This is a genomic window from Methylocaldum szegediense, assembly GCF_949769195.1.
Taxonomy (GTDB): Bacteria; Pseudomonadota; Gammaproteobacteria; order Methylococcales; family Methylococcaceae; genus Methylocaldum; species Methylocaldum szegediense.
Genome location: NZ_OX458333.1, coordinates 115,343 through 230,685 on the forward strand (window position 1 = coordinate 115,343; position 115,343 = coordinate 230,685).

Below are 115,343 nucleotides of genomic sequence, written 5' to 3' on the forward strand. Positions count from 1 at the left end.
GGCGTGTGCTGGCCGATCTGAGCCTGGTGCGGCCCCCGGCTCAGCGTGCTCCGGGGGCGGGTCACGGACCTCCGCTCAGCCGTGAAAGGCTGGCCGATATCGACGGCGACTGGCTGTTCATCGGCAACTACACGCCCGATCCGAATGGCGTGGCTGCGCTGCGCGGGGAGCCTGCTTTCGCCGGATTGCGGGCGGCACAGCGTGGCCATGTGCGCGAAGTCGATGCGACGTTGTGGACCATGATCGGCGGTCCTCTGGCGGCGAAAGCCGTGCTGGACGACGTCGAGAGGGCCATGCTTGGCGCAACTTTGGAACCATGAAGCTGAAAAACTGTAGTTGAGTTTCCGAAATGACCGCAATGCCCCATCAGCCGCTGCATTCCATCACCTTAACCCCGCGCCTAGAGGAAAGGAGGCGAAACTCCCTTGTCCCTCTGAGAGAAGCGTTGGGGATGAGGGCCTGGCGCTTTTCAGGTGGTATCCGACTGCCCGATTTAGCATGAAGAAAGCCGTACCCCTATCGACCTTGCCCGGCTACGTTCTGCTACTCGTGCTGACAGCGATGCTGAGCCTTGCTTCTGTAAGCATGGGGGCGGGCAGTGTCGGTTTGGAGGAAAGCGTCGACTGGCTGCTGGGCGGCATGCACAGCAGTGATGCGCAAGTCGATCTTGTGCTTGGTGAACTGCGTCTGCCGCGAGTGTTGAAGGCGCTGGCGTTGGGTGCGGCACTCGGCGCAGCGGGGGTGTTGTTGCAGGCAGTGACGCGCAATCCGCTGGCCGAGACCGGCTTGTTGGGCGTCAATAGCGGCGCAGCCCTGGCTGTGGCGCTAGGTATCGCTCTGGCCGGGGGGCTGACGCCGGGCTTGCAAATCTCCTGGGCTCTCGGCGGGGCGTTGACCGGCAGTGCCTTAGCGTTGATTCTCGCGCACGCAGGCCGGGGCCATGCCTCGCCGCTGCGCCTGGTGCTGGCAGGGCTCGCGATCGGCGCTACCTGCCAAAGCCTGACCGCCTGGCTGTCGCTGGCGAGCAGCGCTAATCTCGACCAGTTCCGATTCTGGGTGCTCGGCTCGCTGACCCATCCGCACGCCGGCCTGCTCGTGCCGGGCTTGGCTCTGATCGGGATCGGTCTCACGTTGGCGGTCCTGTTGGTCCGCCCCTTGTCGGCGCTGACCCTGGGTGACGATTTGGCTCGCGCTCTCGGCCATCGGCCAGGACCGATCCGGGCGCTGACGGTCATGACCGTCGCGCTTCTGGCCGGAACTGCAGTCGCGCTGGCCGGCCCCATCGCGTTTCTCGGCCTAATAGCACCCTATTGCGCTCGTGCGCTCGCCGGCGTCACGATCGGCGAGCAGCTCGCCTTCGCGATTCCGATCGGCGCCGCGTTGCTGCTGCTCGCGGATCTCGCCGCCCGATTGATCGTCGCGCCTTACGAGGCGCCCATGAGCGCGGTGCTGGCACTGGTCGGCGCGCCGTTGCTGATCTGGATCGTGCATCGCGACGCCACTTTGGCGCTGAGCCGCACCGGAGCGGAATGCTGATGAGCTGGACGCTCCGGATTGGTTTGGTCCCCGCATTGGCATTGTTGGCCCTTGCAGCGCTGGCTGCGGGTTCCCCTTGGTTGTCGCCGGGGCAGTTGCTGGCGTGTCTCGACGGTAGCGGCCCACCCTGGTTGAGCACTCTGGTTTTCCAAATTCGGCTACCACGGCTGTGCGCAGCGCTGGTGGTCGGCTCCGCACTCGGATGCGCCGGCGCCTTGTTGCAGGCGCTCGCGCGCAACCGTTTGGCGAGTCCCGATCTGCTCGGTGTTAACGACGGCGCATTGCTGGCGCTGGCCGTCACCTTGGTGGTGAGCCCCGCCGGACTGGTCGGTCCGTGGTGGTGCGCTTTGATCGGTGCTTTGACGACTGCGTTGTTCACGCTGCTGGCCGCCGGCGGCGTCGGCACCCAGGGCTATCGTGTGCTGGTCGTCGGACTAGGAGTCGCTAGCCTGTTGCGGGCCGGTTTCGATATCGCCATGGCGACTCTGCCGATCTTCCATGCCGGCGGGATGTACGCCTTCAGCGTTGGCAGTTTGACCGGCCGGACCTGGCCGCTGCTGACGATCGCAGCCCTCGTGCTCGGTTTATTGTTGGCGGCAACGTTCCCTCTGACTCGAAGCCTGACATTGCTCGGCTTGCACGATGACAGCATCCGCAGTCTCGGTGTGCGTCTCGAACATTTGCGCCTTGCCATCCTGCTGCTCGCCGCCGCGCTCGCCGGACTCGCCGTTAGCGTGTCGGGGCCGGTGGGGTTTGTTGCCATCGCCGCTCCGATCTTTGCACGCCGGCTATCGGTGGATGGATCGGCGCCGTTCTGGAGTGCTGCCGTAATCGGCGCGGCCCTGGTCATCGCCGCCGATCTGCTTGGACGGGTGCTCGCACCGCCGGTCGAAATCCCGGCCGGAGTCGTGACCGGGTTACTGGGCGGGCCTTTTCTGCTGTGGCTGCTATTGCGGCCTTCGCCTTACGGAGTTAGCTGATGCTGGACCTGCGCGTCGAGAACCTAAGCGCTGGCTACGGCGCGAAAACTGTGCTGAAGGATTTCAGCGTGCACATTCCGCCCGGGCGCATCACAGCGATCGTCGGAGCGAACGGGTGCGGCAAGAGCACCCTGTTGCGTTGCCTGGCCGGCCTTCATCGCCCAGCGTCGGGTCGGGTGTGGTTAGGGAATGAAGAACTGCGCGCGCTTTCGGCCGCGGCCCTTTCGCGACGCATCGGTTTCCTGCCCCAGTTTCCGCAAGCCCCGGCCGGTTTACGCGTGGCATCGCTGGTCGCGCTGGGCCGCCATCCTCATCGAGGGCTGCTGGGCCGCTGGTCATCCGAAGACGAGGAGGCGGTACAAGAGGCTCTGCAGCTTACCGATCTGATGGAACTCGCGCAGCGGCCCTTAGACACGCTATCCGGCGGGCAGCGTCAGCGCGCCTGGCTGGCGATGATGTTGGCGCAATCGACGCCGGTTCTGCTTCTCGACGAACCGGGCAGCATGCTCGACCCTGGCCACCAACTGGAATTGTTGGCTTTGCTCCGTGCCTTGGCCGATACCGGCCGCACCGTCGTGGTGGTGCTGCACGACCTCATCGCCGCCCGCCATGCCGATTGGCTGGTGGCGTTGGACCGAGGCGAACTCGCTGCCTGCGGCACGCCCGAGGAGGTGCTCACGGAAGACGTGCTGCGCCGGCTGTATGGCATCGATAGCCACATCCTGCGTGCGCCCGACGATCGCCCCGTCGCCGTGCCCTTGCGCGCGCTGAATGCACCCGCGCCCATGCCGCGCCCCTTGCCGTACAGCATCGAAGCGAAAGCGAAGCGGGCCGCCAAACTGCCCGCGACCGCGGAATCTGTGCCGGCGAAAGAGCGCCGTCTCGTGCTCCTGCTCGCGGCGCTGCAATTCACCCATCTCCTCGATTACATGGTGCTGATGCCGCTGGGCGCGGAAGTGATGCGCGCCTTCGACATCGGCCCGGCGCGGTTCGGATCGCTGGTCGGCGTCTATACGCTCGCGTCGGCGCTGGCGAGCCTGGTTGGGGGCCGACTGCTGGATCGCAGCGACCGCAAGCGAACCGTGCTAATGCTGTACGCCGGTTTTATCGTTGCCACCCTGGCCTGCGCCACGGCGGCAGGCTTCGAGTCGCTGCTCGCCGCTCGCGCTTTGGCCGGGGGCTGCGCCGGGCTGATCAACGCCGCGGTGATGGCAATCATCGCCGACGGCATCGAGCCAGCGCGGCGCGGCCGGGCCATCGGCACCGTGATGTCGGCCTTCGGTCTCTGCGCCGTCATCGGAGTGCCCTCAGGACTCTGGCTGGCTTCGCTGGGCGGCTGGCGGATACCGTTTTTCGCGGTTGCGGTGCTGTCCGCCTCGTTATGGATCGGCCTTCGGTTCGGGCTGCCGCGCTCGCCGGCCAGCGTGGTCGCCACGCGTGCTCGGCTTACCGATAGTTCGCTTGCCCTGGGCTGGCTGCTGAGCTTCGGTATCGTTTTCGCCGGCTTTCTCATCGTGCCGTATCTCGGTGCGCATCTGAACGGTACGCTGGGCGTCGCGCTGCGTGACATGTCCTGGATTTATCTCTGTGCAGGACTCGCGACCTTCTTGGCGGCACGCTGGATAGGCCGCGCCGCCGACCGGTTCGGTGCGGCACGCGTGCTCGCGCTGCTGATGCTGGCGAGTATCGTTCCGCATCTCTGGCTTACCCAGCTTCAACCAGGGCCGCTAGTGCAAACCGCGCTGGTGTTCATGCTGTTCATGGTACTGACTTCTACTCGCGCCATCCCGGCCTCGGCTTGGCTCATCAGCCGCGTCCCGCCGCCCTTGCGCGGCCGTTACATGGCGATCAACACGGCCAGCACCGACGCGGCCTCAGGACTCGCCGCCTGGAGCGCGGGACTGATCACCAGCATTGACGCCACCGGCGCCCTACAGCACTTCGAGCGGGCCGGCTGGCTCGCTGCCGGTGTTACGCTACTGACCCTGGGTTTGTTGGGATGGCTACAACTGCGGTCCACCCCGAAGCTCGCAACCGAGTCGTAGCCCGCATGGAGCGAAGCGGAATGCGGGGAACATCTTCGATGGTCCCGGATTTCACTCCGTTTCATCCGGGCTACCCCGTGCGGATCGGCTCGCAATCGTCGAGCACCGACCAGAATCCGTTGGTCTAGCCGCGAAATGAAACCATGCCTTCATCCTTATCGCATTTTTCCGAATGCCCTTTGAGTCCGGGCGTCGCCCTGGTCACTGGAGCCGCTCGTGGTATCGGTGCGGCAGTTGCCTCGGCGCTGACGGCCCGTGGGCTAACCGTGGCCGCCGTTGACATCGACGGTGCTTCCTTAAGCGATACATGCGCCTCGCACGATAACTTGCATCCTTTCGTGCTCGACCTGCGTGACGCAGCGGCCGTCACGGAAACGGTCGAGCGCGTGGAACGGGAGCTCGGCACCATCGACTACCTGGTTAACGTCGCCGGTGTGCTGTACATCGGCGGAGCGATCGATGTCGACGACGAAGATTGGATGCAGAGCTTCGCAGTCAACACCCACGGCGTGTTCTTTCTCACCCGCACGGTGGCACGGCGCATGCGCGAGCGGCGGCGTGGCGCGATCGTGACCGTGAGTTCCAACGCGGCCTCGACCCCACGCATGGACATGGCTGCTTATGCCGCCTCCAAGGCCGCCACCGCCCAATACATCCGCTGCCTGGCGCTGGAACTCGCGGAATACGGCATTCGCTGCAATCTAGTCTCGCCTGGATCGACCGACACCGAGATGCAGCGCCGCTATTGGCGCGACGGCGCCGGCAGCGCCGAGGAGATCATCAGGGGATCTCTGGAAAAACACCGGCTCGGCATCCCGCTGCGCAAGCTGGCGCAACCCGAGGATATCGCCCAAGCCGTACTGTTCCTGCTGTCCGACGCTGCTGGACATATCACGATGCAGAATCTCGTAGTTGATGGCGGGGCGACTTTGGGGTGAAAGCGTGTTTTGAAAGGAGGTTGGGCGCAACGCTGTGAAACTTGGGAGAGCCGGGGTGCCGATCGCCTCGGATCCCGCGAAGTACCACCGGGCTACGCCGGCTGGAAACAGTGGAGCCAGGTGGACACCAAGGTCCGTAGCCTGCTAGCTCTGGGGACGAGCAAGCGTCGGGCGTTCCTGACAGAAATCAGCAGCATAGAATCGTCAGAAACGATCTTGGACAGCCGGAAGCTGGCCCGCAGGGTGGACTCCAAGGATGGAGTCCCTAATAGCGATTGTTATCTGTCGTGGACTCTGGCGCCCAAACCGGGATGACCCGCTTATAGCTGAAAACCCAAGCGCTGATCTCGATCCGTGATCTGTGGGTGACGGCCCATGGTTATACCTGATATCGTCGTGTGCCCCCTTATCCGAAACCGCTTGGGTAGTAGCGGACCAGCATGCTGTGGTGGTGTGGAAACTGGGGGTTAGAAACCCCGGTTATCCGATTGGGCCGTTTCCTTGTCAAGAAGGTAATAACCATGCCGAGATAGCCACTAGAATCAGAATTATTGAAACCGTCTTTTCCGTCTTACTTGCGGAAATGACAGCTATTCTTAGCTGTGTCGCGACAATGACGAGCAAGAGCAGGAGTGTAAATATCGTTCTATCACCAAAGCCGTCATCAGGCGGTAAGGGCGAAATTGATGGATCCATTTCTTGCATCCATGCGTACTTATTACTCGGCATAGCAATAAAGATAAGAAGTCCATAAGCAAATAGGAGGTACGAGAAAATTCTTCCCATAACTTTCATTGGAACCCCCTGGTTATTTGAGAAGCTTTGTAAATCGGGGCCAGAACTTAACAATGAAATCCCCATAGCTCGTGTTCTTTTTGATGTCATCGAGCGATAAGCCGATGCCCCGGTTGTATCTCGCACCAACTATCCGTACGTGCTCCATGGCCAGAAGTGGAGGGTTCTTTTGCAACCCGTCATGATCAAGGAGCTGCCGCAGGTGGCGGGCAACAACCTCAATGTTGAAGACATCTTTTTGAAGGCAACGTGCTAAGTTTCTAAGCTGTGCAGTTGACATCTCCGAAGGATTCAGCCCCATGGTCGCAGCCGCAGTGCGGAGTTGTATGCTGACCGATCCAAAAGATGTCTTTGCAGGGTTGCTTGTGATGGTCAGGTTTCTATCGACCCAAGTGGGACCACTCCAGTCAAATGATCGAACCTCAAAAGCCACACGGTCAATAAAGTTTGGATCTCCGCCCACCTCTATCCAGCAGACGCCTGCGAGCAACTCTGGCGGCATTTTGTATCGCGTCGCAGCCGCCCTGATGAGCATCCTGTTGTGGTGAACCCATGCGTCTTTGAATCTCTGTATGTACGTAATACCACCACCGAAGCGCGGTGGTAGTAACTTCCACGCAAACAAATCCATGAGCCCCCAAGTGGGTGAGTGGTTTGACTCCTTACACGAAAAGTCTGTCATGTCGAATTTCTATTTCTTATGCCCGACAGGTAATTAAACGGTTTCTGTTTACATTCGTTACGGTTTCAAAGGACATTTTCTGCCTTGCTAGCCAAAGGCAAGTAGCCAGGATAGAACGTAGTAGAGTCCGCGCGCGAGTAGTTCGATAGAGCAGGTTAGCTCAGCGTAACCCGCCTTACGAGGCGCAATCCTCACTCCAAATCCCACGCCCGAATATCCATCGGAGCCGCCCATTCCAAGAAATACCGTCCCAACTGAAGGAAGCGGTAAAAGCTTGAATTTGGCCAATCGGCGGTGCGTCGTACCCAGCCATGTTTAACCGGGTTGTAGTGGACGTGGGCTTCGAGGTCGTTTTGATCCCGTATGGCATGTTCCCAAAACCGCCGCTGCCAGATGCCACATTCGCGTTTTATCTGTCTTCGGGGCGATAGCCATTTCCCCTGACTCAATAGCACGCGCGAAAGCCGATTTGATCATTTGCTAACCGGCTCTATGTGCAAACGTCTGCATTCAGCAGCGAGACGCTGTAGACGCGGCATCTGCTGCTACTTGTTATGCTCGTCCTTGATTCCGTATCCAATCGACGACATACTCTTTGCCGATAGGGCTGTACCGGCTTAGGTGTGGAATGCCAGCAACAAATACTTCGCCCCACGGCATTTGTGTTTTGAATCCCTTTAGTGACCAATTACCGTGCCCAGATGGCGCGTAACGTTGGTTTCCTCCGTGTCGGGCATGAATATATCCATAGGGTGAAAAACCCGAGTTACCAAATGTGAGTATGAGGCGCGGTCGGACGATGCTAAGGAGTGCTTCATGCACCGGCCAGCACTTGTGGGCGTGCTCAATCGAAACACCGCTGGCGTCCTTGCTTTGCATGAATATGAGGTTGCTTGAGAGAACTTCTCGGGGATCAAATCCAATATTGCGGAAAAGCCATACAACCCGCTTTTGGAGCGGGGCTTCGCCCGGCTCATACGAGCGACCATCATTTTCCCACGCTTCATCTAAATACGCGTTTTCCTCTTGACTCAGTATCCTGTCTAGGCGTTCCCGAAGAGACGGGCCGCCACAACCGCCGGGGTTTAGACCCAAAAAGTAAATTTCGCCCGGACGAATAGTTTCGTGGCTACTATACAAAAACGCTCCTGGATTCCCCAATTGACCTTCTAATGCCTGGGCTGCGATTTCAGGAATGTCGTGTTTCGTTATTGATCTCATTGGTAAAACCACGGGTTCTGTTTTTTATCCGTTACGATTTTTCCTCACGTCCCTTGACGCACAAGAATCCTTGATTTCACGGCCGTACCTTGAGTCCATGTCCCCATCCCGCAAGATAGGCGATTTAGACGCCCTAAGGACGTAGGGGATTAGCGTAGTCGCGTAACCCGCCTTCCGCGTTGCGCGGCGAGTTACAGTGGAATACCACTAAATCTGTCCTATCGTGCTTGAGTGCTGAAGGTAAGGATAGTAAACATTTGCCCGGCCATGATTGCTTCTAATCTTCTCCATGGCGTATCCGCAGAAAGTGTCGTTCAAGATTTTCCGCAATGGAGACAGCCGATTCCCCAGCGTCTGGAGTCGAGCACTGTTTATCAAGTTGGGTGAGCGTAGGATGACGCCATGGGTGCTAATGCAAAGCGCCATTGAGGATGGGCATCTTTTCCTGAGAATACTGCTGGGAAAAAATGGGAGTCCCTTCCCCGACGATGCAACTGAACAAAAAATGGGAATCCCTCCCGATTACAAACGGTGACTCCGGGAGCAGCGCTGGAGCCACCTTTCCCCCAATGCAGGTGGAGAGGCGAAATGGAACGCTCTCGCTAGCCTAGCTGGGCGTTTAGGCCCGGCATTCAAGTCGCCAAGTCGACGACCGGCGCTCGGGGGCGGTCCAGCGCTCGCGCGAGGAAGCCGGCGATCCGTTGCCAGTGAATTCGGAGCGTCACGTCGTCGTAGTTTTCCGGTCGGCCATCGAGGTCGAGGATGATCGCATCGCCGCGGGCCATGAAGACCGCTGCCAGGTCTTCCACTGGCCCGGCGGCTAGGGTCCGGGTGTAGGCACGGCAAGGGCCGAACCGGCTCGGCGGTTCGAAAGGCATGATGTTGATCTCGGTGCCGAGCAGGCCGTGGGGATAGCCGGCTCTTTCGAGGTCGAACTCCAGATGCTCGAAGCGGTAGCGCTGGTATCGGCGCAGCCGCGGCATGTCCCGGCGCACGGCTTCTGCGATGGCGGCCAACGAAAGCCTTTCTGCATTCGGCACGGGCAGCGGCATCACGTTCATCACACTGCATGGCGTGCGCGCTACCGTTCCGCTGTGCCGCATCATGTTGGTCATGCCCAGTACCACGTCGCGGCCATGACCGTGCACAGCGAGAAATGCGGCGAATCCGGCGATCAGGAGTTCCGGCCAGGTTAGGTTGAGTTCCTGCGCGCAAGCCTTGAGACGAGCGACGGTCGGGGCGGGTAATTCGCTGCCGATGCGCCGGCCGCGGCCTATGCCGGCGGCCGGGTGCGGGCATAAGGATTTGGGCGACAGTCCCGCCAGCGTATTGAGCCAAAATTGCCGATCGGTTTCCCGATCCGGCGACTCCTGGTAAGCCCGGTCGGCTTCCACCACCGGACCGAGATCGCCGAACACGGCCGGCGGCGCGGTCTCGCCCGCCACCAGCGCGCCGTAATGCGCGGCGACGCGGCGCGTAATGAGTTGAAAGCCGTAGCCGTCCAACAGCAGGTGATGGGCTCGGTGCAGCCAGACATGGCGATCCGGGGCGCGGCGGTAGAGACGGTGGTCGTAGAGGTACCCCGTTTCGGGATCGAAAGGCCGCACCAGTTGTGCCGATAGCTCGGCGGTGAAATCGCTGTCGGAGTGCCTTTCGACGATTTGGACCGCGAGAGCGGGGAGGCGCGGTGCGATGCGCTGCTGCTCGTAGCCGCCTTCGTGCTTGACGATGCGAAGGTGCAGGGACGTCGCTTCGCGCAAGGTCGCGTGCACCGCCTGTTCGAACAGGACGGGATCGAACGGGCCTTCCAGCTCCGTGCATTCCGCGGCGTAGAAGACACTGTCGTCGCCGGCGAGTTGCTGCCCGAGAAGTACGCCGAGTTGAGCCTGGGTCAGCGGCCAGGCGCCGCCCATGGCCGTCATGCCGCTGCCCGGGCTGTGCCCGGTGCGGAGTTGAGGAGAATATGCCAGGCCGCCAGCGTCGGTATTGTCACCAGGTCGGAGAATTCCGCGTGCCAGCCGCGCTGCCGCCAGCGTTCCATCAGCATCATGAGATTCACCGAATCCAGTCCCATGAGCAGCAGATCGTCGTGATCGCCAAGTAGGCTGGGTTCGATTCCCATTTGCTCGGCGATCTCACCCCTGAGCGATTCCAGGGCGAGTTCCTCGCCGGTCAGTGCCTGAACGGCGTCCTCGGTCCCGCAAACCCGCGCGCAACGGCCGGCGGCATAGCGCAGCGCCTGTTGGTGATCCTCGCACGAGAAATCGGCGATAGCGTCGCCGATCAGAAAGGGCCGTATGTCGAGCATGAAGGCTTCCGCCGCCGTCATCAGGCAGCCGATGTGGGCGTACACGCCGCAAATCAGCAACTGGTCACGGCCCATTGCGCGGAGCCGCGCCTCCAGGTCGGAGCGCTTGAACGCGCTGTAGCGCCATTTGGTCAGCACAGTATCGCCGGGCTGCGGCGCGACCGCATCCACGATGCGCGTCGATTCGGGACGGTCGGGAATGCCTTCGCCCCAGAAGTCGTTCAGTAAGGCCCGGTCTTCGGGCGCCTGTCCGCCGGGTTGCGCAGTGTAAAGCACCGGAACGCCGGCTGTTCGGGCTGCGGCGATTAGTCGGGCGCAATGCTCCAGAAGCTCCGGAATGGGTGGCTGTGCGGGATCGTAGAAATCCAGGAAGTATTGCTGGAGATCGTGCACCAAAAGAGCGGCGCGCGTCGGCTCGATCCGCCAGGCGACCTTGCCTTCGGGGAACGAGCGCGGCATCTCATACGGGGCGATGCGGGGAATGCTCACGGCGTGCTCCTCTTCGTGGCGCCGGCCATGAGTCGCAGCTGGTTCTTGGCGACCTTGCCGGGCGCGGTGAGTGGAAGATGATCGACGAATTCGAATCGGTCAGGAATCTTGTGCATGGCCAGGCCGCAACGGTCGCGCAGATGCAGCTTGAGATCCAGCGCGAGCCTTGCCGGCAGCTCCGTCGCGGTCCCGGTCAGTTCGATGAAAGCGCAGCTGCGTTCGCCGAGCCAAGGGTCTGGCACCGAAACCAGCGCGGCGTTGCGGACCAGCGGATGGCTGAGCAGATACCGCTCGACTTCCTCAGCGGCAATCTTTTCGCCTGCCCGGTTGATCTGGTCCTTGGCCCGTCCCATCACTTGAAGATTACCGTCGGGGCGTCGCCGCACGAGATCGCCGGTACGGTAGAAGCCGTCCTCGGTAAAGGCACGCCGGTTGTACTCGTCGGCGCGCCAGTAGCCGCGGATCGTGTAGGGGCCTCGGGTCAGGAGATGCCCGGTCTCGCCCTCGGGCACGTCGCGATCCTGGTCGTCGACGATGCGGATTTCGTCGCCGGGCGAGATTGGCCGGCCCTGGGTTTCCACGATGACGGTTTCGGCGTCGTCCAGGCGCGTGTAGCTGACCAGGCCTTCCGCCATGCCGAACACTTGTTGCAGCGCGCAGCCGAAGGTCGGCCGTACCCGTCGCGCCACCTCGGGAGCCAGGCTGGCGCCGCCCACTTGCACCAGGCGGAGGCTTTCCAGGGCCGGGCGCTCGCCGCGCGCTGCTTCCAGCCATACCAACAGCAGCGCGGGAACCAGCGCCACGTGGGTGACCGATTCGGCGGTGATGATCGCGAAGGCGGCGGCGGGATCGGGCCGCCGCAGTAACACGATGCGGCCGCCGGCGTGCAGCGTGCCGAGGGTACCCGGCGAGCTCAGCGGAAAGTTATGGGCCACCGGCAGCGCCGCCAGAAAAACGGTATCGGCGTCGAAGCCGCAGATGTCGACGCTGGCGCGCACGCTGTAAAGATAATCGTCGTGAGTGCGGGGAATCAGCTTAGGCGTACCGGTGCTGCCGCCCGAAAGCTGCAACAGGGCGATCGCGCCGGCATCGGGGTCGGGCAGCGCTCGCGGCTCGGCGTACAAGCTGTCCAGCGGCGTGAACTCAGCGGCTTCGCCTACCACGATGACATGGCGTAAGCTCGGCGCCAGAGCGAGGACTTGGCGCGCGAGATTTCGGTAATCGTAGCCCTCGTGACGGTCGGCAATGACGTAAGCAGACGCCTCCGCCGTTTCGCAGAACGCGCTGATTTCGGCGCGCCTGTGGCCCGGAAGGGCCATCACAGGGATCAAGCCGAGCCGGAAGCAGGCGAAGCAGACCGTGAAGAACTCCGCGATGTTTGGTAATTGCACGACCACTCGTTCGCCCGGTTCGAGACCTAGGGCGAAGAGGCCCGCAGCCAGGCGATCCGCGAGCCTATCCAGTTCCCGATACGACCAGCGTCGCTCGCCACAGACCAAGGCCGTCCGCTCGCCGTGACGCTCCCCAAGTTCGCGTAGGAAGGCGCCGAGTGTTTGACCGCGCCACCAGCCGCGGTCGCGGTATTCGCGGGCCAGATCCTCCGGCCAGGGTGTGAAATCGGCACCGCTCATGCGCTCCCTCCCGTCAGTGCATCGAGCAGAGTACGGAACTTGGCTGCGGTTTCCGCGACTTCGAGCCAGGGATCGGAGTCCTGCACGATGCCGGCGCCGGCGTAGAGGCGAGCGCAGGGGCCTTCGACTTCCGCGCAGCGTATCGTTACCGCCCATTCGCCGTCGCCCTCGGCGTCGCACCAGCCGACCAGCCCGGTGAAGAAACCGCGGGAGAAGGATTCGAGCCTCTCAATCGCCGCCCGCGCCAGGGCTCGCGGTTCGCCGCAGACCGCCGGGGTCGGATGCAACGCCCGCGCCAGTTCGATCGATGTCGCGGCGGGGTCGCGCAGTTCGCCCCGAACCCGCGTCGAGAGATGCCACAATCTGGCCGTGCTGATCAGCTCGGGCGCAGGCGGGCAGTCGATGATCCGGCAGTACGGCCGTAGGGCGTCTATCACTGCTTCCACTACCAGCGCATGTTCGTGGCGGTCCTTGGCGGAGCGGAGCAGCGCTTCCGCGCGCGCACGGTCGACGGCCGGATCGGCACTGCGCGGCGCGGTACCGGCGATAGGATTGGCGAGTACTCTCGCGCCGGTGCGTCTGACCAGGAGTTCCGGGCTGGCGCCGATCAGGCGGCGCGGCGTGAGGTCGCGTAATGTAGGTGGCAGATTGACGGCGAAGGTATAGCCGGTCGGATTACGGTAAGCGAGGTTGTGTAACAGCCGAGCCTGGTCGATGTCGCACTCGCCGACGACTTCGAGCGTTCTCGACAGCACCACTTTTTTCAGAGCCGTTTCCTGCATGAGTGTGAGCGCTTCCCGTACACTTGCGGCATAAACGTCCGCCGGTGGAAATTCCTGAGCCGTACAGCCGCTCAGCGCGCGCTCTATCGTCGCTGGTGGGGCGTGCCGCCGCCGACCAGCGCGTTCCAGCCGTTCCGGGATATAGAGTATCGGCGCTGCTTCGGGATCGAACGGCAGCGCTCCTACTGCGACCGGCCGTTGCACGCCCCGTTCTTGAGCTTGCCCAAACATGCGGGTCAGAGCCTCATCCAGGGGTGTGCTGGGTTGAATCGACAGGTTCGCCAGGATTCCCCGCCCCAGCCAGGTGGAGCTGGGAGTAGCGAAAAAGAAGCTGGATTCTATGCCGTAGGCGCGCAACAGGGCGTCTGCGGATAAGGTTTCTGTTGAGCCTTGATCATCGTGTGCGGAGAGATAGGGCCGTGTCTCGTAATGCATAGGCACCTCAGAACTCGATGCGGGTGGAAACCACGAAACTGCGTCCTGGGCTTTTGAGCGGGACGATGAAGCTGGCCGAAGAACCGGCGGTGAAACGGTCCACATAGTCGGTATCGCTCAGGTTGTTGACCTCGGCGCGCACGGTGAGCCCGCGATAGAACCTGGGCTGCCACTGTGCGAAAAAGTTGTAGGTCTGATAGCCAGGCAGATCGAGAAAGCCGGAATCTTTGGGGTACTCGTACTGCATCGCGATTTCGGAGCTCATGCCGACCTTGACGCCGATTTCCGGCCAGGCGTACGCGCCGTGCAGCTTGATGATCTCGCCGACCGGCGAGCCCAGATAGAAGGCTGTCGTGTCGAGCGGGCTGCGGTCGAATTCCACCTCCGTCTGGGTGTAGTGCGCTCCGAACTCGGCATTTTCGATTTGAAAACCCGCGCCGAGGTTGAAGCCCTCGGTCTTGAGCGCAGGGCCGTTGACGCGTCTGAATACGCCCGGGCCTTCCTCGTACCACGGCGTGTTCTGGATGCGGGTCGAGAACACCTCGCCTTCCACCCAGAATCCCGCGATGGTGTAGTTCAGGCCGACCTTGGCGTTGGTCGAGCGCATCGGGTCGAGGTCGTCGGAATACGAGGAGTAAGGCATAGTGTGGAAGAGGGCAGCCTCGGAAAGCGGAATGCCGCCGAAGACATAGGAGTACCCGCCTTTCAGGGTCAGTCCTGGAGCCACGGCGAGGCTTAACGAAACGTTTGGGCTGACGCCGGTGTTCTCGAAACGTTTCCGGTCGACCGATTCGAGTTCGTGGGAATCAACGCGCAGACCCGTGGACAGCGTCACCCAATCCAAGGGCTGGCTGCGCAATTGCGCGAAACCGCCCAAGTTGGTGGACGTTTCGACGAACAAGGCATCCCGGAAGTTGTCGGTGGTCGCGCGGTCGTGGTAATAGTCGATGCCCGCCGTGAGTTCACCTAGGGGCGTCCTGAACCGGTTTAGGGCGGTCATACCGAAACTCTCGATGGCGGAATTGAAATAGCCGGGACGGAAACCGCCGGTAGGGCTCGGACGGGAAAGCGAGGTGTCGTTGTAATAAAACCGGATTTCCGGGTCGTAGAACTCGTCCGGCCTACGGGTGCTGTATTTGAGATTGGCGGTGGTGCGCTTGAATATGTTCTCGGTATAGATCGCCTGTCCGCGAGCCGAGGAGAAGTTTGCCCGGAAGGGGCGGATGCCGTCGTCCACCATGTGCTGGGCCGAGGCTTCGATACGATGCCCGCCCTCGACTGTGTAGGCCACCTTACCCAGTGCGCTGATCTGGTTGGCACCGGTGCCTCGTACCCGTTCGCCGTCGCCGGCATCGTAATCCTTACCTTCGACATGCGAGGCATAGCCCAGCACCTCGAAGCCGTGGCCGCGGGCGTAGGCCGCGCCGGTCTCGGTGAAGGCGCTGAGATTGCTGGCGAAACTGCCGCCGAGAAAAGCCCCGAAATTGCGACCGGGGGGCAGAAAATCGTCGACATCCCGAGTTTCGTAGCGCAGCGAACCGCCGAGCGTTCCCGGGCCGGCATCGGCCGCCGCGACGCCAGTGTCGACGCCCACCGCCTTCAATATATTGGGATCGATCAACAGATTGGCGTTGTGGTGCCAGATATTGTTCGCCTGCCGCGCCCCGTCGATCTGCACGTTAAGGTTGGTTTCCTCGATGCCGTTGACGTAGACCTTCTGCGAAAATGCGGTCGGCCCGCCAACGCCCACCGAGACGTTCTTCTCGAACACGTCTTTGATCGAGGTGGAGGGTGTATCCTCGACTTCTATGACGTTGTCCGGCACTGCCGTGCCCGAGACATTGACGGTGCCCAACACCACGGCATCGTCGGCCGCCGGCTTTTCGGCTTCGGCCCGTACGCTGCCGGCTGCCGCGAGCAATACCGCCAGCGGGATCGAGACAGCCGGCGCGGCGGCGATCGAATTCTTCATATGTATCCCCCCAAATGAGAATGATTTGTATTCGCATGAAGTTAGCGATATTATCCGCTCCAATGCCAATCGCCACGTTTGCGGCAGATGCAAATTTCTTTGTCAGCCGTTCGGGTTGTGATTCGATGCGATCCAAGGAGAGTCTTTGTGGAATCAGCCGATGAATAGAGAACTGACGATTTCACGGCGCACCGTGGAGTGCGCGGAGCTTTCGAGGCCGGGGCTGGATACGCCGGCCGGAGCGGAGGGCGTGGTTGGGCTGGGCGGCGTTCCCGTCGTCACCGGCCGAGTGCGGGAACTGCGGGTGCGTCCGGGCCTGGCGGTATACACTGCCGACGTGCGTGACGAGCAGAATCTGGAGGTCAGGGGCACGTTGCAACCGGGGTTGCTGCTGGTGTTGCCGCTCGCCGGCCAAGCCGACGTGTCCTACGGGGGATGTTGCTTTCAATTGGGTCATCAAGGTAGCGTCGATGCACGTTCGCGCCGCGAAGGACTGGCCCTCGCGCTGACCCGGCCGGAAGGGTTTGCCCGGCGGTTGCGGCGCGGCGCATGCCGGCGTGTGGTGAGCCTCATGCTCACCAGCCAATGGCTCGCGGAGAACGAGGAAGCGCTTTCCGCCCATCCCAGTCTGATCCGGTTTCGCGCCACGCATCTGGCCGCGCGGTATTGGCGTCTGACCCCGCGCCTTTTGGCCTTGGCCACGGATCTGATCGAATTGCACTTAGGCATGGCGCCACTGATGCGTCTTTATCTGGAAAGTCGTTGCTTGGAAATCATCGCCGAAGGACTCGGTGCGCTCTCCGGCCACGAACCGATGGCGGCTTGCGCCATGCGGCCAAGGGAGCGCCGGCGCCTAGCGAAGTTCCGCGAATTCCTGGACAGTGGCGAGGGCGATGGTTTGTCGCTGCAAGCCCTGGCTGATCGCATCGGCATGAGCCCCAGTACCTTGCAGCGTTACTTCCGTGCCTATACCGGCATGAGTGTCTTTGCTTACCAGCGGCGGCGGTTGCTGGACGCTGCGCGTATCGCGTTGGAACGCGAAGGGATCAGCGTGAACGAGGCCGCGCACCGAGCCGGTTATACCAGTGCCGCCAACTTCGCCACGGCATTCCGACGGCAGTTCGGGATCGCGCCGAGCCAACTGCGTCGGCGGAGCTGAGACGGGTCTGGGTGTGGTTCGGGCTTGGCTCGCGCTTCCAAACGTTTACGCGGATGACGCCGCCGAGCTCCCTGTGGACTAAGTGCAGTTCGTTGCCTTACTCTGATCCGGCGTCTACTGGAAACAGTGGATGTCGGTTTGACGTTGCCAACGCTTCGACCTAAGAACCGCAGTTGGATTTCGGAAATATCCGCATTGCCCTGTCAGCCGCCGCATTCCCTCACCCCAATCCCTCTCCCAGAGGGGGAGCGGCTAAACTTCTTCTCCCTCTGGGAGACGGGCTGGGGATAAGGGTTTGGCGCTTTTCAGGGGGAATCCAGCTGCTGGATATAGGTTCAATCCATAGAGGAGTACTTCATGCCATACCAGGAATCCACATCGGATCTGTCGAAAGAAACCCTCGACATGCACCGGGCCATTGAATCACTGAAGGAAGAACTGGAAGCCGTCGACTGGTACAACCAGCGGGTCGATGCCTGCAAGGATCCCGAATTGAAAGCCCTATTGGCCCACAACCGGGACGAGGAGAAGGAGCATGCCGCCATGCTTCTCGAATGGATTCGCCGGAAAGACCCCACCTTTTCCAAAGAGCTCCGCGACTACCTGTTCACGGATAAGCCTTTGGCACACGAATAACGGTCGTTGCGCGAGTTCTCGACGGTACTCGGTTCGGGGGTGCGGACATCGCTCGCTACCCTCGGCCGATCGCCAGACGAATGAGTGGTCGGATAGAGCCAGCTTCCTTGTCGGCATTTGGCGTGGACGATCAAAACTTCAGGATAGTGTTTGCAAAGACCGCGTTGTATTCGTAGTCGCCAAACTTCCTGGTGGAGTTACGGTGTCCCTTCTCGTAGACGATATTCAACTCACCGTGATCGGAAAAGTTGTAGGAAGCCGATAATCGGCCGATTAAGATTGTATCTTCGTCAGTCTTTGCATCGGGGCGCAACTTCGGGTCGCCGGCGTACTGCCACTCTTCCCAGCTAAATGTCGCTTGCAAGTCGATTTTGGGCGTTACCGACCAAGTGGGAGTGATGCTGACGCCTCTGGTGATGACATAGCTGGCCGTAATGTCCGAGGTTTTGTTCAACAAGTCTCCCCAACCGGACAATGTAATTGTGGTTTTCCCCGTCGGGGTCCATTGGTAATTGAACCGCCAGGCTTCGCCCTCATAATCTCGTTGTGAAAATTGCTTGTGCTTTCGAATGCGATAGCCTACGCGCCCCTCTACCAGCGATTTTCCGGTTATCTGCCATTTGTAGAGTGCGCTCAATTCATGTTCTTGGTACTGGTTATCGATCAGCGCAGACAAAATCCGCTCCCGATTCGGCAGGCGAGCATCGGTGTGCGTGTATTGAATGCCGATCGTATTCTCGTCGGGAGATTTGTAGTGCAGTCCGATAATACCGGTATTACTTTTTAAATCGAGAAATTGACGCTCGGCTGCACCATGCTCGCTATTCAGCCATCGGTATTGTCCGTTCAATCTCCAGCGTGGATTGAACTTGTAATTGATATCGACCAAAGCTGAATTGTCCGTAATGAGATCCTTTCCGAAAAAGTCCGTGTTCGTAAAACGTCCCAAGTACTGCCTGTAGTCATAGCCGAGTATCCCGCCGAGAGACGTTCCCAATTGCCATTTCCACGCCCCTTTTGCCACGGCTGATACATGGTTCAGGTTATCGTGGTTGACGAACCGATTGTCGTCGACCTTACCCTCGATAAAGAATTCCTGACGGCTCACCGGAATATAGGTTTTGAGACCTGCGGAAAGCCGATTGATCAAGTCCCAGCGCTTCGAATCGTCTATCGGTGCGTTCGGATTCGTCTCGCGTGGGCGGCGGAAGAGATTGTCGTCGTAGGTCAGTGTCTCGGATATGTAAGGCTGAAAAGTGTCAGTCGGATCGGCGACGCCGAAAGAGGCTTCCGTCCAGACCAAAAACGTCAGGGAAATAATCGTTTCGGCTTTGGGCTTATACATGACCCGCCAATGCTTGCGGCTTGAACACTTTCAAATGCTTGCGCAAAGCTTTTGTGTCAGCCAATGCGTTGGGACTTGCCGTATCGTCGAATCCCGAACACCGTTAGCCCGGTCAACAGCGAGGCACCTACTCCGACAACCATGCCATAGACGGCTGCCGCGCGCGGCGTTAGATTCCGGAAAATGCTGTCCAGCCTCGCACAGCTTGCTTCCGCCGCCGTTTCCATTTCGTCGGACGATGCTCTGGCCAATCGACCGCCATATACGAAGTACCCATGTGCGGGATCGCCGGGATCCAGGTTGAGTGCATGCAAGCCTAAATACGAGTAATTGAAGGAGCCTCCTCGTAGCCCCCGCGTCCACTCGTCACAGCGCCAACATTTCCCCCGGCCTTGGCTACGCCAGTCTTCGATCCATTCCCAAACGTTCCCCGCCATACCCTGCACCCCGAAGAAACTCGCTGCATACGGATAGTCGTTGACTCTCGCGACGTACCACGGCTCCCCAATGCCGAGTTGGGTCGTTTGGTAATTGGCAGTGTTGCGATCACCCGGCGGCGCAGAATTGTTCGGTGCGTTGTCGGTCATCAACGGGTAATCCCAATACTTCCTGACGCCGGGCTTTAAAGGGTCAAAATAGGCTGCCTTGTACCATTCGTCGTTGCTCGGGATCCAATACCTTGCCCCCGGATTTCTTCTGTCCGGGAGCTTTGAAAACTCGACGATGGCTCCAGGTGTGGTCGGGAACGAGCGGGTGTCGTAAGCGCCGTGCGAGTCGTTTCCTTCCGTCGTTCCGAGCTCAGACCGTCCGGTTCTAGGATTCCCGTAGTGATACCAATTAGCCATTCGGGCCAGCATGTACCATGACAAATAAGTCACCGGGCGTTCTTCCCAGCCAGGTTTCGCGGAATAGACGAACTCGTCGCCATTCTTCCGTCTGACGATGCCGCCCACGACCCCCGACTGCATGTCTTCATGGAACAATCGAAACGGGTCGGATTTCGAAGCAACGGCGTTCAAGAAATCCGCATATTGGCGATTGGTAATTTCGTACTTACCGATCTCGAATGAATAGGGCACGCACCCGTGACCATAGAGAGGATCTTTGTCATTACCCGGGTATCCCACTTTCACGAATACCATGTCGGTTTCGTTGTGTCCGTTATCGTGGACGTCCGGAACCGCCGTGGCCGCAGGTAAGATGGCCTTTTTGGAAGGTCCAACGGGATCAGGATTCATAAGCGGACGAGGAGTCGCAGTCCCGACTGGATCGATTGCTTGGGGGGTACGGGCAACTCTGAATCCGAAGGTGGCGAGCTTTTGGTCTGGCATCTCGCTGTCGCGGTAGGTTCTGCGCAGTGCTGACTCGTACATGACCAGAGACCCGCCGAGTGCCATGCGCCCCGAGCCGTTTCGATCTTCTACCCACTCCATGGCGTTTCCGGCTTGGTCGAACGTTCCGAAAGAACTGCCCGATCCGGAATAAGAACCCACTTCGGTGAGATGCGGAAACGGGGCTGCCCATCGTTCAGAATAGAAATTGGCACTATTGAACCGATCCGTTGGCGCTGATGCCGAAGGTTTTTTGTCGGAGCCGGTTGCGAACTCCCAATAGTCTTGGCGAGCGTAATCGTAGAATCCAGCCTTGATCCACTCGTTGCAGTTGGGTATCCAATAGAGCGCGTTCACGTTTCGCCTAATATTCGCGCTGTTGCCCAGACGCTCGAGTTCCGAGGTGTCGTAGGCCCCGACAGTGGCATTACCCTCCGTGGTGCCCAAAACGGAGTGCCCCGAGTTCGGCCTTCCGAAGTGCAGCCAATTTGCGTATCGAATGGCATCGAACCAAGATACGAAAGTGACAGGCAAGCGCGCATACCCCGGCTTCACGCTATAGTGGATCTGGCCGTCGCGCACCTCCGCCCGTATCCCACCGAAAAAGTGTTGCTCCATCAATTCGGAGTAAAGTCCTTTTGAATCGCCGTAGCGTGCGACAGCATTCAGAAATTCGGCATATTGCTCGTTAGTGACCTCGTATCTGGAAATTTCGAACGGATAGTCCACTTTTCCGCAGCCCGTCTTTGGGTCGGGCGGATTGCCGGGGTGATCGACCAGGACGAACCCGGTGGAATCATCTCCGACGGGATTACAGACACCGTCGTTAGCGTTCAGCAGACCAGTCAGCGACACGACAACCATGACGTAGCGCGTTTTGGTGGTCCTCCTAGAGGTGCCGTGAGCGTGGGAAGCGTTGCTCTCGCTACCATTTCGGAAAGATTTGCAAATTGCGTTACGGCTATTCACAGCTGCAGACTTCAGCGAAAGAGGAGCGGCAAGATGTCGTGGATCCGCTTTGCACGAAAATAAGACCGCGCTACCGCGCGGTTTTCGGATTCCGCAGTATGGCCTGTGGCCGCAGAATTCAGGCCGTCGAGGATTGCGGACGCGAATCCGCATTCGTCCTGGCTGATTCGGAAGCAACGCCTAACTTCATCGGGAAGGCCTGCCAAGCCTTGGGGCGTACAAACCAATTCGGCAGGGGAAAACAGCATTTCCACCGATTTGATGTTGACCCCGCTGCCTGCAAAGACAGGGTTGATCAGCACCTGTGCATCCCGCAATACCGTAACGGCGTCCCGCGGATTTTCGATCAGTGTGACTTCAGGCCGCGCGGCCAGTGCGGCTCTGATTCGGTCGGAAGGCTGGCTACCTGCGATGAACAGGCGTAGGCCCGGGCACGCATCGAGTAGCAGGGGTGCCACCTTCTCCAGAAACCAAACCAAGCCCTGGACGTTATTGGGCATAAACAGGTTTCCGAGATAGCCGACGTCGAATTGGGGCGGATCTTTTCGCGGTGCACTGAGGCGTTTCGCAAAAGATTCATCCACCAACGGCGGTAGCCAATGTCCGGATGTAAACCCGTGCTTCTCCCAGTATCTGAGGTCATCGACGGAGATATCGAAGAACGCGGAACTCTCCCTGAGAATTCCGTGTTCATAACGGCGCAGGTTGAATACGCTGAGTGTCCACTGGAACTTCTCTCGTGTCGTTCGGGCGAGTCTGGCTTGGTCCAGTGTGTACCGATGTTCGATGTTGTGAGAGCGGTAGAACAGCGGCAGCTTCAGCTCGTGGGCCAGACGGCGGGCCACCTCGCCGCCGTAGAGGGCATCCAGCCAGACTGCCTGGCTGCCGAATGTCCGCTGCGCTTCCAATAGGGAATGAAACTCGGCGGCTCTCAAGTTGCGGGAAGCGACTCGCCAAGGCAGCCGCCACAGTCGTCCGGCTCGCTTGATGCGCGAAGACCAGGTTTGTTCAAACGGAAAGACATACAAACCCTCCACGACCTCCCGCACTTTGTCCAGGTGGTCCGGTTGCGGCGCGCCAGCGGCTCCGCCGCCCCAGCAGACGAGCTGGATGCGGACACCGGCCGATTTCAAGGCGCAGAGCCGACGCCACACATCCACCAAACCGCCATGGCTGGGAGGGAAGGGCAACTCGTTGCAGATCATCGTGATACGCATCGGTTGGTCCTTATCTTGCGCGGCCTGTTTTCCGTGCGGATGCCTGTGACGATCCGAGCGGGTGAAACACCAGCTTGAATTTGGTTCCCGTTGCCATGCCCTCAAGGTAGATGCCCCGCCGGGTGTAGGGCCGTACGGAATCGGGCACCGTGCCTACAAACGCGCGCTGCAGCTCAGCGCCGAAGACCGTTAGGGCAAACCGGCGGCCACCGCAGTCGAGCGTGCTACTCCAAGTGCCGGACGCCACATAGGCGGTCCAGTCCTTCCAATGGCGAAAAGCTGTCGCTTTAGGCAATGATGCCCCTTCGGCTTTAGAAGGGCTGTCGGCGGTCACCGCACAGGGCGTGTTCAGGACCACGCCGATCGCCTGCGGCGTGTCCGATCCAGTGGTCACCCCGACCTCATCGATAAACTCGCCGCCTTCGACAGCGAGACGCCGCGTTGCCGTCACCCCGGGACGATAGCTCGGATGGGACACCGTCGCGGACGAGCCGTCCGGAGCGATCTCGTCGAGCTGTCCCTCGGATGGCCATGGGGTTTGCCCATCGCCGTTGACCAGCGGCACGTTGTGCGCCGGCGCCCGGCTGAAATAGTCTTTGTGCAGCGGCGAGCCGTAGCCGACCGTGCCGGCGTCTCTGAGAATCCAGGTATCGCCGTATTGGAGTTCATAGGTGAGAGCTTCCTGCTGGGCATGAAAGCGGGCTTTCTGGCCATAGCGCAGCAGGGCGTGCCAGCCATTCTTCACGACTTGAACCGCGTCGAGGCCCGGTACAGGGCCCGATACCGCCTCGGGTAAAGGAGGCACCGAGTCGACGGCCTTGGGCGGATCGAGCAGGTTATCCCAGCTCAGTTGGTTCTCGGCCTCTTTGAGCCCGATCCAGGTCGGCAACACCCGGCGGGAGGCCGCCCACAGCCGGCGATTCGGCGCCTTGCGGTTGGGCGGCGAATCGTTGAGGGTGGGGGCGTCTTCGTCGGCAAAGCGCACCGTCATGGGGGCGATCATCAGATTTTGCGTGATCCAGAGTTCTCGGGCGAAGTCGGCCAGGCGGCCGCGCAACGAGGCGCCGACCAGCAGTTCTACCATGGCTTGGACCACGTAATCCTGATAAGACAGGGAGTGCTCGTACCAGAACCAATCGGGTGACACGCCGGTCTCGAGGAGCGAGCGAAGACCGAAAGGTGAGTGCTTGCCGAAAGCGATCAGCTCGGTTTGGTCGAACTCGAGTCCGATCAAGGTTACGGCCGCGGCATGCCAGACGGCGATGTTGTGAACCTCGCGCGAGGAGGCCATCAGGTTGGCGGCGAGGGGCAGGAACAATCCGTCGCGCCAATGGTTGACGCGAGCCGCCGGAACATGGGGTTTCAGCAGCCGGACGGTTTCGATCAACACCAGGGCTCGGGTGGCTTCGTCCAGGCTCTGATTCATCAATTGGGCGCGGCCGTTCCAAGTTTGCAAAGGGAAGCCGTGGTAGGCATCGGCGTAGAAATCGAGCTGCGAAGCAGCCCAATCGAAGTAGCGGTTATCGCCGGTCAGGCGGAACAGCCGGGCGGCGTCGAGCACGCGATCGATGTTGTAGATCCGGTTATGGGCGATCCAGGCCGCGCGTAGCTTTTCAGAGCCCGGTTCGTCAGGCGGGATCGGCTGGTCGGGAGTCCAGTGAAGAAAGGCACCCGTCTTTGTATTCACGTAATTGTGCAGCCAGCCTGCCGCCCATTCCGGGTGGTCGCGGGGTGTGCTCATCCACTTCGCAATCCGACCGGTTTGCTCCTTCAACCAAGCGTTCCAGCGCGGGTCGCGAGCCACGCGCCGGCGGGCCGCATCCCAGTCCTCGCGGGCGGCACGGGCCGGTGCATAGTCGTCGTCACCCGCCTTCAAGGCCTTAAAGGCGGCTTTGACCGTGTCGTCACTGGGCAGGTCTGGGGCTTTTGACGCTGGTTGAGTTTTGCCCGCGGCGATTGCTTCGACGAATGCTCCTGTCAGCAAAAAGGCACGCCAGCTCCATGATCGCAGCGTTCTCATCGTTGTCCTCTTGTCGTCATGGATGGAAAAACGCGACATCGGATGAGGCGTTAGGACTTACTTCCTTCGCCAGGAAGGGCTCGATGTTGAGCAAGGCGAGTTGTTCGACCCTAGGCCAAGAATCCGAGACACGGGTAGCGAGGACCTCGCGTGAGGAAACCAGTTCGCCGAGCAGCGATGCCAGGCGAGAGGAATCGAGAATCGACTCGGGGGCCACCGCCAGATGTCCGGGAAGTTCGAAATGTCGGAAAAGTCCTTCGAATTTGCCTTGATACGTGACGGCGGCGACGGGCACACCCTGGCCGAGCGCCGCGACCGCCAAATGCATCCGTCCGGTGAAAACAGCGTCCGTCAGAGAGGCGATGGCTTTCAGTTCTTTTGCGGAGAAATGATTCTTCCAGTAGCGGATCCGTTCGCCCAATTCGTCCTGAAGTTGTTCGAAAATCGGGCCAAGCATGGCTTCATCGCCTAGCGGGCCACCGCGAAAATCGTGCGAAATGAGCAGAAAGGTCACATCATTCCGCGCCGCAACTTCACGCAATCCCCCGACCGCGGCACGGACCATCGCCGAACGCTGGGATTCATCGCCTTCCTTGATCAGCATCGGGTGGAGATTGAAACCCACCACGGTATGGCCTTTCGCCCGTTGTGACTCGGCCCATAGACGAACGGCTTCCACTCGTTCGCTGAGCCAGGGGCGTAGCAGGAAGGCGGCATCGGCGACCAGCCTCGAATTCGCTTGCGATATGCGTCCAAAGCGTTCGAGAGAAACTTCGTCCCGGACGGACACGACGAAACGCTGATCGAGCGAGCGCAGGCAGCGGCGCAACCGAGAGGACGGTCTGTCGTTGAACGAGAATCCTAAAGTCGCGCTTCGTTTTCCGAGCCGCGCAGCCATGTCGCCGACCACCCAAAGGCGCAGAGCAGTCAGCGGAGAGTAGTATCCGTCCATCACGTCGCCGCCGACGATCACCAGTCCTTCATAGTGAGACATGGTCTGGATTAGCCGGCGCAGGGACCACTTGGGATTGGCCCAGACCGGTTCCAGGTGCACGCCAAGATTTGCCAGCGTCTCGGGAACTTTGTCACGGTAGGTCAGCAGCCCGAATCGGCAGGTGGGATTGAATTCACGGATGCGCTCGACGAACGCCGTAATCATCGCCTCGTCACCTTTAGAGCCGGCAACCGTATCCGGATCGCAGGGAGCGATCAGAATCGAGTTACAGGATTCGTTCGGATGCGGGTGGGGCGGATTGGCCAATTGCTCCTTTTCGCGCTGCCATTCCTTATACAGCATTGGCACCCGCAAGAACTCTCTCAGGAGAGCGCGAACCCCTTTTGCTTGAACGTTCTTGATCCTAATGGGCTTTTGGGGCTTATCGGAACTTAGTTCCATCATCCACGCCTCATTGATTTGACGGTTTGTATGGACTCGATTAGATAGCGGCGGCCAAGAAGAGCAATTCCTACGGCATAAACCGTGACTCCGACGGTAAGCTTCACGGCGAGATCCGCCACCTGATTCAGGCCGAGATCTGAAAGTGCGAGGCTGAACGCCTGGAGGGCGAAAAACATCATCGCCGCTGAAAAGGCAAATGGAAGGACACACCGCAGGATTCTGCGGACGGAGACGCCGAGGTACCTTCTGCCCAGAAAGAAACTCACGGGCGTCGCAACGAGTTGCGCCAGCACGTAGGCCTTTACGGTGATCTCCAAGGCTTGCCCTTTGGTTGCCACCAGGGCGGCGACGGCACCCGCCGCCTTGACGATCGCGATCGTCAGAGCGGTACCAGACCGGCCGATGGCGTTCAGTCCCGATGCGTTGTAGTACTGGAGCGTCTGAACAGCCCCTAGAAGGGCGAGCGGTTTCAGAATGTCTGCGCTGTCGGCCCATTTGGCGCCGAATGCGGTCACGCAAAGTTCCGGGGCGACCGCGGAAACGAGGACGAAACATGGCATCGCGAAAGCAGCGGTCGCGGTCATCGCGCGGTAATACGCCTGGGCCAGCCGTTCTCGCTCCCCAGCGATCCGCGAGAAGCCCGAATGGGCCACGTCCATGACCACCGAGCTGAGGAGCTGCATCATGATGGTATAGATGCGGGAACCGACGGCATAGAAGCCGAGCGTGGTGGTGCCGAGCCACGCGCCGATGGCCAGTTCGATGGCACGGGTATTGGCGAAATCCAGCAGGCGCATGCCGAGGATATTGCTTCCATAGCGGAGGAGTTGGCCGAACCCGACGAAACTGAATTTCAGTCCGGGCTTCCAGACGGGCTTGAGCCAGAGTAGGATCAGGCTGACCGATGAGCTGGTCAGAAATTGACCGACTAGACTCCAGACGCCGAAACCGGCAAGCGCCAGCCCAATGCCTACCACGCCGCCAACGACGGTCGAGACTAAGATTCTGACTGCCAGCCAGCGATACTGGAAATTTCGCCGAAGCAGCGCTTGCTGGCAGAACCCGAGAGAACTCAGGAGTATTCCCAGGCAAGAGACTCGCAAGATTTCGGTCAGGCGCTCGGTGCCCATTACCGAGGCGATGATCGGAGCTGCTAGCCAGGTTGTTGTAACCAAAAGGGCGGCTACGAGAAAGTTGGCGACGAAGACCGTATTTAACTCTCGCGGCCCTATGGCTGGACGTTGCACGACCGCGTCGGCGAGCCCCTGTTCGGCAATGATCTCGATAAAAGCCAGCACCGCGATGGCGGCGGCGAATACACCGAAGTCATCCGGCGACAGAATGCGAGCAAGCAGGAAGAATACGGCGATGGTCGCCAAGCGTCCGCCCCAATTGCGGACGGCCGACCAGATCAAACCCGATAGAACCTGATTGCCCAGCGATGTCGTAGTGCTGCTCATGGGTTCCACCTAGCGCGCCAAGGCGGCATCCAAACGCACGAAAAACGCGTCGCTGGAAAAGCGCGCCACGTAGCGGCGGGCATTTTCGCGAAGACGTTCACGCAATTGTGAATCGCCGCCCCATTGCAGAACCGTTGCTGCGAAATCGACCGGGTCGTCGCAAACTTCGATAGGGCTATCGTCGTCTGGGGGAAACCCTGCGGCTCCAACGCTGGTCGTGATACAGGGCAGGCCGAACGCGAAGTAATCCAGCATTTTGATCTTCAGGCCACTCCCGGCACGCACGGGATTGATGGCGAACAGCGCGTTGGCGGCTAGTTCCGAGAGGTCTTGAACACGACCATGCAGAACCACGCCCGGAATGCCGGGCGTGAAAGCGAGACACACCTCGCCCGCCACGTCCAGGATGAGATCCTTCCGCACCTCGCGCACTCGCGGCCAAACATGCTCCAAGAACCAGCGGAGTCCGTCCACGTTGTGCGGTGCTTGGCTGCCTAGATACAGAATGCGGGACTCGGCGCCGGGTGCAGGTTTTAGCGGCTTGGCGTCGACGGGCGCCGGGAGAGCGACGATCTTCGCTATCGGCATCAGTTCTCTGAGATCGCTGGCATCCTCGTCGCTGATCGCGAGCAGCAGGTCGAAGGCTCCGAGAATGGTCTGCTCCTGTTCCGGGCTTACCGGGGGAACGGCGGTCATCCCTCGCTCCGCTAGAGACCGGCAGCGCTTATGGAACACATCGTGGGCGATCAGCAGCGTGCGGGCGCGGTTCGGTAAGCAGCTCAGGATCCGCGCCCGGAAAATGGTGTCGACGAAGACATAATCGGGATCGAGTCGGGAGAAGATCGGTGTCAATCGGCGCAGATCTGCCTCATTCAGGTAGCGCCCGATATAGACGGTTTTGCTCTGCGAAGCGCCGCGCCAGCTCGCCAAGCGTCGCGCCCATGTGCCGCCGACGGTGTCGAGTAGCCAGCGGTACACCGATCGAACCAGCGTTCTGGGATGTGCGGCCAGGTGCCAGTCTCCCAGGCGTATCGTGCCGGGCACATGAATCTGGACTTTCGTGCAGCCCAATCGTCGCCGGGGGCGGAAAATCGGTGCCGGGAGCCGCGGTCCGCTGATCACCAGGTGTGCGTTGAAGTTCCGCGCCTCCAGGTATCTCACAAAAGCGTGGTTGTAAGTGGAATACCCGTTCAGCCCGGGAACCGGCAAATCCTCGCACAGAAGAACCGCGACTGGACGGAGTCGTTCGGGCTTCGGCGCACTCATTTCAATTCCCATTGCAGCAGCAGCTTGCGTTGGACCGGCAGGAAATTGTCGTCGGATATCGCCGTGATGACGGTGATCCCGTTTTCGTCGCGATGGGCGGCGATGCCTTCCATGTTGTCGATCTGGTGAAAGAGCCGATTGGCTTCCAGAATCACGGCGCCGTCTAGAACGGCCCCGGGATGTATGTTGGCTGCCGGGATGCGGCGGAGACGCATTTTGAAGCCGCCGAGCAGCGACAACCGGCGTTCGAGCAGGAGCAAGTCGCCTTCCGGAAGAAAAGCGGCGTCGCTGATGTCGTAACTGTCGGTCAGGCGAACTTTGAGTTCCAGTGCCGGCCCGTCCTGCAGAATCCAGGCCGGAGCCAGGTCACGCCCAGTTTTGTCCCGTTCGGCGATAGCGAGAAGTGCGCCGGCGAAATCGTGTCCAGTGGGAAACGCAGCCAAGGCTTCCAAACCTCGGCCTTTGGGTAGCTTCACGATGTCCTGGGGCACTGGCAAGAGCAGGCCGGGGCGCCGGAGCAAGTTGGATATCGGCCGGAAAACGGCCACCCCGTTGCGATGCCCTTCGAAACCCAGGTAAGCGGCCTCGTCGGTCAGCTCGAGAGACTCGATGTCGCCTTTACCGTTTTCTCGGAGCGGTTTCCCTTCGGGCCCCAGAACCGACGCCATGACCACGTCGGCGATGCCTTTCGGACGGCCCTGGTCGTACAAGAGGCGGCCTTGTACCCAATAGCCCGCATCAGTGACCGCAGTAAACCCGTGACCTCGATCCGTCATCCGCAAGCCGGATATTCCGCCGAAGTGCGGGGCGTCGGATTCGAACACCAGGCCGCCCCGAAAGACCAGTGGCGACGCTGCGTTTTCCGCAATCCCGAACCTTGAAAACTCGGCGATCGGGTGCGCTTCGACCGGGATAGGCGTGAGACCGGGCAAAGCTACCCTGGGCTTGAACCTTAAAAAGCCGACCCAGACGACGGCGGCGGCCAATACCGAGGCCGCTGCAGCCGCCATCCACCATCGCCGTTGTCGTGCGGCGCTTCGCCCGGTCCGGGGCGAAGCCTGCGTCGGACGGCGCACATCGCGCAACCGGTCGCCGCTCGTCACGAGGTCTGTCACTGGCGCTTCGAACCGTTTTCTCATAGCCTTCCTCACGAGCGCGCCGGTTGGCTGTAGCGGGCCGACTGGGCCAGTCGCAGAGCCCGTGAAAAGGCCGGCCAGGCCAGTTCACGCCGCAGTAGCAGATAGATGCCCACCAACACTTTGCGCATCGCTTGCAGGGCGACCCCACGGCTCAAAGCTGCGCTACGCGCCAGCGCGTATAGGCTGCCGGCATAGTAATGTCCGATCAGCCAACGATGGGGGTCACGGTGCCCGACCAGAGGGGCATCGAACCAAACAGCTCTCTCCCCAGCGGAGACATAGGCGCGTAAGGCGTAATCGAGGTCTTCTCCGCCGTTGATGGGAGCTCCGACACCCAAAGACTCGTCGAAATACCCCGTTTGAGCGACCCGAGAAGCCCGCATAAACAGCGTGTTGGATGAGGCATTGGCAACGAACGCCCGGGTACTCGCCGGTCGTGGGGTGCGTAGCTCCAAAGGCAGGGAGGGAAGCACCGAAGGCGAGGATGAATACTTGCATATCGCGAGATCGAGCGAGGCGTCTTGCGCGAACAAAGCGAGCATGGTTTCCAGCGTGCCCTCCGGATACCAGGCGTCGTCATCGGGAAAAGCAACCATCAACGAGCGCTCGAACAGGCGGTCTTTGTGCGCCAAGTCGAAGAGGAGATTCCGCGCTTTAGAGAGCGAAACCCGGTCGGGAATGGTCGTTACCCGGATATAGTCCGGCAGGGCAGGCAGCGGCTGGCCCGGTGTGTGTCGCTGCAGCAACAGATATTGAACGACCCGAAGTCCGGACTTCGTTATGGCGCGCTCCACGCTACGGACCATGCGCTCCAATTCGTCTTGGCGTCCGCCCGCGCTGTCGCTGGTGGTGAAGAGCAGGGCGTCTACCTCGGCGTAACGCCCGTGATCGGTCGCGGGAAGTGCATTCATGAGCGCTCTTCCCGGATGGCGGCCGGTTGGCCGGAACGGTGTGTTCCCCTGGTACTGCGCAGCAGTGCGCGATCATAAGCGGCCAGAAGCGCAGTAACTTGATCCTGCCAGTGAAAATGCAGCCGGGCGCGCTCCCGGGCGCGCTCGGCGTAGATTCGGCGCAGGGATTCGTCTTTGAGCAGGTCGCTTATTGCGGATGCCAGCCCCACGGGCGTGTGGTCGGGTGCGTAGCGGGCGGCATCGCCGAGAAGACGTTTGGTCTCCCCCAGTTCGAAGGCAACGATGGGCAGCCCCAAGGTCGCGTATTCGAACACCTTACACATGCTGATCTTGTCGTTGTATGTGTCGAAAGGATCGGGAATGACGCCGATATCGAAGCTGGACAGCGCAGCCAAGAGCGTTTCCCCAGACAGGAAACCCGTGAATTGGCAGATATCGGCCACGCCCAAGGATTCAGCTAGGGCTTTCAGCGCCGCGAGTTCCGGACCGGCGCCCACGAATGTGCAGGTGAAGCGCGGCAATCCGGATTGGCTGCGCAGCATCGCGACGGCGCGAATCAGATTGTCCACTCCGTCCTGAGCACCCATGACCCCTACGTAGCCGACGTTGATCGCGTCGTCCGCTCGGGCTGTCGGAATCCGCTTGAACTTGGTTAGGTCGGGAAAGCCGTACACGGTGAAAACATCGTCCGGATGCATGCCGCCTCGTGTTATCGCCAGTTCCCTAAACGTCTCGTTGGCCGAGATGACCACGTCCGCGAACAGGAACGTGAGTTTTTCGAACAGCCTCAGCAGGGCATGCATGGGGCCGCGCTTCTTGAATTTGGATTCGTAGAGCTCGGGACAGATATCGTGATGATCGAAGATCAGCGGTCGGCCGAGCGCTTTGTACGGCAGGGCGACCAGGAACAAAAGATCGGGCGGATTGGCGATGTGGATGATATCGAAGCCGTGGCGCCGAAACGCCTTGAAGGCCAAGCGCGTTTCGTGGAACAGCGCGGCGCCGTATTCCAACAGGAAACCGAGTGCGCCACTGGCTTCAAGGGGCAGGGGATGACGGTAGATCCGGATCCCGTCGAACACGATCTCCCGTTCGGGATGTCTTTCGGTGGCGGGACAGATGACGGTGACGTCCCAGCCGGCGTCGCGCAGTGCGCACGCTTCTTGCCACGCTCTCCGATCTAAGGGCACCGGAAGGTTTTCGACAATCATCAGACAATTCGGCATGCGTATCCCCCTGTAAATCTCGTTGCTTCACGCTCCCGCAGGCGGGGCAGTTCGTGGTTGTCAATCGAAACCGTATTCCGCCATGAGGCGCTCTTGTCGTTCGTCGGCCCCTTCCAGTCGCCCATAGGGGCCCGCAACCACAATGCCCGACTTGATGACGCGGGCCGGATTGCCGGCGACCACGGATCGCGGCGGCACGTCGCGTGTAACCACGGAGCCGGCTCCGACGATGCTCTCATCCCCAATCGTGACGCCGGGCAGGATGATGCTTCTGGCGCCGATGAAACATCGACGTCCGATGCGGGTGTGGGTGTGAAAGCCGCGGGTTAGGTCGTGCGCTAGGATGGCGACGCCAAAAGCGATGTAAGACTCCTCGCCCACGTGGATGCCTTTGGGATTGGTCAGATCGAATTTGGTCGACAGCGAAAATTGGCTGGATGGATGAATATCCATGCGAAAGACCTTCACCAGCCAAAGGCGCTTCAATTCGACTAAGCACAATCGGACCCATCTGAGTTTGCCGAGATTCATCTTTGATGCTTCTCCAGAATGCTTGCTTTTTGAGGTGAAACCTTGGCGATGTTTTGGGTCAGATCCTGTGCCGGGGTTCGAGGGCGGGTTCGACTGTTCGAAACGGCAGAGGACTGCACGATTCGCGGGATGGCGAAACCGGCTCTCGGCGGTCGCAGGAACCGACGAAGGCAACCACGAGTACCATGAAGATTTGAGGAACACTGAACGTGTTGTCGGTCGACGAATAAGCAAAGAAAGCCAGGACGGCCAGCAGAAACGCCCACCTTTTCGTCATCATGGGGTGGCATAACAGGTTCACTAACATGGCGATGAAGGCGCAGCCCATGAGCGCCGAGCCGACATAGCCGAGCTCCAAGGTAAAGCGAAGGTATTCGTTGTGCGCAGCGACGGTGTGTGTCGTCTCGGATGCTCTCGCGGACAGGATATCCATCTGGTGTCCCAAGCCTACGCCGAAATAGGGAAACCGCTGTATGTAGGTTTTCAGCTCGTTCCAAATGATGTCGCGACCGCTCATCGCCTCGGACGACAGGCGGGTCATCAGTTGGTCTCCCATGACGTAGAAAAGCGCAGCTATCGCGACGCAGCCGTAAAGGACCATCAGGATCCTGAATACCGCGGATCGGCTTTCAATGAACAGCATCGTGCCGGTCACGCCGAGCGCCAGCGCCGACGGCATGCGGGAAGCCGTGAGCATAGTGATACCTGCATTGACGAGGGCGAGCAGGAGATAACGCGAACGCTGCTGAAGCGCGAGGTAACTGGCCGCGACGGCACCGGTAACGCCGGCTCCCCCGAGAAATGCCGGTCCCATGTTGCCGGCAAGTCGGCGGGTGCCAAGATAGTCCGTCATCCAGAGACGATTGATGCCAACCGCTTCGTAAATCGTTCCAAGCAACACCGAGACCGGCGGAGTGAAGGCGGCGATCAGCAGGATGAGTTCCCGGTCCCGCTGTTCCGGTAAAGCCGTGAAAAAAAGCAGAAACGCGCTGAGGCTCACTAGGCTTCGCGAATATCGGTCCCAGGAAAAGGCGTCAAACTCGCTGAGAAGACCGCAAACGAAGCTGACCAGGATGATGAAGCCCATCAGCACGAGGTTGGCCGGAATGCGCTTGCGGGTGAGCGCGAAAACCAGTCCTGCAATGATGAGAAACAATTTCTCGATAGGATTGGCGTTGGCTAGACCTAGCAATCGTTCCAGGTTGAGGATCAACACCAGTTGCGCGACTAGAAACGCGCATCTAAACGCCATGTTCGACACCCCTCCAATCCGGCGTTCGGCGCGATCGATCTTCAAAATTCATTGAGAACCGCGCCCACGATTCGGCAGCCGACGGCGGTCAGCATTTGCCGGAAAAAATCAGCATCGGAAAAACGGGTTACGTGCTTTCTCGCGATCAGCAAACAGGCACCGGCACGGGCGGCGACGGTTTGTGCATCGCTGGAAGCGACACCGGCGGGGGTATCGAGCAGTATGATGTCGTAGGCCGATACGAGATCCCTCAACAAGACATCAAATGTGCCTCGGCTTAGCAATTCCGATGGGTTGGGCGGAAGCGTACCGGCCGGAAGCACCGAGAGATCGGCGAATTCCTCGATCCGACGAATACACTCGGCGCCGCCGCGGCCTACCAAAAGATCGGACAAGCCCAGACCCGTGCGGCCGAGTGCGAAGATTTCGTGCTGGCATGGACGGCGTAAATCCGCGTCTATCAACAGTGTTCGCTGACCCAATTGGGAAAATACGACGGCCAGATTCGATGCCGCATAGCTGCGTCCTTCGCCGCGACCGGGGCTGGTCACCGCCAGAATCTTGTTTCCTTCGCTGTGCCAGCGCAGCATCAACTGGCTACGTATGGCGCGGAAGACCTCCATTTGAGCGCTGAACGGCTGATAAGCGGCAATCAGCTTGGCGCTGAAATTTCCCTGTCCCGGCTTCAGATAGCGGTAATCGAATTGTTCCGAGATCGCCCGGCGAATGTCTTCCTCGGAAATCAGTCCGAGCTGTAGAGCCGCCTCGCCGAAGCGCAGACCGGTTTCCCTCTGAAGGTGCAGCACGCGTTCGGCGTCGAGCGCCGAAAGTCTCCCCGATTCCCGGAGAATGTGTCCGATGCGGCGATCGGTGTTGACAAATTCAGGTTTGATCCTGATCGGTTGAGCTTGTGTCATGAAACATCTCGCAGGAAAGTGGAAGGTGGATGTCCCGCTCCGGGGCATTCGTGGGAAATGGCGGAAAAGTAGCGCACGATGTCGACCATCGGGATGTGAATAGTGTCATGGCCGGTTCAAGTCGATGACCTGGCGAAGACCGGCCACCAACGCGAACGGCGCAACTCCGCATCAGTCAATATACCCATGAAAGGGAGTCCGAGTGCGACGCTCAAGTCTTCTGGCGAACGCACGCGCCGATCGAACCACTCGAGTGCCAAAACCAAACTGACCGCTAGTACGATGCCTAGGAAACCGGCTACAGCAACATTCAGCACAACTCTGGGCTTCGACGGACGCAGCGGAGGTTTCGCAGGATTCAAAATCGCGACATTGGTGTGGCTGGCTTCGCTTTCGAGCCGGGTTTGGTTAAAGCGCGCCAAAGCGGCTGTATAAGCCTGCCGCGCATGCTCGACCTCCCCGGTCAACACCGACAGCTCATCCCGCTGTTTGTTGAGCTCGAGTATTTTCGCTTTTTGTTCGGCGACTGCCGTTTTGAGTTCGTTTTCGCGGCTGCGGGCGATCTCAACCGCGGTGTTCAGGCTTTGGATGATCGTTTTTACTTCAGCCGCCAGCTTGCGTTTGAGGCTGCCTGCTTCCGCTAGGGCTTGTTGGTAAAGCGGATGGTTGGTGTCGTACTTCTGCCCGATCTCGGCGAGCTTGGCTTCGGTCAATGTCAGTTTTGTCTTTAGATCTTGGACTACCGAGTTGCTCAGCACTTCAGGGAGCGTTTCCGGCAAGAAGGATCGGCCGGCCGTTTCCAATTGGCTGCGGCGGGACATCAGGTCGTAAGTATTCGCCTGGGCGACCACCAACTGTTTGGAGAGATCTTCCAATCGGCTGTTTTCCACATCCAAATGTTGCTCAACCGAGACGATGCCTTTTTCTTGCTGATAACGGGACAGATTGGCCTGGGCATTCTCCAGCTTTTCGCGTAAGCCTCTGATTTGTTGTTCGAACCAGGCGGCGTTCTGGCGCGCCGGTTCGGTTCTGAGTTCCAGATTGGTTGCGATGTAACTCTCCGCGAACGCGTTGGACACCGTAGCGGCGAAGTTCGGATCGCTATCCGAGAAACTGACGTTTATGACGCTGCTTTCACGCGAGGGCAGGACATCGAGTTTTTTAAGCAGCCGACCGGCTAGCCAGTCGCGTATGTCGCCCGCTCCGTCGGTTTCCTGTTCGAAGCGCTCCTTCATGTCTGGCAGGTCGGCCAATTTGAGCTTGTCCACCACCTTCAGCGCCACGTTATGGCTGCCGATGATGTTGACCTGGGTTGCCATATATCCCGGCATCAGCTGTGCCGGAACAGCGATGCCCGTGATTGGGTCCACGCCCTTGTAATCGACGACCAGAGCGGTCGTGGCCGTATAGGCTTTTGGCAGCATCAAGCTGACGGCAAGCGCCATGAGGGCGGCAGCCAAGGGCGTGACGACGAGCACCCGCAACCGTGCCCTAAGGATTTGCAGGAACTGCTGTAAATTCATAGCGACTCACTCGTCTCCCTGAAAATGCTTCCTCGAAAAGAAAACCGTGCCGGCGTTTGAAGGAAGAACTGTCAAAACCATCGCTCGCCGACATAGATCACATCGTCTTTCTGGACCAGTTCGTCCAACTCCGCGTCTATCGTGGTCAAACGGTCCTCTGGTGACCGCCGTTTGATCGTGATGCTGCGCAGACTGCCGCGAGGCGTTACACCCCCTCCCAAGGAAATCGCTTGAGCGACGGTCATGTTCCGTTCCAGCCGATATGCCCCGGGGCGCTGCACTTCCCCGTGGATGTAAAACACTGGAGCACGCGGCACGAATATGACATCACCTGCTTCGGCCACAATGTCCTCAGTGGCTTTCCCCTCCTCGAGCAGTTCTTTGAGGTTCAGCTCTTCGCGGTAGGTTTTTCCGTTCCGGACCCGCGTCACGATCGTGCGGTCGTCACCCTGCGGATTTACCCCTCCCGCCAAAGCGATCAACTGAGTCACTGTGGTTGCGGTATCCAGGGCGTAACGGCCGGGATTGTTCACGAAACCCAATACGGCTACTTCGTGGCTACGGTATTCCTGCACCGCGATATTCACCTGAGGGTCGCGTACATATCCTTGGTCAGAAAGGAGACGCTCGATCAAATTTTCGGCTTCGCCAACAGATAAGCCGCCAACTTCGATTTCCCCGAGCAGCGGAAACGAGATTTTTCCGCTGTCTGAGATGCGGGTTTCGGTGGCAAGGTCCTCGTTGCCATAAACCGTAATACGGATAAGGTCGTTAGGACCGAGTAAATAGTCGGCCCGCGAAGTCGACAGCATCAGCAAAGCGACAGCGCCGAAAAAGAACTGTGAGCAGATACCGAGAGGTGTGCGCATGTCTTGTTAAATAAAGTTCAAATCACGGTAATGAGTTATATCGATAAATGGAATAGCCTTTGCACTTCTCAATAAGCGGTGTCTTGCTTTAGGAAAACACCTGCGGTTCTCAAAATGATCCAGAGATCTAGAGATAGTGACCAATTCCGCAAATAATCGAGATCTAATTCGATGCGCGATTTCATCTTCTGTAAGGTATCGGTTTCTCCACGAAAGCCGTTGACCTGCGCCCAACCGGTTATGCCAGGCTTTACCTTGTGTCGGATCATGTAACCCTTGATCTGCGTGCGATACAGTTCATTATGAGCAACCGCGTGCGGGCGTGGCCCGACAATACTCATGCGCCCTTGCAATACGTTAATGAATTGCGGCAATTCGTCGAGTGAAGTCCTGCGTAAAAATCGGCCGAAACGGGTGATCCGGTTATCGTCCTTGCTCGCTTGTCGAATATTGTTTCCGTCTTCACAAACCGTCATCGTCCGAAATTTGTAGACCTTGATCTCCTCTCCATCGAGACCGTAACGGCGCTGCTTAAAAATCACTGGACCGGGCGAACTCAATTTGACGCCAATGGCGATCGCCAGCATCAAAGGAGAAATTAAAATCAGAATGAGAGACGATAAAACAATATCCACGATGCGTTTCGTGACACGGTTTATACCGTGAAAAGGAGACTCACATACTGCGACCACCGGAATCCCGTTTATATTCCCGAACCGGGCTTGAATGAGGTCAAACACAAAAATATCGGGAACAAAGTAAATAGATGCTGTGGTATCCCTGAGCCTATCGAGAAGATCGACAATTCGCGGCTGAGCCATCATTGGAAGCGCAATGTAGATCAGATGAATCGATTGCGTTCGAACAAAATCTGCCACAGCGCTCATTTTTCCTAGTAAGTTAAGGCCGCTTATTCCGAGGCGTTGAGGACTTCTATCGTCGAAAAAACCAACAAAATCGATTCCCAGATAAGGTACCGATTCGAACTGCTTTGCGAGTTTGAGGCCGAGCTCATTCACACCGACGATGATAGCCCTGCGTTGAGCGCCTTTCTTCGATACAGCGGACCGTAACAGATATTGGGCAAGGACTTGGACCGTGACGAGTACTAACGGCGTAGCTAAAAACCAAGTGAACAGCAGCTTTCTGGGGAATTCATGGGACATTTTGGCGGCATAGCCCAATATGGCTAAGAATCCGAACAAAAACGTCCAACGGGCAAAAATGCTGCCGAACGAACGTAGAAGACTCGATTTGAAGTCAGGCTGTAGATCTATCTCGTCAAAAATCAGAGAGGCGATCAAAAAGGTTATCACCAATAACAAGAAATACTGCTTTTCGATCTTCAACCCATAGAAATGAGTCGTCAGGATAAAGCACAGGACGATCACTATCGGATTCAAGAGACTCTTAACGAGTAGAACCGATGGCCTGTCGATCGCTTGCAACTCTCATCCTCCGTAGATTGTTTACCGTTTTGTAAGTGAACAAGAAACTAACGTTTGGATTATCGCCTTACCACGTATGGTATAGGCCGGTCTCGCCGCGCACGGATATAGCCGTTATGGGCAGAAAGCAAAAGTTCGCGACTCGTCGATGTTAATGGGAAGATAAATAAATGGGCTCAGCTTTCTTGTTACTGCGAAAGATTTGCAATCCGATCAGCGTAATTCCAACCAAGATCATAAACCAGGTTTCGTCCTCCGACGCGGAAGAAGCATATTGGGCGTATGTGGGTTCCCTTAGGCGGCCTTTGAGCCCCTCAAGGGTGAAAAGGGTCGGCAGGGCATTCTGGATTTCGCGGAAACTTGCTTGCGATTCTTGAGCAAACAAGTTGTTTGAAGATCCATTGGTCGAGACGTTAAAGGCAGCCATAAAAGCTGTCCTACCGACAGATGGGATGCCGCTACTGCTCTTAGTCAGGTCGAAGAAGGAATGCTCGGTATATTCGGTATATAGTGCTTTATCGGAATGCGGTATATAGGGAGCAGGCTTAATGAAAAAGTAGCTGCTTTCCTTGCCATGATGAGATGTGTCAAAAGGTGAGACGTTATCGTCGAAAGCCTCGGCGAGTGGCCCATGTGACCAGACAAGCAGTAGTGACAATATCGTTCCGGAGAATATATTGGCGAGATGTTGCTTTTTCATGTTTAACTCCCATTCGGACGCATTCTTAAAAAAAGACTACGCTGTGTTTTCCTGTTCAATGCAATATCTGTCGGCCAAGTGAAAATGTGTGGCACTTAGGAAAAGCCTTAGTGAGTATTGGAGCCAGGCACATCGTTCGAAACGAGTTCGGCGGGCGGACGCGTTTTGAGCGAAGTATTGACGGTACTTTCTATATCATCGAAATATTCGATCGTCGCAGCGTTCCGGAGCCGTCTCAGTTCGCTGTTTATCAAAGCAATTCGGCGCTGATTGATCAGAAACGCCTCGATTCGGGGAGCGGCTTCATCTGGGTCTAGGGGTGCCTCTTTGGTATTCAATAATTGCAGCACCAGAAAATCTTTGCCCGATTTAAACCATGCAATATCACCTTTCTTCAGGCGATCGAATTCGTCCAGACGACCTAAGGGTAACTCCTCCGCGGCACGGACGACCGTTTGCGACGTATGGGGAATAGCCTGATCTTGTAGCCATCTGGAAAGAGCATCGAATTCGATGGGGTGCTTGAGACGCGTCTCGATGACGTCCTGGCTTTCCGGCGTGAAAGGGATGGCTATTTCGCGGAACTCGTAGATCTTGCGCTTCTCGAACAGCAGAGGATGCGATTTGTAAAAAGCGCTGATCTCATTGATGTCCGGTTTGGAAACCTTCTGCCCAATATGGTCTAGATAGGCTTGTGCGAGGACCTGACGTTGAGCCATGGCCGCGGTAAGCGTGACTTGAGGGTCGCGGTCCAACTGCTTTTCGATGGCTTGCTGCGAGAGAAGCTCTTGGGTGACTAGGTCGTCAAGGCTCTTTTCTAAACTTCTGGTTTGAGAATCGGCGCTAGTATCCGAATGCGCGACGAAAACGTCGAGTTGAGCGGCGGAAATGGGATCTCCGTTGACACGGGCGACAATGCGGGCCGCGCCGTCGGATGCGGTCTGTCCCTCGCACCCCATCAGCGTTGCCAGCATGGCGTACGCGCTCAGGGGCAACGATTTCAACCAAAGTTTTCTCTCCATAATTCTCCGTGACGTCAAAGGTCCTGAAACAAAATCCCGCAACGTCGATATGCTTGCTTGTTGCAAATTGATATTAAGCAAAACCCAGACCATTGACAGTCACGGCGCGGTGTCCAAAACAGTGCGACTGCGTAGAACGACTCTCGATTACCGCGTACGCCGCTGATTCCGCGGCTCACGCCAGGGAGAAGGCGCGTCGTTTGGCTTTGTGAATTCACGAAGGTAGCCTGTGGCGACACGGTGGATGGCGTCGCTGTTGTCCGAAAATGCTGTGCGCCTGCGTTGGATTTGGTGCAATACGATCACTTCTGGAACACGCGAAGTCGCTGGCAGGCGACAGGAGGCGAGTACCTGTAGCAACCGTGGAACATGCGCGAATCGGTCGGTTTATCGGACTGGAATGTTTTCGTCTCGTGTCAACCGTTGTCCGTGCGAAGCGCATGTTTCACTGGGGTTGGGACGATTCAAGCGATCCCTACATCCGTGTTGAGGATGTGCTAGCGCGGGCTTGGTCAGCGCTTTTTGGCAACGGTTATAAACGTCGTTCGGGTCCGGAGCGGGGAGAAGGCTTGATGTGTCACACTTTTGCGACAGTAGCGGGGGCGTCAGCGGAAGGTTCGCAGTGCAGGTGCGACCGCCAGTAGTTTGCAGTTCGAATACGGGCTATTTCCGTGTATTCATCTTAGCTTACCTCCGCGTCTTCAAGGCATCGCAGAAGAGAAGAGTGCCCGGGGATGCTGTGGCACCTTATGAATATTGGGAGGATTTCGGAAAGGGGGGTTGCCGAATGGCGATAGAGCGTTCAGCTCTGTGGATGTCCCATGAAAATCATAAACAGGGGCGGGTAGTGCCTTGGCCGTCCAAATGTATGGTGCGCAAATTGATCACTTGTTCGGAGGCGATCCGCGGCCTCTCGTTTCGACCGGCTTTCTTTCAGGGGCGGAACGCATCTGTCAAGCTGTGGCTTTGGGTTCGGACGCCGGCTCGTACCCGCTATGGAACGAAGGTCGTCCTGACACGAGCAATCGTGTCGCAGCGTGGTTATTGGCTCAACACATCTCGTGCGCGGCGGCTAAGACCACTCTCGAAAGTCTTTCGGCATACGCATACTGCAGGGAAATTCTACCCAATCGGGCGAATTTTTGAGTCCCCACATGATGAAATTAGTGCCGATTGGCATTTGCTGGATAGGAGCGAACTGAATTTACCACCGGTACACGGAACGGGCGAATGACTTCTCCCCGTCACAGGATATAGAAATCTAGGCTTTTTCTCCTTCCTGCGGACGTCGAAGACGTATGCCGAGTTCGCGGAGTTGGGCGTCTGCGACCATGGCCGGCGCGTCGATCATCGGACACCAGGCTGACTGCGTCTTGGGGAAGGCCATGACCTCACGGATAGATGTAGCTCCGCACATCAGCATGACTAACCGGTCCAGACCGAAGGCAATGCCGCCATGCGGTGGGGCACCATAGCGGAGGGCATTGAGCAGGAAACCGAATTTCTGCTGGGCTTCCTCTTCGCTTATTCCAAGCAGCTTGAATACGGCACTCTGCATGTCGGTACGGTGTATACGTATAGACCCGCCGCCGATTTCGGTACCGTTCAGCACCATGTCATAGGCGCGAGAAAGGGCACGGCCGGGATCGGACTGAAGCTCCTCGAGACTGCATTTCGGCGCGGTAAACGGGTGGTGCAGGGCGACCCAGCGGGCTTCCTTCTCGTCCCATTCGAACATTGGAAAATCGACAACCCATAAAGGTTTCCAGCCTTTGTCCACGAGTCCGCGGTCCAGACCCAGTTTAAGACGCAGGGCGCCCAGCGCTTCATTGACGATCTTGGCTTTGTCGGCGCCGAAGAAAATGATGTCGCCCGTCTCGGCTTCGACCCTATCCACAATACCGTGCACGGCTTCGTTGGGGAGAAACTTGACAATGGGCGATTGCAGTCCTTCGAGTCCTGCGCTGCGGTCGACGACTTTAATGTAGGCCAAGCCTTTGGCGCCATATATCGCGACATATTGGGTCAGATCGTCAATCTCCTTGCGGGATAAAGTCGCTCCGCCAGGAAGCTTGAGCGCCACGACCCTTCCCTCGGGATCGTTGGCTGGGCCGGCGAACACCTTGAACTCCGCGTGCTTGACCAAATCCGCAATATCGACGAGCTCCAGGGGAACGCGGAGATCCGGCTTATCCGAACCATAGCGTTGCATGGCTTCCGCATAGGTTAAGCGCGGGAAGGGGTTAGGCAGCTCGACCTTCAGAACTTCAGCGAACAGCTGCCGGATCATGTCTTCCATCAGATACATGATCTGGTTTTCGTCCATGAACGATGTTTCGATATCGAGCTGCGTGAATTCCGGCTGGCGGTCGGCACGAAGATCTTCGTCGCGGAAGCATCGGACTACCTGGTAATAACGATCCATACCGGAAATCATCAGCAGCTGTTTGTACAGCTGCGGGGATTGCGGCAGGGCAAAGAAATGATTCGGATGTGTCCGGCTAGGGACCAGGTAGTCCCGCGCTCCTTCCGGGGTCGCTTTGGTCAGAAAAGGTGTCTCGATTTCGTAGAAGCCGTGATGGTCGAGAAATTGCCTGAGAAAACGCACGACATCGCGTCGCATCTTTATGCGATGCTGCATCACGGGACGCCTAAGATCGATGTAGCGGTAACGTAGTCGGGTTTCCTCGCTGACTTCGACCTCGCTTTCCAGCGGAAACGGCGGTGTTTCGGCTTTGTTGAGAATTTCGAGGTGTGTAGCCAGAACCTCGATTTTGCCCGTCGGCAGATTCGGGTTTTCCGTTCCCTGTGGGCGACGGCGCACCTTGCCGTGCACTTTGAGCACATATTCGCTGCGGACCGTTTCCGCCAGCGCGAACGCGTCCGGATGATCGGGATCGAATACGACCTGGACCAGGCCTTCCCGATCACGAAGATCGATAAAGATCACGCCGCCGTGGTCCCGGCGGCGATGAACCCAGCCACAGAGGTCCACCTCCTGATCCAAATGGCTTTCCGTCAATTCTCCACATCTGTGGCTACGCATTGCTAGATCTCTAAACTCAAACAACAAAAAACAACAATATTACGGTTGTAGCCGTCGATGTACAAGTTTATGAGGCCGTCTCCGCAGTCGACTTTTGGGTTTCCTTCTTGGACGACGACTCTGACTTGCTTTCTGAAGAATCACCGGCGAGGTTCTTTTTCTTGTCTTTCGAAGTCTTGAAGTCGGTCTCGTACCAACCGCCGCCTTTTAGCCGGAACCCGGCGGCTGATACCAACTTATTCAACTCAGGAACGCCGCAGGCCGGGCATTCTTTCAAAGGAGCATCGGTGATCTTCTGGATAGCTTCGAACTCATGGCCGCAAGATTTGCATTGGTATTCGTAAATAGGCATGTAAGACTCCTCATGGGGCTGAAACTGGCGGTTGTAATATGAGGCTGCGGGACGACTTTTCAAGGACAACGTTCTCTGGCCGCGAAAACGGTCGTCAACGACTTCGGAGCGTCAGGTAATTGGACTGAATACCGCTAATACTGGAATGAGACGCCTTTTTGGAAAATTATGCGACGGGCGGTTAATCCGCGTGGTCACCCGGTGGCGGTATTTCGATGTCCGGTGAGCTAGAGTCGTCCGGCTCACCGGCGATGACGTAGGAAGCTGAGGCCCATTCGCCCAGATCGATCAATTTGCATTGCTCACTGCAGAATGGCTTGAATCGATTAGCTTCGTTCCACACTACCGGCTTTCGACAGCGGGGACATTTAACAATTTTGTATGAAAGTGCGTCCGACAAATTTGCTCGTCACAATAAGCAGCACGTCAACTCGAAGGTGACATCTTCCTGGCACTGGGTCGGGCGTTCGACAGTGTCAGGGATCATGAAGCGTACGGTGAATCTATGCTTGCCTCCACTGATTTCGGCGAAATACGGTTGCGAACGCTTTACTGCAACACGAAGGAGTTGAAACGGCAAAGTGTGGTCCAAGCTTTTCTGAAAAAAGCCGCCAATCGCACGTTCCTCGGTCGGGGTGGCGCTGGTCCTTATGAAATTCAGCAAAATATCGATCGCCGAGCGGATTAGCCGGAACGGTTCCAGCCAATTCTCCAGATCGTGCCGACGCGTGTGATCGTCAAGCTTTAGCCAGTAGTGGAAGGCTGGCAAGTCAAACGAGCAGGTTCCGCCGGGGATGGTGCTGCGCTGGGAGATGCTCTTGAATAGCTCGTTTTCCATCAACGAGAGGCCGAGCTTGCCGGGGGTCGCATAAAGCTCTTTGCTCAATTTATCGAGCTTGGTCAAAACCTTATCCAGCTTGGCATGATCGATATCCTGGTTGTGCGCCATGCGCGTAAGTACCGCCGCGTGGCGATCCAACTCCTTTAAGGTCTCAGATTTCAGATCGTTCCGGCTGAACAGTGTCAAGATGTCTAGTAGAGTTGAGATGACCGCTCGACTGTCCCAAACTGAATCACCGGCCATGAAATGGTCGAGTTGCTGAAAAAGCTGCTCCAACCTCATGAAGACGCGTATGCGCTCATTCAGCGGGAACTCGTAGATGATGGGGTCATTCAAGGCGGGAGTTTCGGCAGTCGATTGCATAATGAATAATCCGATCCAGGATTTATAAAAATGGTGTCCGTTAGCGGACACCATTTTCGTTTATCCGGCCGATTAGTCAATACTACCGTTTGCGTTTGCTCCTGTGTAAAAATTGTTTAGATTGGCGCACGGCTGAGAGCCAGATAGCGTCGGTGCAACTCGTCGACGCGGTCCGATAGGGAGGACTCATCGGCAACGTTTTCGATCACGTCGTCAGCAGCCGCCAAACGCTCGGCACGGCTCGACTGGGAGGCGATAATTTTTTGAATTTGCGCATCGCTCAGCCCGTCGCGAAGCTTAACGCGCTGCCGTTGTACGTCTTCAGGACAATCAACGACCAATAACCGGTCCACAATGTGCTTTTGACCGGTCTCCAGCAGCAAGGGGACGACCACGATGCAATAAGGTCCCGCAAGCGTGGCTATTCGGCGGCTAATTTCGGAATAAACCAGGGGATGCAACAGATCCTCGAGCCAGCGCTTTTGTTCCGGATCGGAAAAAACGATGTCTCGCAGCTTTCCCCGGTCAAGAGTACCGTCTTTTAAAACCGTAGTCCCGAAATGCCGTTTGATGGCCTCGAATGCCGGCTGACCCGGCTCCACCAGTTCGCGAGCAATGACGTCGGCATCCAGGATTGGAACGCCGCGCGCTGCAAACAGTTTGGCAACCGTGCTCTTACCGCAGCCGATTCCACCGGTCAAGCCGACGACGAGCATGGGATTTAGCCGGAAATTCCCGCAAAATTGAGATAAGCGGCGTTGATGTCATCGCCCCACATCAAGGCAATCCAGCCTGCGATAGCCAAATAGGGACCGAACGGTATGGGAATGCTGCGGTCGCGTCTGAAAACCGCGACCATCGTCGTCCCAATCACGGCGCCGACCAGGGAGGACAGAAGCACTACAACCGGTAGCAGGCTCCATCCCAACCAGGCACCCAGCATGGCGAGCAATTTGAAATCGCCGTATCCCATTCCTTCTTTCCCGGTTGCTAGCCGGAACACATGATACACCAGCCAGAGGCTGAGGTAGCCGAAGATGGCCCCGAGTATACTCGAAGCGCTGTCGGTGAATATGTTGAACACATTGAGAAACAGTCCTGTCCAGAGGACGGGTAGGGTAATCGCATCGGGAAGCAGTTGGCGATCGAAATCAATGAAACTCAAGCATATCAAACTCCAGCTGAGGATCAGCGCGGATGCAGTTTGCCATGTGAAGCCGAAATGCCAGGCGACGGCTATGGAGATCAAAGCGGTCAGCGCCTCGATGGCCGGGTAGCGAAACGGAATCGGGGTTCGGCACCCCTTGCATCGTCTTTTGAGAAGCAGGTAACTTACGATGGGAATGTTTTCCCACGCCCGGATAGGCCGATCGCAACGAGGGCACCGAGACCCTGGAACGAGCAGGTTGTAAGGCTGATCAGGTTCCGGTTCGGGTTCAAGGTCGAGAAAGGCCCGACACTCTCGCCGCCAATTCCTTTCCAGCATGATCGGCAACCGGTGAATGACCACATTCAGGAAGCTGCCGACCATCAGCCCGAGAACGCCGACGACGGTCAGGAATAAAGCCGGATTTTCGGCCAGCAACCGAACGAATGAATCCAACTCCGAAATTCCTCGGTTAGACCACGGAGCCGAGCTTGAAAATCGGCAGGTACATGGCGATCACCAAACCGCCAACAATGACACCCAAGAACGCCATGATCATGGGTTCGAGCAGGCTGCTGAGCGAATCGACGGCGTTGTCCACTTCCTCTTCGTAGAAATCGGCGACTTTCGCCAACATGCTATCGAGGGAGCCGGATTCCTCGCCGATGGCAACCATCTGTATGACCATATTCGGGAACAGATTGGCCTGACGCATGCAGAGCTGAAGCTGGTGCCCGGTGGCGACTTCGTCACGCATTTTGAGAACCGCATTGGAATAGATGATATTACCGGTTGCGCCTGCCACCGATCTTAGCGCCTCAACCAAAGGCACGCCGGCCGCCGACATGGTTGCCAGCGTTCGGGCGAAGCGGGAAATTGCTGCCTTGTGCACAATAGTGCCGATCGCGGGTATATGGAGCAACAGTCGATCCAGGGCTTGATTGAACGCCGGAGATCGCTGTTTGAGCTTCACGAATACGATGCCGATAACGATGAGGACCCCTAATACGATATACCAAGATGACTGCAGAAAGCGTGACAGCTCGATGACCATTTGTGTGAACGCCGGAAGATCAGCGCCAAAACCTTTGAACAATTCCTCGAAGGTTGGTACGACGAAGATCAGCAGAATGGCCGTTACAATGCAGGCGACGACGATGACGGCCGTCGGATAAGTCAAGGCTTTCTTGATCTTGGCTTTGAGTGATTCGGTCTTTTCCTTGTATTCGGCGATCTTGTGCAACAGGGTTTCGAGAACGCCGGCCTGTTCGCCGGCATGTACCAGATTACAGAACAGCTCGTCGAAATAGACGGGATGTTTACCCAAAGCCTCGGCTAGCGGGCTACCGCCTTCGATATCGGCTTTGATGCCCAAGATCAGGTCCTGCATGCTCGGATTCTCGTGGCCACGTCCGACGATGTCGAAAGCTTGAACCAGCGGTACGCCGGCGCTCATCATCGTTGCCAACTGGCGGCTGAATACAGCGATGTCCTTGGTTGTAATTTTTTTCTTTCGCCCACTGAAGAGTGGTTTGGGCTTTTTCTTGATCTTGACGACTTTGATGCCCTGGCGTCGGAGTTCTGCCTTGGCGGTGATTTCGGTACGCGCGGCGAGTTCGCCTTTGAGCCGTCCGCCGGTGCGGTCGACGCCTTCCCAAACGAACAAAACAACGTCTTCTTTAGCCATAAGACTTAGTCTCGAGTGACGCGGTCGATTTCTTCCAAGCTGGTGATGCCGGCCTTGACTTTCCGAAGGCCGGATTCCCTGAGGTCCGCTACCCCTTCTCGCTTCGCTTGCTCGCTAAGCTGAAGGACATTACCGCCTTCGAGAATGATGCGGTTGATGGACTCGGAAATGGGCATAACCTGATAAATGCCAACCCGACCCTTGTACCCCTTCACACATTTGTCGCAGCCGACCGGTCCGAAGACCGTGAACCTGCCTAGTTCTTCTTCTCGGAAACCGGCCTGCAACAGAACTTCCGGAGGGAGGTTTTCTTCTTTTTTGCAGTGTTCGCAAAGCCTTCGGGCGAGTCTCTGCGCCATAATCAAGAGCACGGAAGACGCGATGTTGAACGCGGGGATGCCCATTTGCATCAAGCGGTTCAGGGTTTGCGGCGCATCGTTGGTATGCAGGGTGGAAAGCACGAGATGGCCGGTCTGCGCGGCTTTGACCGCGATTTCGGCGGTTTCCAGATCGCGAATTTCGCCCACCATGATGACGTCCGGGTCCTGGCGCAGAAATGCCCTTAGTGCCTCGGCAAAGGTCAAGCCTGTCTTGACGTTGACATTGACCTGATTGATCCCGGGCACCGTGATTTCAACCGGATCTTCCGCCGTCGAGATGTTGCGGTCAGCTGTATTCAGGATATTGAGTGCGGTGTAGAGACTTACCGTTTTACCGCTGCCTGTAGGTCCCGTGACCAGGATCATTCCATAGGGTTTATTGATGGCGTGCAGGAAGTTCTGTTGTTGCTCCGGTTCGAAGCCGAGTTTTTCGATGCCGATCTGGGCGGCGGTCGGATCCAGGATACGGAGTACGATTTTTTCGCCGAATAGCGTAGGGCAAGTATTGACGCGGAAATCGACGGCGCGAGTCCTGGACAACGCCATCTTGATGCGACCGTCCTGGGGTATGCGCCGTTCGGCGATGTCCATGCGCGACATCACCTTAAGTCGCGCCGCAACCCGCCCGGCGAGGTTAACCGGCAGGCTCGTGACCTCGTGGAGTATGCCGTCGTGACGAAAACGGACGCGGAAGGTTTTCTCGTAGGGCTCGAAGTGAATATCGGAAGCGCCTTTCTTGATGGCGTCTAGGAGAAACTTGTTGACGAGTCGGACGATCGGGGCATCGTCGATGTCGGGGGTTTCACTTTCGGACTGTTGATCGATTTCGTCGCCGCCAGTAATACGGAGATTGTCCAGGTCGGCGTCCACCAAGTCTTTGAACGAGGCTTCGGCCGCTTCCAGCGCCTGGTCGATCATCCGTGTCAGTTTGTCTTCCTCGACGATGACACATTCGGTGCTGGACCGGGTGTGAAATTTGATTTCGTCCAGAGCCTGAAGATTGGTGGGATCGGCGACACCCAGATACAGCCGGTTTCCGCGCTTGAAGAGCGGTAGGACGTGGTGTTGGCGAATCAGCTTCTCGCTGACGGCCTTGATCGGCATCATGTCGGGCGACATCGCGTCCAGATCGAAGAGAGGTATTCCGTACTCTTTGGACGCGACATTGGCGATGGACAGGCTGTCGAGAATGTTATTACTGACCAGGTAACTTATGAAATGCGTTTTTTTTTGGAGAGCGTCCTCCAGATGAAGCTGCGCGTCGGACTCTGTCAACAATCCTTCTTTGACCAGGCTTTTGGCCAGTCCGCTAAGTTGCAATTTCGTCGCCGTGATCGCCATGAGTTTTAACGCTGTCGATAGCTGAGCGTCGTATGTGGGAAAGCCTGGATAATATTAGTCCATGTATGGGCTTTATCCAGTTTGCCCAGGCGAGCGGTGTAAGGTGCGGGATTCAGGTTCGACGTGCTTGACTTTGTGCTGTATTCGTTCGGACAGGACCCTTCCGACGAGCAATCAAGATAAGGCCAACTCGCGTATCACCATCAAGTTATGACAGTATGGCGGCGCCTGTAGCCGTTGTCGGGCGCGTACTGCTCGGGCGGTAACGACAACGGCTCACAAATGCCAGCAGTTTGGGGTACGCCTTTGGATCTTCGAACATGATTTTCGAGTATTCGGACGCACCGGAGTGCCGGTCGTTTGGTGAGTGATCAAGGAGTTGGACGGTGCCGGAAGAATCGACCGTCGCTCGGTCCCATCGCCCATCCGGGCCGTATTCGGAGGGCAAGTCTTCGGCGGCGCGTCTTTGCGAGACCTTCTGGACTGCCGGCCGAAGTCCTTGCTCACCGCCGGTCGTATTTACAAGGCGCGGATCCTTTCTATCTGTTCCTGCAATTCCGCGAGACTGAGCCGGATTTCTTGAAGACGGGCTTGTTCCTTGGCGACAACCTGGGGCGGGGCTTTCGCGAGGAAGGCGGAGTCGTTCAACTTGCCCTCGATCCGCGGCAAATCTTTGGACAAGCGCTGGATTTCCTTGTTGAGGCGCGACAGCTCGGCATCCTTGTCGATCAAGCCTTTCATGGGAATGAGCACTTTCATTTCGCCGACCAGCGCCATGGCTGACTCGGGTGCGGCATCGGTTTCCGACAGCCAGGTTATGGATTCTGCACGGGCCAGTTTTACTATGAAGTCCTGGTTGCGGTTCAACCACTGTCGGTCTCGCTCGGAGCCGTTCTGGATCAAGATTGGAAGCGGCTTGCTGGGTGCGATATTCATCTCGCCGCGGATACGCCGCACGCCCAAAATAACGTTCATCACCCATTTCATCTCGGCTGTCGATTCCGGATCGATCCAGCTTTCGTCGACCTCGGGGTAGGCTTGCAGCATGATGCTCGCGCCTTGTTTGCCGGCTAGGGGGGCGACGCGCTGCCAGATTTCTTCGGTGATGAAAGGCATCAATGGGTGGGTCAGGCGAAGAACGGTCTCGAGTACCTGGACTAAGGTCTGGCGTGTTCCTAAGACATACTCCGATCCTTGGTTGTCAGCGGATTCTGCGCCGTAGAGCGTAGGCTTCGACAGTTCCAAGTACCAGTCGCAGTACTCGTTCCATACGAATTCGTAAATCGCTTGGGCGGCAAGATCGAAGCGATAATTCTCGATGGCGTCGGTCGTCTCCCGTATCGTCAGCTGCAAGCGGCTTCGAATCCAACGGTCCGATAAAGTGTATTTGAGATTGGTGTTACCCACTCCGCAGTCCTTGCCTTCAGTGTTCATCAGCACGTAGCGTGCTGCGTTCCACAGCTTGTTGCAGAAATTGCGGTAGCCTTCGACCCGGCCCATGTCGAACTTGATGTCGCGTCCAGTGGAGGCGAGGGAGGCGAAGGTGAAGCGCAGAGCGTCGCAGCCGTACGCGGCGATACCATGCGGGAATTCCTTTCGGGTTCGCGCCTCGATTTTTTGTGCCATTTGCGGTTGCATCAGGCCACTGGTGCGCTTTCGCACCAAATCCTCCAGGCCGATTCCGTCGATAATGTCCAAGGGGTCCAACACGTTGCCCTTAGACTTCGACATCTTCTGGCCTTCCGCGTCGCGTACGAGACCATGCACGTAAACCGTCCGGAACGGCACTTGTGGGCTGCCGTCCGGGTTTTTTATGAAATGCATGGTCATCATGATCATCCGAGCCACCCAGAAAAAGATGATGTCGAAGCCTGTCACCAGGACATCGGTGGGATGGAAGGTTTTCAATTCTGGCGTTTCATCCGGCCAGCCCAAGGTCGAGAACGTCCACAGGGCGGAGGAGAACCAGGTGTCCAGTACGTCTTCGTCCTGGCGCAGTTTCAGGCCCGTATCCAGGCTGTACTTGGTGCGTACCTCGGTCTCGTTGCGACCCACGTAGACATTGCCGTGGTCGTCGTACCACGCCGGGATGCGGTGGCCCCACCACAATTGCCGGGAGATGCACCAGTCCTGAATATCCCGCATCCAGGAAAAATAAAGATTTTCGTATTGTTGCGGAACGAAGCGGATGCGGCCGTCCTCCACCGCTTCGATGGCCGGTTTGGCTAACGTCTTGGTGCTGACGTACCACTGGTCGGTCAACCAGGGTTCCACGACGACGCCGGAGCGGTCTCCTCGGGGTACTTTCAACGTGTGCGGCTCGATCTTTTCCAACAGGCCGAGGCGTTCAAATTCGGCAACGATTCGCGTGCGTGCTTCGAATCGGTCCAGCCCCGCGTACTGTTCGGGCGCTTTTTCACCGTGCATCCCCGCATAGCCTTCGAAGGTGAGCACGGTGAATTCGTGCAGAATCCGCGCATCCTTGTCCAGAACGTTGATCAGCGGCAGGTTGTGGCGTTTGCCTACCTCGTAGTCGTTGAAGTCGTGGGCCGGCGTGATTTTCACACAACCGGTACCGAACGCCGGGTCGACGTAGTCGTCGGCGATGATTGGGATCTCACGGTTGGTGATCGGCAACCTGATAGTTTTGCCCACAAGATGTTTATAACGTTCGTCCTCCGGGTGTACCGCCACGGCGGTATCCCCGAGCATGGTTTCTGGGCGAGTAGTGGCGACGACCAGCCAGCCGGAGCCGTCCGCCAACGGGTAGCGGAAATGCCATAAGCTGCCTTTTTCTTCCTCGCTCTGGACTTCGAGGTCGGAAATGGCGGTATGCAGCTTGGGGTCCCAGTTCACCAGGCGTTTTCCGCGATAAATCAAGCCTTCGTCGTAGAGACGCACGAAAGCCTCCTGCACAGCCCGGGAGAGCCCTTCGTCCATGGTGAAGCGTTCCCGGCTCCAGTCCACGGACGAACCCAGCCGACGCAACTGGCGGGTGATGGTTCCGCCGGATTCGGCCTTCCACTCCCAAACTTTTTCCAGGAATTTCTCGCGGCCCAGGTCGTGGCGGGTGAGGTTTTGGGCGGCTAGTTGCCTCTCCACCACCATTTGTGTGGCAATACCGGCGTGGTCGGTGCCGACCTGCCACAAGGTGTTGTAGCCTCGCATCCGATGGTAGCGGATTAGGGCATCCATGATAGTGTTGTTGAAGCCATGCCCCATATGCAGACTGCCCGTCACGTTCGGTGGCGGGATCATGATGCAATAGGGTTTTCCGCGACCGCTGGGCGCGAAAAATCCGCTTTCCTCCCAAAATTTGTACCATCGCGATTCTATGGAATGAGGCTCGTAGGTTTTGTCCATGGCGTGTTCTGTTGTTTAGGAATGGCCGAACTTCGGTCGGTGCCGGATGATTGGTCTCGAATTATATGAAAACTCGGAGGACCTAGGCTTTACTCGGGCTTGTCCAAGCGGTGGGTATGAACGGTAAGGCCTTGATCCATATAGAAGCGATAGCGGCGACGGCCCGCCTGTCTTATCGCTTCGTCCTGATCGACGATTTCGATCAAGCGCTCGAACCGGTCGAGATCCGGCGGCGTTGCGGGACTCAAATTGATCAGGATGTCCTTAGGTAGCTGCGGCGCCGCCCGATGCCCGATAAGCACCGGTGCTTCGGTTTGGGCTCCCAAGGCATCGAGCCGTTCGTGCGCGACGAAGCTGCCCTGCCGGAACGTCCAAAGCAAATCATCGAGCACCTGTTCTTCCTCTTCCGAAGCGGCATAAAGGAAAACCGTAAGGCGCTGCTTGATCGCCTTTTCAGTAAGACGGCAGGCCAGCACGCGGCGGCTATGTGCGTCTCCAGTGGGCAGGACGTAGAAATCGACTCGGGTCATTGCGCCTGGTCGATTAGATACTGCACCAGCAGCGGCACCGGGCGGCCGGTTGCACCTTTGTCGTTACCGGTTTTCCAAGCGGTTCCCGCGATGTCTATGTGCGCCCACGGAAAGTCTTTGGCGAATCGGGACAAAAAACAGCCGGCTGTGATTGTGCCGCCGTCGGGACCACCGATATTTGCGAGGTCGGCGAACTTTGACTTGAGCTGTTCTTGATATTCGTCCCAGAGCGGTAGGCGCCACACCCGGTCCCAGGCTTTTTCGCCGGCGGTGAGCAGGGCTTGAGCAAGTTCGTCGTTATTGCTCATCAGTCCCGAGGGATGCCGACCTAGAGCGACGATACACGCTCCGGTCAGAGTGGCGACGTCGATGACCGCAGCGGGCTCGTATTTCTTGGCATAGGTCAGCGTATCGCACAGCAGCAGGCGACCTTCGGCGTCGGTATTGAGGATTTCGATGGTGAGGCCGGACATGCTCGTGACGATGTCGCCCGGCTTATTGGCTCTGCCGTCCGGGAGATTCTCCGAAGCTGGGATCAAGCCCACCACGTTGAGCGGTAACTTGAGTTCGGCAACTGCTGCGAGGGTGCCGATCACACTCGCGCCGCCGCACATGTCGTATTTCATTTCATCCATGTTGGCGGCCGGTTTGAGCGAGATGCCGCCGGCGTCGAAGGTGAGTCCCTTGCCGATCAGAACGTAAGGTTTGGTTTCCGGCGAAGCGCCGAAATATTCCATTACGATGAGCTTGGCCGGCTGCTCGCTGCCTTTGGACACGGACAGGAAGGCACCCATGCCCAATTCTTGTAAGTCGGATTCCTCGAAGATCTGAACCTTGATGTTCCGGCTGTTGCCGACCTGCTCGGCTTGTTCGGCGAGATAGGTCGGGGTGCAGAGGTTGCCAGGCAGATTGGCCAACTCTTTCGCGATGTTCATGCCACCCGCGATCGCAAGCCCCTGTCTTATGCCTTTATTCGCTTCCTCTACTTGGTCTTCGCTGTAGAGCGGGAAGCGGAGTTTGGCGAGGCGTTGCGGCTTATCTTCCGGCTCTTTTTTTAAGCGCGTGAATTTGTATAGACTTGCTTCCAGAACTTCCACCGCTTGCCGGATTTTCCAAGCCAAGTCGTATTGTTCGACTTCCGCCTCGTGGAGACAGCTCACGGCAAGCTTCGCGCCCGAGTCCTTCAGCGATTTCGCCGCTGCCGCCAGGGCTTTGCGATAGGCTGCAGGACCCAGTTCCCCCTTCTTGCCGAGACCGACCACTAAGATCCGTTCGATCTCGCCTTCCGGGACGTGATTGATCAAGAGAAGATCGCCGACTTTTCCTTCGATGTCGTCTCGCTTGAGGAGCCTTGAGATCAAGCCGCCCAGCCGTTGGTCGAGCGCGCTGCCGGCTTCCGTCAGTTCCCGTTTTTGGTACATGCCCAGAACGGCACAGTCAGCGCTGAGCTCGATGAGCGATTCACATTTTGCCGAATAGTCCATGGTAATATTTGCCGATTCTGATTTAGGGATGGATTGTCATATCGAGTGCAATCTTCAAGGGAGGGCCCCGAACCGTTAAAGCTTATTATGAAACCCCACCCTTTTAAACCGCTTCATTGGAGCCGCCCTCCGCTTATCTCGGTGCTCGACCGGATGGTGGCGGAGGAACTCGCCAAGACCTTGGGGGCCGTTCTCGGCGTTTTGGTTGCGATCATCGTCAGTCGCAAGTTTCTGAGCATTCTCGCCAAAGCCATCGAAGGCGAGCTGTCAGGGGAGACCATATTTCAGCTGCTCGGACTCAAGGTCCTGTCGACAACCGCCCAGTTGCTTCCGGCCTCGTTGTTTATGGCGACCTTGACCGTGTTGGGGCGCATGTATCGGGATCAAGAGATGTCGGTATTGGCGTCGAGCGGAGTGGGGTTGGCCCGCATCTATCGTGCGATGAGCTGGATGGTGGTGCCGCTGACTCTTATTGCCGCGGTATTGGCGTTACAGGTCATGCCTTGGTCCGAGCGACAGGCTCAGGCGCTCATGAAGAAGGACGAGAAAAGCGCCGACATACGCGGCATCAAGCCGGGGCGTTTTAACGAGTTCAGCCTGGGTGACGTCGTGTTGTATGCGGAGGACCTAAACGAAGACAATTCCATGCGCAAGATCTTTGTGCAAAGTCGGCAGGGGGCCAAAACCGGTGTAGTGATCGCAGAGAGCGGCCGTTTGAAACGAAACGAGCTAAGCGAGTATTTCGTGGTGTTGGAGCATGGGCACCGTTATCAAGGCGTGCCCGGACGGGCGGATTTCACAATCAGTGAGTTCGACGAATATGCCGTGCGGATCGACGGTCCGGAGGGTGAGACGGCGTCGCTCAAGCGTGAGGCGTCGGATAGCCTTGTGCTGTGGTATTCACACACGCCTCGGGAGCTGGCCGAGCTGCAGAAGCGCCTGGCGGTGCCTCTCGGCGTGCTATTCCTGAGTCTCCTGGCTGTTCCCCTTTCCAAGATTGCGCCGCGCAGCGGTGTTTATGGCAACGTGTTTACTGCCTTTCTAATTTATGTCATTTACGAGAATGCTCAAAAGATCAGTCAGGGGCTTCTGATGACCGAGAAGATTCCGCTTTGGCTGAGCTACACTGGCGTATATGTCTTTTTGCTCATCCTCACTTTGGCCTTGTTCGTTCGAAATCTCGGTCTTAATTGGATCATTCGGACGGCCAAGGAGAAGCTCAGGCTATGAGAACGCTGGGCCGGTATATTGCGGGCGAGGTGATCAAAGGCTCGTTGATCGCCGTGCTCATCCTTTTGGCGCTGCTCAATTTTTTTACTTTTGCAGATGAATTGGGTGATCTGGGGAGGGGAAATTACAGCTTGGCGAGCATCGTACAGTATTTGATGCTGACTTCGCCGCGCAATTTTTACGAGTTGATGCCTTCTGCGGCATTGATCGGAAGCCTGGTTACTCTAGGTGCCTTGGCCAACAATCGGGAATTGGTGGCTATGCAAGCCGCTGGACTCTCACGACTTCGTATTATCATGTCGGTGCTCGCGGGCGGCATGATTTTGGTTTTCATTTCCTTGGGTGTCGGCGAATACATAGCGCCCGTAGCGGAGCGCGCGGCGCAGACCCTAAAGGCCACGGCGTTGCAAAAGCAGATCGCATCGAGGACCAAGTACGGATTTTGGGTTCGGGACGGTGACGTATTTATCAATATCCGGCAGATCGAGCGGCCGGAAAGTCTCGGTGACATCAATATCTTTAAGCTGTCCGGGATGCAGAAACTGCATTCGGTTACGCACGCCGAAAAAGCGGTCTACGACGGGGAGCGTTGGCGTCTGGACGACATTCTTGAGAGCCGATTCCAGGCGAATGGGGTCGTTACTGAGCAAAAAGCGTATGCCGACTGGTCTTCGGTGCTCGCGCCGAATTTGCTGAATGCGTTCGTGATCAGCCCGGAAAACTTGTCGGCTTATGAACTCGCGCGATACATCGCCTATCTGAAAGAAAACGGCCAGCAGTCGGCTTACGTCGAACTGGCATTTTGGGGAAGAATTGTGAATCCGGCTGTGACCCTGGTCATGCTGTTGGTTGCCGCGCCGTTCGTGCTTCCAGTTCGGCGAGAGGTCGGCATGGGGCAGCGTATCGTTGTGGGCGTCATCATCGGTTTAGGTTTTTATTTATTCGACCGTACGTTTGGCCATCTAGGGCTGATTTACGAAATGAATCCGATTTTTGCTGCGTCCTTTCCCACACTCCTGGCACTCACCGGCGCTTTGGTCGCAATTTTCCGGCTTCGTCTAGCTTAGGTTGGGAATAAAGGCCGGGCAAAAAATCGCGGCCGTTTCGGTCGACATCGATCAAGCCCACAGATTTACCGGTCTGTAAGCTCTCGCGGGCAATTCGAATGACCCGTTCCAGACCTTCGACGAGCGGGTAGTGCTTCAAATCGGCAAGTGCTACCCAGCGAGCGTCGGAAACATCGGTAGCCGGTTTTGGATTGGCGTTCCCCTGATCTTTCAAGGTTGCGGCAAAATCGACGATGACATAATGAAAGTCGCCATTCATCCGCTCGGCCAGGGCAACGATCGGGCCCGGTTCGATTTCAATTCCCGTTTCTTCAAATGTCTCTCGCCGACAGCATTGAACGAGCGTTTCGCCGGGATCCTGTTTGCCTCCCGGAATCGACCACAATCCGAAGGCCGGTTTTTTGGCCCGGCGGATCAGGAGAACCCGCTCGAATGCATCGAAAACGGCCGCACCTACGGCGACAGTCGACCGAGGTGGTTTATCCATCGTCATACGGCTGTTGGGCCCTCGGGGTGTTTCGAGGAGCGGAAATCGCGATCGCAGGTGCTGGCCGCTCGCCGGCGAGACGTTGGGCGGATCGAGTAGGCAGGATCATCCGGTTATTCGGCAGAGGAGAACTTCGTGGGCAATCTCGCCATTGAGGTTTGTCGCCTTAGTAAGCGTTTCAATTCCGTAGTTGCGGTGGACGGCATTTCGTTCTCGGTACCGCAAGGCAGTACGTGCGCCTTACTCGGCGGGAACGGAGCCGGGAAGACGACCACGTTGGCCATGCTACTAGGGCTCTTGCTGCCAACTTCGGGAAGCATTCGAATCCTGGGCGTGGATATGGTCAGAAATCGTTACCCCGCGCTGTCGCGAATGAATTTTACCTCCCCTTATGTTGATTTGCCCCACCGACTTACAGTCAAACAGAACCTTGACGTGTATGCTCGCCTCTACGGTGTTCGGCATAGAAGCGCACGCTTACGCACGCTTGCGGAGAGTTTCGATCTCGAAACACTGATGGATCGTGCTTACGGGTCTCTCTCAGCAGGGCAACGGACCCGCGTCGCATTGGCTAAAGCCCTATTGAACGAGCCCGAGGTGCTCCTGATGGACGAGCCAACCGCTTCCCTGGATCCGGCTTCGGCCGACACGATCCGGACCTTGCTAAAAACCTATCAGGAGCAATCCGGCGCCACGGTGTTGCTCGCTTCGCACAATATGCAAGAGGTGGAGCGCTTATGCGACCGGGTCCTAATGCTCAAGCAAGGCCGTATCGTCGATCAGGACACGCCCGCGATGCTGGTGCAGAAGTATGGGAGAGAAAGCCTGGAGCAGGTTTTCATCGATATCGCGCGCGACCAAGACAGACGATCGGCTTATTAATCTGAAACCAGGATGTCGTGAAGGCAGCTTGAGGTGCCAGGAAGGAATTTGCGGACCTGATTAGGACCTGACTACTCGAACAATGGGATGGTTATGAGCTTGCAGCGTATTTTTGCACTGGTCATGCGCTATCTGTATTTGATGCGCAGTTCCTGGCCACGCCTTATCGAACTGATCTATTGGCCCACCATGCAGATGATCCTTTGGGGTTTTATCAATCAATTCTTCGTCGGTCATAGCGAGTGGGTCGCTCAGGCTGCAGGGTTATTGATCGGTGCGGTACTGCTTTGGGACGTGCTGTTTCGTGCCCAACTGGGCGTTTCCGTGGTTTTTTTTGAGGAGATGTACTCGAGAAACCTAGGCCATTTGTTCGTCAGTCCCTTGCGTCCCTATGAACTAGTCCTGGCGTTGCTGACAGTCAGCTTTCTCAGGACTTCGATCGGTGTGGGGGCGGCTGCGGGTTTGGCGGTCCTTCTTTACCGTTATTCGATTTTCGACATGGGGCTGCCATTGGTGGCCTTCTTTGCAAACCTGCTTGTGATGGGATGGGCCATCGGGTTGATGGTGGTCGCCCTGGTTCTGCGGTACGGGCTAGGAGCCGAAAGTTTGGCATGGGCGGTGATTTTTGCGGTTGCACCGGTGAGCGGTATTTATTATCCGATTTCGGTGCTTCCCGATTGGCTGCAGAAGATTGCTTTGCTGCTGCCCTCGAGCCATGTGTTTGAAGGGATGCGCGCCGTCGTGCGCGAGCATGTGTTCTCGTTCGATTCGTTCTGGATGGCTGTTCTGTTGAATGGGGTTTACCTTTCTATTGGCATTGCCCTTTATCTTTTCGCTTTTCATATCGCTCGCAAGCGCGGCCTGTTGCTGCAAATGGGAGAGTGAGACAGCCGTGTCTACAGTCCGACTGTGTTAGGCTTCTCATGCTCTACTGCTTCGGGATCATCGTGAACGAATGAACCAGGTCAGCGTCCTGTTTTGCTGCATGGCCAATATATGCCGGTCTCCAATGGCTGAAGGCGCTTTGAGAGAACTGGTGACGAAGGCTGGCTACACGAACCAGATATACATAGACTCGGCTGGAACGCATGCCTATGCTCTAGGGCGTCCGCCTGATCCGCGCGCTCAGCGCGTGATGTTGGAGCGGGGCATCGACATCGGCGGGTTGCGTTCGAGGAGGATTGCCCGGTCGGATTTTCAGAGGTTCGATTACATCTTGGCGATGGATTCCGAAAATTACGACACGCTGCGTTTCGTTTGTCCGAGAGAGCATGTGCACAAGATTCGGTACCTGCTGGATTTTGCGCCTGAGCTCAAGACGCGCGATGTTCCAGACCCGTATCACGGCGAAGAAGCCGTATTTCGCGAAACACGGGAAATGATCGTGCAGGCTGTGGAGGGAGTGTTCGCCCATCTACAACAAGCCTTGATCAAAGTGAGATGAGGCAAGCCGTAACTCTAACGACAGCCTTCGCCGGGCCACTCAAAGTCAAGGTTGCAATCTTGAACATCATTATTAACGCTCATAGAATAGTGTCCCGTTGCGTGGAAAGTGGCTATAGCGCAGGTTTCCACCAGCGGGCGTAACTTGGTTACGTCCTCACGGGCGCCCTTCATGTCAAGGAGCGTTGTGTCACAAACCAAAGAGATTTGTTGAGGTAATAACGATGGAACAACAAAAAGATAACTTTTGGCTTTATATTGGCGGTATCATCGTGGCGACGATTGTTGGTGTATTTCTCCTGAAAAATAGAGAAATGGAGAGCGTACCCTACAAGGCTTATGAAGAAACCAAAGCCGAAGTAGAAAAGCAGATTAACCAGGCGAAATAAAGATCTTGCCGAAGCAGGAGCCAATATCTGTAAGGCAAGTGTTGAACCGGAGGAGAAAATAATGGCTCGGAGGAGCATCTGATCACTACTAGGCTTTGTTGCATAAAGAGGCTGAGCGAGTGAGCGGTCATGGCGAATTCCCACCGGATTTATGCAACAAAGCGCCTTTAGTGCAATTTCAAGTCCGTTTTGCTAAATCACCCTGCCTCATGCCAAGGATGAGTGTTGAACGATTAGAAGACGCAGTTGGGAAGCTGGCGGTTGCGTAGGGCGCGTCTGACGTTTCCATAAAGAAGGGAACGTGCTCATTAGATATTTTCGACGCGGCGCCCGTGATCGCGAACCCCTGCCGCTAGTTTTTGGGCTTTACCTTCGTTGAGCTGTTCCCAGGAAAAGCGCCACCGCCAATTGCCGGAGAGTGTGCCGGGTGTATTCATCCGATGCCCGCGACCCAATTCGAGCACGTCCTGCAGCGGAATGATCGCCAATTTTGCCACGGAGGCCAAAGCGCATCGGACAAGGCTCTCGGGCATCCGAATCGTCTCGTATCCGCAATGATGGCGAAGGTAATCGCAAACGCGATCACGCTGAGGTTCGGTCAGATTCTCGTACCAGGATAAGGTCGTGTCGTTGTCGTGGGTTCCGGTATAGACCACATTGTTTTCGGTGTGGTTGTGAGGCAGATAGGGATTGTCGTCGCCTCCGTCAAAGGCGAACTGCAAGATCAGCATGCCGGGAATGTTAAACCGGTTTCGCAAGGCTTCCACCTCGGGTGTGATGATACCGAGATTTTCTGCGACCAAGGGTAGCCCGGAGCCGTTTAGCGTGGCGAACACCGTTTCCAGCAGGGCTTCACCCGGGGCTTTGACCCAGCGGCCGTGTTCGGCTGTTTCAGACTCGGCGGGTATTTCCCAATAGGCTTCGAGTCCCCTGAAGTGGTCTATACGTACCCAGTCATAAAGCGCCAATTGGCTTCGGAATCGGTTTAGCCACCAGCGGAAACCGGTCTCTTTCAGGTACTCCCAATTGTAGTGCGGATTCCCCCAGCGCTGGCCGGTAGCCGAAAAATAGTCGGGCGGTACTCCGGCGACGACTCGCGCGTAACCGGTATCGGTCAAATCGAAACATTCTCGAGATGCCCAAACGTCGGCGCTGTCGCTGGCGACGAATATCGGCATGTCGCCGAATAGCTTGACGCCCTTCTGACTGGCATAGCGCCTTAGCTCCATCCATTGTTCGAAAAACACGAACTGCTCGAACTTTACCTGTGCGATACGATCCGCTAGGCGTAACTTGGCGGTTTGCAGTGCGGCAGGTTGCCGATCCCGGAGAGGGACGGGCCATTCCTGCCATGCCTTACCGCCGAATTCTTCTCGCAACGCGATAAACAGAGCGTAGTCCGACAGCCACCAGTCTTGGCGTATGACGAATTCGTCATAGCGGTTGCGGTATTCGCTCCTCGAGTCCTTTTGAAAAGCATCGAAGGCTTGAGCGATGCAACGGATCCGAAAATGGTCCACCGTGGTTTCGTCGAGGGTATCCGGTAATGCGGAGAGCCAGCCGTGCTCGGATAGCCATTCGAGGTTAATCAGCAATGGATTGCCGGCGTGAGCCGATAGGCACTGATAGGGTGAGCCGTCGGCATGCGTGGGGTTGATCGGTAGTGTTTGCCAGACGCTGACGCCACACTCGGCTAGAAAATCGACGAACCGATAGGCATCTTGTCCCAAATCTCCGTTTCCGAGCCCACCGGGTAGAGATGTGATGTGCAAAAGAATGCCGGCGCGACGCCGGTCCAATATGCTATGTGTGTGAGTCAATTCCCCCACCTTAACGTAAACGAGTTGGGATTTTCCGGGGCGTGCTATCGCTAAGGATCAACGGATTGGAAGCGGTCTTGTCCGCGATATTCCCGGACAGCTCCGGTTTGATGTCAAGAGACAAGCGTATAGGAAAAAGGCTTGCCAAGTTGATTTGTTCCTTTTCGGAATTCGGCAGTCATATTTTCGGGGACGCGTGCATCATCCGCCCGCCGGCTAGAAACGATCTTAGGTTTCTTGAGGGCGTCGTACACAACCATTCGATCGCATTACGTTGCTACCGTGCTACTGGGACGAAAAGGTTGTGTACATGTTGGCCAACGTGGCGAGAGTTCTATCCTATAAAATCGTTTTCGCCGGCGTTTTGGGCCTATGCAAAAGCCTCAGCTGAGCTCAACGTGCGAAATGCAGTCGCTGCCCGAGCGCATCGGGTGTTACCAGCACCACGCCGCCGGGACTGACATAAAACCGTTTTCGATCTTCTTCCGGGTTCTCGCCGATGACAGTATTGGGTGGTATATGGCAGCCCTTATCGATGACCGCTTTGGTAATGCGGCAGTGCCGGCCGATATTGACATCGGGTAAGATCACCGAATCTCGTACCTTGGAGTACGAGTTTACGCGTACATTGCTGAACAGCAATGAATGCCGGATCTCGGCACCGGAAATCACGCAGCCGCCCGACACCATGGAATCCACTGCCATGCCGCGGCGATCGTCATCATCGAATACGAACTTCGCGGGCGGCGTCTGTGCCTGATAAGTCCAAATCGGCCAATCCTTGTCGTACAGATTGAGTTCGGGGTCGATGCCGATGAGTTCCATATTGGCAGCCCAATAGGAGTCCACCGTGCCCACGTCTCGCCAATATGCTTGTACGCCGCTTTGTATGTCCCGGAACGGATAGGCGAATACACGGTACTTCTTGATGACCGCTGGGATGATATCCTTGCCGAAATCATGGCTCGAGCCCGGCGTATCGGCGTCTTTGATCAGCTGTTCGAACAGGAACCCGGTATTGAACACGTAAATTCCCATAGACACCAAGGCGTGATCAGGACGATTGGGCATGGGGGGCGGATTTTCCGGTTTTTCGACGAAGTTGGAAACCCGTTTGTCTTCGCCGACATGCATGACGCCAAACGCTTTTGCTTCCTCTAGTGGAACCTCCATGCAGCCGATGGTCAAATCAGCCTGCATTTCCACGTGGTAGGCCATCATCAGACCATAATCCATTTTATACACGTGATCGCCGGCGAGAATCAGGATGTATTCGGGATCTCGTTGCCGAAGAATATCCAGGTTCTGATATACCGCGTCGGCGGTTCCGGCATACCAGGTTTCTTGGAGGCGCTGCTGGGCGGGGAGGATATCGACGAACTCGCCAAGCTCGGCACGCAAGAATCCCCAACCCTGCTGGATATGCCGGATCAGCGAATCCGCTTTATATTGCGTCAGCACCCCGATTTGTCGAATGCCGGAATTTATGCAGTTGGAAAGGGGGAAATCGATGATTCGAAATTTGCCCCCAAAAGGTACGGCCGGCTTAGCTCGCCATTCGGTCAGCTTATGTAAGCGTGTTCCACGACCACCGGCCAGAATGAGTGCCAAAGTATGCCGGGTCAGGCGGCTGACGAAACGGGACGCGTGCATCGACTCTGGCATGGATAGCTCCTTTAGACCGCGCCGCCCACTGAGGGCGCAAATTTGATACCATTACCCGGGGTGTTTCGGGCAGGTGGCAACGGCAACATTTTACTATCAGAGGCCCATCAAAGTGAAATCGACCGACACACAATCCGCCATCGAAACCGGTGCTGTTTCGGCTCAGTTAGATTCCGAATTGCAGCGGATCATTCTGGCGCGTCACCATGACCCATTTGCGGTGCTGGGTCGACATCGGACTCCGAGTGGCGATGTGGTTCGGGCGATTATTCCGCAGGCCGAAACAGTTCGAATCGGGGAAAGCGGTCCGGAAATGCAGCGTATCCCTGGCACCGATTTGTTCGAATGCCGTTTAGAGCAGGATTCCATTCCCCAGCATTACCGCTTGGTTTGGACGGATAAAACCGGGCAGTTGCAAAGTCATATCGATCCCTACACGTTTCCGCCTCAGCTCGCCGATTTCGATCTTTACCTTTTCGGTGAAGGCAGACATTGGCACATTTACCGCTTTCTTGGCGCTCATCCCCGCACCGTGGACGGCATCGACGGCATTCTGTTTGCCACATGGGCACCGAACGCGGAGCGGATCAGCGTGGTGGGTGATTTCAACGCTTGGGATGGTCGGCGCCATCCGATGCGGGTCCGGGGCAGCAGCGGCGTGTGGGAGCTATTCATTCCCGAGTTGAAGCCCGGCACGCTTTACAAGTTCGAAATTCGTAACCGCCAACAAGGCACTGTCTTTCTGAAGACGGATCCTTACGGGCGCCAGTTTGAACTGCGCCCGAATACGGCTTCCATTGTTCCTTCCGACCAGGCTTACGATTGGCATGACGACGACTGGATGGAACACCGCGCGAACCGGGATTGGCTTCACGAGCCGATGTCGGTTTACGAAGTCCACTTGGGTTCGTGGCGGCGCGATGCCAGCGGCCATTTCTTGAATTACCGGGAATTGGCCGAGCAGCTCGTGGCCTATGTCAAAAAGCAAGGCTTCAGCCACATCGAACTGCTTCCGATTACCGAACATCCCTTCGACGGATCATGGGGTTACCAGACCACCGGTTATTTTGCCCCGACCAGCCGTTTCGGTACGCCGGACGACTTTCGCTATTTCGTCGACTATTGCCATCAGAACGGAATCGGCGTTTTCCTGGACTGGGTGCCCGCTCACTTTCCGAAGGACGCACACGGGCTGGCCCATTTCGACGGCACGGCGCTTTACGAACATGAAGATCCACGGCTGGGCGAACATCGCGACTGGGGCACGCTAATCTACAACTATGGCCGGAACGAAGTGCGCAATTTTCTGCTCGGCAGCGCGCTGTATTGGCTAGAGGAATTTCATATCGACGGACTTCGTGTCGATGCCGTCGCCTCGATGCTCTACTTGGACTACTCGCGTCAGCCGGGAGACTGGATACCCAACAAATACGGCGGCAACGAGAATTTGGAGGCGATCGCCTTTCTGCGCGAGCTGAATACCGTCACCCACCAGCAATTCCCGGGAACGCTGATCATGGCCGAGGAGTCGACCGCTTGGCCGCAGGTCACCCGCCCGACGTGGACCGGTGGCTTGGGTTTTTCGATGAAATGGAATATGGGCTGGATGCACGATACCTTGGCCTACATGAGCAAGGATCCCATTTACCGGCATTATCACCACGATCAGCTCACTTTCGGTCTGCTGTACGCATTTACGGAAAATTTCATCTTGCCCTTTTCCCATGACGAAGTCGTGCACGGCAAGGGGTCGATGCTTCAGAAAATGCCGGGAGACGAGTGGCAACGCTTTGCCAATCTGCGCCTGCTATACACCTTCATGTTCACCTATCCGGGCAAGAAACTGCTGTTCATGGGCTGCGAGTTCGGCCAGAGCACGGAATGGAATTACGACAAGGCGTTGGAGTGGCACCTACTTGAATACCCGTTCCACAACGGACTCCAGCGGCTGGTTGGCGATCTCAACCAGCTTTATCGGGAAACTCCTGCCTTGCACAGATACGATTTCGAGCAGAAGGGCTTCGAATGGATCGATTGCCACGATGCTCCGCAGTCGGTTCTAAGTTATTTACGGCGTTCTTCCGATGAGTTCGCGGTCATGGTGTTCAACTTTACCCCGGTGCCGCGACAAAACTATCGGATCGGCGTGCCCGAGCCCGGCGTTTACACAGAGGTCCTGAATTCCGACTCACGTCATTACGGCGGGAGCAACGTTGGCAACAGCGCTGTGACAGCCGAAGCGAAAGAGTGGATGGGAAGGCCTTACTCCATCAGTCTGACTTTGCCCCCTTTAGCTGGGATTGTATTGACTCGCGAGGTTCTTAAGGAGGAAGAGCCGGAATCGCCCGAATGAAGAAAATTCTCTTCGTTACTAGCGAGGCGTATCCGCTCATCAAAACCGGCGGGCTGGCCGATGTTTCGGGAAGCTTGCCGATCGCGCTGAAAGCTTTGGGCCATGACGTTCGCATCCTGCTTCCGGGGTATGCGTCGGCGGTTGCTGCGGGTCGCTTCGAGCAGGTACGCTCACTGAGTAGCGACGGCGAAATTGCCATTTTGGAAGGCCTGCTGCCGGGTTCTGATGTGCCGGTTTGGCTCTTGGCGCATTCGGATTACTTCGGGCGACCCGGCAATCCGTATTTAGGGCCGGACGGAAAACCTTGGGCTGACAACCCAGAGCGATATTCCCTGTTGTGCCACGTGGCCGTGGAGATCGCGATGAATCGGTTGGGGCTCCAATGGAAGCCCGACATCGTGCACTGCAACGATTGGCAGACCGGTTTGGTTCCGGCATTGCTCAGCGACGAGCCTGGGCGGCCGGCCACCGTGTTCACGATCCACAATCTTGCCTATCAGGGCGTGTTTCCTTACGAAACCTTCGTCAAGCTGCGTTTGCCGAGGCGATTCTGGTCCAGTCACGCCTTGGAGTTTTATAACCAGCTGTCCTTTATCAAGGGAGGGCTGGTTTTTGCCGATCGGATCAATACCGTAAGTCCTCACTACGCCGAGGAGATCCAGACACCGGAATTCGGTGCCGGGTTAGAAGGATTGCTGAGGTTTCGCCGGGATCGGCTCAGCGGCATACTCAACGGCATCGATGTCGAAGCCTGGAATCCCGCCACCGATCCGTTCATCCACACCAATTACGATATCGATTCGCTGGAGAAAAGGCCTGCCAACAAGGCGGCTCTGCAACGGGCCTTCGGTCTCGCGGAAGATAGCGGAGTCGTCATGCTGGCTTTGGTGGGCCGGTTGGTCCAGCAAAAAGGCATCGACCTCGTGATTGAGATTCTACCCAAGGTCATGCAGATGCCCGTTCAGCTGGTCATCGTGGGCAGTGGCGAGGCGCGGTATGAGCAGATTCTTTTGCGCTGGGCTCGATTGTATCCGGATCGCCTCGCGGTCAAGCTGGGTTACGACGAAGCAGCTGCACATCTGATCGAAGCCGGCACCGATCTCTTCCTGATGCCGTCCCGTTTCGAACCCTGCGGCCTCAATCAGATGTACAGCCAGCGCTACGGCGCCATTCCAGTGGTGCGCCATGTCGGCGGCCTGGCGGATACCGTGGCCGATGCCAATGCCACGAACTTGACCCTGGGTCGCGCAACCGGCATCGTCTTCCACGAAGCCGTGGCCGATGCTTTGTTCGAAGCCGTGAATCGAGGCATCGTGCTTTGCCAGAACGGGACGCTTAGGGAGAAAGTCCAAAAGTCAGGCATGAGCGAGGATTTCTCCTGGCGCCAAAGTGCCCAGCGATATCTGGAATTATACGATTTGGCGCTGGCGGACCGCCTGACTGCTGACAGTTTGCTGCAGATCAAGATGGATACCTAATTTCGCGCTGCCATGTGGCTACGTCTTGCATTCATCGCCATCGCCGCCGGTAGTGCTACGGCCACCGCCAAGGATTTGTCGACAATCGAGCTGCACCACCGTCCACCCGAGGAAATGGTGCCTCTGATCCAGCCTCTTTTGGGTCCCAGTGAGGTTGTGATTCCCGCTCGCGATAGCCTGATCCTGAAAGCCGCTCCCGAAAAGGTCGAAGAAGTGCGGGATCTCGTCAGGCAGCTCGACAAAAGCCCACACAGGCTCTTGATTACGGTCACCCAGGGCAGCGATTTGTCGGCGGAAGCTCTGAATGCGCAGGGGCATCTGCGCGGTCGGATGGATCTGAATCATCCGGTCGAGCCGAGCGTCCATTTCCGTGGGCATATCTATCAATCGGAGGGTCGCGATTCCGCCGGCTATACGCAACGGTTGCAGACCCTGGAAGGGCAATCGGCTCAAATCGCGATCGGGGCTCAGATTCCGGTTCCTACGCAATCCTTTTACGGCTACGGGTACGGATACAGCGAGAGCATCGAATACCGTCCGGCGACCACCGGATTTGTAGTCACGCCTAGATTGTCGGGCGGCGAGGTCATCCTGGAACTATCGCCGTGGTCCGACCGGCTCAGCCGCGAGCGGTTCGGTGTCATCGATACGCAAAGTGCCCATACGGTGATACGGGCTGCACTCGGCGAATGGGTCGAGATCGGTGGGCTAGACGAAACCTCCATGTACGAAGAAAGCGGGCTCGTAAGTCGCCATTATTCTACCCGCAGCCAGCAAAACAGGATTTTTCTCAAAGTCGAAGACTTGGATGCGGGCAAGCCGTGACCGCCGTCACTCTTCCCTCAACGCCAGGGCAGGCGTCAATCTGCTCGCTCGCCAAGCGGGGTACAGCCCGGCGATCAGGGCCGCCGTAATCGCAAGAAGAGGTGCTTGCCACAAGTCCGCGCCCGAGACCGCCAATTCCATACTCCACCCGAAGGAGCGGAAATTGATGACTTTGACGAGGGCAATGGCCAACACCAATCCTAAAGGCAGCGCGAAAATCCCGGCACAAAACCCCAGGAAACCGGTTTGAGTGAGCACGAGGCTCGTCAGTTGCCGGGGCGTCATCCCCAGCGAACGAAGAACGGCGAATTCCCGCGTTCTCTCGAGCTGTATCGCCAAGAGCGCGCTCAAGATGCCGATCAGCGCAACGCCGATGGCTAGCAGGCGCAACACGTGGGTGACGGCGAAGGTACGTTCGAAAAATGCCATGGAGGCATCGCGGATCTCTCTGTTCGAACGGATCAGTACGGCGCCGGCTGTGCCGGCGAGTTTGCGGATACTGGATTTTGCCTCTTCTGCCGTTACGCCGCTTGCGAGATAAAGGCCTAGCGAGGTGACGCCGGCATCGTTCCAAAGTTCGGTGTACAGGTCCCGCCGCAGGATCACGAGCCCTTGATCAGAGCGGTAATCGAAAAGGACGCCGGCGATGACCAACGATTTCATACCTCGTGACGTGCTCAGCGTCAGTGAATCGCCTGCTCGTAGCCCGTGCCGCGCGGCAAAAGGTTCGGAAACGATGACGACCGGTTCGGTCATGAAGCGTTTCCAAATATTCTGGTCGTCGCCCGATTTGAAGTGGAACGCGGACCGTTCCGGGAAGGCCGGCTGATAAGCCATGAGTTCGACACGGCCTAAGGAAGATTCGGCAAAGGTTCGGCGTGCGAGGCTGAAACCTGCGATATCGGGCAAACGAATGGCTTTCTCGATCAGAGTAGACGGCAGGGGATCACTCGCGATCCCGGGAGCGGCCGGGCGGGCAACATAAAGATCGGCCTGAAGCAGTTGTTCCAACCAATCGGCGATGGTGACGCGAAAACTCTCGACCATTGTGCCGACACCGATAGCGACCGCTACCGAAACGCTCAAAGCCGCCGTTGCCAGGCCAGTGCGGCTGAGCGCGGCGGAGGTGCCGCGGATGGCCAGGCGAACGATTGGACTCGCGGTACGCGGACAAAAATGCGTAAGCCCCAGCATGGCAGTCGGAATGAAGAGCGCGTAAGCACCGGCTACCAGGAAGATGCCGGCTATGGCTGGAATCAGACCAGCGTTCCGCCAATTCAAGAGGAAAACTCCCAGAAGTCCGCAAATCAGCCCCGACAATGCCAGTTTCGGCAGCCATCGGCGCACGCTTTGTTCCAGGCTGGAACGGTGCTGGGTGCGGACGGGGCGGGTCGAGGCCGCATCCAGGGCGGCAGGCAAAGCGGCCAATACCGAGGCCGAGATGCCGATCGCGAGGCTACGCAGTAGGGCGGTAGGAGAGACCGAAAATTGCGTGACCGTAACGACGAAATACATATCGTTGATGGTGCGGGCTATTTGATCCAGTAGCGCGCGAGCCGCAGCCAGTCCGAACATCAGGCCAAGCAGGCTGCCGGCTAGGCCGAGCAAACCGGATTCGCGCAGGATTTCGCCCATGACTTGGGCACGGGTAACGCCGAGAATGCGAAGATTGGCAAGTAGCGGCCGGCGTTGCAGCACCGCGAAACTCATGGTGTTGTAGATCAGGAAAAGCCCTACCAGCAGGGCCATCAGGCTCATCGCTTTCAAATTGGTTTCGAAGGCACGGGTCATGCGAGTCGTGGCGGTGTTTCTTCCAGCGGCATCCACCAGCGTCACATTTTCCGGCAGCAGACCCTGGAGTTTTTGGAGTTCGCCAGGATCGTCCGACAAGACGAGGTCGATACGGTCGAGCCGACCGATTTTGCCTAGTATCTCTTGGGCGGTGGCGATGTCGGCGAGGAGCAAGCCTTCCAGGGCGGGATCAGGTTTTTCTTCGGGATCGATATAGCCCACCACCCGTATTGTCTGAGGCGAACCCGCGACGTCCACGGTCAACTGGGCACCCGGACCGACACCGAGACGTTCGGCAGTGATGCGGGATATCAGCACCGTGCCGGGTTCCGTGAGGAGATCGACCAGCGCGGCCAGTGCCGATTGCGCGATCCCCTGGCGTATCGGGCTTTCGGCAAAAGGATCGAAACCGGCAAGGCGCAGGGTTTCTCCACCCGCTTCGACGTAGCCTTCGACGACTGGCGCCATCGTCAGATCGCCCAGATCGCGTCGGAGTTGCGGGTAAAGTTTTTCATCGAGCGTTCCAGATCCAGCCAGGATGTGATGGGTGGTTTTTCCGGTCAGTGCCGTCATCGAAAGCTGAAAGGCCCGGCGCGAGCTTTCTACCGCGAGATCGACCGAAACCAGCATCGCCACCCCGAGCGCGATGCCGCAAACCGCAAGTACGAGCTGTAGCGGATGGCGGTAGAAATGTCGCCGATTGGCTGTATTCAGCAGCGTCATCACGGCCTCAGCTTGCCGTCGCGGATTTCCCACACGGCGTCGGCGCGTTCCGCCACTTCCCGGCTGTGGGTAGCGACCAGCAGGGTCTTTCCGCTCTTTCTGACGAGATGATCGAGGAGATCCAGGATATGTTGGCCGGTCGTACTGTCCAGATTGCCGGTCGGTTCATCGGCGAGTATCAGAGCGGGGTCGTGCACTAGCGCCCGTGCCAGGGCGACCCGTTGTTGTTCTCCTCCGGAAAGCGAATCCGGATAACTGCCATGCCGGTCGGCCAGACCGACCTCGTCGAGCAGCGCAAGCGCCCGTTCTTGGGCTTCCGCGGCGGAAAACCCGTTCAGCTCGGCGGGTAGAGCGACGTTTTCCAGCACCGTCAAGGTCGGCAATAGATTGAAAAACTGATAGACGAAGCCGATATGTCGACGTCGAAACAACGTGCGATCCGGTTCGCGCAGGCCGTTTAGTTCGAGTCCTCGGACGATGATCGAACCGGAATCGGCTGTGTCTAGCCCCGCGATCAGATTCAACAGGGTCGATTTTCCCGATCCGCTCTGGCCCAGCAGGGCCACGAAAGAGCGTTCGCCAATCTCGGCGTCGATGCCCAGAAGCACCAGACGGCGTCGGTCGCCTTCGCGGTAGCTGTGCGTCACGCCGCGCAGAATCAGCAACGGCTGCTCGGGGTTGATGACAGTCGGAGTTTGAGTGTGCAAAACGCGCTTGACGAATGATCGGTGTCGCTTAGGACGGCACGTCGAAGTAATGGATGCTGAACAAGTTTCGGTCGTCCAGCCAACATCCCTGCACCTGGAATCCCGCTGTTCGGGCCAACGTTTGAAACTCGTGTACGGTGTATTTGTAGGAATTTTCCGTGTGCACCGATTCGCCCTCGGCGAAACTCAGAATTTCTCCAGCCAAGCGAACATTTTGGGCGCAGCGACTGATGAGGTGCATCTCGATCCGGCTCTCCCCGGCGTTGTAGAAAGCGTAATGATAGAACCGGTTCGGATCGAAGTCGGCATCCAACTCCGCATTGAGGCGGTGTAACACGTTCAGGTTGAATTCCCGGGTCAGACCTTGTGCGTCGTTGTAGGCCCGGTGCAGCACCGCTGGATCTTTCTTGAGATCGACACCGATCAGCAGGCCGCCGTCCCGCCCGACGAGCCGTGCGACCATTCGAAGAAAAGCCAGCGCATCACGCGGTTCGAAGTTGCCAATAGTCGATCCCGGAAAAAACACGACTTTTTTCGATCCGATCGATACCGGCGCTGCCTCGAAAGACTCGAAACCCGCGGTATAGTCCATGCACACGGCATGCACGTGCAACCATTGGTATGCGGTTCCTAGCGCCTCTACCGAGCGTTTGAGATGATCCTTGGAAATGTCGATCGGCATGTAGACAGCGGGACGCAGAGTTTCCAGCAGGATCTGGACTTTTTGGCTGTTGCCGCTGCCCGGTTCGATGAGAACGCAGTTCTGGCCGATGGTTTCCGCGATCGCCGCGGCGGAATCGTGGAGAATGCCGGTTTCCGTGCGGGTCGGGTAGTACTCCGGCGTTTCGCAGATCGCTTCGAACAGCTCGCTGCCGCGCTTATCGTAGAACAGTTTCGGCGGTAGTCGCTTTTTCGGGCTGCGAAGTCCTTTCAGCACCTCGTCGAGGATGTCCGTCGGCGCCGGCTCTCGGTCGGTGAATCGGATGCGTCCAGCGGTCACGAGGCGTCCTCCGCCAGGCGAATGCCGGTAAATTGCCAGCGGTCCGGCGGATAGAAGAAGTTCCGATAGGTGGCGCGGATGTGCGACTTCGGTGTCGCGCACGATCCGCCACGAAGCACCATCTGATTGCACATGAACTTGCCGTTGTATTCGCCGATCGCGCCCGCCAGCGGTTTGAATCCGGGGTAGGGTGCGTAGGAACTCTGGGTCCACTCCCAGACGTCCCCGAACATCTGCGCGATACGGTGTTCTACCGGTTGCGAGATCGCGACGGGGTGATAACGGCCCGATTCGCGGAAATTCCCCTGGATTGCGCAATCGGCGGCCGCGCATTCCCATTCGGCTTCAGTCGGCAGACGCTTGCCCCGAAAACGCGCATAAGCGTCCGCTTCGTAATAACTGACATGGCAAACGGGTTCGTTTTCGTCAAGGGGGCGCATACCCGACAACGTCATCAGCCACCATTTGCCGTCGATGTACTCCCAATAAAGCGGTGCCTGCCATCCTCGCTGTTTTAACGCGGCCCAGCCGTCCGACAGCCATAAATCTGCCCGCCGATACCCGCCGGCTTCGATGAACTCCAGGAATTCGCCGTTGGTGACGAGGCGCGAGGCAAGCCGATAATCCCGAAGATAGACTTTGTGCCGCGGCGTTTCGTTGTCATAGGCGAAGCCCGAGCCGCTATGACCGATCTCCTTGAGTCCGCCGTCGTAGTCCAACCACTCCAATGCCGGCGCCGAGCGCGTTTTCGGGTGCTTGACGGTGCTGTACGCAGGGCGCAGCGGATTGATGCCGAAGTTGTATTTGATGTCGGTGAGGAGGAGTTCCTGGTGCTGCTGCTCATGATTCAGGCCCAAGGCCAGACGAGCGGCGATCTCGTCTTGCTGCGAAGCTGGCGGCGCGCTTAGGAGTTCCGTCACGGCCTCGTCGACGTGAGCCCGGTACCGGTAGATCTCGTCCACGGTAGGCCGCGTCAGCAAGCCCCGCTGGGGCCGGGGAAAGAATGCCCCTACCGTTTCGTAATAGGAATTGAATAAATAGCCATATCGTTCGTGGAAGAGTCGATAGGACTTCAGATAAGGGATCAACAGGAAGGTTTCGAAAAACCAGGTGGTATGAGCCAGATGCCATTTCGGCGGACTGACCTCGGGCATGGCCTGGACGACATAGTCCTCGATGGCCAACGGAGCACACAAGGTTTCGCTGTCGCTGCGAACGGCCCGATAGGCACCGATTAAGGTGGTTAAATCTTCTCCGAGAGCGAAGCGAGCGGAAAGGTCGGTTTGAATCATGTTTTGCCTCCCGGGTGCCAGGAGGCATTCTAAGACGTACAGCCGGTTATGGCTAATCGTAGTCTTACTACTGGAGGGTATGCGCGGCGAAGCGCGTTGGATTGACCTGAAAGCACTCCAACCTGCCTTTATACCTGGACTAAGAAATATCGGCCAGGTCAATCTGGGACAGGGACGCCCCGGCGCGGCGGCAAGCCGCGTGACCCTAGGCCAGGTATCTTCAGGCTGGGCAGTGGCCCGTAAACACCGGAGAGGTATTTACGGGCCCGATTAGAAAGGCAGCCTGAATCACAATTGTTCGCGAAATCCCGTCCACCATTCGCCATCCGCCCGCGTTAGGAACGCTTGACCGGCATGGACGGCGGCGGCCAGCTCGCTCCGGCGAGCGTTCAACAGGGCCAGTGTGGACGCTCGATAATAGCCGTGGCACCGGTTGCAGTAGAGCGGCTGGATAAGCCAGGGCTCCAGCCGGCCCATGACCGCGCCTGCGCCGCGACGTTCGGCGTCGGCGAAAAGGTACTCGAGTACGTGGGTTTCGTGATTTTCGCTTGCGGCAATCTGCATCACCTCGGCAACGCGGTGAGGCGAAAGATAATAAAGGTACCAGCCTACCAGCTTGCCGCCCTCGGTGCGGATCTGCCGCCCAATCAGCGATCCGCGCGAGACGACGCGCGACATCTCGTCCAAAAGCCAAGCTAGATAGGTTTCGTCGTAATCGGGGCGAAGACGCCAGCGTGTCGAAAGTTGAGGCCAAGCCGAAGCCATCGCTTTCGGAGCGAGATCTTCCTCAATTAGACGTACTGGGGGCCGTGCCGAACGTGGCCGCCTTTTTTTTACTAGAGCCCCTAACGCGCGGTCGAGGAGTATCGACAGCGGTTGGCAGATGGTCATGAGCTTCCGGAAACCGGGATACTTCCGGGCGATGTATTCGCTGGCAAATGTCGCGGGCCGGAGCAGGTGTATCCAGCCTAGGCAGTGCACGTGTACGGTTTGTCCACCGAGCCGCTCCCATAGGAAACGCCCCTGCTCGTTCGCGCCATCGGTAATCGATAGGTCCTGGGGACCGTTAAGGAAGTGCCGAAGCAGAAATACTCCGGCGCCTTTGGCCCGAGCTTCCGGCAGGGTGGCGAACGGTCCGCTGCAGGCCATCCGCATCGGCCGGCCGTCGAACGTCATGCGCTGTACACTCACTCTCAGAAAGCCGGCAACTCGACCCTCGGCATCTTCGTAGACCAGCGATGGTATTTCGGGATCGTAGCCGGGCGTTTCCAGACACAAACGGCGAATGTAATCGGCGAGTCGGCCCGGTTCGGTGGGGCAATCGGTACGGAAGACCTGTTGAAGCACCGCCGCCGCAGCGTCGACGTCATCGGGCGTGAGCGGGCGAATGCCCTGGCGGCGGAGCGTTCTGACGCGTGCCAGCTCAAGCGACATCGACGAGATTTCGCTGGCTTTCGATATAAGCGGCGATTCGGTTCACCGAGCGAAACTTTTCCAGGTTCAGATCCAAATCGTCGAGCGATACCGAGATACCGAACTCCCGCTCCAATTGAGCGATCAGATTGACGAGCAGCAGAGAATCGAGCAGTCCGCTATCCACGAGATCGGCATCGGGTTCGGAGATTTCGATATTGAGACGATCGAAAAGGATTCGAGTGACTGTTTGGGTCAGCGGTTGGATGCTTTGAGGCATGCTGTACTCCGGTGTTCATGGGCCAATAAATCGAATAACAGGCGATCCAGATATCGATCGCCCAACCGATGGCAGCAACGCCGGCGTCCGATCGGTCTGAATCCGACCTTTTCCAAAACCCGAATGGACGCGACATTGATCTCCACGGCCCAGGCGGTAATCGCTTGCAGTCCCAAGCGGCCGAAGCCGTGGTCCAGGAGTTCGAGTACCGCCCGAGTGGTGTGGCCGCGAGCCAAATAGGTCTTGTCGCCGAGGACGTACCAGAGCGTGGCGGTCTTGAACCAAGGCGAGATGTCGCTCAACCCGACCAGACCGATGGGCCGCGCATTCTCTCGAGGAGCGAAAAGGCGCAAATAGTGGGTGTCCCGCTGGGCCATCACTTTCAGTAAGAGCGGCGTCAGGATCTGTGTGTCGCCGCCGAAATCGAGCCAACGGTAGTTTTCCTCGGCGGCGAGCCATTCGGCGGCGGTTGTCAGCCAATCGTCGTCAAGTTTCCGCAGAAGTGTCATGCCGAAACAGATTCCGCAAGAGAGGTCGGTCGATCTTTCCGTTGGCGTTCTTCGGGAGTCGCTCCATCGCCAGCCAACGCGTCGGCAAGGCGTAGCTGGGTAGCAGCCGGGATGCCTGTCGCCGCAAGTAGGGCGGTGACACGCTCTGACCCTGGCGCGGCACATAGGCGCAGCAGATGGTGTTGCCCTCGAAGCCGTCGGTGGGCAAGGCCACCACGGCGCATTCTTCGAGGCATTCGAGCGAATGGAAGGCCGCTTCGACTTCTCCGAGATCGATACGGTAGCCGCGGCTCTTGATCTGGGTGTCGGCGCGTCCGACGAAGTAAATGAGGCCGTCCTCGCCACGTCTCGCGAGATCGCCGGTCTTGTAAATGCGATCTTTGGGGTTGGATGCGCCAGGATAGGGTAGAAAGGCCGCCGCTGTTTTCTCAGGATCTTTCCAGTAGCCGGGACTCAGGCCCGCCCCGCGGATATATAGATCGCCGATCTCGCCGGGTGGGACTTCGTTCAGATGGGCGTCCAGGACCAGCAGCTCTTCGCCGGCGCAGGCGGTGCCGATCGGAATGGGGGTCAAAGCGTCCCGTGGACATTCGGGCACGGTGTAGTAACTGCTCGCGATCGTTGCCTCGGTCGGTCCGTAAAGATTGGTGAAACGGACATGGGGCAGTCGCTGCATGAAATGGATCAGGGTAGGCGTAGGCAAGACCTCGCCGCACCAGAGCATCCGCTTGAGCGTAGGGAAGTCGTTCTGCATCACGACGTCGTGCTTGGCCATGAAGTTCAATACCGAAGGCACCGAGAACCACTGGGTCAATCCATTCGAGCGAATGAACTCGGCGAGCCCGTGCGGTAACAAGTTGAGCTGCGGCGGGACCATGTGCAGTTCGGCGCCCGCGGAGAGCGTGCCGTAAACGTCGAACGTAGAGAGATCGAAATGCAGGGCTGTATGCCCCGAGATCCGGTCGCCGGGTTCGAGCCTGAAATAGTTCCGTGCCCATTCTACGAAGGCGATCACGTTACGGTGAGTGATGGGCACTCCCTTGGGGACGCCGGTAGACCCGGAGGTGAACAGAATGTGGGCGATATCGTCCGCGGTGTTTTCGTACTCAGGCGGATCCGAGGGATAGGTATCTACCTCACTCATATCGAAACAACTGGCGAATAGCCGACCCTCCAGTCGGCATCGCTCGATCGAGCCGATCTTCAAGGAGTGCTCGCCGATCTCCTTCAGGATGTCATCCAGAAGCATGACCGTGTCGGCCGAGACCAGCGCACCCCAAGGCTCGGAGATCCGGATCATTGGGGCCAGGCGTGCGGGAGGACTGGCCAGGTCGACCGGGATGTAGGCCGCATCCGCCTTGATCACCCCGAGCATGGCGACTATGGCTGCGGGCGACTTGGGTATTAACAGGCAGATGCGGTCGCCGCGGCGGCAGCCGGCTTCGCGCAATCGCCAAGCCAATTGCGAACTGGTTGTTTCAAGCTCTCCATAGGTTAGGGAGGAACGCCCAAGAGTCACGGCGACGGCGTTAGGGCGCAGTTCGGCCTGTCGCGACGCGTAATCTTGCAGCAGCTTAGGCACAGCGCTTACCCTGCCAAAGCTTCCCGAAAAACGACTGCGGTATGCTCCAGTTCCTCCTCACTGGGGGGAATATCGAGGATGAACGTGCGATAGCCGAGTCCGATATAGCCGGCGATTTCCCGGGCCACGCGTTCGTAGCTTCCTACTAGGTAAGGGCAAAACGTTCGGTAATTGTGAAAAGGCCCGAGCCAATAAGGATGATCGTAGTCCACGGCGGGGCTATGCGACGAAAGTTGTTTGTGCCATTCTGAATCGGACACTTTCATGGCCAGTTGGTGGGCCAGTTGTCCTTCGCGGGTTTCGGGAAAACGCTCGAGGGCAACCCGCCAGGCCTCCTCGGCCGAGTGGCGCGCCACGATGCCCACGCGAACGCCGCAGGGTACCCCCGCGCCTTTTTCTACGCCGCGCTCTTCATTCGGAGGCAAGGGATACTTGATCGCAGTGGCGTCTATGGCCCGAGCCGCCGCCATGCCAGCGTCCGAGGAGCCCGATATCAGGATGCCCGGCTGCAGCGAAGGCGGCAGCTGCGGAGACATCTTGAGATTGTGGATATGGTAAAACTTTCCTTCGAAGCTCACGCCCGACGGACTTTTCAGCAATTTCCGGATGATGAGCGTGTACTCGGTCGTACGGGCATAGCGTTCGTCATGAGGCGTATCGTCGCCTAAAGCCACCAAGTCATTGCGAAAGCCGCCGGCCAGCATGTTCAAATAGATGCGTCGCCCATAGAGAAAGCCCAGCGTCGCAACTTTCTTTGCAGCCGTGTAAGGGTGCATGTAAATCGGCTGGACGGCGACCAGAGGAGAAAGCGTGGCGGTGTGTTCCAGGATCAATTGGCTCACCAGCCACGGGTCGGCCAGAGAATTGTCGGTGTACACCAGAATACCGCGACATCCGATGCGCTCGCTCCAGCGCGCTACCTCCACGACGCGCTGCCGGTAGGTCTTCGGATCACCGGCGGTGGATTGAGGACAGGTCGAAAAAACATCTATCGCATCGAGACCGATGCGAGTTTTTCCATAGAAATCAGCAGGTGCGCTGGTACTTTGAAGCTGCGACATAAGGCCTTCCTTGGACTTGTCGTTTCGGATCGTTGGTTAAAGTCCGCCCGGTACGCACGGGGCGGCTATAGTTGTTATCGGCCGGGCAATCAGATCGACCGAATTACGCGCTTTCTCGATTCGGTATCCATGAATCTCGGAAAGAGCATTCGAATCGTTGCCCAAGCGGCATATTCATATAAACGCCTGACGGTCCGATTCGCCCATTCGTACGTTTACCTATGTTCCGGGACATGACCGAAAACCGGGATGGCGGGCACGCGTTCGACACCCTGTATGTCTCGCGGAGAATCGACACCCTCCACATTACGGTAAGCGGACCCGGCGACACCCGTGCGTACCGGTTTGTTTGGGACGGGCTGATCCAGGAGTCGTTTCCGATGGGCATCCGCCTGGTACTGACTGTCGACGATATCCGCGGTCGGACCGTTCCGGACAGCGTACTCGTCATCCCGCTGAACGTCCGTAAAATCATCGGCACCGCGAACGCAGGGACCCCGACGATGCGGGGAATTACCGGTTTCAGGTCATCAACGGCTCAAAACACCAAACGGTCACCATGCCCCCAACGGGATGGTAACCTCGATATCCAAGTAAATCACGTATGCGAACGATCACGGTTATTTCATCGGTCACCTTGGATGGGATCATACAAGGCATGGGCGCACCGCAGGAGGATCACAGCGGCGGCTTCCGCTTCGGCGGCTGGACCAGGCCATACGGCGACGCGGTCAGTGCGGCCTTGGTCAGGGAAAAATTGGACCAGTCCTCCGACTACTTGTTGGGCCGCCATACCTTCGAGATCTGGGAACCTTATTGGCCGCATCATGCGGACTACTGGCCCAACATCAATACCGGCCAAAAATATGTGCTGTCAAATACGCGCCGGCAATCCGATTGGGCGAACACTACGTTCATCCGTACCGTGGATGACATCCGCAGCCTGAAAGCATCGGATGGGCCGACGCTACAGGTCTGGGGCAGCGGCAAACTGGTGCAGTTGCTGCTGCGGCACGACCTGGTGGACGAATTGCACCTCCAGGTTTTCCCGCTACTGCTGGGTCAGGGCAAAAAGTTGTTCGATGATCAGTCCTCGCCCACGGCGTTCGAATTGATCGACAGCCAGGTAACCACGACGGGCGTTATCGCCAGCCACTACCGGCGGATCGGTAATGTGGAGGCGAACCCTGAACCGGCCGGTAAGCGCCGGTAGCGCCCGCGTGGTTAGGCCTGTGCAGCGTGTTGGCGCAGCTTCCACGCCAGCGCCGCATAACTCAGCAGGCTGAACACTGCGGTCAAGACTCCCGACAGCAGGATCGGTCTGACGCTATCGGACGACGTACCGCTCTGCATCAGTAGGGTCCGATAGCCGCTCAGGAAATGCGCCGGCGGAAGGATGTCTGCTGCCCGGGAACGGCCTCGGGCATCTGGCTCAACGGCCGGGTATGGCCGCTCAGCACCAAGCATGGCGTCGCCACGACCGTCAGGATTTCGGTGGCCTTCAACTGGTTGGGCACCAGAATGCCGGCGAGTATGCCCAGGAACGATGCCGAAGCCACGAACAGCCCTGCAGCCCCCAATTGCCACGGCGTCCCCCGCTGACGTCAATCGCTAGGCGACGGTTCGGTTTTGCGCACCGTGCGAGACATCGGATTCACGGTTTTCAATCGATCCGCGAGATAACGCTGCATGAATCGCCCAGCCAGCGGCAGAAGGGCGGCGCCAAAAGATGCGTGGCCCAAACGAATTCTACGCCACGCGTTTTGCACGGCCGTCACGTCGCCTTGTTGTCTTATCCGATCTAGGTAAAGCAGGATCGCGTCCCGCGCGCGGGCGGAGTGGCCACATGCGAGATTGTCGATGGTTTGGTGGAGTTGAACGATCGTGGGGTCGATGCCGTGATGGCCAAGAATATCCGCGGCCTCCATGTAGCCGGCGCCGAGGCCGCTAAGCTCGATGGCCAGATTAAGACCCAAGAGCTCCGGGAAATAGCGATCCTTTAGCAGCCCGATAGCGAGCATGTAAACCGGGAATTCAAAGGCAGCGTCAATAAACCTCGCATCGCGGGCGAAATCCTCGGTTTCGAACTCAGGGGTCGTCAAGCTCAAGCTTTGGAGCAGTCGCCGATAGACGTTGGCGTGATTCCGTTCGGGGTTGCCGTTTCCCACTTCGTCAGCATAGATCTGTAGTAAATGCCGTTCCACCTCCCCGAGGTTCTCGGAAGCCGTCGGAACAGCGGCCAGCCAGCACCCGTCCACCAGGATGGAAGGTGCGAGTTGTAGAGCCGCCCAGACGCAAAAATCCCGACCGACTCGGGGATTGCCGTTTGAAGGGCGATAACGCCCCGCTTCCCGGCAGTAAAGGCCCTCTACCCACTGGGTAAAGGCTATCGGATCGTAATGGCGTAAGGTACGCGGAGGCGGTTTCAACCGTTCCAACCAGCGGCTGCGCCTAAGAATGCGTTCCACGGCTATCGTGGCCTCTGGCGGGCAATCTTCGGCGGACTCCGCATTGAGTAGGGCGGTGAAAAGCTTGCGATAGTCGACGGTAGTCCGAGAGATATTTTTTTCCGAGCGACCGTTCGAGTTAGGCCGGTGTAAATTGGCGACGCGATCGCTGACGGGTGGGTGGACCGCTCCATTCGCGCGGAGCGATTCGACCTCGGCGCTAGGGTTTTCGATCCAGCCGAGACACACCTGCCTTTCTTCCGCGGTGAACACGCCGAACATCGGGCCGCCGAAGTCCATGGCGCGGATCAGCCGGCTGGCCGCCGGACACCGGAGGTCTGTGTAGGGCGAGTTTCTTAGCGCTTCGAGCAGGGGAACGGGATCGTCCTCGGCTTGCGCGAGCCACCGGTCGAGGCTTTGCCCTTGCAGCATGACCCGGTGATGGTAGCCCACGGCGTACGGGCGCTTGGTCCTAATGATATCGGCCATGATCTCGGTGGCCGTCGGGTGCCGGGCCCGGACGGCTGCGACACCGGCTAGAAGCGATTCAAGCGAGTGGCGGTAGAGAAGCCATCCGGCGCCGATCCGTTCAGGATCGCACCGTTCCCTGAGACAGGACGCCAGCGCGGCCGAGGCCATCGGGCGTACGTCTTTCGCAAATCGCTCCCGTGCAGACATCCAAGCCGTTGCATCCTCTCTCGCCAGCGAAGCCCACCAGGCCGGATCCAAGAAGCAATGAGCGAGGGTATAGCCCAGCAGTTCGGGAAAAAAGGTACGGGGCCTGTGCATCAGGCCGAGCTGGAGGCAGGGCATGTGCAGGGCGAAATTGGGAATACGGCGGTCGTTGAAAAAAGTTGGGCTGTAAAGAGGCGGGAGACTTATGCCCGAACAGGTCAGCAAATTCCGAAAATGCAGGGGCAAGGCCGGTGAATCGTCCTCCAGGCCGACAATCCGGCAGTAAATCGCGAACAAATGGCCGTGCGCGGACAAATGTCCCGTGGCCGGTTGGGAGACGCGCGCCAGCCACACACCTTCAAGCAGCAGGGCGGGACTGAGCGCGAGGAGCAGGGTTCGCCGCTCGCCCCGATCGGCAAGGTCGGGTGTTCCTACCGGCTGCCAAGCCTCGAGCCGGACTTCAGGAGGGCCTCGTTGTTTCCGAGCCTCGCCGAGGGCCGCTTTCACGAAATCCTCGGCGGCTTGCAAGGTCTCTCGACCAGGAGAACCGTTCAGCAGCACCTGGCAAAGAGAACGAATGTCGGACGGCGTGCTCATTATTGGATGCCGGGTTTGGTAAATAAATGATCGCCGATGACCAGGGCGTCGAGACCGGAGGTGAGGAACACGCTGGCGGCGTCTTCCACGCTATGCACGATGGGCTTGCCCATGACGTTGAAGCTGGTGTTGAGCAGCACCGGGACGCCCGACCGCCGGTGAAATTCGGACAGCAAGGCATGAAAACGCGGGTTCCAATCCTCTTTGAGTGTCTGCAAGCGTCCGGTACCGTCGACATGGACCACGGCGGGCACTCGGTCGCGCACGGCTGGCTTGAAGCGCAGGGTACGGTCCATGTAGGGACTCTCCTGGTAGTTCGCGAAGAAATCCAGACCGTACTCGTGCAGAATGACCGGAGCGTAGGGTCGGAAACGTTCGCGGAATTTCACCTCGCGGTTGATGCGCTCGCCCATATCCTTCGGCCGGGGATCGGCCAGGATGGAACGGTTGCCCAACGCACGTGGGCCGAATTCGGCGCGGCCTTGAATCCAGCCCAGGATTCTTCCCCGGGCGAGAAGATCGGCGGCAGCGGAGATCACGGCTTCGCCCGGCAAGTGTCGAACCGGCAGTTGTGCGTATCGGGCCAAGCGTTCGACCGCCTCAGGCTTGATGCGACTTCCAAGATAGGGCGAAAGGCAGCGGGGTTCTATCCTGCGTTCCGGATGGTCTTCGTGAAAGGCGAGTAGCGCCGCGCCGAGAGCGGTACCATCATCGGCGGGTGCCGGCGGTACATAAAGCGACCGGAACGGCGTATGGGTCAACAGTTGCCCGTTGCAGACTGAATTCAACGCGCACCCGCCGGCGAAAGCCAGATGATCGGATGGGACGGCCTCATGGAGATTGGCGATCAGCTGGTTGACGGTTTCGGTGAAAAAATGCTGCCCGGTATGGGCGAGGTCGGCGGCGGTCTCGGGTGCATCATCCTTCGATCGCTTACGGGTCATTAGACGGTCGAGATATTCGAAAAATCGATCATAATCCGGAACCACTCGCAAGCCTTCGACCCGCATCGAGCTGCGCAGCCAGCTCAAAATTTCCTCGTCGATCCGCCCGTAAGAAGCGAGCCCCATGACTTTCCATTCCTCTCCGCCAATCCAGTCAAAGCCGCAGAGTTCGGTGAGCTTCATATAGTAAAATCCGAGGCTCAGCGGGCCATGCGCTTCGAAGAGCGGTTTCAGGGCCCCGTTGCGGTAGGTGAAGAACGCCATCGAGCCCTCCTCGCCGTAGGAATCAATGACCGCGCAGACGGCCTCGTCGAACGGGCTGCCATAACAGGCCAGCGCGGCATGGGTCAGGTGATGGTCGTAATGTCGGAAGCGGACGGACGCCCCAGGGAAATCATGTCCCAGTGTCCGCGCCAGGTTGATTCCGATCCGCCTCATAGCATGGTGCTGGCACGCCAACATATGATGGATCTGATACATTTCTAACCAGGTGGTTAGTCGACGGCCTTTGCCGCGCAAGATGCCCCGGGGTGACAGCCAACCGAGGCGCTTCGCAAGCCGCTCGTAGATCGGCCGGGATTTGCGCCAGTTGCAAGCGATAACGAACTCATCGGCATCAGCGCAGTACTCGCGCAATAGCTTCGGAATAAGGTATAGGTTGTCCGGCTCGCAGTTCAGGGCGCGCTTGTATTGAAGAGGACGCTCGGTTGCCTCGGCGAACAGGATCTCGCCCTTATCGTTCAGGATGGACAGCGCCGGGTCGTGATAGGTTACACAGAGGCCGACATAATACGTTCGGGAGTCGTGTTTCTTCATCGTCGATTCCGAAAGCCTATGGACATTCTAACGACAACCGGGTCTGAAGGGATTTCGAGGGCGGTTCGTTTGCGGGAATTCTTGCCACCTTGGTGGTGTGGTTTCGGCATCAGTCTGGTCATGCCGAGCTGCGTGCTGGGCTTTTTCGCCTTTGGTCCTCATCAGGTGCTGCCGGCACTTGCCTGGACGCTACCGTTCGCCGCTCTATTCTTAGTCGATTGTTTCGGTCCTTCCGAAAGGCGGTTGGTCCCGGCAGACGCGCCCCCCTGGTTTTTCGACGGAATCCTTTACGTTCTCGTTTCGTTGCAGGCATTGAACGTTTTCGCTCTGGGCCTTTGCGTCTCGCGGCTTAAGTGGGCCGGTCCAGTAGAGGTTATGGATAGTCTCGGCAACCTCCTGGCGGTGCGAATCATGGTCGGAACCAATTTTTGCTGTGCGGCCATTTGTCCCGCGCACGAGTTCATCCACAGACATCGCCGTTGGCAGAGGATGCTGGGTCGGTTTCTACTCGTTACCGTATTTTTCGATCATTTCGCGATCGCACACAAGACGGCCCACCATGCCCGGCTAGGGAGTACCCTGGATCCATCCACAGCTGCCGCGGGTGAGAGCTATGAAGACTTTTTTCGGCGGACGGCGATTCACCAGTGGCGGATCGCTTGGGGTGTGGACCGAAAGGCTACCGCCACGGGAGTTGCGGTCGAAGCGCTATGGCTTGTTGTATACACATGGCTGTTCGGCCTCTTAGCGGCGGTGGTGTATCTACGATGCGCCTACCTCGCGGTACGCATCCTGGAGGCCGTCAACTACTTTCAACATTACGGGTTGACCGAAGGCTCCGGCCTGTCTCGCCTGACCGCCTGGCGCAACGATTCGGTCATCAGCCTATTTCTTTTTCTGGGTCTCACGCGCCATGCCGATCACCATCGCCGCCCTGGAGTGCCTTATCCTCGGCTGCGGGCATTGGACGAAGGTCCGGCCATGCCGTGCGGTTATTGGGGAATGGCCGTGATGGTGCTGAGGCGTAATGAGAAATACCGATCTTGGATGGAGTCGCAAATCAATGCGGCTGTTCGGAGCGAGGATCGGCCCGCGATCGTTCAGTCTGCCAATACGCCGGCAAACGATCGAGCCCGCGGATGGTGATAGTGGGTTTCCACGGTGGGTCGTCGACACCCTCGAGCTGTAGCTCGGGCAGCCTGCGCAATAAACCGGCCAACGCCGTTTCGAGCTCGATGCGCGCAAGGCGGGCGCCCAGGCAATAGTGCATGCCGCCTCCGAACGACAGCGGCTTTTGCGTTTGCTCCGGGCGTTCGATCAGGAATCGCTCGGGCTGTTCGAACACAGCTGGATCGCGATTGGCCGCCGCCAGGTTGATGTAGACCGTTTCGCCTCGTTTGATCGTTACCGTGCCGATGGTGACATCCTGCATGGCGACGCGCGCAGCGATATGGACCGAGGTTTCGTAACGGAGGCACTCGTTTACCGCTCGCGGCAGCAGCGAAAGATTGGTTCGGAGCAATGCCAATTGTTCGGGATGTCGGAACAGAGTCAAGAGTGCATTGCCGATCATGTTGGCGGTAGTTTCGTGCCCGGCGAGGAACAGGAGGGCCACGTTGGCGACAATTTCATCCCGGCTCAGCCGGTCTTCGCCTTCCTCGGCTTGAAGTAAAAGAGAAATCAGGTCATGGCCGGGATTCTTGCGGCGTTCGTCGCAAATATTCCGGAAATGGCGCTCGAACGCTTGCGCGGCCCGGTTGGCAGCATCGATGTCGGACGGTCCAATGGGACTCAGTTCGAACACCTTGACAAGAGCCTGGGCATCTTCGAGATAGGGAAGACCGTCTTCAGGCGGGATATCGAGAAGCGCGCAGATGATCCGGACGGGCAGCGGATAGGCGAACATCCTTACCAGGTCTGCGCAGCCATGGTCGATGAATTCGTCGATCAGCCGGTCGGTTTCGCGCTGGGCCAGACGGCGCAGTTCGGGAGCCTGTTTTACACTGAAAGCCTTGCCGACGAGCGCACGCAGGCGAGTGTGCTCGGGTGGATTCATGAGTAGCATGAAGCGATTCACCATCTGAAAGGCGGGTTCCTTAACTGCGCCCGCTCCGTAGCGGCGGGCGACCCCGGCCAGAAAGTCCTTGCCGAAGCGAGGATCACGGAGGATGCGGTCGGCATCCTCGTAACGGGTTGTGAGCCAAGCGCCGGGCATGAGCCGATGGAGCGGCGCCGCATTGCGCAGTTCTGCGTAAAACGGATAAGGGGTTCTCAAAAATGCTGGTGAATTGAGATCGATACTGAGCACGGTGACCGATTTGCCCGTTAGGAATGCGTGCGGAATCGAACGAAGATACCCGATTCATGACAAATCCATAAAGAGGGTCGATGGCGCCGGTTGCCCCGCTCCCCATCTTTCTGGAACGACATCCGTGTACGTCGCTGTTTTGTCGGAACTCGTCCCGGGCCGTGGCAGAGGGGGAGCGTGCCCGGCCGATTTCCCGAGTCTCCGCCGGGCGGCAAAAAGGGCCCGCAACCCAACGCGTTGGGTCGCGAAGCCCGATTTGCTCGTGAAAGGGCCTTCAGCCGCTTCTTGCCCGGTTAGAATCGATATTCCACGCCGCCGTAGAAGGCTCGTCCGTCGCCGGGATAGAACTGGGACGCGGGACTACTGAGTACGGAGGCATTCGCGATAACGCCGGTGGTTGCAGCATAGGTTTCGTCAGTCAGGTTCCTAGCTTCGAAGTAGGCGGAAAACCCTTGTTTGGTCCGATAGCCGGCGCGAAAGCCCATGAGCGCATAGGCGTCGGCGGACAGTGTGTTGGCCAGGTCGACCGGGATACGGGTCGCAGACCATTCGACATTGGGGCCGGCATAAAAGCCCGATGGATGCTCATAGAGCAGTTCCGCTCTCAAATAGTGTTCCGGAATGCCAGGTAGTCGATTGTTGCCGTAAGTCGGATCGTTGTCGAACCGGAAATCGTTCCACATGTATGACTGACGCAGAACGATATTATCGATCGGGCGAATTTCGAGACCGAGTTCGATGCCTTGGTGTATGGTCGTGGAGTCGGCGTTTCGGGTGATCGTGGCCGTTCCGGTCGGATCCGTCGGATCACGCAGTTGCAGCAATTCATTCTCGATCCAAGCGTGATAGTAGGACAGATCCCAGTTGATCCAGCCTTCCCTGCCACGCGTGCCGACTTCCACCGTGCTGCCCCGCTGCGCGGTCAGTTGGAGAGGAACGTTGGTGCTCGTAAGAGTAAGTTCGCCGAATGACGGCGGCTCGAAGCTGCGGCTGAAGTTCACATACGCTTGGCTATTGGCGGTAAATTCCCAGCGTGCGCCGATTTTCGGGCTGACCCCGAAGAAATCCTGATGGTCGCTTTGATCGCCATTGCTCAGGAAGCGATCGGTATATTCACGCTTAGCGTAGGACAGTTGAAGGCCAGTGACCACGGCCAATTGGTGCAAGAAATAGTGTTGGTTTTCGCCGTAGAAATCGATGTTGATGGCGTCTTGCGTGCTCTTGGCCGTTCTCGCGCCGCGGTGGCCGCCAACGTTGGCGAAACGGTCGTCATGGGTTCGGCCGCCGGTCGGATATAGACCCAGGATGAAAATATTCTTGTGACCGAACAACTCGTGTTCGTTGGTGTAACGGATGTTTACGCCGAAATCATCGGAAACCTGGTCGAGGACCTGAAAAATGGGGTGGAAAAGATCCTTGTACGACCAGAAGCTGCTGATGTCGATGCGCTGCTTGTCGTCCCAGCGCCAGGTGGTGGTATTACCGAGCCGCAACAGCCGAAAATCGCGTTTTTGCTGGCCTCTCAGGCTGCCGGGATTGGCCTGGGTCGGATCTTCTTCCAACTGCGCCTTGGTCAAGCTTCCCGGCAGATTGGATTGGGTATTGACATACGTTACGTAGAACCGGGTTTCCAGGTTTTCGCTGAAGCGATAACCGAAATTGGCGAAAATCCGCTCGTTCTCCTGTTCGCTCCACTGGCGAAAACCGTTGGTGGAAAAGAAGGTTCCAGAGATGTAGTAATCGGCATTGCCGAGCACTTGCCCGGAGCTCACTTGAGCGCGATAGGTATCGAAACTACCGGACTCGAAGCGTAGCTGGAGCGGGGAAGCGGTATATCCGGTCCGGCTCACGAAATTGATCGCTCCGCCCAGGGTGGTCGAGCCGTACATGAGCGCGTTGGCGCCACGATAGACTTCCACGTATTCTGCGGACAGAGGTTCGACCGCTTGCATGTCGAACCCGCCGTCGGCGAGATTCAAAGGAACGCCGTCCTGAAGGAGCTTGATGCCGCGGCCGTGAAACGTGCGTTGAAGGCCCGAACCGCGGATCGAGATGCGCGACTCTTCGGCGCCGAATCTCGGCTGTACGTACACGCCCGGAGAGTAGTCGAGAACATCCTTGAGATTGGCGGCGCGGCCTTTTTCATAACTTTCCGCGTCGATGATATCGACGCCGCCCGGAACTCGGTTGATCTGCTCACGTGCGGTTTCGATATTGGGTACCGTCAAGGCCTGTGGCATGACGGCTTCACCGGTTACGGTCAGAGTCGGCAATTCGATGGGCTTGGTGTCATGATCGGCCCATGTTTTTCCCCCAAAAGTCGTTCCGCTGCACAAGAGTGCGATTGCTGTTTTTAAGCAATGCTTGTTCATTTTGGCTTGTTGTTTTCAAGTTTTTGTAGATGGCTGTGATTACAAGCATTAATCGAGCCAATCCATCTTCTGCCCGAGACCGGCGCGTAGCTAGAGGGAAAGTCGAACGCGATGTGTGAAAGCACGCAATATCAATGCAGAGGTGCGGCAGATGACACACGTATGGTTGACTTCGTGTGGGTCGGGTCGGATTCGGGAGCAGTTACCAGCGTTGGTGTTTCATGATTGTTTTTATTGGACTTTTTGGAAGCGCAGAGGCAGCGCCTCATCCGCTCGAAAGAGCGCCTCATCCGCTCGAAAGAAAGTTAACCGAAAGAGTCCTGCGGTGTGGGGTATTTGCCGCATTCGGTCGTCGTTCTTCGGTCCGTTCCTGCGATCGCCCGGCGATTATTCCTCGCCAGGAAGTGCTCTCGATGCCGGGCTCCAAGGTGCGGCCTACCCGAAAATGAACCTTCTTCACTGTTTTCAGTCGAAAAGACGACAAGAGGGAGGCAGATGAAGGCTTCTATATCACTCTTCTCGCCCGTTGACGGAACCATTTACACTGGGCGATATCCTGATAGTATTTGTAGACTATTTCAAAAAGTGGTCGGATTTATCCGACGAGGAAGTTAGGCCGTGAATGACATGTTGAAGAACATAATCCTGTGGGTGGTCATCGCCGTCGTTTTGATGTCGGTTTTCAATAATTTTGGCTCCCGAAAGTCGGTTGATTCGACCATGTCCTATTCGCAGTTCATCTCGGCGGTGAACGAAGGACAAGTCAAGCAGGTGACTATCGACGGCCAAATGATCCGAGGCATGCTCGGAACCGGCGAAAAGTTTACGACTTACAGTCCGGGTGACGACCACCTGGTCGATGATTTGCTGAAGAACCACGTCGAGATCAAAGCTCAGCCGCCGGAATCCCAGTCGTTGCTGATGCAGATCTTCATTTCGTGGTTCCCGATGCTGCTGCTGATCGCTGTTTGGATTTTCTTCATGCGGCAGATGCAAGGCGGTACCGGTGGACGGGGGGCCATGTCCTTCGGGAAAAGCCGGGCTCGGCTTATCGAGGAAGATCAGGTCAAGGTGACGTTTGCCGACGTCGCGGGCGTAGAGGAGGCCAAAGAAGACGTTCAGGAAATGGTCGACTTTCTCAAGGATCCGAGCAAGTTTCAAAAACTGGGCGGCAAGATTCCGCGCGGTGCGCTGATGGTGGGCCCGCCGGGTACTGGTAAGACCCTGCTGGCTCGCGCGATCGCCGGTGAGGCTAAAGTGCCGTTCTTTTCTATCTCCGGTTCGGACTTCGTCGAAATGTTCGTAGGCGTGGGTGCTTCACGCGTACGTGACATGTTCGAGACCGCGAAGAAAAACGCGCCGTGCATCATCTTCATCGACGAGATCGATGCGGTAGGTCGTCATCGTGGTGCCGGCCTGGGTGGCGGTCATGACGAGCGCGAACAGACGCTCAACCAATTGCTCGTCGAAATGGACGGTTTTGAAGGAAACGAGGGCATCATCGTCATCGCGGCAACCAACCGTCCCGACGTTCTGGATCCGGCGCTGCTGCGTCCGGGACGCTTCGACCGTCAAGTCGTAGTCGGGCTTCCCGACGTGCGTGGCCGCGAGCAGATCTTGAAGGTCCACATGAAGCGGGTGCCGGTCGCAGACAATGTGGAAATCGAGTATCTGGCACGCGGAACACCCGGGTTCTCGGGTGCCGATTTGGCTAACCTCGTCAACGAGGCGGCTTTGTTTGCCGCTCGCAAGAACAAGCGCTGCGTTGACATGGAGGACTTCGAGAAAGCCAAGGACAAGATCCTCATGGGCGTGGAGCGCAAGTCCATGGTGATGACCGACGAAGAAAAGCGGCTCACGGCTTATCATGAAGCGGGCCATGCTATCGTCGGCCGTCTGGTTCCCGAGCATGATCCGGTGTACAAGGTCAGCATCATGCCCCGCGGGCGGGCATTGGGAATTACTATGTTCCTGCCGGAGCGCGATCAGTACAGCGCAAGCAAGCAGAAGCTGGAGAGTCAGATTTCCAGCTTGTTCGGCGGGCGTATTGCGGAAGAGCTGATTTTCGGTAAGGAAAGAGTGACGACCGGTGCTCAGAACGATATCGAGCGGGCGACCAATCTGGCGCGTAACATGGTGACTCGCTGGGGACTCTCCGAACGCCTAGGGCCACTGGCCTATAGCGAGGAGGAAGGAGAGGTTTTCTTAGGGCGCTCAGTCACGAAGCACAAGATGGTGTCCGAGGAAACCGCACACTTGATCGATGAAGAAATTCGCTCCGTGATTGATCGCAACTACGAGCGTGCGGAGCGTTTATTGCGAGAGAACATGGACAAGTTACATCTGATGGCGGAAGCTTTGATCAAGTACGAGACAATAGACCGCTTCCAAATCGACGACATCATGGAAGGGAAGGTTCCTCGTCCGCCGCAGAGCTGGAGTGAAACGCCTCCAAGCGATGGTGCCGCTGCCCCTGCAGGTATGGGGTCTAAAGAGACCCCGAAAGCAAAAGGAGCTGGCGGAATCGGTAAGGCGGCGGAACAGCACTGATTTCTCTTTCGCCTAGACGAGACCCTCGGCATCGTCCTGGATGCGGGGGTTTTGCTTTTTGAGGGAACCGTGTACTAGCGAGTGAATCCGCATATTCCGGTTCGACAGGCGCCTAGATGGGGATGGGAGCGGGGGCAGGGATGATCAATGGAATTGCGTAATCTCCATGCTTCCTGCAAGGATAAGGTATTGTATTAACCTGTTCGAGTCGACTCGACGGAGTAGACTAGCGCTTGCGGCGTCGAAACCAACTCATTGAATCAGTTGAAGGACACAGAATGAAAAAATCATACTTTGGCACAGACGGAATTCGCGGCAGGGTAGGGGAATATCCAATTACGGCGGATTTTATGCTGAAGCTGGGGTGGGCGGCTGGGCGCGTATTTTCGTTAGATCGCCACCCTTCCAATGTTCTGATTGGAAAGGACACCAGAATTTCGGGATACATGTTCGAGTCTGCGCTGGAGGCTGGTTTGTCGGCGGCGGGGATCAATACGCAGTTGCTCGGTCCTATGCCGACCCCAGCGATTGCATATCTGACGCGGACCTTTCGGGCTCAGGCAGGCATCGTGATCAGCGCGTCGCATAATCCGCATTATGACAATGGAATCAAATTCTTCGGACCGGATGGGATGAAGCTTCCCGATGAAGTGGAGTGCCAGATCGAAGAGTATATCGATAAGCCGATGACGACGGTGGATTCTTCGCAGATCGGTAAGGCCGCTCGCATCGGTGATGCGGTAGGGCGTTACATCGAGTTTTGCAAGAGTACCATCCCGTCCCGTATGGAATTTAACGGAGTCAAAATCGTTGTCGATTGTGCGCATGGCTCGACCTATCACATTGCGCCGCATGTCTTCGAGGAGGTCGGTGCGAGTGTTGCGGCTATAGGTGTTCAGCCCAACGGTCTGAACATTAACGAAGGTGTCGGCGCGACTAAACCCGAGCGGCTCGCTCAAGCGGTTCTAGAAGAAGGCGCTGATTTTGGGATTGCCTTGGACGGCGATGGTGATCGCTTGATTATGGTCGACCACAAGGGGGAAATCGTCGATGGCGATGAGCTCGTTTACATCATTGCCAAATCACGCTTGGAAAGTGGCGGATTGCGAGGTCCTGTGATCGGCACCCTGATGAGCAATCTAGGGCTGGAACATGCCTTGGAAGCATTGGGCGTGGAGTTCAAGCGCGCTGCGGTAGGCGATCGCTACGTGATGGAAATGATGCTGCAGCATGACAGCGTGCTGGGAGGCGAGAGCTCAGGACATATCATATGCCGTGACCGGATCACGACTGGCGATGGTATTGTTTCTGCACTGCAGGTGATGGCGGCAATGCACGAAACGGGAAAGTCACTGAACGAATTGAAGAGTGGTATGACGAAATACCCTCAGTGTTTGGTGAATGTCAAGGTACGGGAGAGGGTTAACTTGGACGAGTTAGAAGATGTGCAGGCGCTGAAAAGCGAAATTCAGCGTGAACTTGGCAACAAGGGGCGCGTTCTCCTTAGAGCTTCCGGAACAGAGCCCTTGATAAGGGTAATGGTGGAGGGGCAGGACGCAGACATCGTTCGTGCAGCGGCAGATCGCCTAGCGAATGCCGTCTCTTCAGCCCTGAATTAAAGAGACTTTTGGGGCGAGTCCTTCGAATTGCGATCGTTTACGCAAACATAAATAGATCGAGGTTATACGTAAATGCGTATCTTGCACACGATGATCCGGGTTGGCGATCTGGACAGGTCGATTCGCTTTTACACCGAGATTCTCGGAATGAAACTTTTGAGGAAAGAAGATTATCCAGATGGAAAATTTACCCTCGCTTTCGTTGGCTATGGTGACGAACTTCACAATTCGGTCATTGAGTTGACTTACAACTGGGGTACCGAGAAGTATAACCACGGCGATGCCTTTGGTCATATTGCGATCGAAGTGGATGATGTTTATGAGGCTGTGGAACGGATAAGGCAGGCAGGCGGCGAAATTTTGCGCGAAGCCGGTCCCATGAAGCACGGCACCACGGTAATAGCTTTCATAGCCGATCCGGATGGCTACAAAATCGAGTTAATCGGAAAAAAATGATTCGTTTTTGTACCTATTTTTGTATGTTGTTTTTATATGTTATTGGTGAGAACTGTTACGACGCTGTGCCTGGCGAAAAAACTAGAGATTTGTTTTAATACTGGTTGAGCGTCGGTCTTATAACAATAAGGAGAATGAGATGTCAAAAGGGCAAAATTTACAAGATCCGTTCCTGAATACATTGAGAAAGGAACATGTTCCCGTTTCGATCTATCTTGTAAATGGGATCAAATTACAAGGTAAAGTGGATTCTTTCGATCAATACGTCATCATACTCAAGAACACTGTAAGCCAAATGGTTTACAAACATGCCATTTCTACGATCGTTCCAGCGCGCCAAGTCCGTCTGCCGCATGCAGCGGAAGGATTGGAAGACGAGGGCTGATCGATAATTCTGTGTGGACGATTGGATGGTTGTATCGAAGCAAGCCGAGGAGAAAAATCTAGTTGTTTGAAAGGCCGAAGTCCGGTGAGCGTGCCGTGCTCGTTCATATGGCGGCTCAAGATGAGACCGACGCTCTCGAGGAACTTCAAGAACTCGCCGTATCGGCAGGCGCAGAGCCTGTAGCGATCGTGATGGGCAGAAGACACGCGCCGGATCCGCGGTATTACATTGGAAAAGGAAAGCTTGACGAGCTGGTTCGGACCGTTCGAGAAAATGAAGCAGAACTGGTTCTTTTCAACCATCCTTTGACGCCGAGCCAACAGCGTAATCTAGAGAAAGAACTCTCAGTCAGGGTAGTCGATCGAACCGAGTTAATTCTCGATATCTTCGCTCAACGCGCACAATCCTTCGAAGGCAAGTTGCAGGTCGAACTGGCTCAGTTGCGGCACCTGTCGACCCGTTTGGTGCGCGGTTGGACACACTTGGAACGTCAGAAAGGCGGCATCGGTCTGCGCGGTCCTGGAGAGACGCAGCTTGAGATGGATAAGCGTCTGATCGGTGATCGGATACGCCAGATTCAAAAGCGTTTGGAGAGAGTCGAGCGGCAGCGCGAACAGGGGCGTTCAGCGAGACGGCGGGCTGAGCTGCCGGTTGTCAGCCTAGTCGGCTATACAAACGCCGGCAAGTCGACTCTTTTCAATGCTTTGACCGGGGCTGGTGTTTATGCAGCGGACCAGTTGTTTGCCACACTCGATCCGACCTTGCGGCGCTTGCAGTTAGCGCCGAATTTGACGGTGATTCTTGCCGACACAGTGGGGTTTATCCGGCATTTGCCGCACGAGTTGATTGCCGCATTCCGTTCTACTCTGAAGGAAGCCGCCGACGCGGACTTATTGCTTCACGTCATTGATGTAAGCGACGAACGGGCGGACGAGACGGTCTCGGAAGTCAATCGCGTCCTTTGTGAAATCGGAGCGGACCACGTCAAGCAAATTCAAATTTTCAATAAGATCGACCGAATCGGTGATGTGTCACCGCGAGTCGAGAAGGACGAAAACGGTGAGGTCAAAAAGATCTGGCTGTCTGCCCAGACCGGTTGGGGAGTGCCGTTGCTTCGGCAAGCGCTAGAATCGTATCTTGGTGGCGGAGTGATTCGCCGCAGAGTTCGTTTGAACCCGGCAAATGCCGGGTTGAGGGCACGGTTGTACGAGGCGGCGAGAATTTTGAGGGAAGAGCCGGACGGCTCGGGAGGGTGGAATTTAGATGTAGAGCTTTTGGGGAGGAACGTGAAGTTATTGCGTGAACTCGACAATCTTATCGCTCCGACACCTAGGCAGGAATCAATTTCAGAATGAGGATGCCAATGCCCGAGCGTGCTTCTTGCGCGACACGGCGTACCATGCTTTTCAAACACCGGTGAGGTACTAGAGCGCGCTCGGATCGGTCAGTAACCGGACTCGTTCGGGCCGCAGCGATAGGCTGCAGTAAGCGTTCGACGGGCGCCTCTTAGATGCTCGTTTTTGTATATCCAACCGTTTTCCTAGATAATTCTAAAGTTCACGCCGTAGTAGCGGCTTTGTTATTGCTCTAATGAGGGCATCAAGTTCTCTATCATAGGAGTCATCCAATGTCCTGGAACGAACCGGGCGGTAATAAAAAAGATCCGTGGAGCGGGCGCGATCAGCAAGACACACCTCCGGATTTGGAAGAGGTCATGCGCGGATTACATGAAAAGATCGGCAGGTTTTTCGGTGGCGGTGAAAATGCGCCTTATAAGACGATCGGCTTCTTTCTAGTGATTGCCTTGGTTATATGGGGGCTGACCGGTATTTATCTCGTTGATGAAGGAAGTCGCGGCGTCGTGACCCGTTTCGGCCGGTACACCGAGACCACCATGCCCGGATTGCATTGGCACATCCCCGCGCCGATCGAGCAGGTTCAAGTCGTTAACATGGAACAGCAGCGCTTCTTGGAAGTGGGTTATCGGTCAGGAGGGCGTCAGCAATCCCTGGGTTCTGTGCCTAGAGAAGCCCTTATGCTCACACAAGACGAGAATATCATCGATATTCGATTGGCCGTGCAGTATCAGATCAAGGATGCAAAGGACTATCTCTTCAACGTTGCTGATCCGGACGAAACGTTGAAACAGGTTATCGAGAGTGCGGAGCGTGCCGTGATCGGTAAAAGTACGATGGATTTTGTTTTGACCGAGGGACGGGGTAAGGTTGCGGATGAGATCAAGAGCGAGATTCAGCAAACCCTGGACCAATACCAAACCGGGATTCGGATAAGTAATGTAAGCTTAGTGGATGCGCAAGCTCCGGAAGAGGTTCAGGCGGCGTTCATGGATGCGATCAAGGCACGGGAAGATGAGCAGCGGCTGAAAAACGAGGCGGAAGCTTACGCGAACGAAGTCGTCCCGAAAGCGCGAGGCGCCGCGGCGCGTGTCTTGGAGGAATCGGAAGCCTATAAGCAGCGCGTCATTGCTAGAGCGGAAGGTGACGCAAGCCGATTCAAACAGTTACTAGCGGAGTACGAGAAGGCTCCGGAAGTTACTCGGAAGCGCCTCTACCTCGATGCAATGGAAGACGTTCTTGCTCGTACCGGCACGTTGCTAATCGATGTTAAGCACAGCAATAATCTGCTTTATTTGCCAATAGACAAACTTCAAAAGAGTGCATCACCGTTGATGCCGTCAAGAGATACCGAAAACACCAACATTACCACTCCGGATATATCCGATAGCGGGACTCCTAGGAGTGTCCGCTCGACGACTCGAGGTCGCGAAGGAAGGGGACAATAATGATTAGTAAAAACACCCTGATTCTTGCCCTTGTTTTTATTTTGGTGTTATTGAGTGCTACCTCGATATTCACAGTATCGGAGACGGAAAGGGCATTATTGTTGGAGTTTAAGAAAATCGTTCGGACAGATTTCGAACCGGGATTGCACTTCAAGCTTCCGTATCAGGAGGTAAAGAAATACGACAACCGTATCCTGACTTTGGAATCCAAGCCGGAACGGTTTCTTACCTCTGAAAAGAAAAATGTTATCGTTACTTGGTTCGTAAAATGGCGAATCGAAGATTCCACGAAGTTTTATAAGGCAGTCGGCGGCGACAAGGCAGCGGCGAACATTCGTCTTGATCAGATAACCAAAGACGCATTGCGAAACGAGTTCAGCAAGCGAACGATTCGCGAGGTGGTGTCCATAGAGCGGAGTCAAATCCGTGACCTGCTGATCAAGACGGTCAATCCAGTGGTGGACGGCCTGGGCGTTGAGGTCATCGATATTCGTGTGAAAGGGATCGATTTGCCGGAGGAGGTCAGTTCATCGGTATACCGCCGTATGGAAGCCGAGCGGGCGCGTGTTGCGAGAGATTTTCGCTCTCGGGGCGCGGAAGCCGCCGAGCGTATCCGCGCCGAAGCCGATCGTCAGCGGGAAGTGATACTTGCAGACGCCTATCGGGATTCCGAAATCAGGCGCGGTGAGGGCGATGCCACTGCGTCGGAGATTTATGCTCAGGCGTATGCCAAAAACCCGGAGTTCTTCGAGTTTTATCGGAGCTTGGGCGCTTATAGGCAGGTGTTCAAGAACGAGAACGATATGATCGTGTTGGACCCCGATTCGGAATTCTTCCGATATTTCAAGAAACCAAAATAACGGGATCATCACTCCTCGTGTTTTCTGTTTCCCCTTGGTCCGGTTGGCGCGACCAAGGGGTGGCAGGTGCCGCCGTGAATACATGAACATCACCACGGCACAAGGTGCCGGCATAAATTTCGCGGCAACAGGTCCGTCGTTGCCAAAGCCTAATCCATTCAGATCTGTTTCCCTTTGCTGAGCGTACCGAATTCGATGCGAACCGAAGATAATTGGCTGCTGCCCGAAGGTATTGACGAAGTTTTTCCGGAAGAGGCCGAGCGCCTGGAGCAACTGCGTCGGAAGATCATCGACTTGTTCGCTAGCTGGGGCTACCGTTTGGTCATGCCGCCGCTAATCGAATTTATCGAATCGCTCTTGACCGGTTCCGGCAACGATCTCGATTTGCAGACATTTAAAATCATTGATCAAATCAGCGGTCGGCTGATGGGAATACGCGCCGATATGACACCTCAGGTTGCGCGCATCGATGCTCGCAATCTCGGTCGCGATGCACCGACACGGCTGTGTTACATAGGGACGGTTCTGCGCACGCAGTCGGATCATCTCGAAAAATCCCGCAGTCCGCTACAGGTCGGGGCTGAATTATATGGGCACGCGGGCAATGCCAGTGACTTAGAGGTCATCCGCCTGATGTTGGAGATGCTTGCCATTGCAGGTATTCAAAGCGTCCACCTCGATCTGGGGCATGTCGGTATCTACCGCGAGCTGGCGCGTCAAGCGGGTTTGGATGCACGGCAGGAAGCAGAGCTATTCGAGATTCTTCAGCGGAAAGATTATCCAGAATTGGCGGCGCAGTTGCGTGCACTGACGGTCAGCAATTCCGCCGCGGAAATGTTGAAGGCGCTCATCGATCTAAATGGGCATGAGGGCGTCATAGAGGAAGCTAGGAGGCGATTGGCTGCTGCTAACGAGCCGGTCCATTCGGCTTTGGCCGATTTAGAGTCCATCGCGAGCGGCCTGTCACGTTTGTTTCCTGCGTTGCGCATTAATTTTGATCTTGCGGAATTGCGGGGTTACCACTACAAGACCGGCGTGGTATTCGCCGCCTTTGTACCGGGTTACGGTAGGGAAATCGCGCGTGGCGGTCGTTATGACGAGATAGGAAGAATTTTCGGGCGTGCACGCCCCGCAACGGGTTTTAGTGCCGATTTGAAGGTTCTGGCACGCTTGGGTAGCAGGCCAGACGACAGTTTGGCCGGTACGCGTATTTTCGCGCCTGCCGTAGACGATCCCGATCTGCATGAGAAGGTGCGAGATTTGCGTAGCGCGGGGAAAACGGTTATTCAGGAGTTGGCAGGCCAAATCGGCGGCGCTCGTGAGATGGCCTGTTCGCACTGTCTTCGAAAGCAGGGAGTGAACTGGGAAATTTTTCCCGTTGGCGACTGAGCTAACATTTACCGCAATGTAAAAGGTCAAACGGAATCAAGAATGGGTAAAAACGTCATAGTCATCGGTACCCAGTGGGGCGATGAAGGTAAAGGTAAGCTGGTCGATTTGCTGACCGAGCGTGCGGATGCTGTCGTCCGTTTCCAGGGCGGCCATAATGCCGGACACACCTTGGTTATCAACGGCCAAAAGACGGTATTGCATTTAATACCTTCCGGCGTATTGCGGGAATCAGTGCGATGCTTGATCGGCAACGGTGTGGTGCTATCCCCTAAGGCTTTATTGGAAGAGCTCTCGCTATTGGAAAAGGCCGGTATTCCGGTGCGCGACCGACTGACGATCAGCGAAGGCTGTGCTCTGATATTGCCCGTTCACGTCGCATTGGACGTAGCGCGCGAAAAGTTCCGCGGAGACAAGGCGATAGGCACGACAGGAAGAGGTATTGGTCCTGCTTATGAAGACAAGGTTTCGCGGAGAGGGCTTCGGGCGGGCGACCTGCTTCATCCTGAGGTGTTTGCTGAAAGACTACGAGAGCTCCTGGATTACCACAATTTCGTGCTCTCCGGCTATTACGGACAGCCCCGGCTCGATTATCAGCAGGTGCTGGATGAGACGATGGCCTTAGGCGAGCAGATCAAGCCGATGCTGGGCGATGTGGCGGCTATACTGCACGCCTACCGCGAGGACGGCCGGAATGTTCTCTTCGAGGGTGCCCAAGGCGCGATGCTGGATATCGATCACGGCACTTATCCTTATGTGACCTCGTCTAATACGACGGCCGGTGGCGCGGCATCCGGTAGCGGAATGGGTTTGCTGGAGTTCGATTACGTGCTGGGTATTACCAAAGCCTATTCGACGCGCGTCGGAAACGGGCCTTTTCCGACGGAGCTTTCGAATGAGATCGGCAGGCATTTATCCACCAAAGGCGCAGAATTCGGCGCCACTACCGGGCGAGCGCGCCGATGCGGGTGGTTCGATGCCGTGTTGATGAAGCGTTCAGCGAAACTCAACAGCTTGAGCGGGCTGTGCCTGACTAAACTGGACGTTTTGGACGGGTTGGAAAAAATTGGAATTTGTACGGCTTATCGATACAAAGGCGAGGAGATTCATACCGTGCCGATCGGTGCCGACAATTACGCCCAGTGCGAGCCTGTTATCGAGGAGCTTTCAGGATGGCAAGAATCAACCGCCGGCATCACTTCATGCGAGGACCTTCCCGTCAATGCCCGGATTTATATCGAACGGATCGAAAAATTGGTCGGTGTACCGGTTGACATTCTCTCGACCGGTCCTGATCGGAACGAGACGATTCTTCTGAAGAATCCCTTCGATTGAAGGGTAAGGATGGTGCCGAGGAGAGGACTTGAACCTCCACGGGTCTCCCCACATGAACCTGAATCATGCGTGTCTACCAATTTCACCACCTCGGCAGCGGTGAGCCAAACGACTCAATTGGAAGTACCAATTCTGCTACTTCTCGATTGAGCTGTCAATATCAAGGGTTTTGAACCGAATTGTTCGCCTCGCGGGAGCTTGGCGGACTTAGGGCTGTTCGAAGGCACAAATCGAAACGCAAAGATAGGAAAGTTATCGATGATCAAATCCGCCCCTACGAAAGTTAGTGGGTTTAGGTTGGAGGATCCCTTCGCCGAGAGGGAGGCGGCAAAGTACGAACGCCCCATTCCGAGTCGGGAATTGATTTTGGAAGTGATGAAAGCTCAGGGCGTTCCTTTGAGAGTGGAGGATCTTGCCGCGATCTTGGGCATAGAAGAAGAACACGATCTCGAATCGCTGCGTCGCCGCCTCAACGCCATGGAGCGGGATGGGCAGATACTGAGGAACCGTCGCAATCACTACTGCGTTGTAAATCGCAGGGACCTCATTGCCGGGCGTGTTATCGGCCATCCAGATGGCTTCGGTTTTCTTCGGCCCGACGATGGCGGCGACGATTTGTTTCTCTCGCCCAAGGAAATGCGTGCGCTCATGCACGATGACCGGGCTGTGGTGTGCGTTCGCGGTGTCGACCGTCGCGGGCGGAGGGAGGCGGCTGTCGTCGAGGTGCTTGAGCGGAATACGCACCACATTGTGGGCCGGCTATACCTCGAACAGGGCATCTCCTTCGTCGTCCCGGATAACAAGCATATCGCTCACGACGTTCTGATTCCTGAGGAACATAGAAACGGCGCGCTTCCCGGGCAGATCGTGGTCGCCGAGATCATCGAGCAGCCGACCCGGCAGCGCGATCCCATCGGACGCATTAAGGAAGTCCTGGGCGATCACATGGCGCCCGGGATGGAGATCGAGGTGGCGATTCGCAGCTTCGATCTACCGTCCGAGTGGCCGGAGGCCGTGTTGAAGGAAGTTACGGGCTTGAGCACGGAGGTCGCAGAGGAGGATAAGGCCGGCCGCGTCGATTTGCGACATCTACCACTGGTGACGATCGACGGCGAGGATGCGCGGGACTTCGACGATGCCGTGTACTGCGAACGAACCCCCAAAGGGTGGAAGCTGTACGTCGCCATTGCCGATGTGTCCCATTACGTTCGGCCCGGAACCGCGCTGGACGCTGAAGCGAGAAACCGCGGCAACTCGGTATATTTTCCCGATCGGGTCATTCCCATGCTGCCGGAGGTGCTCTCAAACGGTTTGTGCTCGCTCAATCCGGAGCAGGACCGGCTGTGCATGGTTTGCGAAATGTATATCAACACCGAGGGCGCGATCGTCCGTTCGCGTTTCTATTCCGGGCTGATGTTTTCCCATGCGCGGCTCACTTATACGGAAGTCGCCCGTATGATTGTCGACGGCGATAAGGTATTGAGGAAAAAATATCGCGCACTGGTGCCTCACCTGGAGGAACTGCACGCGCTTTACAAAGTCCTGCGCCGGGCAAGAGAGGCGCGCGGGGCGATGGATTTCGATACCCAGGAATCTTACATCGTCTTCGGAGAAGGCAAGAAGATTTCGCAGATTCTGCCGCGGGAGCGCAACGATGCCCATCGTCTGATCGAGGAGTGCATGATTACCGCCAACATCGCGGCAGCGCGCTTTTTGGCTCGTCACAAGCTTCCTCATGTGTTGCGGATTCACGAAGGGCCTACCGCCGAGCGACTGGCCGATCTGCGGGCTTTTCTCGGAAAGGTCGGGTTGCAACTCGGGGGCGGCGACAACCCGGGACCTAAAGACTATTTCGAGGTGCTGGACGAGATCACCGGGCGGCCCGATGAACACCTGATTCAGACCGTACTGCTACGTTCACTGCCTCAAGCAGTTTATAGCCCGGAGAAAAAGGGCCATTTCGGACTGGCTCTGGACGCCTACACGCATTTCACCTCGCCCATTCGGCGCTACCCGGATTTGCTGGTGCATCGGGCGATTCGTCACGCGCTCGAAAACAAGAAAAAAGAAGAGTTCTACTATTCCCATAACGATATGGTGTTGATCGGTGAGCATTGTTCGTACACCGAGCGGCGCGCCGATGAGGCCACCCGTGATGTCATTGCCTGGCTCAAGTGCGAGTACATGCTGGATAAGTTGGGAGAGGAGTTCGACGGGGTGATTTCGGCCGTGACTCCCTTCGGTTTTTTTGTGGAATTAAAAGATATTTTCGTCGAGGGACTGGTTCACGTTTCGACTTTGGATAAGGATTTCTTCCATTACGACCCTATCGGTTATCGTTTGGAAGGGCAGCGTAGCGGTGTGACGTACAGGCTGGGCGACAGCGTTCGGGTTATCGTGGCTCGCGTGAATCTGGATGAGCGGAAAATCGACCTTGAGCTGGTGAAGCGCACCGCGTCTCAGGCGCGCCGGTCTCGGAAAAAAAGACGCCGTTTATGAAGCGCCGGCGTCGTGTCGCAGGTTTGCACGCGGTGGAAGCCGCGCTCGAAAATGCCCCGGACAGGATCATCACCGCTTGGATCGATCCACAACGGGAAGATGGACGAATCACGGCCATCGAGCGAAAGTTGGCGTCACTGGGTATTCCGGTTCAGCCTGCCGGAAGACCGCGACTCGATGCTCTGGCGGAAAGCCGCAAGCACCAAGGTATCGTCCTGGAGTTAAAACCGGCCTCAGAACTCGGAGAATCAGAGCTTAGAGACGCTTTGGCGAGCCTCTCAGAGCAGCCGTTTTTCCTGGTCTTGGACCACGTGCAAGATCCTCATAACCTCGGTGCTTGCCTGCGCAGCGCCGATGCCGCGGGCGTTCACGGCGTCATTATTACGAAGGACCAGTCCGCGGGATTGACGCCGACCGTCGCCAAAGTCGCCTCCGGCGCGGCTGAAACCGTGCCGGTTTATCGCGTGACGAATTTGAACCGAGTCCTTGGCTGGCTAAAGGATGCAGGTTTATGGGTCGTAGGGGCTGCAGGCGAGGCTGAGCAATCGCTGTATGAAGTCGATTTCTCGGTTCCGTTGGCGTTGGTGGTCGGAGCCGAAGGAAGAGGTTTGCGCCGTTTGACGCGTGAATCCTGCGACTTCTTGGTCAAAATTCCAATGTTCGGTCACGTCGAAAGCCTCAACTTGTCAGTTGCGACAGGCGTATTGCTTTTCGAGACCGTACGTCAACGTACTCAGCCGAGTCTGTCTAATGCTGCGAGTCGTGCTCGCCGACCTGAATCGTCAAGCTCGGAGCCGAAGGCTTAAATCCTTGCCGGCTGATGTCGAGGTTGACATAGATTAATGGAGCCAATGCGAAAATTGCTAGGCAGAAAAGTCTTGCCCCTCTCTTTGCTGCGTAACGCGGTTCCAGGTGCATCCAACACCAGAGGTAGATTTCGAGTACCATAGTCGGGCCTCTATAGGTTGGTAGCCATGACGAATTCTGAACTACTGTGATTAAGACCATCCTATAACCGGGAATAGCCGTTCGAATCCTGCGGCAAAAAAGCGCACTTTTTGAACTCGAGCCCCCTCAAAGGGTGTGCCTTTCCAACGGTTATCGGCGAGATCCGTGAGTAGGTGCGAGTTCTTTGTTTAGCTACCGGACCATTTTAAAATGCCCGTCGTGTGTTGCCGCAATCCGACTGGTCTAACAATACCCGTGAGGCGGGTGTTTTTCCATTTTCCCGTTGTTGATTATCTAAATGCTCTCGTCGTCTTCGTCCATGTCATTTCAAGATACCGTCCGCGCCCTAGAGTGGTGCGAGCAAGGACTCCGTGTGCTAGATCAGCGTCGGCTTCCGAGTGCCGTTGAATACCAGACGTTCGGCAGTGTCCGGGGCGTGGCCGAAGCCATTTCCTCGATGCGCGTACGCGGAGCCCCTGCGATCGGTATCGCTGCCGCTTACGGCGTGGTTTTGGCAGCGCGCCAGCGCTATCGCGAAAATCCGGATACCTGGAAGGAGACGATTGAAGCGGACCTGGCCGAACTCGCCGGCTCGCGCCCAACCGCTGTGAATCTTTTCTGGGCGCTCGACCGCATGCGGTCCGAGATCCGGGCGATAGATGGCAACCCCGAGCCTCGTCTATTGCAAACCGCGCGTATCATCCATGACGAGGATATCGCGGCCAATCGGAAGATGGGCGAGCTCGGTGCTTCCGTGCTTGTCGGCGCCAACGGCGTATTGACTCACTGCAACACGGGTTCTCTCGCGACCGGTGGTTACGGCACGGCGCTCGGGGTGGTTCGGAGCGCCTACCGACAGGGCGTTACGAGAATTTTCGCGACGGAAACCCGTCCTTGGTTACAGGGTGCTCGATTGACCGTTTGGGAATTGGAACAGGATGGTATACCCGCAACCCTGGTCGCTGATTCCGCGGCAGCCTATTTGATGAAAACGGGGGCGATTCAATGGATCGCCGTCGGAGCTGATCGCATTGCGGCGAACGGCGACACCGCCAACAAGATCGGTACCTATGCCTTGGCCGTCGCAGCCCGCCATCACGGGGTGAAATTCATGGTGGTCGCACCGACGTCGACAATAGATTGGCGGACAGAAACGGGCGCAAGTATCAAGATCGAGGAGCGGGAGCAGAGGGAGTTGTTGAACGACTACTTTTTGAGGCCCGATAGCGTTATTACGGCCTGGAATCCGGTGTTCGACGTGACTCCGGCCGAATTGATCGATTGCATTGTGACCGAGCGAGGCGTTGTTTGGAATCCTGATCGGCAGGCCATGATGGCATTGGCGGATGCGAGGTGAGCCCGCGTTACGCGCCCGTGTATTGATCGGAGGCGGAGCTGAGGAAAGGCTGCCCGTCTTCTTTTGACCTTGCTCTTGCCACGGTTCGGCTGGTTTGAACCCCCACCTCGTCGGACGTTACGATACGGGTGCATGGGTTCTTATCGGCCGTGCGCCGCAAATTCTATTCCCGATTTACCCAAGTCTTATGAAGGATGTTCGATGTTAGATCCACGTCTTTTCCGCACTCAATTGGATGAGGTTGAAGCGCAGTTGGCGCGGCGTTCCTTCAAGCTCGACACTGCGGTTTTCCGTGAATTGGAAAACAAACGCAAAGAAATACAAAGCCGTACACAAGAACTGCAGAACGAGCGGAATACACGTTCGAAGCTGGTCGGCCAAGCCAAGGCAAGAGGCGAGGATATCCAGCCCTTGTTGGCAGAGATGCAGCATCTGGGAGAGGACCTCAAGCGGATGGAGGGGGAGTTGGATGAAGTCCAAGCGAAACTGGAGGAACTGTTGCTCGGCATACCGAACATTCTGGATGCGGACGTTCCGGACGGCCGGAGCGATGCCGACAATGTGGAGATCCATCGCTGGGGCGAACCGCCGCAATTCGGTTTTGAACCGCGCGACCACGTCGATCTGGGAACGAGGCTGGGCGGGCTCGATTTCGAAGGGGCCGCCAAAGTGGCCGGCGCGCGTTTCGTGACCCTCAAAGGTCCGCTAGCTCGTTTGCAACGGGCCTTGATCCAATTCATGCTCGATCTGCATACTCAGGAGCACGGCTACATCGAGACCTATGTGCCGTTCATGGTCAATGCGGAAAGTTTGCGTGGTACGGGCCAGCTTCCGAAATTCGAGGAGGACTTGTTCAAGCTCGACCGCGAACCGCCGTACTATCTCATTCCGACCGCGGAGGTGCCGGTTACCAATCTGGTCCGGGATGAGATCCTCGCCGCAGAAGCGCTTCCCCTGAAATTCGTTGCTCACACACCCTGCTTTCGCAGTGAAGCCGGCTCCTACGGGAAGGACGTGCGCGGGATGATACGCCAGCATCAGTTCGAAAAAGTCGAACTGGTACAGATCGTAAGGCCCGATGATTCGGCGCGTGCCCATGAAGAACTGACCCGCCATGCGGAAGAAGTGCTTAAGCGTTTGAATCTGCCGTTTCGCCGAGTGGTTTTGTGCAGCGGTGATACCGGTTTTGCATCGGCCAAGACATACGACCTTGAGGTCTGGCTACCGGGTCAGGGTGCCTATCGCGAAATCTCGTCGTGCAGCAACTTTCGAGATTTTCAGGCGCGCCGCATGAAAGCGCGCTGGAGAAATCCGGAAACGGGCAAACCAGAACTGGTCCATACGCTCAACGGCTCCGGGCTCGCCGTCGGTCGCACCCTCATCGCCGTGATGGAGAACTATCAGGATGAAAAAGGGCGAATCAGGATTCCGGAGGTCTTGCGCCCGTATATGGGAGGGACCGAGCTGATAGGCTGATCGAAAATGGGTTCGCTCTCGCGGTGATCTTCCGCCGGTGCCGTCGACCGGCGAACCCTTTCGAAGAGTGCGTTCTATATCCAAGGTCGCCGTTTCTGTTATTCCTATGGCACAGCTGGTCTATCAGCTCGATCGCACGCGAACCGTCTCGGCTGTTCCGTACTCTTCGCGTCACATCGTCTCTTGTACCCGTCGAAACAGCCCTCTCTAACCGCATCCGGGAAAAGCCTCAGCCAAAGTGTGAACCGTATCGAAGAAAGAACACGAGATATAACTATTCTTTGTACGAATTTGGTCATTCTAGAAGCTTCGGTTATCATGCGGCGGCAACGTTCTCAAGTAACCAATAAGGAGGTGAAAGATGCGGAGTTTTCGACTGGTTGCCAATTCCCTTCTGTCGATCTATCTGGCGTCTTCCTGTACCGTTGGTCATGCCAGAACGGCAAGTTCAAAGAATCTGTCAAGCGTTCAAAAGGGCATTGCCTCCTACTATAGCGACCGTTTTCACGGTCGGCGAACGGCTAGCGGGGAGCGTTACGACCGGAACGGATTAACGGCGATGCATCGGTCTCTGCCGTTCGGGACCCGGATTCGTGTCACCAATCTGAGCAATAACCGCAGCGTAGAAGTTCGCGTGAACGACCGTGGCGCCCCGACAAATAAACGTTTGCTCGACCTTTCGCGGCGTGCGGCTCAAAAACTCGGATTCATCAAGCAGGGACTCGCTCAGGTGAAGCTCGAGGTGATCCAACCGGGCGATGGTTGATTTGCGCTTTAACCGTTAAGGAAGCTCTGAGCAAGCGGATTCCGTTCATGCCCCTCGACTAGATTCTCAGGTGGGCGCTCGGCATGCCTGTCTTGAGCAGGCGGAAGGACATGAACGGAATCGACTCGATCGGAGCTTCGTCAAGGGCGGTGACTGTATGGAGTTTAGCCCCACGAATTACCGGCTGTAGCCTAAGGATTGAATGTCCACTAGGCGGCCATTCTCGAATCGAAACAGTTGCACGAATCGATTACGACCGAAGTCGTAAACCCATTCGTCGATCATGACCGGTACGTATTGCCCGAATTCCATACCTGTACCGAAAACCTTGGTATATCTAAGCTCGATGCGGGAGTCCGCGAATACCGGCTCGCCGCACTTTTGCAGCACTTCTACCTTGTAATCGCCCGCGTTTACCAGTGAGGAACCGCAACGGAGCGCCCAAGTAGACGGTGCGTACAGGCACAGGCATAAGCTGAGAAGATAAATCCTTTTTTTCATGAGTGACCGTGGGCTTGTGGAGACCGGTTATTCTTGATCAAATTTCTCGGAAAAATCATATAATGGCTACCGATTCGATAAGTTCCCAGGTTACGATTTGTATGAGCGAAGAGCCCATTAAATTTACTGACAGCGCAGCGGCGAAGGTGAGAGAACTCATCGCCGAGGAAGGCAATACCGACCTAAAGCTGCGGGTTTACATTACCGGCGGCGGATGTTCGGGTTTTCAGTACGGATTCACCTTCGACGAAACGATTAACGAAGACGATACGCAAATCGTGAAAGATGGTGTCACCGTCTTGATCGATTCGATGAGCATCCAATATCTAACCGGTGCTGAAATCGACTATACTGAGGACCTATCCGGATCGCAATTCGTTATCCGCAATCCCAATGCCACGACGACGTGCGGTTGTGGATCATCCTTCTCGATCTGAATCGAAAGGTTCGCAAAGGGTGCGTCGATCCGATTAGGTTCGACGCACGCTGCCACGGCGAAGAACGATCGGGTCGCGCCTAGCAGATCGGCACCAGCATGACCGGAAATGTCACCCATAGGATTGCCAGCAGTGCGAGCCCTCCGAAGGAGATAGTCATCCAATTGATGAACGCGGCAGTCGCCGTCCGCGGGCCGTCCCGATAAAGACTCCTCCATGCGGGGATGATTATCATCGAGATCCCCGCAATCGCCGTTACTGTGGCAATGGCTACCATCCACGCCACGATTCCGATCCCCAGCCAACTTGAATTCTGAAACCCGCGGGCACAGACCAGGGCGGTGGCAATGTAGACGATCCCGAAGTGGGTTGCCCAGATCAAGACGCCCGAAACCATTCGCAGCGTGGTTGTCACGAATTGGAGCGCGGCAGCCATGTCGCTCACCCCAGGAAGCGTGGAGACAGATGGACCACGGCCAGCGCAATCAGGCCCTGAACCACGGTGTAGTGCCAGAACACCATGGTGTTGTCGAACGTGGCTCGACGTTCACGGTTTATGAGCCCGCACACCGAGCGGGCAAACGTATAAAGGCCCATGATGGCCACTACGGTAATGAAAAAGCCCTGAATCGCGACGACGGCATAAACGATTGCGGCATAGCCGGAATCGGTCGGTCTCAGGCCCGTTAGCCAGTGGCCCCAGAGCTCGGTCAAAAGAGCAGCGACGAGCAGCGGCACGGCCAAAAGCAGGGCGAGGCGTACCGTCCAGAACCGATTTGACTTCAATGCGCGGCTGGCATAGGCAATAACAGCGCTGCTGAATGCCCAGAGTCCTCCCGCCACAGCCGGATATGTCACTCCCGGCAGCGATTCGCCTCCCTTTGGCCAGAACCCCGGCGCCACCGTCCACAGGAAGTAATAAGAGAAGATGAGGCATGTGAAAAGGGAGGCTGAGACGATGATCAGCACGACCATCGCCCAACGGGAATGTGACATGGGGCCAGTCACGTAGACCGGCAGCTTGATGCCGCCGCCGATATCCACGGGAGGATGCGTAGGACCTGGGTCGGTGCCCCAAACCCACCGGATAATCATGGCGATCGCGAACACGCCGAAGAGAAGGGCGGGAACTACCTGTTTCACGGTCAAGAGCAGGAAAAACGCCGCCGTGCCGAAGGCGCCCAACACCGGGTACCAACTTCCCGCTGGCATCTGCAAGATGTACAGGGGCCGAGCGTCGATCGGGCTGGTGACGAGGGTTTCGCGCCCACCGGTCGGCGCACCCGGCAGATAATACCGGCCCGCATCGACGTCCTGCGCCAGATTCGGCTGATCCCAGAGTGGCTCGCGACTCTTGACGATAGGAATGCTGCGCATGGCATAGTCGCCACCGGGCAGCCATTCTAGGGTGCCGGCGTCCCAGATATTGCCGGCTTTTTGTTCGCGGAAAGGCCGGAAGTTGAGTGCGAGATCGATCAGGAACACCAGGACCCCCGCGGCGATGAGGAAAGCACCGAAGGTAGAGACCAGGTTGAGGGTGTCCCAGCCGAGTTCTGCCGAATAGGTATAGACCCGCCGCAGCATACCTAGCAGGCCGGTGACGTGCATCGGGAAGAATGCCGTGTTGAAGCCGATGAACATCAATCCGCACACCCAGCGGCCGAGTTTTTCCGAGAGAGGTCTGGCGCTCACGTAGGGCGCCCAGTAATAGAACACCCCGAACAGCGGGAACACCATGCCGCCGAACAGTACATAGTGCAGATGCGCCACTACGAAATAGGTGTCGTGCACCTGCCAGTCGAAGGGTACTACCGCCACCATCACACCGGTGAGTCCGCCCAACACGAAAATGAACAAGAAGCCTAGGGTGAACAGCGCCGGCACCGTGAGTTTCAAGCGTCCGGCGGCAATGGTGGCGATCCAGGCAAAGACCTGTATGCCGCTCGGTACCGACACCGCCATGCTGGCCGCTGAGAAATAGCTCATGGAAATTTGCGGCAGCCCTACGGCGAACATGTGGTGCACCCATAGGGCGAAGCTCAGAAAACCCGTGCCCACTAGGGCCAGCACCACCAACCGGTACCCCACCAAGTGCTTGCGCGCCATCGTGGGGATGATCATCGACACGATTCCCGCAGCGGGGAGAAAGATAATGTAAACCTCGGGATGGCCGAAAAACCAGAAAAGATGTTGCCAGAGCAGGGGATCGCCGCCCTTCTCGGCCACAAAGAACGGCCACTCGAAGCTTCGCTCCAACTCCAGGAGTGCGGTGCACAGGATGACCGCTGGAAAGGCGACCATGATCATTCCAGCGAACACCAGCATGGCCCAGCAATAGATCGGCATCTTATCGAGGCTCATGCCAGGCGCGCGGTTGAGCAGCACTCCCACCACGATCTCAATGGCCGCGGCGATGGCCGTGATTTCGATAAAGCCGATGCCGAGCAGCCAGAAATCGGAGTTGTCGCCGGGCGAGAACTGATAACTGGTCAGCGGTGGGTACATGAACCAGCCACCCTTGGGCGCTAAATCGAAGAAAAGACTACAGAAGAACGCGAGTCCGCCTGCGAAATAAGCCCAAAAGGCGTAGGCCGATAGCCTGGGGAAAGGTAGATCGCGCGCCGCTTGCATGTTGGGCAGAATGAGCACCCCGAGCGCCTCTACCGCCGGTACGGCGAACAGGAACATCATGATGGTGCCGTGCATCGTGAAGATCTGGTTATAGGTATCCTGACCCAGGAGATCGTTTTCCGGCACCGCGAGTTGGGTGCGCATCAAGAGCGCCAGCACGCCGGCCAGCAAGAAGAACAGGAAGGCCGTGCCTACATAGAGGATGCCGATGTACTCGTTATTGACGACGGTGATGAAATTCCAGCCCGAGGGAGGCCGCCAAATCTTTTGGAGTAGGGGAAGTTCCTCTACCGGGCGGGGAACGGGGTTCGGAAATTCCTGATTCCGGTCCATCCATGTCTCCTCAGCGCATCCGATACAGCAAGATCATCCCGCCGAAATACGTTGCGAGAACGGCCAGCGAGTCATAGCCCATGCGCAGGATCGTTCGATCTCGGCGCTCGACCAGCCCGGCGATGTACAACGTGGTCACCGTGATTCCCAATAAGGCGGCCACAAGAGCGAAGCGTCCGACCTCGTTCAGCGCAGGCTCTCCGCGATGGACGGCGTCCGCCAGGAAAATCAGCGGCGGGCTGAACAGATTGTTGCCGAAGATATCCGATACGGCCATCTCGTAGCGGTGCAGACGCACCGCCGCAAGTACGGAACTGACTTGTGGTAGCGAGGTGGATATCGCGACAAGAAAGACGCCGACGAAACTTGCTCCGAGGCCGGTCTTGACCGCGATGGCATCGCCGGTTTCCGAAAGCAGATAGCCGGCGACCAGGATGGCGACGCTGGCGAGCACTGTTCGAGCCACGATGCCGGAAAGTGGGGTATGCGCGGTCTGCTGGCTTTCTCCCTCGGGCGGACTGTGATCTTCCTCGGGTTGTATCGACTCGTCCGGACGCCAGGCAAAGCGTCCTTGGGATCTATGAGTCATCCACACCGAGAAGAGATACACGATCAAAACACTCCAGCACCAGCCGCCGACCCCAAACCAGGCTACATCGCCTACTGCGATGCCTGCGGCAAGCAGCGCGAGCAGCAGGATCGACATGCTGCCTTGCAGCATGACTACGGGATTGGGAACGACCGAGGTCAGCGCATCCCGTCCGATAGCGGCATCGGCTGCCGCGAGAACGGCGAGTCCGAAAGCGGTCCCGCCCAGCGAATTGTTTACCGCCAAAGGCAGATTGCCTTCGGCAGAAGCGACCACGGTAACCGCCGCCTCCGGCAGCGAAGTGATGATCCCGAGTATGATCAAGCCGGCCAAGGCGTGGCCAAGTCCGGTGCGTTCGGCGATGGCATCGGCGTAATGGGTGAGGCGTGTGCCGGAAAACCAGACGACGATCGACGAAACGACAAACACCGCGATGCCGACCCAAAGCGGTGCGGCTATGAAATCAGGCAGCATCGGCTTAACCCCTGGGCGGTGTTCATTCTCGGATCTCCGAATAAGCCGCCGGTGGACGCGCGGGTTGACGCTGGGCGGTAAGCCAGACATCGAAATCCTCCGGCGTCTCGACCACTACGAGAAAAGCCATGTTGGCATGCTGGGCGCCGCAATACTCGGCGCACTGCCCGCGCCACACGCCCGGCTGATCGGGGCGGACGCGCAGCGTGGTGATGCGACCGGGAATCATGTCGACTTTTCCCGCCAGATTGGGCACCCAGAAACTGTGGATCACGTCGGCCGTGCGTAATCTGAATTCCACGAGCTGGCCGGCCGGAAGATGGATCTCGTTGGCGGTGGCGACATCGACGTGGCCTGCCTCGGTCAGATAATTCACCCGCCACCAAAACTTCTCGCCGACGACTTCGATGCGCAAAGCGGGCGGTTCCGTGGGCGTGACGATATCCCCGGCGACTCTCAGGGTATAGATCAACAGCGCCGATAGCACAGCCACGGGAAACGCGAAGCCGCCGATCAGGATCGCTCGGCGGTGGCCCAGCAAGCGGCCGGCGCGTTTCGATCCGGACATCGAAAAAACGGTCAGCGCCATGACCAGCACGAAGATAACCGTGGCTCCCCAGAACACCAGCCAGGCAATGGCGGCGATATCGGATGCGGTCGGTGAATGAGGTTGGAGAGCGGACTGAAGCCCTGCGTGTGCGGCCGGCTGCAGCAGCAGTGCCGGAAGCAGAGCCGAAAGGCGATGGGCGGTCATGGCGAGGTGACGCGCGGACCATCCGGACCAAGGTATCGGCAACCGGCACTAAGCTCGAGCCGGAGGGTCGAATACTGTGTAGCGTCGGAAAGCGTTCCATTCCGGAGGATCATCGGTCATTTCCTCGGCCGATCGTCGCAAGAACAGCTGGAGCCGGTCCCGCGAATTTTGGAGCGTACTCAAGAGACCATGTCACCGTTCCGAAAGTTTCTGATCCACGCGGCCATAACACTCGTCATCCTAGTGGGAGTCGGAATCCTGGGCGCGGCTATCGTCGTGGTCGCCGGCGTGTACAACGTCGCCGCCATCTACCAACATACCTGGCCGGTTTACGAAATCCTCGATTTCGCGTTGGAGCGGTCGGTTTCGGCTCGCCTCGGCGGCATCACCGCACCGGCGCTGGACGATGCCTCGCTGGCCGAACGCGGTTTCCGCATCTACCGTGACAAATGCGTGCAGTGTCATGGCGCGCCGGGCGTGCCTCCCGACGATGCCGGCAAAGGCATGCTGCCCTTGCCCAACAACCTGGCACAAACGGCGCGAGAACAATCAGCCGAATACATCTATTGGGTGGTAGCGAACGGAATTCGCATGACCGGTATGCCCGCCTGGCAATTTCGTCTCGATAAAGACGATCTGTGGGCGGTTGTAGCTTTCGTGGAACGATTGCCGGAGCTTTCTCCAAGGGAGTACGCGGAATGGGACCAAAAGGTTGGGAGGCGATAAGGAGAATCAAAGGAGTGGGCAGCCTCTTCGCGGCGCTGGTTTTGCTGAATGCCTGCGGCCGATCTGATATTCCTGCGAGGCTTCCCGGCGGTGATCCGGAACGTGGCCGAATTGCCTTTCAGCAGTATGCCTGTGCGACCTGCCACATCATCCCCGGCATCGTTGGCGCCAAAGGTTTGGCCGGGCCTCCTCTGACCGCCTGGGCCAATCGCCTCTACATCGCCGGCGTTCTACCCAATACACCGGACGACTTGGTCCTGTGGCTTCAGGATCCGCCGCGTATATCGCCCGGCACCGCCATGCCGGACTTGGGCGTGACCGAGCGCGACGCCTGGGACATGGCGTCGTATCTCTTCCGCCTGAAATGAGACCTCGGTCGACTCTTTTGAGACCGAAAATCAGTGACATATGGATCGGCGGGATAGGGGACATCGCACCAGAACTTTCCCGATACCGAACGACCTAAACAGAGACATCCCGACTCGAGCAGCACACACGGGAGGAACCTATGGAACGGTTTAGCCGACTTTACGCGCTTGGCGCCGTTCTGATCACGATATTGGCCGGATGTGAGCCTGTGCCTGCGCCAAAGCTTGCTCAAACGCCGGATACAGCCTACCAGTCGTCCCGGCCGGGCGCCGCCCAAAACGGCCGGCCGACCCTGGCGCCGATGCTGGAAGCCGTGCTGCCGGCTGTCGTCAATATTTCAACTACGTCGGCCGGAAACATGCGCGACAGCCCGATGCTAAAAGAGCCGCCTTCCCCCGGAGGGTTCGATGAGTCGGGCATACCGCGGCACGGAATGTCACAGCAGAGTCTCGGTTCCGGCGTGATCGTAAATGGCGAGAACGGACTGATCCTCACCAGCCATCACGTCATCGCCAACGGCGAGCGCGTGATCGTGACCTTGCAGGATGGAAGGAATTTCGAGGCCAAAGTGGTGGGGGCCGATCCCGAGACCGATGTCGCCGTCGTCAAGATCGAGGCGAAAAACCTCAAGGCCCTACGGTTCGGTGACTCGCGATCTTTGCGGGTGGGCGATTTTGTCGTGGCTATCGGTAGTCCCTTTGGTCTGAGCCAAACCGTGACCTCCGGCATTGTCAGCGCATTGGGGCGTTCCGGTCTGGGCATCAAGCGCTACGAAGACTACATACAGACCGATGCCTCGATCAATCCCGGCAGTTCCGGCGGCGCCCTAGTTGACCTAAACGGGGATTTGATCGGGATCAATACCGCCATAGTCGGCCCGGCGGGCGGTAATGTGGGTATCGGTTTCGCTATCCCGAGCCACCTCGCCCAATCCGTCATGCAGCAACTCGTCGAGAACGGCGAGGTTCATCGCGGCCATCTCGGGGTCAATCTGCGGGATCTGCCCCCGGAATTGGCCAAAGTTTTGGGACTGGAGCCGGGTAAGGGCGTGTTGATCATCCAGGTCCAGCCGAATTCGCCCGCTGCCAAGGCCGGACTGCATCCGGGGGATGTAGTGGTCTCGATCGACAACGCTCCCGTGGACAGCGCCGGCAGCCTGAGTAACACGGTCCGCCTGCTCCGGGCCGGTTCCGAGATCAAGCTGGACATCCTGAGAGAGGGAAAAAGACGTACGGTGACCGC

General features: G+C 57.5%; 94 protein-coding genes, 1 tRNA gene and 1 pseudogene (2 of these 96 running past the window's edge). 36 read left to right on the forward strand and 60 right to left on the reverse strand.

Annotated elements, in window-relative coordinates; translation table 11 throughout:
• The 5 genes from QEN43_RS00540 to QEN43_RS00560 all read left to right on the forward strand — a co-directional run.
• Positions 1–320 carry the final stretch of an ABC transporter substrate-binding protein gene (locus QEN43_RS00540; RefSeq protein WP_084162050.1) on the forward strand. 625 nt of this gene lie to the left of the window's left edge, so 320 of the gene's 945 nt are visible here — the last part of the coding sequence; the start codon falls outside the window, past its left edge; the stop codon is at positions 318–320.
• 178 nt (positions 321–498) lie between these two features.
• Complete coding sequence (locus tag QEN43_RS00545; RefSeq protein ID WP_051331690.1) at positions 499–1,536, forward strand: FecCD family ABC transporter permease; 1,038 nt, start codon at positions 499–501, stop codon at positions 1,534–1,536.
• Positions 1,536–2,516, forward strand: a complete 981-nt coding sequence (locus QEN43_RS00550) for a FecCD family ABC transporter permease (protein WP_162144301.1) — start codon at positions 1,536–1,538, stop codon at positions 2,514–2,516. Before QEN43_RS00545 ends, QEN43_RS00550 begins: the two co-directional genes overlap by 1 nt.
• Positions 2,516–4,561 carry an MFS transporter gene (locus QEN43_RS00555; RefSeq protein ID WP_317963606.1) on the forward strand — a complete coding sequence of 682 codons (2,046 nt, stop codon included), beginning with the start codon at positions 2,516–2,518 and terminating at the stop codon, positions 4,559–4,561. The genes QEN43_RS00550 and QEN43_RS00555 overlap by 1 nt, the downstream gene beginning before the upstream one ends.
• Before the next feature lie 143 nt (positions 4,562–4,704).
• Positions 4,705–5,499 (forward strand): 2,3-dihydro-2,3-dihydroxybenzoate dehydrogenase, encoded by a 795-nt coding sequence (locus tag QEN43_RS00560; RefSeq protein ID WP_051331692.1) that lies wholly within the window; start codon positions 4,705–4,707, stop codon positions 5,497–5,499.
• Between the two features lie 808 nt (positions 5,500–6,307).
• Here the strand turns inward: QEN43_RS00560 and QEN43_RS00565 are convergent.
• The 7 genes from QEN43_RS00565 to QEN43_RS00595 all read right to left on the reverse strand — a co-directional run bounded on the left by QEN43_RS00565 (position 6,308) and on the right by QEN43_RS00595 (position 15,814).
• Complete coding sequence (locus QEN43_RS00565) at positions 6,308–6,976, reverse strand: hypothetical protein (RefSeq protein WP_026610383.1); 669 nt, start codon at positions 6,974–6,976, stop codon at positions 6,308–6,310.
• 552 nt (positions 6,977–7,528) lie between these two features.
• Positions 7,529–8,197, reverse strand: coding sequence for a uracil-DNA glycosylase family protein (locus QEN43_RS00570; RefSeq protein ID WP_202901136.1), 669 nt, complete (start codon positions 8,195–8,197; stop codon positions 7,529–7,531).
• Between the two features lie 632 nt (positions 8,198–8,829).
• Entirely contained in the window at positions 8,830–10,119 is a 1,290-nt protein-coding gene (locus QEN43_RS00575; protein WP_317963607.1) for a condensation domain-containing protein, read from the reverse strand.
• Complete coding sequence (locus tag QEN43_RS00580) at positions 10,116–10,994, reverse strand: isochorismatase family protein (protein ID WP_026610386.1); 879 nt, start codon at positions 10,992–10,994, stop codon at positions 10,116–10,118. The genes QEN43_RS00575 and QEN43_RS00580 overlap by 4 nt, the downstream gene beginning before the upstream one ends.
• The gene (locus QEN43_RS00585) at positions 10,991–12,625 is read right to left on the reverse strand and encodes a (2,3-dihydroxybenzoyl)adenylate synthase (protein WP_026610387.1); all 1,635 of its coding nucleotides are present in this window, start codon (positions 12,623–12,625) and stop codon (positions 10,991–10,993) included. Before QEN43_RS00585 ends, QEN43_RS00580 begins: the two co-directional genes overlap by 4 nt.
• Complete coding sequence (locus QEN43_RS00590) at positions 12,622–13,842, reverse strand: isochorismate synthase (RefSeq protein WP_036268860.1); 1,221 nt, start codon at positions 13,840–13,842, stop codon at positions 12,622–12,624. The genes QEN43_RS00585 and QEN43_RS00590 overlap by 4 nt, the downstream gene beginning before the upstream one ends.
• A 7-nt stretch (positions 13,843–13,849) precedes the next feature.
• Positions 13,850–15,814 (reverse strand): TonB-dependent receptor plug domain-containing protein, encoded by a 1,965-nt coding sequence (locus QEN43_RS00595; RefSeq protein ID WP_051331694.1) that lies wholly within the window; start codon positions 15,812–15,814, stop codon positions 13,850–13,852.
• Positions 15,815–15,974: 160 nt separating this feature from the next.
• Here QEN43_RS00595 and QEN43_RS00600 point away from each other — a divergent pair, with 160 nt between their 5' ends.
• Together QEN43_RS00600 and QEN43_RS00605 are read left to right on the forward strand one after the other, a co-directional pair.
• Positions 15,975–16,973 (forward strand): helix-turn-helix transcriptional regulator, encoded by a 999-nt coding sequence (locus QEN43_RS00600; RefSeq protein WP_026610389.1) that lies wholly within the window; start codon positions 15,975–15,977, stop codon positions 16,971–16,973.
• 357 nt (positions 16,974–17,330) lie between these two features.
• On the forward strand, positions 17,331–17,609 hold the full coding sequence (locus QEN43_RS00605; protein WP_026610390.1) for an encapsulin-associated ferritin-like protein: 279 nt from the start codon (positions 17,331–17,333) through the stop codon (positions 17,607–17,609).
• Between the two features lie 130 nt (positions 17,610–17,739).
• On the opposite strand, the gene epsL is transcribed toward QEN43_RS00605, so the two are convergent.
• The 29 genes and pseudogenes from epsL to QEN43_RS00750 form a co-directional block, all read right to left on the reverse strand.
• Positions 17,740–18,954 carry an XrtB/PEP-CTERM-associated polysaccharide biosynthesis outer membrane protein EpsL gene (gene epsL / locus QEN43_RS00610; protein ID WP_026610391.1) on the reverse strand — a complete coding sequence of 405 codons (1,215 nt, stop codon included), beginning with the start codon at positions 18,952–18,954 and terminating at the stop codon, positions 17,740–17,742.
• Positions 18,955–19,010: 56 nt separating this feature from the next.
• Positions 19,011–21,149: a formylglycine-generating enzyme family protein gene (locus QEN43_RS00615; RefSeq protein ID WP_026610392.1), complete on the reverse strand. Its 2,139-nt coding sequence runs from the start codon at positions 21,147–21,149 to the stop codon at positions 19,011–19,013.
• 116 nt (positions 21,150–21,265) lie between these two features.
• Positions 21,266–22,471 (reverse strand): glycosyltransferase, encoded by a 1,206-nt coding sequence (locus QEN43_RS00620; protein WP_084162054.1) that lies wholly within the window; start codon positions 22,469–22,471, stop codon positions 21,266–21,268.
• A gap of 10 nt (positions 22,472–22,481) precedes the next feature.
• The gene (locus QEN43_RS00625; RefSeq protein WP_026610393.1) at positions 22,482–24,491 is read right to left on the reverse strand and encodes a heparinase II/III domain-containing protein; all 2,010 of its coding nucleotides are present in this window, start codon (positions 24,489–24,491) and stop codon (positions 22,482–22,484) included.
• A gap of 16 nt (positions 24,492–24,507) precedes the next feature.
• Positions 24,508–25,890, reverse strand: a complete 1,383-nt coding sequence (locus tag QEN43_RS00630; RefSeq protein WP_051331696.1) for a polysaccharide pyruvyl transferase family protein — start codon at positions 25,888–25,890, stop codon at positions 24,508–24,510.
• A complete protein-coding gene (locus QEN43_RS00635; RefSeq protein WP_317963609.1) occupies positions 25,887–27,350 on the reverse strand; it encodes a lipopolysaccharide biosynthesis protein in 1,464 nt (487 codons plus the stop codon). Before QEN43_RS00635 ends, QEN43_RS00630 begins: the two co-directional genes overlap by 4 nt.
• A 9-nt stretch (positions 27,351–27,359) precedes the next feature.
• Complete coding sequence (locus QEN43_RS00640; protein WP_051331697.1) at positions 27,360–28,616, reverse strand: glycosyltransferase family 4 protein; 1,257 nt, start codon at positions 28,614–28,616, stop codon at positions 27,360–27,362.
• Positions 28,613–29,755 (reverse strand): esterase-like activity of phytase family protein, encoded by a 1,143-nt coding sequence (locus QEN43_RS00645; RefSeq protein WP_051331698.1) that lies wholly within the window; start codon positions 29,753–29,755, stop codon positions 28,613–28,615. Before QEN43_RS00645 ends, QEN43_RS00640 begins: the two co-directional genes overlap by 4 nt.
• A gap of 8 nt (positions 29,756–29,763) precedes the next feature.
• Positions 29,764–30,666 (reverse strand): glycosyltransferase family 2 protein, encoded by a 903-nt coding sequence (locus tag QEN43_RS00650; RefSeq protein ID WP_026610395.1) that lies wholly within the window; start codon positions 30,664–30,666, stop codon positions 29,764–29,766.
• Positions 30,663–31,892, reverse strand: coding sequence for a glycosyltransferase family 4 protein (locus QEN43_RS00655; protein ID WP_317963610.1), 1,230 nt, complete (start codon positions 31,890–31,892; stop codon positions 30,663–30,665). Before QEN43_RS00655 ends, QEN43_RS00650 begins: the two co-directional genes overlap by 4 nt.
• 60 nt (positions 31,893–31,952) lie before the next feature.
• Positions 31,953–32,195, reverse strand: a pseudogene (locus tag QEN43_RS21600) (DapH/DapD/GlmU-related protein); the annotation flags it as partial.
• Positions 32,196–32,481: 286 nt separating this feature from the next.
• On the reverse strand, positions 32,482–33,675 hold the full coding sequence (locus QEN43_RS00665; protein WP_156912764.1) for an O-antigen ligase family protein: 1,194 nt from the start codon (positions 33,673–33,675) through the stop codon (positions 32,482–32,484).
• Between the two features lie 41 nt (positions 33,676–33,716).
• Positions 33,717–34,592 (reverse strand): chain length determinant protein tyrosine kinase EpsG, encoded by an 876-nt coding sequence (gene epsG / locus QEN43_RS00670; RefSeq protein WP_051331700.1) that lies wholly within the window; start codon positions 34,590–34,592, stop codon positions 33,717–33,719.
• A gap of 116 nt (positions 34,593–34,708) precedes the next feature.
• Positions 34,709–36,115 (reverse strand): chain length determinant protein EpsF, encoded by a 1,407-nt coding sequence (epsF, locus tag QEN43_RS00675; RefSeq protein ID WP_026610399.1) that lies wholly within the window; start codon positions 36,113–36,115, stop codon positions 34,709–34,711.
• 71 nt (positions 36,116–36,186) lie between these two features.
• Entirely contained in the window at positions 36,187–36,984 is a 798-nt protein-coding gene (gene epsE, locus QEN43_RS00680; protein WP_202901137.1) for a polysaccharide export protein EpsE, read from the reverse strand.
• 68 nt (positions 36,985–37,052) lie between these two features.
• A complete protein-coding gene (locus QEN43_RS00685) occupies positions 37,053–38,432 on the reverse strand; it encodes an undecaprenyl-phosphate glucose phosphotransferase (RefSeq protein WP_026610401.1) in 1,380 nt (459 codons plus the stop codon).
• 151 nt (positions 38,433–38,583) lie between these two features.
• Positions 38,584–39,132 (reverse strand): hypothetical protein, encoded by a 549-nt coding sequence (locus QEN43_RS00690; RefSeq protein ID WP_026610402.1) that lies wholly within the window; start codon positions 39,130–39,132, stop codon positions 38,584–38,586.
• Between the two features lie 107 nt (positions 39,133–39,239).
• The gene (locus QEN43_RS00695) at positions 39,240–40,247 is read right to left on the reverse strand and encodes an EpsD family peptidyl-prolyl cis-trans isomerase (RefSeq protein ID WP_084162060.1); all 1,008 of its coding nucleotides are present in this window, start codon (positions 40,245–40,247) and stop codon (positions 39,240–39,242) included.
• A gap of 1,168 nt (positions 40,248–41,415) precedes the next feature.
• Positions 41,416–43,200, reverse strand: a complete 1,785-nt coding sequence (gene aspS, locus QEN43_RS00700) for an aspartate--tRNA ligase (protein WP_026610404.1) — start codon at positions 43,198–43,200, stop codon at positions 41,416–41,418.
• A gap of 67 nt (positions 43,201–43,267) precedes the next feature.
• The gene (locus QEN43_RS00705; protein ID WP_026610405.1) at positions 43,268–43,552 is read right to left on the reverse strand and encodes an FmdB family zinc ribbon protein; all 285 of its coding nucleotides are present in this window, start codon (positions 43,550–43,552) and stop codon (positions 43,268–43,270) included.
• Between the two features lie 181 nt (positions 43,553–43,733).
• Positions 43,734–43,952: a DNA gyrase inhibitor YacG gene (locus QEN43_RS00710; protein ID WP_026610406.1), complete on the reverse strand. Its 219-nt coding sequence runs from the start codon at positions 43,950–43,952 to the stop codon at positions 43,734–43,736.
• Between the two features lie 9 nt (positions 43,953–43,961).
• A complete protein-coding gene (gene zapD / locus QEN43_RS00715) occupies positions 43,962–44,756 on the reverse strand; it encodes a cell division protein ZapD (protein WP_235726606.1) in 795 nt (264 codons plus the stop codon).
• Positions 44,757–44,872: 116 nt separating this feature from the next.
• Entirely contained in the window at positions 44,873–45,472 is a 600-nt protein-coding gene (coaE, locus tag QEN43_RS00720) for a dephospho-CoA kinase (RefSeq protein WP_026610408.1), read from the reverse strand.
• 5 nt (positions 45,473–45,477) lie between these two features.
• The gene (locus tag QEN43_RS00725) at positions 45,478–46,359 is read right to left on the reverse strand and encodes a prepilin peptidase (protein ID WP_036268865.1); all 882 of its coding nucleotides are present in this window, start codon (positions 46,357–46,359) and stop codon (positions 45,478–45,480) included.
• A 16-nt stretch (positions 46,360–46,375) separates the two neighbouring features.
• Positions 46,376–47,590, reverse strand: coding sequence for a type II secretion system F family protein (locus QEN43_RS00730; protein WP_026610410.1), 1,215 nt, complete (start codon positions 47,588–47,590; stop codon positions 46,376–46,378).
• 5 nt (positions 47,591–47,595) lie between these two features.
• On the reverse strand, positions 47,596–49,311 hold the full coding sequence (pilB, locus tag QEN43_RS00735; RefSeq protein ID WP_026610411.1) for a type IV-A pilus assembly ATPase PilB: 1,716 nt from the start codon (positions 49,309–49,311) through the stop codon (positions 47,596–47,598).
• A 519-nt stretch (positions 49,312–49,830) separates the two neighbouring features.
• Positions 49,831–52,674, reverse strand: a complete 2,844-nt coding sequence (locus QEN43_RS00740) for a valine--tRNA ligase (RefSeq protein WP_026610412.1) — start codon at positions 52,672–52,674, stop codon at positions 49,831–49,833.
• Between the two features lie 89 nt (positions 52,675–52,763).
• On the reverse strand, positions 52,764–53,204 hold the full coding sequence (locus QEN43_RS00745) for a DNA polymerase III subunit chi (protein ID WP_026610413.1): 441 nt from the start codon (positions 53,202–53,204) through the stop codon (positions 52,764–52,766).
• Positions 53,201–54,688: a leucyl aminopeptidase gene (locus QEN43_RS00750; RefSeq protein ID WP_026610414.1), complete on the reverse strand. Its 1,488-nt coding sequence runs from the start codon at positions 54,686–54,688 to the stop codon at positions 53,201–53,203. The genes QEN43_RS00745 and QEN43_RS00750 overlap by 4 nt, the downstream gene beginning before the upstream one ends.
• Positions 54,689–54,775: 87 nt before the next feature.
• Between QEN43_RS00750 and lptF the strand changes: the two genes are divergently transcribed.
• The gene (lptF, locus tag QEN43_RS00755; RefSeq protein ID WP_026610415.1) at positions 54,776–55,918 is read left to right on the forward strand and encodes an LPS export ABC transporter permease LptF; all 1,143 of its coding nucleotides are present in this window, start codon (positions 54,776–54,778) and stop codon (positions 55,916–55,918) included.
• Complete coding sequence (lptG, locus tag QEN43_RS00760; RefSeq protein ID WP_026610416.1) at positions 55,915–56,985, forward strand: LPS export ABC transporter permease LptG; 1,071 nt, start codon at positions 55,915–55,917, stop codon at positions 56,983–56,985. Before lptF ends, lptG begins: the two co-directional genes overlap by 4 nt.
• On the opposite strand, the gene QEN43_RS00765 is transcribed toward lptG, so the two are convergent.
• On the reverse strand, positions 56,942–57,478 hold the full coding sequence (locus QEN43_RS00765; RefSeq protein ID WP_317963611.1) for an NUDIX hydrolase: 537 nt from the start codon (positions 57,476–57,478) through the stop codon (positions 56,942–56,944). The genes lptG and QEN43_RS00765 overlap by 44 nt on opposite strands.
• A gap of 129 nt (positions 57,479–57,607) precedes the next feature.
• Here QEN43_RS00765 and QEN43_RS00770 point away from each other — a divergent pair, with 129 nt between their 5' ends.
• The 4 genes from QEN43_RS00770 to QEN43_RS00785 all read left to right on the forward strand — a co-directional run bounded on the left by QEN43_RS00770 (position 57,608) and on the right by QEN43_RS00785 (position 60,186).
• On the forward strand, positions 57,608–58,354 hold the full coding sequence (locus QEN43_RS00770; RefSeq protein WP_026610417.1) for an ABC transporter ATP-binding protein: 747 nt from the start codon (positions 57,608–57,610) through the stop codon (positions 58,352–58,354).
• Between the two features lie 93 nt (positions 58,355–58,447).
• On the forward strand, positions 58,448–59,239 hold the full coding sequence (locus tag QEN43_RS00775; protein WP_202901138.1) for an ABC transporter permease: 792 nt from the start codon (positions 58,448–58,450) through the stop codon (positions 59,237–59,239).
• A 70-nt stretch (positions 59,240–59,309) separates the two neighbouring features.
• On the forward strand, positions 59,310–59,798 hold the full coding sequence (locus QEN43_RS00780; RefSeq protein ID WP_026610419.1) for a low molecular weight protein-tyrosine-phosphatase: 489 nt from the start codon (positions 59,310–59,312) through the stop codon (positions 59,796–59,798).
• A gap of 223 nt (positions 59,799–60,021) precedes the next feature.
• Complete coding sequence (locus QEN43_RS00785) at positions 60,022–60,186, forward strand: hypothetical protein (RefSeq protein WP_162144297.1); 165 nt, start codon at positions 60,022–60,024, stop codon at positions 60,184–60,186.
• 308 nt (positions 60,187–60,494) lie between these two features.
• Here QEN43_RS00785 and malQ read toward each other — a convergent pair whose 3' ends face one another.
• Complete coding sequence (malQ, locus tag QEN43_RS00790; RefSeq protein ID WP_235726608.1) at positions 60,495–62,006, reverse strand: 4-alpha-glucanotransferase; 1,512 nt, start codon at positions 62,004–62,006, stop codon at positions 60,495–60,497.
• A gap of 393 nt (positions 62,007–62,399) precedes the next feature.
• Positions 62,400–63,671, reverse strand: a complete 1,272-nt coding sequence (glgC, locus tag QEN43_RS00795; RefSeq protein ID WP_026610421.1) for a glucose-1-phosphate adenylyltransferase — start codon at positions 63,669–63,671, stop codon at positions 62,400–62,402.
• A 139-nt stretch (positions 63,672–63,810) separates the two neighbouring features.
• On the opposite strand from glgC, the gene glgB reads away from it, so the two are divergent.
• Genes glgB through QEN43_RS00810 form a run of 3 tightly spaced genes read left to right on the forward strand, consistent with a single transcriptional unit; the run spans position 63,811 to position 68,327 of the window.
• Positions 63,811–66,024 carry a 1,4-alpha-glucan branching protein GlgB gene (gene glgB / locus QEN43_RS00800; protein WP_051332094.1) on the forward strand — a complete coding sequence of 738 codons (2,214 nt, stop codon included), beginning with the start codon at positions 63,811–63,813 and terminating at the stop codon, positions 66,022–66,024.
• On the forward strand, positions 66,021–67,502 hold the full coding sequence (glgA, locus tag QEN43_RS00805; RefSeq protein ID WP_051331701.1) for a glycogen synthase GlgA: 1,482 nt from the start codon (positions 66,021–66,023) through the stop codon (positions 67,500–67,502). The genes glgB and glgA overlap by 4 nt, the downstream gene beginning before the upstream one ends.
• A gap of 12 nt (positions 67,503–67,514) precedes the next feature.
• Positions 67,515–68,327 (forward strand): secretin N-terminal domain-containing protein, encoded by an 813-nt coding sequence (locus QEN43_RS00810; RefSeq protein WP_026610422.1) that lies wholly within the window; start codon positions 67,515–67,517, stop codon positions 68,325–68,327.
• Positions 68,328–68,333: 6 nt separating this feature from the next.
• Here QEN43_RS00810 and QEN43_RS00815 read toward each other — a convergent pair whose 3' ends face one another.
• The 9 genes from QEN43_RS00815 to QEN43_RS00855 form a co-directional block, all read right to left on the reverse strand.
• A complete protein-coding gene (locus QEN43_RS00815; protein WP_317963612.1) occupies positions 68,334–70,841 on the reverse strand; it encodes an ABC transporter permease in 2,508 nt (835 codons plus the stop codon).
• Positions 70,841–71,548, reverse strand: a complete 708-nt coding sequence (locus QEN43_RS00820) for an ABC transporter ATP-binding protein (protein ID WP_317963613.1) — start codon at positions 71,546–71,548, stop codon at positions 70,841–70,843. The genes QEN43_RS00815 and QEN43_RS00820 overlap by 1 nt, the downstream gene beginning before the upstream one ends.
• A gap of 28 nt (positions 71,549–71,576) precedes the next feature.
• Complete coding sequence (gene egtD, locus QEN43_RS00825) at positions 71,577–72,548, reverse strand: L-histidine N(alpha)-methyltransferase (protein WP_036268870.1); 972 nt, start codon at positions 72,546–72,548, stop codon at positions 71,577–71,579.
• Positions 72,545–73,840, reverse strand: coding sequence for an ergothioneine biosynthesis protein EgtB (gene egtB, locus QEN43_RS00830; protein WP_317963614.1), 1,296 nt, complete (start codon positions 73,838–73,840; stop codon positions 72,545–72,547). Before egtB ends, egtD begins: the two co-directional genes overlap by 4 nt.
• 288 nt (positions 73,841–74,128) lie before the next feature.
• Positions 74,129–75,274, reverse strand: a complete 1,146-nt coding sequence (locus tag QEN43_RS00835; RefSeq protein WP_026610426.1) for a GNAT family N-acetyltransferase — start codon at positions 75,272–75,274, stop codon at positions 74,129–74,131.
• Positions 75,264–75,533, reverse strand: coding sequence for a phosphopantetheine-binding protein (locus QEN43_RS00840; RefSeq protein ID WP_036268872.1), 270 nt, complete (start codon positions 75,531–75,533; stop codon positions 75,264–75,266). The genes QEN43_RS00835 and QEN43_RS00840 overlap by 11 nt, the downstream gene beginning before the upstream one ends.
• On the reverse strand, positions 75,509–76,042 hold the full coding sequence (locus tag QEN43_RS00845) for a GNAT family N-acetyltransferase (RefSeq protein WP_317963615.1): 534 nt from the start codon (positions 76,040–76,042) through the stop codon (positions 75,509–75,511). Before QEN43_RS00845 ends, QEN43_RS00840 begins: the two co-directional genes overlap by 25 nt.
• Positions 76,020–77,624 (reverse strand): amino acid adenylation domain-containing protein, encoded by a 1,605-nt coding sequence (locus QEN43_RS00850; RefSeq protein WP_317963616.1) that lies wholly within the window; start codon positions 77,622–77,624, stop codon positions 76,020–76,022. Before QEN43_RS00850 ends, QEN43_RS00845 begins: the two co-directional genes overlap by 23 nt.
• A 5-nt stretch (positions 77,625–77,629) precedes the next feature.
• Positions 77,630–78,685, reverse strand: coding sequence for an LLM class flavin-dependent oxidoreductase (locus QEN43_RS00855; RefSeq protein WP_084162063.1), 1,056 nt, complete (start codon positions 78,683–78,685; stop codon positions 77,630–77,632).
• 604 nt (positions 78,686–79,289) lie between these two features.
• Between QEN43_RS00855 and QEN43_RS00860 the strand changes: the two genes are divergently transcribed.
• Positions 79,290–79,898, forward strand: a complete 609-nt coding sequence (locus QEN43_RS00860) for a dihydrofolate reductase family protein (RefSeq protein WP_026610429.1) — start codon at positions 79,290–79,292, stop codon at positions 79,896–79,898.
• An 11-nt stretch (positions 79,899–79,909) separates the two neighbouring features.
• On the opposite strand, the gene QEN43_RS00865 is transcribed toward QEN43_RS00860, so the two are convergent.
• From QEN43_RS00865 to QEN43_RS00880, 4 genes are read right to left on the reverse strand one after another with little or no spacing between them, the layout of a single operon-like run.
• Positions 79,910–80,038 carry a hypothetical protein gene (locus QEN43_RS00865; RefSeq protein ID WP_268870491.1) on the reverse strand — a complete coding sequence of 43 codons (129 nt, stop codon included), beginning with the start codon at positions 80,036–80,038 and terminating at the stop codon, positions 79,910–79,912.
• A 20-nt stretch (positions 80,039–80,058) separates the two neighbouring features.
• Positions 80,059–80,265 carry an ABC transporter permease gene (locus QEN43_RS00870; protein ID WP_026610430.1) on the reverse strand — a complete coding sequence of 69 codons (207 nt, stop codon included), beginning with the start codon at positions 80,263–80,265 and terminating at the stop codon, positions 80,059–80,061.
• Positions 80,266–80,289: 24 nt separating this feature from the next.
• Positions 80,290–82,404, reverse strand: a complete 2,115-nt coding sequence (locus QEN43_RS00875; RefSeq protein WP_317963617.1) for an iron-containing redox enzyme family protein — start codon at positions 82,402–82,404, stop codon at positions 80,290–80,292.
• Entirely contained in the window at positions 82,404–84,164 is a 1,761-nt protein-coding gene (locus QEN43_RS00880) for a carbamoyltransferase family protein (protein WP_026610431.1), read from the reverse strand. Before QEN43_RS00880 ends, QEN43_RS00875 begins: the two co-directional genes overlap by 1 nt.
• 18 nt (positions 84,165–84,182) lie before the next feature.
• On the opposite strand from QEN43_RS00880, the gene QEN43_RS00885 reads away from it, so the two are divergent.
• Entirely contained in the window at positions 84,183–85,310 is a 1,128-nt protein-coding gene (locus QEN43_RS00885; protein ID WP_317963618.1) for a fatty acid desaturase, read from the forward strand.
• On the opposite strand, the gene QEN43_RS00890 is transcribed toward QEN43_RS00885, so the two are convergent.
• Both QEN43_RS00890 and QEN43_RS00895 read right to left on the reverse strand, forming a co-directional pair.
• Entirely contained in the window at positions 85,225–86,439 is a 1,215-nt protein-coding gene (locus tag QEN43_RS00890; protein WP_317963619.1) for a cytochrome P450, read from the reverse strand. The two genes, QEN43_RS00885 and QEN43_RS00890, sit on opposite strands and share 86 nt — an antisense overlap.
• A gap of 326 nt (positions 86,440–86,765) precedes the next feature.
• Positions 86,766–88,844 (reverse strand): TonB-dependent receptor family protein, encoded by a 2,079-nt coding sequence (locus tag QEN43_RS00895; protein WP_317963620.1) that lies wholly within the window; start codon positions 88,842–88,844, stop codon positions 86,766–86,768.
• 627 nt (positions 88,845–89,471) lie between these two features.
• Here QEN43_RS00895 and ftsH point away from each other — a divergent pair.
• From ftsH to QEN43_RS00940, 9 genes are all read left to right on the forward strand, one after another.
• Positions 89,472–91,394, forward strand: a complete 1,923-nt coding sequence (gene ftsH / locus QEN43_RS00900; protein ID WP_235726610.1) for an ATP-dependent zinc metalloprotease FtsH — start codon at positions 89,472–89,474, stop codon at positions 91,392–91,394.
• A gap of 278 nt (positions 91,395–91,672) precedes the next feature.
• The gene (gene glmM, locus QEN43_RS00905; RefSeq protein WP_026610434.1) at positions 91,673–93,013 is read left to right on the forward strand and encodes a phosphoglucosamine mutase; all 1,341 of its coding nucleotides are present in this window, start codon (positions 91,673–91,675) and stop codon (positions 93,011–93,013) included.
• A 72-nt stretch (positions 93,014–93,085) separates the two neighbouring features.
• Positions 93,086–93,469, forward strand: coding sequence for a lactoylglutathione lyase (gene gloA / locus QEN43_RS00910; protein WP_026610435.1), 384 nt, complete (start codon positions 93,086–93,088; stop codon positions 93,467–93,469).
• Positions 93,470–93,608: 139 nt separating this feature from the next.
• Positions 93,609–93,854 carry an RNA chaperone Hfq gene (gene hfq / locus QEN43_RS00915; RefSeq protein WP_026610436.1) on the forward strand — a complete coding sequence of 82 codons (246 nt, stop codon included), beginning with the start codon at positions 93,609–93,611 and terminating at the stop codon, positions 93,852–93,854.
• Positions 93,855–93,916: 62 nt separating this feature from the next.
• Positions 93,917–95,209: a ribosome rescue GTPase HflX gene (gene hflX / locus QEN43_RS00920; protein WP_026610437.1), complete on the forward strand. Its 1,293-nt coding sequence runs from the start codon at positions 93,917–93,919 to the stop codon at positions 95,207–95,209.
• 272 nt (positions 95,210–95,481) lie between these two features.
• The gene (hflK, locus tag QEN43_RS00925; RefSeq protein WP_026610438.1) at positions 95,482–96,657 is read left to right on the forward strand and encodes an FtsH protease activity modulator HflK; all 1,176 of its coding nucleotides are present in this window, start codon (positions 95,482–95,484) and stop codon (positions 96,655–96,657) included.
• Between the two features lie 2 nt (positions 96,658–96,659).
• A complete protein-coding gene (hflC, locus tag QEN43_RS00930) occupies positions 96,660–97,517 on the forward strand; it encodes a protease modulator HflC (protein ID WP_026610439.1) in 858 nt (285 codons plus the stop codon).
• A gap of 195 nt (positions 97,518–97,712) precedes the next feature.
• The gene (locus tag QEN43_RS00935) at positions 97,713–98,906 is read left to right on the forward strand and encodes an ATP phosphoribosyltransferase regulatory subunit (protein WP_036268875.1); all 1,194 of its coding nucleotides are present in this window, start codon (positions 97,713–97,715) and stop codon (positions 98,904–98,906) included.
• Between the two features lie 42 nt (positions 98,907–98,948).
• Complete coding sequence (locus QEN43_RS00940; protein ID WP_026610441.1) at positions 98,949–100,241, forward strand: adenylosuccinate synthase; 1,293 nt, start codon at positions 98,949–98,951, stop codon at positions 100,239–100,241.
• Positions 100,242–100,251: 10 nt separating this feature from the next.
• Here QEN43_RS00940 and QEN43_RS00945 read toward each other — a convergent pair.
• Positions 100,252–100,336, reverse strand: a tRNA-Leu gene (locus QEN43_RS00945).
• 163 nt (positions 100,337–100,499) lie between these two features.
• On the opposite strand from QEN43_RS00945, the gene rnr reads away from it, so the two are divergent.
• The 5 genes from rnr (at position 100,500) to QEN43_RS00970 (ending at position 107,287) form a co-directional block, all read left to right on the forward strand.
• Entirely contained in the window at positions 100,500–102,740 is a 2,241-nt protein-coding gene (gene rnr / locus QEN43_RS00950) for a ribonuclease R (protein WP_026610442.1), read from the forward strand.
• A complete protein-coding gene (rlmB, locus tag QEN43_RS00955; protein ID WP_051331708.1) occupies positions 102,737–103,546 on the forward strand; it encodes a 23S rRNA (guanosine(2251)-2'-O)-methyltransferase RlmB in 810 nt (269 codons plus the stop codon). The genes rnr and rlmB overlap by 4 nt, the downstream gene beginning before the upstream one ends.
• A 440-nt stretch (positions 103,547–103,986) precedes the next feature.
• Positions 103,987–105,045, forward strand: coding sequence for an S-methyl-5-thioribose-1-phosphate isomerase (gene mtnA, locus QEN43_RS00960; protein ID WP_396662167.1), 1,059 nt, complete (start codon positions 103,987–103,989; stop codon positions 105,043–105,045).
• Positions 105,046–105,246: 201 nt separating this feature from the next.
• A complete protein-coding gene (gene serS / locus QEN43_RS00965; protein ID WP_026610444.1) occupies positions 105,247–106,521 on the forward strand; it encodes a serine--tRNA ligase in 1,275 nt (424 codons plus the stop codon).
• A gap of 361 nt (positions 106,522–106,882) precedes the next feature.
• Complete coding sequence (locus QEN43_RS00970; protein WP_026610445.1) at positions 106,883–107,287, forward strand: septal ring lytic transglycosylase RlpA family protein; 405 nt, start codon at positions 106,883–106,885, stop codon at positions 107,285–107,287.
• Positions 107,288–107,464: 177 nt separating this feature from the next.
• On the opposite strand, the gene QEN43_RS00975 is transcribed toward QEN43_RS00970, so the two are convergent.
• Positions 107,465–107,788, reverse strand: coding sequence for a DUF2845 domain-containing protein (locus tag QEN43_RS00975; protein ID WP_026610446.1), 324 nt, complete (start codon positions 107,786–107,788; stop codon positions 107,465–107,467).
• Positions 107,789–107,850: 62 nt separating this feature from the next.
• Here QEN43_RS00975 and erpA point away from each other — a divergent pair, with 62 nt between their 5' ends.
• A complete protein-coding gene (erpA, locus tag QEN43_RS00980; RefSeq protein WP_051331709.1) occupies positions 107,851–108,225 on the forward strand; it encodes an iron-sulfur cluster insertion protein ErpA in 375 nt (124 codons plus the stop codon).
• 79 nt (positions 108,226–108,304) lie between these two features.
• On the opposite strand, the gene QEN43_RS00985 is transcribed toward erpA, so the two are convergent.
• Genes QEN43_RS00985 through coxB form a run of 4 tightly spaced genes read right to left on the reverse strand, consistent with a single transcriptional unit; the run spans position 108,305 to position 113,006 of the window.
• Positions 108,305–108,661: a hypothetical protein gene (locus QEN43_RS00985; protein WP_026610448.1), complete on the reverse strand. Its 357-nt coding sequence runs from the start codon at positions 108,659–108,661 to the stop codon at positions 108,305–108,307.
• Positions 108,662–108,666: 5 nt separating this feature from the next.
• Positions 108,667–111,189, reverse strand: coding sequence for a cbb3-type cytochrome c oxidase subunit I (locus QEN43_RS00990; RefSeq protein WP_026610449.1), 2,523 nt, complete (start codon positions 111,187–111,189; stop codon positions 108,667–108,669).
• A gap of 10 nt (positions 111,190–111,199) precedes the next feature.
• Positions 111,200–112,252, reverse strand: coding sequence for a sodium:calcium antiporter (locus tag QEN43_RS00995; protein WP_036268879.1), 1,053 nt, complete (start codon positions 112,250–112,252; stop codon positions 111,200–111,202).
• Between the two features lie 22 nt (positions 112,253–112,274).
• On the reverse strand, positions 112,275–113,006 hold the full coding sequence (gene coxB / locus QEN43_RS01000) for a cytochrome c oxidase subunit II (protein ID WP_051331710.1): 732 nt from the start codon (positions 113,004–113,006) through the stop codon (positions 112,275–112,277).
• A gap of 189 nt (positions 113,007–113,195) precedes the next feature.
• Between coxB and QEN43_RS01005 the strand changes: the two genes are divergently transcribed.
• The 3 genes from QEN43_RS01005 to QEN43_RS01015 all read left to right on the forward strand — a co-directional run.
• Positions 113,196–113,732: a c-type cytochrome gene (locus QEN43_RS01005; protein WP_026610451.1), complete on the forward strand. Its 537-nt coding sequence runs from the start codon at positions 113,196–113,198 to the stop codon at positions 113,730–113,732.
• 14 nt (positions 113,733–113,746) lie between these two features.
• Entirely contained in the window at positions 113,747–114,100 is a 354-nt protein-coding gene (locus QEN43_RS01010; RefSeq protein ID WP_202901140.1) for a c-type cytochrome, read from the forward strand.
• 140 nt (positions 114,101–114,240) lie between these two features.
• Positions 114,241–115,343: the 5' portion of a trypsin-like peptidase domain-containing protein gene (locus QEN43_RS01015; protein WP_051331712.1), read on the forward strand. 22 nt of this gene lie beyond the right edge of the window; 1,103 of the gene's 1,125 nt are visible here — the first part of the coding sequence; the start codon lies at positions 114,241–114,243; its stop codon lies off the right edge, out of view.

Coding starts and splice junctions, on each gene's coding strand:
- QEN43_RS00545 (WP_051331690.1), top strand. CDS start 499: ATGAAGAAAGCCGTACCCCTATCGACCTTGCCCGGCTACGTTCTGCTA.
- QEN43_RS00550 (WP_162144301.1), top strand. CDS start 1,536: ATGAGCTGGACGCTCCGGATTGGTTTGGTCCCCGCATTGGCATTGTTG.
- QEN43_RS00555 (WP_317963606.1), top strand. CDS start 2,516: ATGCTGGACCTGCGCGTCGAGAACCTAAGCGCTGGCTACGGCGCGAAA.
- QEN43_RS00560 (WP_051331692.1), top strand. CDS start 4,705: ATGCCTTCATCCTTATCGCATTTTTCCGAATGCCCTTTGAGTCCGGGC.
- QEN43_RS00565 (WP_026610383.1), bottom strand. CDS start 6,976: ATGACAGACTTTTCGTGTAAGGAGTCAAACCACTCACCCACTTGGGGG.
- QEN43_RS00570 (WP_202901136.1), bottom strand. CDS start 8,197: ATGAGATCAATAACGAAACACGACATTCCTGAAATCGCAGCCCAGGCA.
- QEN43_RS00575 (WP_317963607.1), bottom strand. CDS start 10,119: ATGACGGCCATGGGCGGCGCCTGGCCGCTGACCCAGGCTCAACTCGGC.
- QEN43_RS00585 (WP_026610387.1), bottom strand. CDS start 12,625: ATGAGCGGTGCCGATTTCACACCCTGGCCGGAGGATCTGGCCCGCGAA.
- QEN43_RS00590 (WP_036268860.1), bottom strand. CDS start 13,842: ATGCATTACGAGACACGGCCCTATCTCTCCGCACACGATGATCAAGGC.
- QEN43_RS00595 (WP_051331694.1), bottom strand. CDS start 15,814: ATGAAGAATTCGATCGCCGCCGCGCCGGCTGTCTCGATCCCGCTGGCG.
- QEN43_RS00600 (WP_026610389.1), top strand. CDS start 15,975: ATGAATAGAGAACTGACGATTTCACGGCGCACCGTGGAGTGCGCGGAG.
- QEN43_RS00605 (WP_026610390.1), top strand. CDS start 17,331: ATGCCATACCAGGAATCCACATCGGATCTGTCGAAAGAAACCCTCGAC.
- epsL (WP_026610391.1), bottom strand. CDS start 18,954: ATGTATAAGCCCAAAGCCGAAACGATTATTTCCCTGACGTTTTTGGTC.
- QEN43_RS00615 (WP_026610392.1), bottom strand. CDS start 21,149: ATGGTTGTCGTGTCGCTGACTGGTCTGCTGAACGCTAACGACGGTGTC.
- QEN43_RS00620 (WP_084162054.1), bottom strand. CDS start 22,471: ATGCGTATCACGATGATCTGCAACGAGTTGCCCTTCCCTCCCAGCCAT.
- QEN43_RS00625 (WP_026610393.1), bottom strand. CDS start 24,491: ATGAGAACGCTGCGATCATGGAGCTGGCGTGCCTTTTTGCTGACAGGA.
- QEN43_RS00630 (WP_051331696.1), bottom strand. CDS start 25,890: ATGATGGAACTAAGTTCCGATAAGCCCCAAAAGCCCATTAGGATCAAG.
- QEN43_RS00635 (WP_317963609.1), bottom strand. CDS start 27,350: ATGAGCAGCACTACGACATCGCTGGGCAATCAGGTTCTATCGGGTTTG.
- QEN43_RS00640 (WP_051331697.1), bottom strand. CDS start 28,616: ATGAGTGCGCCGAAGCCCGAACGACTCCGTCCAGTCGCGGTTCTTCTG.
- QEN43_RS00645 (WP_051331698.1), bottom strand. CDS start 29,755: ATGAGAAAACGGTTCGAAGCGCCAGTGACAGACCTCGTGACGAGCGGC.
- QEN43_RS00650 (WP_026610395.1), bottom strand. CDS start 30,666: ATGAATGCACTTCCCGCGACCGATCACGGGCGTTACGCCGAGGTAGAC.
- QEN43_RS00655 (WP_317963610.1), bottom strand. CDS start 31,892: ATGCCGAATTGTCTGATGATTGTCGAAAACCTTCCGGTGCCCTTAGAT.
- QEN43_RS00665 (WP_156912764.1), bottom strand. CDS start 33,675: ATGGCGTTTAGATGCGCGTTTCTAGTCGCGCAACTGGTGTTGATCCTC.
- epsG (WP_051331700.1), bottom strand. CDS start 34,592: ATGACACAAGCTCAACCGATCAGGATCAAACCTGAATTTGTCAACACC.
- epsF (WP_026610399.1), bottom strand. CDS start 36,115: ATGAATTTACAGCAGTTCCTGCAAATCCTTAGGGCACGGTTGCGGGTG.
- epsE (WP_202901137.1), bottom strand. CDS start 36,984: ATGCGCACACCTCTCGGTATCTGCTCACAGTTCTTTTTCGGCGCTGTC.
- QEN43_RS00690 (WP_026610402.1), bottom strand. CDS start 39,132: ATGAAAAAGCAACATCTCGCCAATATATTCTCCGGAACGATATTGTCA.
- QEN43_RS00695 (WP_084162060.1), bottom strand. CDS start 40,247: ATGGTCTGGGTTTTGCTTAATATCAATTTGCAACAAGCAAGCATATCG.
- aspS (WP_026610404.1), bottom strand. CDS start 43,200: ATGCGTAGCCACAGATGTGGAGAATTGACGGAAAGCCATTTGGATCAG.
- QEN43_RS00705 (WP_026610405.1), bottom strand. CDS start 43,552: ATGCCTATTTACGAATACCAATGCAAATCTTGCGGCCATGAGTTCGAA.
- zapD (WP_235726606.1), bottom strand. CDS start 44,756: ATGCAATCGACTGCCGAAACTCCCGCCTTGAATGACCCCATCATCTAC.
- coaE (WP_026610408.1), bottom strand. CDS start 45,472: ATGCTCGTCGTCGGCTTGACCGGTGGAATCGGCTGCGGTAAGAGCACG.
- QEN43_RS00730 (WP_026610410.1), bottom strand. CDS start 47,590: ATGGCTAAAGAAGACGTTGTTTTGTTCGTTTGGGAAGGCGTCGACCGC.
- pilB (WP_026610411.1), bottom strand. CDS start 49,311: ATGGCGATCACGGCGACGAAATTGCAACTTAGCGGACTGGCCAAAAGC.
- QEN43_RS00740 (WP_026610412.1), bottom strand. CDS start 52,674: ATGGACAAAACCTACGAGCCTCATTCCATAGAATCGCGATGGTACAAA.
- QEN43_RS00745 (WP_026610413.1), bottom strand. CDS start 53,204: ATGACCCGAGTCGATTTCTACGTCCTGCCCACTGGAGACGCACATAGC.
- QEN43_RS00750 (WP_026610414.1), bottom strand. CDS start 54,688: ATGGACTATTCGGCAAAATGTGAATCGCTCATCGAGCTCAGCGCTGAC.
- lptF (WP_026610415.1), top strand. CDS start 54,776: ATGAAACCCCACCCTTTTAAACCGCTTCATTGGAGCCGCCCTCCGCTT.
- lptG (WP_026610416.1), top strand. CDS start 55,915: ATGAGAACGCTGGGCCGGTATATTGCGGGCGAGGTGATCAAAGGCTCG.
- QEN43_RS00765 (WP_317963611.1), bottom strand. CDS start 57,478: ATGACGATGGATAAACCACCTCGGTCGACTGTCGCCGTAGGTGCGGCC.
- QEN43_RS00775 (WP_202901138.1), top strand. CDS start 58,448: ATGAGCTTGCAGCGTATTTTTGCACTGGTCATGCGCTATCTGTATTTG.
- QEN43_RS00780 (WP_026610419.1), top strand. CDS start 59,310: ATGAACCAGGTCAGCGTCCTGTTTTGCTGCATGGCCAATATATGCCGG.
- QEN43_RS00785 (WP_162144297.1), top strand. CDS start 60,022: ATGGAACAACAAAAAGATAACTTTTGGCTTTATATTGGCGGTATCATC.
- glgC (WP_026610421.1), bottom strand. CDS start 63,671: ATGCCAGAGTCGATGCACGCGTCCCGTTTCGTCAGCCGCCTGACCCGG.
- glgA (WP_051331701.1), top strand. CDS start 66,021: ATGAAGAAAATTCTCTTCGTTACTAGCGAGGCGTATCCGCTCATCAAA.
- QEN43_RS00810 (WP_026610422.1), top strand. CDS start 67,515: ATGTGGCTACGTCTTGCATTCATCGCCATCGCCGCCGGTAGTGCTACG.
- QEN43_RS00815 (WP_317963612.1), bottom strand. CDS start 70,841: ATGACGCTGCTGAATACAGCCAATCGGCGACATTTCTACCGCCATCCG.
- egtB (WP_317963614.1), bottom strand. CDS start 73,840: ATGATTCAAACCGACCTTTCCGCTCGCTTCGCTCTCGGAGAAGATTTA.
- QEN43_RS00835 (WP_026610426.1), bottom strand. CDS start 75,274: ATGTCGCTTGAGCTGGCACGCGTCAGAACGCTCCGCCGCCAGGGCATT.
- QEN43_RS00840 (WP_036268872.1), bottom strand. CDS start 75,533: ATGCCTCAAAGCATCCAACCGCTGACCCAAACAGTCACTCGAATCCTT.
- QEN43_RS00845 (WP_317963615.1), bottom strand. CDS start 76,042: ATGACACTTCTGCGGAAACTTGACGACGATTGGCTGACAACCGCCGCC.
- QEN43_RS00855 (WP_084162063.1), bottom strand. CDS start 78,685: ATGTCGCAGCTTCAAAGTACCAGCGCACCTGCTGATTTCTATGGAAAA.
- QEN43_RS00860 (WP_026610429.1), top strand. CDS start 79,290: ATGCGAACGATCACGGTTATTTCATCGGTCACCTTGGATGGGATCATA.
- QEN43_RS00865 (WP_268870491.1), bottom strand. CDS start 80,038: ATGCAGAGCGGTACGTCGTCCGATAGCGTCAGACCGATCCTGCTGTCG.
- QEN43_RS00875 (WP_317963617.1), bottom strand. CDS start 82,404: ATGAGCACGCCGTCCGACATTCGTTCTCTTTGCCAGGTGCTGCTGAAC.
- QEN43_RS00880 (WP_026610431.1), bottom strand. CDS start 84,164: ATGAAGAAACACGACTCCCGAACGTATTATGTCGGCCTCTGTGTAACC.
- QEN43_RS00885 (WP_317963618.1), top strand. CDS start 84,183: ATGGACATTCTAACGACAACCGGGTCTGAAGGGATTTCGAGGGCGGTT.
- QEN43_RS00895 (WP_317963620.1), bottom strand. CDS start 88,844: ATGAACAAGCATTGCTTAAAAACAGCAATCGCACTCTTGTGCAGCGGA.
- ftsH (WP_235726610.1), top strand. CDS start 89,472: ATGTTGAAGAACATAATCCTGTGGGTGGTCATCGCCGTCGTTTTGATG.
- glmM (WP_026610434.1), top strand. CDS start 91,673: ATGAAAAAATCATACTTTGGCACAGACGGAATTCGCGGCAGGGTAGGG.
- gloA (WP_026610435.1), top strand. CDS start 93,086: ATGCGTATCTTGCACACGATGATCCGGGTTGGCGATCTGGACAGGTCG.
- hfq (WP_026610436.1), top strand. CDS start 93,609: ATGTCAAAAGGGCAAAATTTACAAGATCCGTTCCTGAATACATTGAGA.
- hflK (WP_026610438.1), top strand. CDS start 95,482: ATGTCCTGGAACGAACCGGGCGGTAATAAAAAAGATCCGTGGAGCGGG.
- QEN43_RS00935 (WP_036268875.1), top strand. CDS start 97,713: ATGCGAACCGAAGATAATTGGCTGCTGCCCGAAGGTATTGACGAAGTT.
- QEN43_RS00940 (WP_026610441.1), top strand. CDS start 98,949: ATGGGTAAAAACGTCATAGTCATCGGTACCCAGTGGGGCGATGAAGGT.
- rnr (WP_026610442.1), top strand. CDS start 100,500: ATGATCAAATCCGCCCCTACGAAAGTTAGTGGGTTTAGGTTGGAGGAT.
- rlmB (WP_051331708.1), top strand. CDS start 102,737: ATGAAGCGCCGGCGTCGTGTCGCAGGTTTGCACGCGGTGGAAGCCGCG.
- mtnA (WP_396662167.1), top strand. CDS start 103,987: ATGCTCTCGTCGTCTTCGTCCATGTCATTTCAAGATACCGTCCGCGCC.
- serS (WP_026610444.1), top strand. CDS start 105,247: ATGTTAGATCCACGTCTTTTCCGCACTCAATTGGATGAGGTTGAAGCG.
- QEN43_RS00970 (WP_026610445.1), top strand. CDS start 106,883: ATGCGGAGTTTTCGACTGGTTGCCAATTCCCTTCTGTCGATCTATCTG.
- QEN43_RS00975 (WP_026610446.1), bottom strand. CDS start 107,788: ATGAAAAAAAGGATTTATCTTCTCAGCTTATGCCTGTGCCTGTACGCA.
- erpA (WP_051331709.1), top strand. CDS start 107,851: ATGGCTACCGATTCGATAAGTTCCCAGGTTACGATTTGTATGAGCGAA.
- QEN43_RS00985 (WP_026610448.1), bottom strand. CDS start 108,661: ATGGCTGCCGCGCTCCAATTCGTGACAACCACGCTGCGAATGGTTTCG.
- QEN43_RS00990 (WP_026610449.1), bottom strand. CDS start 111,189: ATGGACCGGAATCAGGAATTTCCGAACCCCGTTCCCCGCCCGGTAGAG.
- QEN43_RS00995 (WP_036268879.1), bottom strand. CDS start 112,252: ATGCTGCCTGATTTCATAGCCGCACCGCTTTGGGTCGGCATCGCGGTG.
- coxB (WP_051331710.1), bottom strand. CDS start 113,006: ATGACCGCCCATCGCCTTTCGGCTCTGCTTCCGGCACTGCTGCTGCAG.
- QEN43_RS01005 (WP_026610451.1), top strand. CDS start 113,196: ATGTCACCGTTCCGAAAGTTTCTGATCCACGCGGCCATAACACTCGTC.